At 70.0% G+C, this 89,269-nt stretch carries 84 protein-coding genes, 1 tRNA gene and 2 pseudogenes (1 of these 87 cut by a window edge); 37 read left to right on the top strand and 50 right to left on the bottom strand.

Annotation, left to right across the window (positions count from 1 at the left end):
* The first annotated feature begins 20 nt into the window (after positions 1 to 20).
* The 3 genes from BM066_RS05575 (at position 21) to BM066_RS05565 (ending at position 2,696) form a co-directional block, all read left to right on the top strand.
* Positions 21 to 95: transfer RNA gene (locus BM066_RS05575), tRNA-Gly, on the top strand.
* Between the two features lie 133 nt (positions 96 to 228).
* The gene (locus tag BM066_RS05570) at positions 229 to 843 is read left to right on the top strand and encodes a hypothetical protein (protein ID WP_049801038.1); all 615 of its coding nucleotides are present in this window, start codon (positions 229 to 231) and stop codon (positions 841 to 843) included.
* 89 nt (positions 844 to 932) lie between these two features.
* Entirely contained in the window at positions 933 to 2,696 is a 1,764-nt protein-coding gene (locus BM066_RS05565) for a DUF885 domain-containing protein (protein WP_018061258.1), read from the top strand.
* A 4-nt stretch (positions 2,697 to 2,700) separates the two neighbouring features.
* Here BM066_RS05565 and BM066_RS05560 read toward each other — a convergent pair whose 3' ends face one another.
* Positions 2,701 to 3,537, bottom strand: coding sequence for a LysR family transcriptional regulator (locus BM066_RS05560; protein ID WP_018061259.1), 837 nt, complete (start codon positions 3,535 to 3,537; stop codon positions 2,701 to 2,703).
* 97 nt (positions 3,538 to 3,634) lie between these two features.
* Between BM066_RS05560 and BM066_RS05555 the strand changes: the two genes are divergently transcribed.
* The 4 genes from BM066_RS05555 to BM066_RS05540 all read left to right on the top strand — a co-directional run bounded on the left by BM066_RS05555 (position 3,635) and on the right by BM066_RS05540 (position 6,310).
* Positions 3,635 to 4,054 carry a tautomerase family protein gene (locus BM066_RS05555; protein ID WP_089924984.1) on the top strand — a complete coding sequence of 140 codons (420 nt, stop codon included), beginning with the start codon at positions 3,635 to 3,637 and terminating at the stop codon, positions 4,052 to 4,054.
* Between the two features lie 104 nt (positions 4,055 to 4,158).
* Complete coding sequence (locus BM066_RS05550) at positions 4,159 to 5,076, top strand: sugar kinase (RefSeq protein WP_089924981.1); 918 nt, start codon at positions 4,159 to 4,161, stop codon at positions 5,074 to 5,076.
* Between the two features lie 140 nt (positions 5,077 to 5,216).
* Positions 5,217 to 5,603 carry a helix-turn-helix domain-containing protein gene (locus BM066_RS05545; RefSeq protein WP_018061191.1) on the top strand — a complete coding sequence of 129 codons (387 nt, stop codon included), beginning with the start codon at positions 5,217 to 5,219 and terminating at the stop codon, positions 5,601 to 5,603.
* A complete protein-coding gene (locus tag BM066_RS05540) occupies positions 5,600 to 6,310 on the top strand; it encodes a DUF6456 domain-containing protein (protein ID WP_018061190.1) in 711 nt (236 codons plus the stop codon). Before BM066_RS05545 ends, BM066_RS05540 begins: the two co-directional genes overlap by 4 nt.
* A gap of 55 nt (positions 6,311 to 6,365) precedes the next feature.
* Here the strand turns inward: BM066_RS05540 and BM066_RS05535 are convergent, their stop codons facing one another.
* The 5 genes from BM066_RS05535 to BM066_RS05515 all read right to left on the bottom strand — a co-directional run bounded on the left by BM066_RS05535 (position 6,366) and on the right by BM066_RS05515 (position 9,406).
* Positions 6,366 to 6,818: a PA2169 family four-helix-bundle protein gene (locus BM066_RS05535; protein WP_018061189.1), complete on the bottom strand. Its 453-nt coding sequence runs from the start codon at positions 6,816 to 6,818 to the stop codon at positions 6,366 to 6,368.
* A gap of 64 nt (positions 6,819 to 6,882) precedes the next feature.
* Positions 6,883 to 7,200 (bottom strand): hypothetical protein, encoded by a 318-nt coding sequence (locus BM066_RS05530; protein WP_089924979.1) that lies wholly within the window; start codon positions 7,198 to 7,200, stop codon positions 6,883 to 6,885.
* Between the two features lie 78 nt (positions 7,201 to 7,278).
* Positions 7,279 to 8,028 (bottom strand): glucose 1-dehydrogenase, encoded by a 750-nt coding sequence (locus tag BM066_RS05525; protein WP_018061530.1) that lies wholly within the window; start codon positions 8,026 to 8,028, stop codon positions 7,279 to 7,281.
* Between the two features lie 98 nt (positions 8,029 to 8,126).
* Entirely contained in the window at positions 8,127 to 8,417 is a 291-nt protein-coding gene (locus BM066_RS05520) for an ArsR/SmtB family transcription factor (protein ID WP_018061531.1), read from the bottom strand.
* Positions 8,418 to 8,467: 50 nt separating this feature from the next.
* A complete protein-coding gene (locus BM066_RS05515; protein WP_018061532.1) occupies positions 8,468 to 9,406 on the bottom strand; it encodes an oxygen-dependent tRNA uridine(34) hydroxylase TrhO in 939 nt (312 codons plus the stop codon).
* A 92-nt stretch (positions 9,407 to 9,498) separates the two neighbouring features.
* Between BM066_RS05515 and BM066_RS26370 the strand changes: the two genes are divergently transcribed.
* On the top strand, positions 9,499 to 9,660 hold the full coding sequence (locus BM066_RS26370) for a hypothetical protein (protein WP_018061533.1): 162 nt from the start codon (positions 9,499 to 9,501) through the stop codon (positions 9,658 to 9,660).
* 47 nt (positions 9,661 to 9,707) lie between these two features.
* Here BM066_RS26370 and BM066_RS05510 read toward each other — a convergent pair whose 3' ends face one another.
* From BM066_RS05510 to BM066_RS05500, 3 genes are all read right to left on the bottom strand, one after another.
* The gene (locus BM066_RS05510; RefSeq protein WP_018061534.1) at positions 9,708 to 10,124 is read right to left on the bottom strand and encodes a hypothetical protein; all 417 of its coding nucleotides are present in this window, start codon (positions 10,122 to 10,124) and stop codon (positions 9,708 to 9,710) included.
* 9 nt (positions 10,125 to 10,133) lie between these two features.
* Positions 10,134 to 10,559, bottom strand: coding sequence for a SufE family protein (locus BM066_RS05505; RefSeq protein WP_018061535.1), 426 nt, complete (start codon positions 10,557 to 10,559; stop codon positions 10,134 to 10,136).
* A 101-nt stretch (positions 10,560 to 10,660) separates the two neighbouring features.
* Positions 10,661 to 11,524 carry a sensor histidine kinase gene (locus BM066_RS05500; RefSeq protein WP_018061536.1) on the bottom strand — a complete coding sequence of 288 codons (864 nt, stop codon included), beginning with the start codon at positions 11,522 to 11,524 and terminating at the stop codon, positions 10,661 to 10,663.
* 188 nt (positions 11,525 to 11,712) lie between these two features.
* Here BM066_RS05500 and BM066_RS05495 point away from each other — a divergent pair, with 188 nt between their 5' ends.
* Positions 11,713 to 13,467: a cell cycle sensor histidine kinase DivJ gene (locus BM066_RS05495; RefSeq protein WP_018061537.1), complete on the top strand. Its 1,755-nt coding sequence runs from the start codon at positions 11,713 to 11,715 to the stop codon at positions 13,465 to 13,467.
* A gap of 132 nt (positions 13,468 to 13,599) precedes the next feature.
* On the opposite strand, the gene BM066_RS05490 is transcribed toward BM066_RS05495, so the two are convergent.
* Positions 13,600 to 14,361, bottom strand: a complete 762-nt coding sequence (locus tag BM066_RS05490; protein WP_018061538.1) for a hypothetical protein — start codon at positions 14,359 to 14,361, stop codon at positions 13,600 to 13,602.
* Between the two features lie 282 nt (positions 14,362 to 14,643).
* Here BM066_RS05490 and BM066_RS05485 point away from each other — a divergent pair, with 282 nt between their 5' ends.
* The gene (locus BM066_RS05485; RefSeq protein WP_018061539.1) at positions 14,644 to 14,982 is read left to right on the top strand and encodes a DUF1491 family protein; all 339 of its coding nucleotides are present in this window, start codon (positions 14,644 to 14,646) and stop codon (positions 14,980 to 14,982) included.
* A gap of 140 nt (positions 14,983 to 15,122) precedes the next feature.
* Here BM066_RS05485 and BM066_RS05480 read toward each other — a convergent pair whose 3' ends face one another.
* The gene (locus BM066_RS05480) at positions 15,123 to 15,863 is read right to left on the bottom strand and encodes a 2OG-Fe dioxygenase family protein (protein WP_369823227.1); all 741 of its coding nucleotides are present in this window, start codon (positions 15,861 to 15,863) and stop codon (positions 15,123 to 15,125) included.
* 317 nt (positions 15,864 to 16,180) lie between these two features.
* Between BM066_RS05480 and BM066_RS05475 the strand changes: the two genes are divergently transcribed.
* The gene (locus BM066_RS05475) at positions 16,181 to 16,561 is read left to right on the top strand and encodes a hypothetical protein (RefSeq protein ID WP_018061541.1); all 381 of its coding nucleotides are present in this window, start codon (positions 16,181 to 16,183) and stop codon (positions 16,559 to 16,561) included.
* A gap of 52 nt (positions 16,562 to 16,613) precedes the next feature.
* Here the strand turns inward: BM066_RS05475 and BM066_RS26365 are convergent, their stop codons facing one another.
* Positions 16,614 to 16,760, bottom strand: coding sequence for a hypothetical protein (locus BM066_RS26365; protein ID WP_018061542.1), 147 nt, complete (start codon positions 16,758 to 16,760; stop codon positions 16,614 to 16,616).
* A 269-nt stretch (positions 16,761 to 17,029) separates the two neighbouring features.
* Here BM066_RS26365 and BM066_RS05470 point away from each other — a divergent pair, with 269 nt between their 5' ends.
* Both BM066_RS05470 and BM066_RS05465 read left to right on the top strand, forming a co-directional pair.
* On the top strand, positions 17,030 to 19,444 hold the full coding sequence (locus tag BM066_RS05470; RefSeq protein WP_018061543.1) for a TonB-dependent receptor plug domain-containing protein: 2,415 nt from the start codon (positions 17,030 to 17,032) through the stop codon (positions 19,442 to 19,444).
* A 136-nt stretch (positions 19,445 to 19,580) separates the two neighbouring features.
* On the top strand, positions 19,581 to 21,182 hold the full coding sequence (locus BM066_RS05465) for a peptide chain release factor 3 (protein ID WP_089924976.1): 1,602 nt from the start codon (positions 19,581 to 19,583) through the stop codon (positions 21,180 to 21,182).
* 790 nt (positions 21,183 to 21,972) lie between these two features.
* Here the strand turns inward: BM066_RS05465 and BM066_RS25865 are convergent.
* Positions 21,973 to 22,590 (bottom strand): hypothetical protein, encoded by a 618-nt coding sequence (locus BM066_RS25865; protein WP_143093658.1) that lies wholly within the window; start codon positions 22,588 to 22,590, stop codon positions 21,973 to 21,975.
* Between the two features lie 744 nt (positions 22,591 to 23,334).
* Between BM066_RS25865 and BM066_RS27325 the strand changes: the two genes are divergently transcribed.
* Positions 23,335 to 24,030 (top strand): contact-dependent growth inhibition system immunity protein, encoded by a 696-nt coding sequence (locus BM066_RS27325; protein WP_369823226.1) that lies wholly within the window; start codon positions 23,335 to 23,337, stop codon positions 24,028 to 24,030.
* A gap of 59 nt (positions 24,031 to 24,089) precedes the next feature.
* On the opposite strand, the gene BM066_RS25860 is transcribed toward BM066_RS27325, so the two are convergent.
* A complete protein-coding gene (locus BM066_RS25860) occupies positions 24,090 to 24,362 on the bottom strand; it encodes a hypothetical protein (RefSeq protein ID WP_049801062.1) in 273 nt (90 codons plus the stop codon).
* Between the two features lie 615 nt (positions 24,363 to 24,977).
* Here BM066_RS25860 and BM066_RS25855 point away from each other — a divergent pair.
* The gene (locus tag BM066_RS25855) at positions 24,978 to 25,169 is read left to right on the top strand and encodes a hypothetical protein (RefSeq protein WP_143093657.1); all 192 of its coding nucleotides are present in this window, start codon (positions 24,978 to 24,980) and stop codon (positions 25,167 to 25,169) included.
* Between the two features lie 86 nt (positions 25,170 to 25,255).
* Here the strand turns inward: BM066_RS25855 and BM066_RS05450 are convergent, their stop codons facing one another.
* Positions 25,256 to 26,503, bottom strand: a complete 1,248-nt coding sequence (locus tag BM066_RS05450) for a pyridoxal phosphate-dependent aminotransferase (protein WP_089924970.1) — start codon at positions 26,501 to 26,503, stop codon at positions 25,256 to 25,258.
* 265 nt (positions 26,504 to 26,768) lie between these two features.
* Between BM066_RS05450 and BM066_RS05445 the strand changes: the two genes are divergently transcribed.
* From BM066_RS05445 to BM066_RS05430, 4 genes are all read left to right on the top strand, one after another.
* Positions 26,769 to 27,851, top strand: a complete 1,083-nt coding sequence (locus tag BM066_RS05445) for a hypothetical protein (protein WP_089924967.1) — start codon at positions 26,769 to 26,771, stop codon at positions 27,849 to 27,851.
* Positions 27,848 to 28,423 (top strand): hypothetical protein, encoded by a 576-nt coding sequence (locus BM066_RS05440; RefSeq protein ID WP_089924964.1) that lies wholly within the window; start codon positions 27,848 to 27,850, stop codon positions 28,421 to 28,423. Before BM066_RS05445 ends, BM066_RS05440 begins: the two co-directional genes overlap by 4 nt.
* Positions 28,424 to 28,500: 77 nt before the next feature.
* Positions 28,501 to 28,881 carry a methylglyoxal synthase gene (locus tag BM066_RS05435; protein ID WP_089924961.1) on the top strand — a complete coding sequence of 127 codons (381 nt, stop codon included), beginning with the start codon at positions 28,501 to 28,503 and terminating at the stop codon, positions 28,879 to 28,881.
* 94 nt (positions 28,882 to 28,975) lie between these two features.
* On the top strand, positions 28,976 to 29,206 hold the full coding sequence (locus BM066_RS05430) for a DUF6289 family protein (protein ID WP_089924958.1): 231 nt from the start codon (positions 28,976 to 28,978) through the stop codon (positions 29,204 to 29,206).
* A 2-nt stretch (positions 29,207 to 29,208) separates the two neighbouring features.
* On the opposite strand, the gene BM066_RS05425 is transcribed toward BM066_RS05430, so the two are convergent.
* Entirely contained in the window at positions 29,209 to 29,679 is a 471-nt protein-coding gene (locus BM066_RS05425; RefSeq protein WP_089924954.1) for a ribonuclease H family protein, read from the bottom strand.
* A gap of 107 nt (positions 29,680 to 29,786) precedes the next feature.
* Between BM066_RS05425 and BM066_RS05420 the strand changes: the two genes are divergently transcribed.
* The 4 genes from BM066_RS05420 to BM066_RS05405 all read left to right on the top strand — a co-directional run bounded on the left by BM066_RS05420 (position 29,787) and on the right by BM066_RS05405 (position 32,845).
* Positions 29,787 to 30,236 carry a DUF2214 family protein gene (locus tag BM066_RS05420; RefSeq protein WP_089924951.1) on the top strand — a complete coding sequence of 150 codons (450 nt, stop codon included), beginning with the start codon at positions 29,787 to 29,789 and terminating at the stop codon, positions 30,234 to 30,236.
* A gap of 363 nt (positions 30,237 to 30,599) precedes the next feature.
* The gene (locus BM066_RS05415; RefSeq protein WP_089924948.1) at positions 30,600 to 31,976 is read left to right on the top strand and encodes a hypothetical protein; all 1,377 of its coding nucleotides are present in this window, start codon (positions 30,600 to 30,602) and stop codon (positions 31,974 to 31,976) included.
* A gap of 60 nt (positions 31,977 to 32,036) precedes the next feature.
* A complete protein-coding gene (locus BM066_RS05410) occupies positions 32,037 to 32,339 on the top strand; it encodes a hypothetical protein (protein WP_018060939.1) in 303 nt (100 codons plus the stop codon).
* 35 nt (positions 32,340 to 32,374) lie between these two features.
* Entirely contained in the window at positions 32,375 to 32,845 is a 471-nt protein-coding gene (locus BM066_RS05405; protein ID WP_143093656.1) for a hypothetical protein, read from the top strand.
* A gap of 60 nt (positions 32,846 to 32,905) precedes the next feature.
* On the opposite strand, the gene BM066_RS05400 is transcribed toward BM066_RS05405, so the two are convergent.
* The 8 genes from BM066_RS05400 to BM066_RS05365 form a co-directional block, all read right to left on the bottom strand.
* Positions 32,906 to 33,475: a hypothetical protein gene (locus BM066_RS05400; protein ID WP_089924943.1), complete on the bottom strand. Its 570-nt coding sequence runs from the start codon at positions 33,473 to 33,475 to the stop codon at positions 32,906 to 32,908.
* Positions 33,476 to 33,552: 77 nt separating this feature from the next.
* Positions 33,553 to 34,644, bottom strand: a complete 1,092-nt coding sequence (locus BM066_RS05395) for a DUF2336 domain-containing protein (protein WP_089924940.1) — start codon at positions 34,642 to 34,644, stop codon at positions 33,553 to 33,555.
* A complete protein-coding gene (locus BM066_RS25850) occupies positions 34,641 to 35,402 on the bottom strand; it encodes a hypothetical protein (protein WP_143093655.1) in 762 nt (253 codons plus the stop codon). Before BM066_RS25850 ends, BM066_RS05395 begins: the two co-directional genes overlap by 4 nt.
* 129 nt (positions 35,403 to 35,531) lie before the next feature.
* On the bottom strand, positions 35,532 to 36,287 hold the full coding sequence (locus tag BM066_RS05385; protein WP_089924935.1) for an ABC transporter permease: 756 nt from the start codon (positions 36,285 to 36,287) through the stop codon (positions 35,532 to 35,534).
* A gap of 7 nt (positions 36,288 to 36,294) precedes the next feature.
* The gene (locus tag BM066_RS05380) at positions 36,295 to 37,032 is read right to left on the bottom strand and encodes an ABC transporter ATP-binding protein (protein WP_089924932.1); all 738 of its coding nucleotides are present in this window, start codon (positions 37,030 to 37,032) and stop codon (positions 36,295 to 36,297) included.
* 116 nt (positions 37,033 to 37,148) lie between these two features.
* A complete protein-coding gene (locus tag BM066_RS05375; RefSeq protein ID WP_089925036.1) occupies positions 37,149 to 38,108 on the bottom strand; it encodes an ABC transporter substrate-binding protein in 960 nt (319 codons plus the stop codon).
* 105 nt (positions 38,109 to 38,213) lie between these two features.
* Positions 38,214 to 40,277: a hybrid sensor histidine kinase/response regulator gene (locus BM066_RS05370; protein ID WP_089924929.1), complete on the bottom strand. Its 2,064-nt coding sequence runs from the start codon at positions 40,275 to 40,277 to the stop codon at positions 38,214 to 38,216.
* Positions 40,278 to 40,386: 109 nt separating this feature from the next.
* Positions 40,387 to 41,649, bottom strand: coding sequence for a cation:proton antiporter (locus BM066_RS05365; protein WP_089924925.1), 1,263 nt, complete (start codon positions 41,647 to 41,649; stop codon positions 40,387 to 40,389).
* Positions 41,650 to 41,757: 108 nt separating this feature from the next.
* Between BM066_RS05365 and BM066_RS05360 the strand changes: the two genes are divergently transcribed.
* A complete protein-coding gene (locus BM066_RS05360; RefSeq protein ID WP_089924922.1) occupies positions 41,758 to 42,246 on the top strand; it encodes a low affinity iron permease family protein in 489 nt (162 codons plus the stop codon).
* A 102-nt stretch (positions 42,247 to 42,348) separates the two neighbouring features.
* On the opposite strand, the gene BM066_RS05355 is transcribed toward BM066_RS05360, so the two are convergent.
* Positions 42,349 to 42,660, bottom strand: a complete 312-nt coding sequence (locus BM066_RS05355) for a polyhydroxyalkanoic acid system family protein (RefSeq protein ID WP_089924919.1) — start codon at positions 42,658 to 42,660, stop codon at positions 42,349 to 42,351.
* 127 nt (positions 42,661 to 42,787) lie between these two features.
* On the opposite strand from BM066_RS05355, the gene didA reads away from it, so the two are divergent.
* From didA to BM066_RS05335, 4 genes are all read left to right on the top strand, one after another.
* The gene (gene didA, locus BM066_RS05350) at positions 42,788 to 42,997 is read left to right on the top strand and encodes a DNA damage-induced SOS-independent cell division inhibitor A (protein ID WP_089924916.1); all 210 of its coding nucleotides are present in this window, start codon (positions 42,788 to 42,790) and stop codon (positions 42,995 to 42,997) included.
* A 32-nt stretch (positions 42,998 to 43,029) separates the two neighbouring features.
* Entirely contained in the window at positions 43,030 to 44,043 is a 1,014-nt protein-coding gene (gene dgcA, locus BM066_RS05345) for an N-acetyl-D-Glu racemase DgcA (RefSeq protein ID WP_089924913.1), read from the top strand.
* Between the two features lie 181 nt (positions 44,044 to 44,224).
* A complete protein-coding gene (locus tag BM066_RS05340; RefSeq protein ID WP_089924909.1) occupies positions 44,225 to 45,130 on the top strand; it encodes a hypothetical protein in 906 nt (301 codons plus the stop codon).
* Positions 45,131 to 45,534: 404 nt separating this feature from the next.
* Positions 45,535 to 47,547, top strand: a complete 2,013-nt coding sequence (locus tag BM066_RS05335) for a TonB-dependent receptor (protein ID WP_089924907.1) — start codon at positions 45,535 to 45,537, stop codon at positions 47,545 to 47,547.
* A 115-nt stretch (positions 47,548 to 47,662) separates the two neighbouring features.
* Here BM066_RS05335 and BM066_RS05330 read toward each other — a convergent pair whose 3' ends face one another.
* Entirely contained in the window at positions 47,663 to 48,754 is a 1,092-nt protein-coding gene (locus tag BM066_RS05330; protein WP_089924904.1) for a L,D-transpeptidase family protein, read from the bottom strand.
* Positions 48,755 to 48,836: 82 nt separating this feature from the next.
* On the opposite strand from BM066_RS05330, the gene BM066_RS05325 reads away from it, so the two are divergent.
* Positions 48,837 to 49,988 (top strand): M15 family metallopeptidase, encoded by a 1,152-nt coding sequence (locus BM066_RS05325; RefSeq protein WP_089924901.1) that lies wholly within the window; start codon positions 48,837 to 48,839, stop codon positions 49,986 to 49,988.
* Here BM066_RS05325 and BM066_RS05320 read toward each other — a convergent pair.
* Positions 49,882 to 52,395 (bottom strand): ABC transporter permease, encoded by a 2,514-nt coding sequence (locus tag BM066_RS05320; protein WP_089924899.1) that lies wholly within the window; start codon positions 52,393 to 52,395, stop codon positions 49,882 to 49,884. The genes BM066_RS05325 and BM066_RS05320 overlap by 107 nt on opposite strands.
* Complete coding sequence (locus BM066_RS05315; RefSeq protein WP_089924896.1) at positions 52,395 to 53,084, bottom strand: ABC transporter ATP-binding protein; 690 nt, start codon at positions 53,082 to 53,084, stop codon at positions 52,395 to 52,397. Before BM066_RS05315 ends, BM066_RS05320 begins: the two co-directional genes overlap by 1 nt.
* Before the next feature lie 57 nt (positions 53,085 to 53,141).
* Between BM066_RS05315 and BM066_RS05310 the strand changes: the two genes are divergently transcribed.
* The gene (locus tag BM066_RS05310) at positions 53,142 to 53,801 is read left to right on the top strand and encodes an arylesterase (RefSeq protein ID WP_089924893.1); all 660 of its coding nucleotides are present in this window, start codon (positions 53,142 to 53,144) and stop codon (positions 53,799 to 53,801) included.
* Here the strand turns inward: BM066_RS05310 and BM066_RS05305 are convergent.
* Complete coding sequence (locus BM066_RS05305; RefSeq protein ID WP_089924890.1) at positions 53,794 to 54,903, bottom strand: YeiH family protein; 1,110 nt, start codon at positions 54,901 to 54,903, stop codon at positions 53,794 to 53,796. The two genes, BM066_RS05310 and BM066_RS05305, sit on opposite strands and share 8 nt — an antisense overlap.
* A 229-nt stretch (positions 54,904 to 55,132) precedes the next feature.
* Here BM066_RS05305 and BM066_RS05300 point away from each other — a divergent pair, with 229 nt between their 5' ends.
* Positions 55,133 to 55,423 carry a hypothetical protein gene (locus BM066_RS05300; RefSeq protein WP_255367487.1) on the top strand — a complete coding sequence of 97 codons (291 nt, stop codon included), beginning with the start codon at positions 55,133 to 55,135 and terminating at the stop codon, positions 55,421 to 55,423.
* Between the two features lie 71 nt (positions 55,424 to 55,494).
* Here the strand turns inward: BM066_RS05300 and BM066_RS05295 are convergent, their stop codons facing one another.
* The 13 genes and pseudogenes from BM066_RS05295 to BM066_RS05240 form a co-directional block, all read right to left on the bottom strand.
* Positions 55,495 to 58,632 carry an efflux RND transporter permease subunit gene (locus BM066_RS05295; protein WP_089924884.1) on the bottom strand — a complete coding sequence of 1,046 codons (3,138 nt, stop codon included), beginning with the start codon at positions 58,630 to 58,632 and terminating at the stop codon, positions 55,495 to 55,497.
* 9 nt (positions 58,633 to 58,641) lie between these two features.
* Positions 58,642 to 59,712: an efflux RND transporter periplasmic adaptor subunit gene (locus tag BM066_RS05290; protein ID WP_255367486.1), complete on the bottom strand. Its 1,071-nt coding sequence runs from the start codon at positions 59,710 to 59,712 to the stop codon at positions 58,642 to 58,644.
* A gap of 143 nt (positions 59,713 to 59,855) precedes the next feature.
* Complete coding sequence (locus BM066_RS05285) at positions 59,856 to 60,293, bottom strand: hypothetical protein (RefSeq protein WP_089924881.1); 438 nt, start codon at positions 60,291 to 60,293, stop codon at positions 59,856 to 59,858.
* A 148-nt stretch (positions 60,294 to 60,441) separates the two neighbouring features.
* Positions 60,442 to 60,798: a hypothetical protein gene (locus BM066_RS05280; protein ID WP_089924878.1), complete on the bottom strand. Its 357-nt coding sequence runs from the start codon at positions 60,796 to 60,798 to the stop codon at positions 60,442 to 60,444.
* A 189-nt stretch (positions 60,799 to 60,987) separates the two neighbouring features.
* Positions 60,988 to 61,335, bottom strand: coding sequence for a hypothetical protein (locus tag BM066_RS26880; RefSeq protein WP_255367485.1), 348 nt, complete (start codon positions 61,333 to 61,335; stop codon positions 60,988 to 60,990).
* A gap of 226 nt (positions 61,336 to 61,561) precedes the next feature.
* A pseudogene (locus BM066_RS26875) lies at positions 61,562 to 61,720 on the bottom strand (helix-turn-helix transcriptional regulator); the annotation flags it as partial.
* 83 nt (positions 61,721 to 61,803) lie between these two features.
* Positions 61,804 to 62,862 carry an L-glyceraldehyde 3-phosphate reductase gene (gene mgrA, locus BM066_RS05270; RefSeq protein WP_089924871.1) on the bottom strand — a complete coding sequence of 353 codons (1,059 nt, stop codon included), beginning with the start codon at positions 62,860 to 62,862 and terminating at the stop codon, positions 61,804 to 61,806.
* 218 nt (positions 62,863 to 63,080) lie between these two features.
* Complete coding sequence (locus BM066_RS05265) at positions 63,081 to 64,094, bottom strand: glycoside hydrolase family 5 protein (protein WP_177218383.1); 1,014 nt, start codon at positions 64,092 to 64,094, stop codon at positions 63,081 to 63,083.
* Between the two features lie 95 nt (positions 64,095 to 64,189).
* On the bottom strand, positions 64,190 to 64,918 hold the full coding sequence (locus tag BM066_RS05260; RefSeq protein ID WP_089925026.1) for a FadR/GntR family transcriptional regulator: 729 nt from the start codon (positions 64,916 to 64,918) through the stop codon (positions 64,190 to 64,192).
* 187 nt (positions 64,919 to 65,105) lie between these two features.
* Entirely contained in the window at positions 65,106 to 66,671 is a 1,566-nt protein-coding gene (locus BM066_RS05255) for a sodium/sugar symporter (RefSeq protein WP_089924868.1), read from the bottom strand.
* A gap of 39 nt (positions 66,672 to 66,710) precedes the next feature.
* Positions 66,711 to 67,337 (bottom strand): 2-dehydro-3-deoxy-6-phosphogalactonate aldolase, encoded by a 627-nt coding sequence (locus BM066_RS05250; RefSeq protein WP_089924865.1) that lies wholly within the window; start codon positions 67,335 to 67,337, stop codon positions 66,711 to 66,713.
* Complete coding sequence (locus BM066_RS05245) at positions 67,330 to 68,265, bottom strand: 2-dehydro-3-deoxygalactonokinase (protein WP_089925023.1); 936 nt, start codon at positions 68,263 to 68,265, stop codon at positions 67,330 to 67,332. The genes BM066_RS05250 and BM066_RS05245 overlap by 8 nt, the downstream gene beginning before the upstream one ends.
* 9 nt (positions 68,266 to 68,274) lie before the next feature.
* A complete protein-coding gene (locus tag BM066_RS05240; RefSeq protein WP_089924862.1) occupies positions 68,275 to 70,011 on the bottom strand; it encodes an IlvD/Edd family dehydratase in 1,737 nt (578 codons plus the stop codon).
* A gap of 371 nt (positions 70,012 to 70,382) precedes the next feature.
* Between BM066_RS05240 and BM066_RS05235 the strand changes: the two genes are divergently transcribed.
* From BM066_RS05235 to BM066_RS05220, 4 genes and pseudogenes are all read left to right on the top strand, one after another.
* A complete protein-coding gene (locus BM066_RS05235; RefSeq protein ID WP_255367484.1) occupies positions 70,383 to 73,277 on the top strand; it encodes a TonB-dependent receptor in 2,895 nt (964 codons plus the stop codon).
* Positions 73,278 to 73,414: 137 nt separating this feature from the next.
* A complete protein-coding gene (locus tag BM066_RS05230; protein WP_089924856.1) occupies positions 73,415 to 74,929 on the top strand; it encodes a tryptophan halogenase family protein in 1,515 nt (504 codons plus the stop codon).
* Positions 74,930 to 75,292: 363 nt separating this feature from the next.
* Positions 75,293 to 75,553, top strand: a complete 261-nt coding sequence (locus BM066_RS05225; protein ID WP_255367483.1) for a DUF5597 domain-containing protein — start codon at positions 75,293 to 75,295, stop codon at positions 75,551 to 75,553.
* Between the two features lie 38 nt (positions 75,554 to 75,591).
* Positions 75,592 to 78,469 (top strand): annotated as a pseudogene (locus tag BM066_RS05220) (TIM-barrel domain-containing protein).
* Positions 78,470 to 78,574: 105 nt separating this feature from the next.
* Here the strand turns inward: BM066_RS05220 and BM066_RS05215 are convergent.
* From BM066_RS05215 to hutI, 6 genes are all read right to left on the bottom strand, one after another.
* Positions 78,575 to 79,255, bottom strand: a complete 681-nt coding sequence (locus tag BM066_RS05215; RefSeq protein WP_089924853.1) for a M23 family metallopeptidase — start codon at positions 79,253 to 79,255, stop codon at positions 78,575 to 78,577.
* 163 nt (positions 79,256 to 79,418) lie between these two features.
* Positions 79,419 to 79,952, bottom strand: a complete 534-nt coding sequence (locus tag BM066_RS05210) for a HutD/Ves family protein (RefSeq protein WP_089924849.1) — start codon at positions 79,950 to 79,952, stop codon at positions 79,419 to 79,421.
* On the bottom strand, positions 79,952 to 81,616 hold the full coding sequence (hutU, locus tag BM066_RS05205; protein WP_089924845.1) for a urocanate hydratase: 1,665 nt from the start codon (positions 81,614 to 81,616) through the stop codon (positions 79,952 to 79,954). Before hutU ends, BM066_RS05210 begins: the two co-directional genes overlap by 1 nt.
* 37 nt (positions 81,617 to 81,653) lie before the next feature.
* Entirely contained in the window at positions 81,654 to 82,484 is an 831-nt protein-coding gene (hutG, locus tag BM066_RS05200) for an N-formylglutamate deformylase (protein WP_089924844.1), read from the bottom strand.
* 145 nt (positions 82,485 to 82,629) lie between these two features.
* The gene (gene hutH / locus BM066_RS05195; protein ID WP_089924841.1) at positions 82,630 to 84,162 is read right to left on the bottom strand and encodes a histidine ammonia-lyase; all 1,533 of its coding nucleotides are present in this window, start codon (positions 84,160 to 84,162) and stop codon (positions 82,630 to 82,632) included.
* Entirely contained in the window at positions 84,159 to 85,370 is a 1,212-nt protein-coding gene (gene hutI, locus BM066_RS05190) for an imidazolonepropionase (protein WP_089924838.1), read from the bottom strand. Before hutI ends, hutH begins: the two co-directional genes overlap by 4 nt.
* Before the next feature lie 86 nt (positions 85,371 to 85,456).
* Here hutI and BM066_RS05185 point away from each other — a divergent pair, with 86 nt between their 5' ends.
* Together BM066_RS05185 and hutC are read left to right on the top strand one after the other, a co-directional pair.
* Positions 85,457 to 86,938 (top strand): formimidoylglutamate deiminase, encoded by a 1,482-nt coding sequence (locus BM066_RS05185; RefSeq protein ID WP_089924835.1) that lies wholly within the window; start codon positions 85,457 to 85,459, stop codon positions 86,936 to 86,938.
* Positions 86,935 to 87,666 (top strand): histidine utilization repressor, encoded by a 732-nt coding sequence (gene hutC, locus BM066_RS05180; RefSeq protein ID WP_255367481.1) that lies wholly within the window; start codon positions 86,935 to 86,937, stop codon positions 87,664 to 87,666. Before BM066_RS05185 ends, hutC begins: the two co-directional genes overlap by 4 nt.
* A gap of 51 nt (positions 87,667 to 87,717) precedes the next feature.
* Here hutC and BM066_RS05175 read toward each other — a convergent pair whose 3' ends face one another.
* On the bottom strand, positions 87,718 to 88,479 hold the full coding sequence (locus tag BM066_RS05175; protein WP_089924834.1) for an SDR family NAD(P)-dependent oxidoreductase: 762 nt from the start codon (positions 88,477 to 88,479) through the stop codon (positions 87,718 to 87,720).
* A 267-nt stretch (positions 88,480 to 88,746) separates the two neighbouring features.
* Positions 88,747 to 89,269: the 3' portion of an alpha-L-fucosidase gene (locus BM066_RS05170; protein WP_089924831.1), read on the bottom strand. The gene runs 1,103 nt beyond the window's last position; only the last 523 of its 1,626 coding nucleotides appear in the window; its start codon lies off the right edge, out of view; its stop codon occupies positions 88,747 to 88,749.

The raw sequence follows: 89,269 nt of genomic DNA, 5'->3' as shown, positions 1-89,269 counted from the left end.
AGACCCGAAATATCCCGGATGCGGGCGTAGCTCAGTGGTAGAGCACAACCTTGCCAAGGTTGGGGTCGAGAGTTCGAATCTCTTCGCCCGCTCCAATTTCCCTCCCAGAATTTGAAGCGTGACGCATCCGGTGGGCGCCTGATAGGCCTATGGAACCCGTTGCGCGGGCCGCCGTTGCTGAACCGGCGTCGCCTGCGTGGGGCGGACGATGCGAGGGGCTTGGCGGACATGGCGCGATGGGATCTTGGGCGGAGCCGCGCGGCGGGCGCGGCGATGATGGTCGCGGCCCTGGCCGTGGCGGGCGCGGCCCAGGCCCAGACCCGGCCAAAGCCCGAATATCCCACCCGGAAGCCCGCGGCCTCGGCCCCGGCGCCCGAGCCGCCGCCTGAACAGAAGGACGGCGACAAGCCCGAGGGCGAGGAGTCCGGCTGGGCCCAGGCCCGCAAGAAGTCGGTGGAGATCGGCACCCAGCCCGCCCGCGACGTCGGCGTCATGAAGCGGCAGATCCCGCCGATCCTGATCACGGCGCAGGAGGATCCCTACAGCCTCAAGGGCCTGAAGACCTGCAAGCAACTGGCCGCCGAGGTCGCCAGCCTCAACGAGGTGCTCGGCCCCGACTACGTGGTCGGCAACGAGGTCAAGGAGAACCGGGCCGGCAAGCTGGCCGAGGCCGGCGGCAAGACGGTGATCAACACCATCATCCCGTTTCGGGGCATCGTGCGCGAACTGACCGGCGCGGCGCCGGCCGACCGCCGCATGAACGCCGCGGTCGACGCCGGCCTGGCGCGGCGCGGCTTCCTGCGCGGGGTCCACGCCAAGCAGAAGTGCCGGACGACGTTCTAGCGGCGCCAGGACGGTCGCCGCCGCGCCGCGATTTGGGCCGCGCTCCGATTCCTGATCTAACCTTCGCGGTGAACCTGCGGAGTTTTTCGATGTCCAAGCGCGTCCTTCTGGGCCTCGCCGTCGCCCTGGCCCTGAACGGCGCCGCCGTCGCCGCGACGTCCAAGGCCGACGCTTCGGAGCGCCTGGCCCAGGCGGTCAAGGCCTACGAGGCGTCTGGGGCGGGCGAGGACGACGGCGAGGGCGGGGCGGACGAGGCCTCGCGCTTCAGGTTCCCGCCGGTCGGGCCCAAGGCCGACGCCGACCGCAAGGCCCTGTTGACCTCGGCCCGCAAGACCCTGGACGGCGTCGACCTGGCCGCGCTCAAGCCGGACCAGCGCCTGACCCACGCCATCCTGAAATGGAGCCTGGACGAGCGGCTGCAGGGCCTGTCGTTCGACGAGGCCCGCATGCCGTTCAGCACCGACGGCGGCTTCGACGTCATCCTGCTGTACCGCGCCAACGGCATGCGCCTGAGGTCCGAGGCCGAGGCCCGCCAGTGGATCGCCCTGCTGGCCCAGACGCCCGACTGGTACGCGGCCAATATCGCCAACGCCCGGCGCGGGGTGGCGACCGGCTTCGTCCAGGCCGTCCCGACCGCCCAGGCGGTGCTGGACCGCGCCCGCCGCACGGCCGCCACGCCCCTGGCCGACGAACCGCTGCTGGCCCCGCTGCGCAATCTGCCGGCCTCTGTCCCCGCCGACCGCAAGGCCGCCCTGCTGGCCGAGGGGACCCAGGTGGTCGTCGACAAGGTGGCCCCGGCCCGCGCCGGCTTCGTGACCTTCATGGAGACCGAGTACGTCCCGCACGCCGCCAAGAGCCTGGCGGTCTCCGACCTGCCCGACGGCCAGCGCTACTACGCCTTCCTGGTGCGCCGCCACACGACCACGACCCTGACCGCCGACCAGGTCCACGCCCTGGGCCTGTCGGAGGTGGCGCGCATCCGGGCGCGGATGGAGGTCGTGATGAAGCAGGCCGGCTTCCAGGGCGACCTGCCGGCCTTCATCGCCTATCTGCGCAAGGATCCGCGCTTCTACGCCACCAGCCGCCAGCAGCTGCTGGAGAAGGCCAGCGAGATCGCCAAGCGGGCCGACGACCAGCTGCCGGCCCATTTCGGGACCCTGCCGCGCCTGACCTACGGCGTGCGGCCGGTGCCGGCCAGCATCGAGCAGGGCTACACCACCGGCCGCTATTTCGGCGGCGATCCCAAGACCGGCCGGGCGGGCGGGCTGATGATCAACACCTCGGCCCTGGACCAGCGGCCGCTGTACGAACTGCCGGCCCTGGTGCTGCACGAGGGCGCGCCGGGCCATCACATCCAGACTTCGCTGGCCCAGGAGCAGACCGGGGTCCCGGACTTCCGCAAGACGATCTATTTCAACGCCTATGGCGAGGGCTGGGGCCTCTATTCCGAATGGCTGGGCGAGGAGATGGGGCTCTATCGCGACCCCTACGAGCTGTTCGGTCGGCTGTCCTACGAGATGTGGCGGGCCTGCCGGCTGGTGGCCGACACCGGCATCCACGCCAAGCACTGGACGCTGGACCAGGCCAAGGCCTGCTTCCTCGACAACACCGCCCTGTCGCCGACCAACATCGACGTCGAGGTGGCCCGCTACGTCTCCTGGCCCGGCCAGGCCCTGGCCTACAAGGTGGGCGAACTGAAGATCCTGGAGCTGCGCCATCGGGCCGAGGCGGCGCTGGGCGACCGGTTCGACGAGCGGGCCTTCCACGACACGGTGCTGCTGAACGGCTCGCTGCCGCTGGCGGTGCTGGAGGCGAAGGTGGATGCGTGGATCGCGGAGCGAAAGAAGGGGTAGCGGACTACAAGCCGGTCCTGAAGGCTCGGGCGATCAGGTCGCGCACCGGCGCGGGAGCCTGCGAGTACAACACGATGTTCCCTGCCGGCAGGGGAGGAAGTTCGCCTTGCGGCCTCTGAAGGTCCGGCGGGAGGGTTTCAGGGCCGAAGGCGCTGACGCCCAGGCCCTCGCGCACGGCGGCCTGCAAACTCAGCACCGAGCCGCCCTGAAAGCTGAAGCGCCAGGATATCCCAGCCTGGTCAAGCGCCTTGGTCATCGCCGCCTTGACCCCGCATGGGCCGCGCAGAGCCACGAGATCAACGCCGCCGGCGAGATGTGCGCCCGAGGTCGCGCCCGCCCAGACCAGCGGCTGACGAAGGAGCAGCGCGCCCTCGCGTCGATTGGCGTCTTGCCGGACGATCGCCGCGTCGGCGTCGCCGCCGTCGAACACCGCGCGCATCTCGGCCGACAATCCCGTGGTGACTTCGACCTCAAGGAGCCGGTCGTGGGCCTGCAGCGCCTTGATGATCTCGACCAGCCGCCCTCCGGCGGCGTGGTCGCTGACCGCCAGGCGCAGACGAGCCCTCGGCGTGGCAACCCCAGTGCTCATCTCATTCAGCGTCAGGTCGTTCAGACGGAGAATCTCGCGCGCGCGCTCGAGAAACGCCTGCCCCGCCGGGGTCAAGCCCAGGGTGCGCGGCGTTCGGGTCAGCAGCCGCGCTCCGAGCGCCCGCTCAAGCTTGTCGATGCGGACGCTGATCGCCGATTGGGTCGCGCCCAGCGCCTCTCCAGCGGCGGTGAAGCTCCTGAAGTCCACGGCGGCCACGAAGGCTCGAACCTGAGTCAGATCCAGGTCTCGCATATGCATTCCAATTCGTAATCATTGCGACAATATAAATGCCGTTGTGGAATGTAGCGCGGCCTCGCACATTCGGACATCGAAATGTCAGGAGGCTCGAATGCCCATCATCACCGTCCACATCGCCCCGACCCGCGACACGCCCGACCTGGAGCAGAAGGTGGCCCATCAGGTCGTTGACCTCGTCAGTCGCATCCTGCGCAAGCCCGCCGAGGTCACGGCGGTGATCGTCGAGCGGGTGAACCCCGCCATCTGGTTCGTGGCCGGCCGTTCGCTGCTGGACCAGGACAAGGCGAGCTACTGGCTCTCGGTGAAGGTCGTGGACGGCACGAACACGAAGGACGAGAAGGCGCAGTTCCTCTCCGCCCTGTTCCAGGCGATGGGCGAACTGTTGGGCGACCTGCATCCGGAGAGCTACGGCTATGTGGAAGAGGTCTTCGCCGACAGCTACGGCTTCGGCGGCGTGACGCAGGAGCGTCGCTATGTCGAAAGGATGCTGGCGGGCGCGGCGGGGCGATAGGCGTTCCGGGCTTCGGTCGGACGGCGAGCGCATTGCTCGCTCGTGGCGGGTGGCCCGAAGAACCGCGGGAGGCTATCACCGCCGCGAACGAGGGGACCCCACACATGGCGCGCATCACCGTCCTGGGCGAATGCATGGTCGAGCTGTCGCCGGAGGGCGAGGGGCTGCACCGTATGGGGTTCGCGGGCGACACCTTCAACACCGCCGTCTACCTGGCCCGGCTGGGCGACGCGGTGGCCTATTGCACGGCCCTGGGCAAGGGCGACCCGTTCAGCGACGGCGCCCTGGCGGCCATGCGCCGCGAGGGGTTGGACACCCGCCTGGTGCGCGAAGCCGAGAACCGCCTGCCGGGCCTCTACGCCATCGTGCTGGACGAGACCGGCGAGCGGAAGTTCCACTACTGGCGCGAGCGGGCCCCGATCCGCGACCTGTTCTCGCAGCACACCGCCGACCAGCTGATCGCCGCCGCCAAGGCCAGCGACCTGGTCTATCTGTCGGGCGTCACCCTGGCGGTGATCGGCGACATCGGGCGGGCGCGGCTGAAGGACATCCTGGCCTATGTCCACTCGCTGGGCGTGGCCGTGGCCCTGGACTTCAACTATCGCCCGGCCCTGTGGGCCAACCCCGAGGCGGCGCGCGAGGCGCTGGACGGCGTCACGCCCGCCTGCCGCTACATTTCCCTGAGCAGCGAGGACAGCCGGCCGCTGTACGGCCGCGAGGCCGAGGCCCTGGCCGCCGAATGGGCCGCCGCCGGGGCCGAGGTGGTGGCGCGCGACGAGAGCCACGCGGTCAATGTCCACGCCCCGGAAGGGCGCATCGCCACCCCAGCGCCGTCAAGGGTCAAGGCTTTGGACACCACCGGCGCGGGCGACAGCTTCAACGCCGCCTACCTGTCCTCGCGCCTGGCGGGCCTGCCGGTCGAGACCGCCGTCTCGCGCGGCCACGACCTGGCCGCGGCGGTGGTGACCTGCAAGGGCGCGATCATTCCGCAGGCCTCTATGCCCATTTGGTCGCGGGGATAGAGAGCGGTCGGGCTTAGCGCAATCAAAGGTTTATATTCCTACTGGACGCGCGTAATAGGAAAGTTATCCTCACCTCCGGAATATCGACCTAGACTCGAGGTCGAGGGCGTCACGGGGACGCCGTTCGCAGGGGGAAGCCGATGCTGGCTCAAGCTCTCGAGGATCTCTGGGCGATTTCGCCCGACCCGCGCCGCGACCGTCTGACGGCCGCGTTCATCACCCACGCGGTGGCCCTGGCCACCGGGGTGTCGCCCGCCGACATCGCCTCGACCAAGCGCGCCAGCAAGGCGGCGGCGCGGGCCCGGCAGATCGCCATCTACCTGGCGCACGTCAATTTCAACTGGCCGCTGATCCGGGTGGCCTTCGCGTTCAACCGCGACCGCAGCACCTGCGGCCATGCCTGCCAGCGTATCGAGGACATGCGCGAGAACGCCGACTTCGACGCCCGAATGAGCGTGCTGGAGGCCTGCGTGAAACAGGCCCCCGACGCCATCCCGGAGCTGACCCGGCTGGGGCCTGACCAATGAGCGGCGCGTTCGAGCGGGCGCTGGCCGCCGAGCACCTGGCCGCCCGCGCCGAGCGGCTGCTGCGGCGGCCCGGGGCGCTGATCGAGGTCAAGGGCCTGGGCTATGTGGTCCGGTTCGGGCCGCGGCGGCGGGCCATGCTGACCGTGGACGAGGCCGCCTTCCGGGTTTTGGCCCGCGACGGCGCCCTGGCCTCGCGCCGCGAGGGCGGCTGGCGGCTGGTCAAGCCGCTGGCCCCGCCGGCCCCGCCGCCGGGACGCCCGGGCGTGATCGAGGGCGAGCGGGTGGTGATCGAGGGCAGCAGCCAGCACGTGGTGCTCAAGGCCAATCTGGGCGAGTCGCCCCTGGCCTGGCTGGCCCGGCGCGGCGGCCTGGAGCCGGTGGAGATTTGCGCCGGCGAGCGGCTGCGCGAGGACTTCCAGAAGGCCGGCTCGATCGGCCGGCTGACCATGAACTGGGACGCCCAGCCGCGCGGAAGCGGTGGCGGCCAGGCCCTGGAGCCGGCGCTGCGGGCCAGGGCGGCCAAGGACCGGATCGCCGCGGCCTTGGCGGCGGTCGGTCCGGGCCTGCGGGAGATGCTCGAGCGAGTGTGCCTGGCCGAGACCGCCCTGCAGGTGGCCGAGCGCGAACTGGGCCTGCCCAGGCGGGCGGGCAAGACGGTGCTGAAACTGGCGCTGCAGCGGCTGGCGATGCACTACCGGATGGCGTGAAAGCGGGACGAGGCTGGGGGACACGCACAGGTGCGCGTCCCCGGCCCGCAGATCGCTAGTGCTTCAGCATGTGCTTGATGTCGCGCATCTGGTCGTGGCCGGACTTGACCGAGGTCCAGGCCTTTTCGATCGCGGCGCGGGTCTGGGCGTCGACGTCGGTGTCCTGCAGGGCCTTTTCGAACTTGGCCTTGATGTAGTCCTCGCCGGCCTCGACCTCGTTGACGACGGCGTCGTCGCCCTTGGTCAGGCTGTCCTTCAGATTGACGAAGGCGCGGTGGGCGGCGGCCAGGATGGTGCCGTCGTCTTTGGCCTCGCCGCCCAGGCGGCGGACCTCGTCCTGCAGCTCCGAAGCGACCGAGCGGCGCTCTTGGGCGCGTTGCTGGAACAGGGTCTTGAAGCGCGCGCCGTCGGCGTCCTTGGCGGCTTCGGCATAGCCGTCGGCGCTGTCGATGGTGGTCTCGACCAGGCTGTTGACGAGCTTGATATGGTCTTCGTTGGTGTGGGTCATGGGGGAGCTCCGTAGAGGGGACCGGCCAAACGCGGGCCGGCCGTGAAAGGTTCGAAGCGGCGCCTCAGCGCGCCAGTTTCGAGCCGAAGAAGCTCCAGGCGGTGGTGGCCGCCGCGATGGTCGGGGCGCGGGTGCGCCGGTTGATCAGCAAGGCGGCGACGACGCCGGCCCCGAGCACGGCGATGGCGACGGGCACCTTGTAGCCGGCCAGGGTGACCTTGCCCTGGGCGTCGGGCTTGAGGGCGTAGTCGGCCGGCGGGGTCGGGGCGTAGGGATCGGCGGGCGCCTTGTGGAAGAGGCCCGAGACCTTGTCGGAGAGTGAGGACAGCAGGCCCTGCCGCGCTTGGGCGGGCGTGCCGTAGGGGGCGTCGTAGGCGGCCATGGGAAAGGCTCCTTGGAATGTGGGAGCCTCGATAACGCGGGGCGGCGGGGGATGATCCCCCGTCGCCCCGCGCCGCGCCTAGCGCAAGCCGCCGGAGGCGACGATGGTCTCGCCCGTCACCCACCCGGCGTCGGCCGAGGCCAGGAACACGGCGACCGGCGTGATGTCGCCCGGTTGGCCAATGCGGCCCAGCGGGGTTTGCGACACCAGGGCGGCCTCGAAATCCGTGCCGAGGAAGCCCATGGTGTGCACGCCCTCGGTCTCGACGACGCCGGGATTGATGGCGTTGACGCGGATCTTGCGCGGCCCCAGCTCCTTGGCCAGCACCCGGGTGATCGAGTCCACCGACGCCTTGGTGGCGGTGTAGATCGACGTCTCCGGCAGGGTCATCGCGGTCACGGCCGAGCTGATGTTGATCACGCTGCCGCCGTCGGGGCCGAAGTGGCGGGCCGCCTCCTGGGTGGCCAGCAGCAGGCCCAGGACGTTGATGTTGAACTGGCGGTGGAACTCGTCGGCGGTCACCGCGTCGAGCGCGGCGAACTGATAGACGCCGGCGTTGTTGACCAGGATGTCGAGCGTCCCGAAGGCGGCCTTGGCCTCGGCGAACAGCCGCGTGATGTCGGCCGGCTGGGAGACGTCGGCCTGGACGGCGACCGCCTTGCCGCCGGCGGCGACGATCTCGGCCACGACCTTGTCGGCGCCTTCGCGGCTGGAGGCGTAGTTGACCACCACCGCCGCGCCTTCGGCGGCCAGGCCCCTGGCGATATCGGCGCCGATCCCCTTGGACGCGCCGGTCACCACGGCGGTCTTACCTGAAAGCTTGCTCATCGAATTCTCTCCATGTCGCCACGCGGCGACGTTTCGATAGTTAGATGATCATCGAAACGATTCAAGGCGCGGACCGCCGACGAAAAGTGCGGGCGGCCTCAGATTTCGGCGAGCTGGGCCAGATAGGCGTTCAGCACGTCGCGCTGCAGCACCAGGAAGGCGAACTTGCCCGTGCGGCAGATGCGCACCAGGCCCGAGGTCTCAAGCTCCTTGAGGTGGTGGGACAGGGTCGCGGCGCTGACCTGCTGGGCCTGGACCAGGCCGCCGCAGGGGGTGGGATCGTTGCTGGCGCCGATCTCCTTGAGGATCTGCAGGCGACGCGGCTCGGCCAGGGCCTTGGCGATCAGGGCGGTCTGCCGTTCGGACAGGGTGACGGCCGTTTCGGTCATGCTCGACATATGACGGCGGCGCGGGTTCGGCGCAACGTCGCGGCGTCGGCTTAAGGTTCGCGCGGCTCCATCACCGCCCCCACATGGGCGATGCCCAGTTCCTTGGCGCGCTTGGCCTGTCTGTGGCGCTCGGCGTAGCGGGCCTTGGCCTCGTCGTCGCGGGCGTCATGGCAGGCGGGGCAGGAGACGCCCTCGACATAGTGTTCCGAGGCGCGGTCTTCGGGGCTGACCGGCATGCGGCAGCCCCGGCACAGGGCGTGGGTTCCGGGCGCCAGGCCATGGCCGACCGCCACCCGCTCGTCGAACACGAAGCACTCGCCGCGCCAGAGGCTGGCCTCGGGGGGCGTGGTCTCCAGATAGTTCAGGATCCCGCCCTTCAGGTGGAAGACTTCCTCGACGCCTTCGCTCTTGAGGAACGCCGTCGACTTCTCGCAGCGGATGCCGCCGGTGCAGAACATCGCCACCTTGGGCGGCGGGGCGGCCGGGTCCCAGGTCTGGCGGAAGGCGCGGAACCAGGCCGGGAAGTCGCTGAAGCTGGCGGTCTTGGGGGCGATCGCCCCCTCGAACGTGCCGATCGCCGCCTCGTAGGCGTTTCGGGTGTCGATCACCACCACGTCGTCGCGAGCGATCAGGGCGTTCCAGTCGGCGGGCTCGACATAGGTCCCGGCGTTGTGGGCCGGATCCAGGTCGCCGGCCCCCAGGGTGACGATCTCGCGCTTGATCCGGACCTTCATGCGGTGGAACGGCATCGCCTCCGCCGTGGCGAACTTCAATTCCAGCGTGTCGCAGCCGGGCAGGGCGCGGATGTGGTCCAGCACCTGGTCGATGGCCTGCGGCGTCCCGGCGATGGTGCCGTTGATCCCCTCGCGGGCCAGCAGCAGCGTGCCCTTGACGCCCAGGCCGCAGCACAGCTTCGACAGCGGCCGCATGATCGTCAGCGGGTCGGCGAAGGTGGTGAAGCGATAGAGGGCGGCGACGCGGAAGGTCATGGCTGGGCTGATAGGCGCTGACGGCCAGGTTCTCAAGACGGGCTTCTCAAGCGGTGCTGGAACTATCGCCTAGGCAGGACGGTTACACCAGCATGAGCATCCTGATCGTCATCGTCGTCGCCCTCGTGCTGCTTGGACTGGCGCTCTACGCGGTTCAGCGCAGCCCCATTCCCTCGCCGGTCAACTGGCTGTTGCAACTGGTGCTGATCGTGATCGCGATCTGGTTCATCGGCACGCGGGCGGGGTTCTTCTGACCTGGGACCGAGGCGCATTGTCGTGCCGCCCTTGGGGCGTGGCCGCCCTAGCTGACCCTCAGCGTCAACGCGCCTAACAGGGCGCCTCGATCGACGGGCGCCACCAAGCGGCGCAGGCCGATTGGCAAGTCGGCAAGACTGAGGGTCACAGATGGAGATGCGACGAGCTCATAAGCGCCAATTTCGGCGGACCGGACCCTATGGACATCCGTCCAGTCGTAGACAAACAGGCCCCGCTCGCTCAGCGCTTTGAAGCTTTGAGGATTGGGAACCTGGGCATGAACCGATGCAGCGCCAATCGAAGGCAAGGCGAGAAGCGCACGCTCGATGCCGAGAACATCGTCGTCGTCGTTGATCAAAACCTGTTCCGGAATCGGGCCAGATCCGCCGGTGACGACCGCGGCCAGCCTGTCGGTTTCATCTACGGCGAGCCATACCAAGTCGACATCGTTCGGATATTCCATAGCGCCAAGCTAGCTCGCCAGCGCCCCGGCGTCCCGCTGGATCCGCGCCACCATGGCCTTCAGCCCGTTCGACCGCTGCGACGACAACGCCTCCGACAGGCCCAGCCGGGCCATGGCGGCGGCGGCGTCGAAATCGACGATGTCCCGCGCCGGCCGCCCCGAATAGAGCCGCATCAGGATGGCGATCAGGCCGCTGACGATGTGGGCGTCGCTGTCGCCCCGGAAGCGGATCGTGCCGTCGCCTTGCGGCTCGGTCACCAGCCACACCTGGCTGGCGCAGCCGCGCACCTTGTTGGCGTCGGAATGCTCGGCCTCGGTCAGCGGGGCCAACTCCTTGCCCAGCTCGATCACGTAGCGATAGCGCTCTTCCCAGTCGCCGAGCAATTCGAACTCGTCGGCCAGTTCGTCGAGGGCGGCGTCGATGGGGCGTTGCATGGCGCGGACTTAAAGCGCGACGGCCGAAAGTGGAAGCCGGTTTTGGCGCCCGTCGCGCACCAAGTACAGATGGTGCGGCGTCGCCGAGAGGGGAAGACCCCTTAAGGCCGCGCCCGCGCCATCGACGGGCGCGCGCCGGCTTCCGGCAGGGTGACGACGGCGGTGAAGCCGTGGCCCGGCGTGGATTTCAGCCGTAGGCTCCCGTCCATCGCCCGGGCCAGCAGGTCGACGATCGGCAGGCCCAGGCCCGCGCCCTCGGACGCCCGGGTCAGGGTGGCGCCGCCCTGCTCGAACGGGCGGATCAGCCGGGGCAGGTCGGCCGGGTCGGCGCCTTCGCCATGGTCGCGGATCTCGATCTCGACCTGGCCGCCGCCGACCTGCCTGGCCTCGATCACCACCAGCCCGCCCTGCGGCGAATGGGTGAGGGCGTTCTGCAGCAGGTTGGTCAGGATGGTGCGCAGGCCCCGGCCGTCGGCCCGCAGGCTGGGCAGGGTCCCGGCCTCGGGGACGACGATGCTGACCCCGCGCGCGGACGCCTCGGCGCGCAGCTGCAGGATCACGTCCTCGACCGCGTCGTCCAGGTTCTCCTCGCCCAGGTCCAGATCGGTGACATGGCCTTCCAGCCGGGCGATCTCGACGATCTGGTTGACCAGGCGCAGCAGCTTCAGGCCGCTCTCGTGCACCAGGGCGGCGTATTCCTTGTACTGCGGCGCGCCCAGAGGGCCGTACAGCTCGCAGGACAGGATCTCGGAAAAGCCGATCACCGCGTTCAGGGGGGTGCGCAGTTCGTGGCTGACCATGCGCAGGAACGAACGCTTCTGGTCGTCCAGCGCCTGCTTGCGGCGGGCGCGGGCCGCCGCCCGCCGGAAGGCGGTGGTCTGCGACATCAGGCCGGTCTCGGCGCCGACGCTTTCGCGCGGCGTCTCGACATGGTCCGACGCGTCGGTGATCGCCGGTGGCGACATCAGGGACTCCCGGACCTTCTGTCCGTAACTTCGATGGGCCAGGATGAACCAAGGCGCTTACGAATCCGTTTCCGTCCACAGGAAGCTCGGGCGTTAACGATCGCCCGCCGATTGTGCGGCCTTGGGAGAGAGGGCCGCCGGCGTTAAGCTTTGACGACGAAGACTCACCGGAAGGGATTCTCGCGGCCTTGGCCATTGACGGCGCCCCGTTCCAGACCGGCCCCAGGCCGGGTCAGGCCCCGCTCTCGGAGACCTCCACGGGGGCCTTCGGCGCGGCGCATCTGTGGCGGCTGGGCTGGCTGGCGACCGTGATCTTCGCGACCGGCGCGGCGGCCTTCACGCCCGGCGTGGTCGGCCTGCCCGTCTGGCTGGCCCTGGCCGCGGGCGCGCTTCCCGCCCTGGCCGCCCTGGCGGTGGGCGACCGGCGCGACGAGCGCCTGCAATCGCTGATCCTGGTGCTGTGGGCCACCTGCGGCGCCGGGGCGGCGGTGGTGACCGGCGGCGTCTCGGGCGCGATGAGCGCCTGGATCCTGGCCCCGGTGGCCGCGGCCTCGACCCTGTCCTCCCCGCGACGCCTGGCCGAGGGCGCCAGCCTGGCCCTGATCGGCGGCGCGGTGGCGGCCCTGACCCAGCTGTCGGGCCTGGCGCCGTCCGCGCCCACGGGACCGCTGGCCTTCATTCTGGGCTTCCTGTCGGTGGCGACCGTCGGGGTGGGCCTGGCCTCGGGCCTGATCCTCACCCACCGCCGGGCCGGCGAGCGCGACAGCCGCCATGTCGGCGAGCTGAACACCCTGCAGACCCTGGTCGACGGCGCGCCGCAGCTGCTGCTGGTGGTGGCCAGCAACGGCCGGATCAAGACCGTGCGCGGGGCCGCGCCGCGCGGCGTGGCGACCGCCAACCTGACGGGCGAGGGCCTGGCCTCGGCCGCCGTGGCCGGCGACCGCCAGCAGGTCAGCGCCGCCCTGGCCGCGGCCCTGGACGCCGGCGAGGCCAGCGTCGCCTTCGCCCCGCTGCTGGACCCGACCCGCACCGTCTGCCTGGACCTGCGCCAGGTCTCGCCCGACCTGCTGGTTGGGGTGATGCGCGACGCCACGCTCGACAAGGCCCGCGAGACCGCCCTGCGGCAGGCCCGGGCCGAGGCCGAGGGCCTGGCCGCCGGCCGCGCCCGCTTCCTGGCCAATATGAGCCACGAGCTGCGCACGCCGCTGAACGCCATCATGGGCTTCTCCGACATCATGCGCGCCCGGATGTTCGGCCCCCTGAGCGACCGCTACGGCGAATACGCCGAGCTGATCCACGAGTCGGGACGCCACCTGCTGGACCTGATCAACGACGTGCTGGACATGTCGAAGATCGAGGCCGAGCGCTTCGAGCTGCAGCGCGGCGAGTTCGACGCCCGCGAGGCGGTGACGGCGGCCATGCGGCTGCTGCGCGTCCAGGCCGACGCGGCCGGGGTGCAGCTGCGCGGCGTCCTGCCGCCGGGCGAGCTGGAGGTCGACGCCGACCGCCGGGCCCTCAAGCAGATCGTGCTGAACCTGGTGTCCAACGCCCTGAAGTTCACCCCGCGCGGCGGCCAGGTGACGGTGACGGCCGACGGCCACGACGGCGAGTTCGAGCTGGTGGTCGCCGACACCGGCGTCGGCATCAGCCCCGAGGACCTCGAGCGCCTGGGCCGTCCCTACGCCCAGGCCGGCGGTGTCGACCAGCGGGCCAAGGGCACGGGCCTGGGCCTGTCGCTGGTGCGGGCCTTCGCCAAGCTGCACGGCGGCGAGATGAACATCGAAAGCCGCCTGGGCGCGGGGACCAGCGTCTCGGTGCGCATGCCGGTGCTGCTGCGAGCCTCGCGCCCCGCGATGGAGGCGCCGCTGCTGGAGCCCACGCCCGAGCCGCCGGAGGAGCCGGAACTGGGCCCGAACGTGGTGAAGTTCGCGCCGCCGAGATAAGCGGCTTCCGCACTTGCCCCCTACGGATCGCTTCGCGATCGTCTTCCCCCAGAGGGGGAAGAGCGCTCCGCCCCCTCGCCGCGACAAACCGCGCAGCGGTCAGTTGGGGGCAAGTGTTCGCCGCCCGAGCCCCTACCGCAAGAAAGCTCGCCCCGCCGCGAAGTCCCCGACCTCCACATAGGCCCGGCGCACCACGTCCACGCCGTTGCGGCTGGTGAACACGAACTCGATGGTGGCGGCCTCGCGCGGGTCCAGGCGGCTCATGGCGTCGGCGGCCTCGCGGGGGAAGCGGAACGCCAGGCCGGTCTTGGCGCCGGTCGGCAGGAGGGCGACGGGCGCCATGTCGCGGGTCTCGGCCCCGAACACCCGGCTGGCGTTGCGCGGCGCGGCGTTGGCCGCCAGGCCCTTGGCGTTGCGGGCGTTCAGGTACGGACCTTGGGTGCGCAGGGTGTCGCGCAGGACCAGGCGCGCGGCGTAGGGCTGGGCCTCGTCGGCGAAGGTCGCCACGGCCAGCATGTCGTTGGCGCGGCCCGACAGGCCGAACACCAGGCGGTCGCGCCCGAAGCCGGCCGGCTGTGACAGCCGCCAGGTCGGGATGGTGGCCGAGATTGACCGGTCGGCCTGCCAGGCGGCGCGGTCGCCGGGATAGTTCATCCGCATCAGGGTCGAATAACCGTCGAACGCCTGGCGCACGCGGCTGGCGGCGGTCTGCAGGTCCCTGGAGCCGCACGCCGCGGCGCCGGCCTTGGCCCGGGCCCTCTGCTCCACCGCCTGGACCTGGACCTCGCTGGCGCCCGAGCGCAGGGCCGCGCCGCGCGCCTGGGCGCGGGCGGCGTCCAGGGCCGAGCCCACGGCGGGCTTGAACAGCCGGCAGCGCGCGTCGGCCGAGGTCATCAGCGTGCGTTCGTAGAGCTGGTCGGCGGCGGTGGCGGCATGGGATGCGGTCGACGCGCCGAACCCGGCGATCGCGACAAAAGCCCCTAGCCACCGCGCCGTCGAACCCCGCAGAGCCTTTCCCTTTCGAATGGAATTCGAAAGGGACGAAAAGGCTCTACAAGAGGGGGGCGGGCCCGCATAAGCGGGCTCGGCGGTCTTTCTTGACGTCATGATCTCGTATTCTGCGAGAGCGGTTTCAGCAGGCAGCCTTAGGGCGCCGAGGTTGCGGTTCAGTTAGCGATGCTTCTTTCGACGGATATCTGGGTCGGTGCGCTGATCCGCCGCGCCGAGCTGGGCGGGGCCTTCGCCACCGTGGCGCGCAAGGGCGACCCGCGCGCCGGGGCCGTGCTGGTCAAGGCCGTCGACCGCCGCGCCAACACCGCCAGGCTGTACGGCGAGGCCATGCGCGGCGACGGCGAGCGTTTCTGGATGCAGCCGGTACGGTCCGACTTCGAGCCCGACCTGGACGCCTATGTCGAACGCGCCGCGCGGATCGACCCGGACATCTGGGTGGTCGAGATCGAGGACCGCGAGGGCCGGCATTTCCTGACCGAGCCGGTGGAGGGGGAGGGGGGGTGACGCCCCCTCCGTCGGGCTTCGCCCGCCACCTCCCCCGTTGCACGGGGGAGGAGAAGATCAGCGCGACATCCTCCTCACCCGCATAGCGGGGGAGGTGGCGCGATGCGGATACGCATCGTGACGGAGGGGGCGTCCAACGCCTATTCCCGCCGGAACGTCGCCACCAGCACGTCCCGGGTGGCCGGCTGGCCCGGCTGCAGCGGATGGATCGCCGTCACGCCGTGCATCACGCGGTGGTCGTCGAGGAACACCGCGTCGCGCGGTTGCTCCAGGGTGAAGGCCCCCAGGCGGGCGCCGTCGTTGGCGAAGATGTCGGTGACCCCGCTGGCGACGTTGCGACGGTCGACCAGCATGACGATCACCCAGTCGACGCCGTCGCGATGCGCGCCCTCGGGCGTGGGCAGGCCCGCCTCGCCGTCGCCGGCCTCGATGCGGAACTGGTGCAGCTCCACGTGCCAGGCCCGGGGCGGATCGACGGTCAGCGGATGGAACAGCGCCAGGCCCGCGCGCAGCAGCGCCCGCGTCACCGGATGCTCGGCCACCGTGTCGAGCACGGGCTCGAACCAGCGCTGCACCCCGCCGTTCAGGCCGTTGTAGTCGCGGCTCTGATAGTGCGGCTGGTGCGGCTTGCGCACGACGCCGGCGGGCGAGGCCGAGAAGGCCGCGAACCGCCGCCGCCGATAGCGGCCGCCGTCGGCCATGAAGCGGTCCAGGCCCAGGTCGTTCCAGCTGTCGGCGAAGGCCTCCCAGCCGGCCACGGCGTCGGAGCCCAGCAGGGCGTCGGTCTCGGCGGGGGCGAGGCGGCGGAAGCCCGTGTCGCGCAGGGCCGCGGCGATGTCGCGCGCCTGGCTGTCGGACAGGGTCGTGTCGGGCGGAATCAAGCGCGGCCTCCGGCGGAACGAGGCCTCCACATGGGGCGCCGGAGCCGTCGCGCCAAGCTAGAGCAAGCCTTGCGATCTAGGAATCGCGAGCCCTGCTCTAGATTTTTGTTTTCGCATCGTTTTTGCGGAAAACCGGTGTCCACTTTTCCGCACGACGCTCTAGGATCGCGTCCCGGCGCTTGCCTGGAAATCTCATTTCCCGCCCCGTTAACCCTGCTCCTAAACCGGAGTGAAAGCTCGATGCGGCAGGCTGACGCACGTCTCCCGACCGCCTGATTCTTTCCCCGCAGCCGCCGCCCGGCCTCAGCAAGGTTCCGATGCTTTTCCTGCTCAACGACGTCGTTCTCAGCCTCGACGCGGCCGAACTGGCCCCGCCGCTCACCCGCGAGCGTTTCGCGAAGGTGTCGCTGAACTATGTCGGCAAGTTGGGCCAGGAGCTCTACGCCGCCGAGCCGTTGCTGCATCACAAGGATCCGGAGAAGGCCCAGCGCCTGGCCGCTCTGATCATCGCCAAGGCTCCGGACGTCAACGCGGCCCTGTTCATCGCGCCGTCGCGCGGCTGTCTGGTCGATCAGGTGCAGGTGCGCTACGCGCAGCTGGGCCTGGAGATCATGGGATCGCTGTTCGAGCGCCAGAAGGCCGGCGGGTTGAGCAATGTCGAAGCCGATCGCCAAGTCTGGCGGCGTCTGGCGGCCTGACCGCCACGCTCCAGGTCGAAGGGCCGCGTTCCGGCCAGAAGATCCCGGTCGCCTAAAAGAACAGGCTGACCAGGCCGAACAGCCAGCTCAGCATCATCGCCACGATCACCAAGCCGGCGAATGCGACGCCCAGACACAGGGCGTTGCCTTGGGGGGTGCAGGCTCCGCGCTTGTGGCGCGGCTCGTGGACCATAGCCATTTTCGTTTCCTCTTGCGCGGCCCTCCCTCTGACGGGGAATGGTCCGCTACCGAGGAAGCATGACTCCAAAACCCTAGCCTGACCAGGGTCATAACGTCGCGCGTTTCGACGTGTCGGTATGGTGGCGAGGCGCGGTTTTCCCCGCCCGTTGCCAGTCGGCTTGAAAGAACGGCGCCATCCGTAACTTCACGGAACCGACGCATCCCCGTCGTCCAAGCGCCACCGCATCAGCCTAACTGCCCGCGGACCGTGAACAGGGCAGACATGTGATGAAACCGATGAATTCCGTGGCCTGGGCGACCCTCGCCCTGGCCGTCGCCGCCCAGGCGAACCTGGCCCAGGCCCGCGAAGAGACCGCCCCGAGGTCGGCGGCGGACGCCGAGGCCAGCCAGATCGACACCCTGGTCGTCACCGGCACCCGCCGGGTCGACCGCACGGCCTTCGAATCCACGGCGCCCATCGACGTCGTCACCCAGGACGCCCTGAACAGCATCGTCTCCGACGAGATCATGGACAAGCTGGCGGCCACGACGCCGTCGTTCAACGTCCAGCGCCTGCCGGCCGCCGACGGCCAGGCCTTCGTGCGCCCCGCCACCCTGCGCGGCCTGTCGCCCGACCAGACCCTGGTGCTGGTCAACGGCAAGCGCCGCCACCGCTCGGCGGTGCTGGGCGGCCGGGGGCAGCAGGGCGTCGACCTGGCCAGCCTGGGAACCAGCGGCGTCAGCCGCATCGAGGTGCTGCGCGACGGCGCCTCGGCCCAGTACGGCTCGGACGCCATCGCCGGGGTGATCAACGTCATCCTGTCGACCAAGACCGGCTTCTCGGGCTACGCCCAGACCGGCCAGTACTATGAGGGCGACGGCCGCAAGACCGAGGTGGGCGCGCGCTACGGCCTGGACTTCGGCCACGGCGGCGTGATCGTCGGCAGTGTCGACTACGCCGACGCCGAGGCCACCTCGCGCACGCGCCAGCGTCCGGACGCCGTCGCCTTCCAGGCCGCCAACCCGACGATCGCCGTGCGCAACCCTGTGCAGCGCTGGGGTCAGCCGGATCGCATCGTCTGGCGCGGGACGCTGAACACCATCCTGCCGCTCACCGACACGGTCGAGGCCTACGCCTTCGCCACCTACAGCGACATGACCGGCCAGACCGACTTCAACTGGCGCAACCCGGCCACCGACACCTCGTACAGGACCAGCCCGGCGTTCCCCGGCTGGTCGCTGAACCAGCTCTACCCCGCCGGCTTCGCGCCGGTGTTCGGCCAGGACGAGACCAACGGCTCGCTCAACGCCGGCGTGAAGGGTCGAGCCCTGGGCTTTTCCTGGGACCTGTCGGCCGGCTACGGCCGCGACGACGTCGACTATGTCCTGAAGAACAGCATCAACGCCTCGTTCGGCCCGCAATCGCCGACCGCGTTCGACGACGGTTCATTGATCCAGGTGGAAAAGACCTTGAATCTCGACGCCTCGCGTCCGCTGGCCTGGTCGTTCCTGGCCCAGCCCGCCAACCTGGCCGTCGGCCTGGAAGCGCGCCAGGAGACCTACGAGATCAAGGCCGGCGACCGTTATTCGTGGGACGTCGGGCCGGGCGCGGCCGCCGGCCTGCCCAGCGGCTCCAACGGCTTTCCCGGCTACGCCCCCAGCCAGGCCGGGTCGTGGGACCAGACCAGCTACGCCGGCTATGTCGACCTGGACCTGCCGATCACCGACCGGTTCGACGCCGACATCGCCGTGCGCCACGAGGATTTCTCGGAGTTCGGCTCGACCACCGACGGCAAGATCGCCGTGCGCTACGAGGTCACACCGGACTTCGCCCTGCGCGGCGCGGTCTCGACCGGTTTTCGCGCCCCGACCCCGGGCCAGATCAACAACACCCGAACCTCGCAGGGCCTCAACACCACCACCCTGCTGCTGTTCACGTCGGGCCGCCTGTCGCCGGTCAACCCCATCGCCCGGGCGCTGGGCGGCAAGCCGCTGGAGCCCGAGGAGTCCAGGAACCTGTCGTTCGGCGCGGTCTACCGCCGGGGCGGCTTCACCGGTTCGGTCGACTACTACCGCATCGAGGTCGACACCCGCTTCGCCGTGTCGCCGAACTTCACGGTGACCCCGGCCCTGCGCGCCCAGTTGGTCGCCGCCGGCGTGCCGGGCGCCGACTCACTGACCACCGTGTCCTACTTCACCAACGCGTTCGACACCCGCACCCAGGGCGTCGACGTGGTCGGCTCGTGGAAGGGCGACCTCTGGGGCGGCCGGGCCGGCGTCACGGCGGCCTGGAACTGGAACGACAGCAAGGTCATCCGCTCCAAGCCGACCGAGGTCTCCAGGCTGGCCCGCATCAACATCGAGGACGGCCTGCCGGCGAACGCCGCCAACCTGACGCTCGACTACGGCCGCGGCCGCTACAGTGGCATGGTCCGGGCCCGCTATTCCGGCCGATGGACCGACGCCCAGGCCAACGGCGCGGCGGACCTGATCCAGACGTTCGGCGGCCGCACCCTGGTCGACCTGTCGCTCAGCGCCGAGCTGAACGACCGGTTCAAGCTGACGGTCGGGGCCGAGAACCTGTTCGACACCTATCCGGACGAAGCGACGTTCCAGGTCTCGCGCGGGCTGATCTATTCGCGCAACGCGCCCTACGACACCGACGGCGGGCTCTACTACGCCCGCCTCTCGGCGACGTTCTAGAGTCCCTTTCCAGCCTACCTCTCCCGGCCGGCGCGCTCGCGCCGGGAGAGGATTTTTCGCGACGCGCCGGCGCGCCGGCCGGCCTTCGAGGTCCACGGAAGGTGACAAGTTCGCCCTGGGACGCTAACCCCCGGGGATGAGCACCTCCCTCGCCCTCGAGGCCGCCCGTCGGCGCACCTTCGCGATCATCAGCCACCCCGACGCCGGCAAGACCACCCTGACCGAGAACCTGCTGCTGGCCGGCGGGGCGATCCGCGCCGCCGGCGCCGTGCGGGCCCGCGGCCAGGCCCGCCGCACCCAGTCCGACTGGATGAAGATCGAGCGCGAGCGCGGCATCTCGGTCAGCGCCAGCGTCATGACCTTCGATCACGACGGCCTGATGTTCAACCTGCTCGACACCCCGGGCCACGAGGACTTCTCGGAAGACACCTACCGCACCCTGACCGCCGCCGACGCGGCGATCATGGTGCTGGACGCCGCCAAGGGCATCGAGCCCCAGACCCTGAAGCTGTTCGAGGTGTGCCGCCTGCGCGACATCCCGATCATCACCTTCATCAACAAGATGGACCGCGAGGCCCAGGACCCGTTCGAGCTGCTGGACGAGGTGTCCTCGAAGCTGGCTCTCGACCCCGCGCCCCTCTACTGGCCGGCCGGCTCGGGCGGGCGGTTCAAGGGCATGCTGGACCTGCGCGGCCAGAAGTTCATTCCCTACGCCAAGAAGAGCTCGACCGACGAGGAGGGCCATCCCGACCCGGTGGCCCTGAAATCGAACGCGGTGGTGCAGTACCTCGATCCCGAGGAGCTGGCCGAGGTGGAGGAGGGCGCCATGCTGGTGTCCGAGGCCGCCAAGCCGTTCGACGTGCAGTCGTTCCTGGAAGGCCACATGACGCCGGTGTTCTTCGGCTCGGCCCTGCGCCATTTCGGCGTCAACGAGCTGCTGGCCGGCATCGGCAGCTACGCCCCCGCGCCGCATCCGGCCAAGGTCAGCAAGGCCGGCGTCGACACCCACGTGGCGCCCGGCGACGGCGAGGTCTCGGGCTTCGTGTTCAAGGTCCAAGCCAACATGGACCCCAACCACCGCGACCGGATCGCCTTCCTGCGCCTGACCAGCGGCCGCTTCACGCGCGGCATGAAGCTGAAGGCCCAGAACACCGGCAAGGCCATGAGCGTCAACGCGCCGATCATGTTCTTCGCCAGCGACCGCGAGCTGGCCGAGGACGCCTTCGCCGGCGACGTGATCGGCATCCCCAACCACGGCGTGCTGCGGGTGGGCGACAGCCTGTCCGAGACCGGGACCCTGCGCTTCGCCGGCCTGCCCAACTTCGCCCCGGAAATCCTGCGCCGCGTGCGGGTCAAGGATCCGTTGAAGGCCAAGCACCTGAAGAAGGCGCTGGAAGGCCTGGCCGAGGAGGGCGTGACCCAGCTGTTCCGCCCGATGATCGGCAGTTCAGACTTCATCGTCGGCGCCGTGGGCCAGCTGCAGTTCGAGGTCATGGCCGACCGCCTGGCCAACGAATACGCCCTGGAGTGCATCTTCGAGGCCGCTCCCTACGCCGAGGCCCGCTGGGTCAACGGCGAACGCGCCGACGTCGAGGACTTCACCAACAAGCACCGCTCGGCCATGGCCCACGACATCGACGAGCAGCCGGTGTTCCTGGGCAAGTCGAGCTGGGAGATCGGCTATGTGGCGGAGCGCTTCCCGAAGGTGCGGTTCGAGCGGACGAAGGAGCGGGGGTAGGGGAGAGCTTGCCGCAAGCGTGCGACGATCCCGACGATGGGCGAAGCGTTGGCGATGCTGAAAGCAGACTTGTCCAAGGTCAGCTAAGGGTGGGTTGAAGACATTGCCCTTAGGCGGAGGCCACGTCAGAAATGCCTCCACTCAAATCGAAAGCTATTCGTCGTGTTGCATACGGTACCGTCGCGCTACCTCGTCCAATCGCTGGTCGGTGGGCTGCTCCAGGGCGACGGTCTGTTCGGGGTGGAACATGGATGCTCAACGGCCATCCTGAGCACTAAGGTCGCTATGATCGCAACATCGGGCGAAACGGCGAATTGATTACAATGCCTTGCGCTGCAAAGACGACAAGGAAGAGACCGAATGAGACTATCGCAGTCAGCCGTAGGATCCTGATCAGGGGATTTGTGGATGGTGCAAGAAAAATGATGTGAAGGATCGCCAACGCGCGCCGGAAACGCTCATCCCGCGTTGGGAAGGTCCAGTGCCCGGTCTCTCTCGGTTTGAGATCTACCCGGAAATTCCATGCCAGCAGGCCGCAAGAGAAAATCCAATAGAGCGCAAGCCATCCACCGATACTTTCGAGCGGCCACCTAACTAGAAAGCCGGCCATACTTGCTACTCCGAATTGGGAAAGCGCAGCTTACCAGTCACCTTGCCCTGTGCAATGTCCGCTCAGGGTCGGGAGCCATCATTGGCATCGGCGCGAGAACCGCCCCGGCCGATGTCGGCATCCTGGCCAGGCGCCGGCGGCGGCCTTCGACCCAGTGCGGACGAAGCGCGGACTTCCGGGCTAACGATACTTGCCACCCAGCGAAACATGCGTCGCACACGTGCAATCGCCGACCTGTTCGACATCCCATCCCTTGACTTGGGAGGCGAGATCAAAGCCGTTTCCACGGCTATCCCTGTAATGGCCACTGCCATTAGCCAAATGGACCACGAAAGCATCAGCACCATAGAAGGGCTCGCCGTCTCCGACAGGACGAACAACGTAGCCCTCCAGAATAAATAGCGCCCAACCGTCTCCGAGATCGCGAACTTTCAAAGTGTTCTTACTGTGAGAGGAAATTTTGAGCTTATAGATCAATGCCCGTCTGACCGGAAATGGTGGGCGTGCGTTAGGCTCTACCAGCGCGGCTAGCCAATCTGCATATGATGCCCGGACACACTGCGCTTCGACACAAGTCCTAACTTTGCTGCGCCATTCATTTGCATCCACGCCATATGGACCAGGATGAGAAGCGTCCTGATCCGCCTGTAAACTGGTTGCGGCCTTTGCCCAGGCGAGCAACTCGGCGTCGTCGCAGAATCGGCGGTCTAGCTCCGACCCGGGCAAGCCGCAGCGTTCATCGGCGCTGACGGGCGACGAGATAGCTACCAAAGCGGCGGCAATCATCCCGAGGAGCATCTGGCGTAGTTTTTCCGCTTAGAATGTCTGGCTCGCACAACGCCATTCTAGCGGCTCAGATGCAAGCCGCATGCAACGCCCGCTAGCCACCCGTAGCTGACATGCGCTTCGGCTGCTTCACGGCGTTTCTTTTTTGTTGTCGCGGATAGTCGCCGACGGCGCCCAGATTGCGCTTGAGATCGCCAGCGGCCACTCATAGTTCTCCAGAGCATCCGTATCTGCGCACCTATGTCAGGAGTTTCCTGGAGCTTCCCAGAGGTGCCGATTGTTTCCCACAGGCGCCTGAATCCGGACCCTCGGAGAGTCTGAGAAGGGTGGTTGTCGGACATTTCGCAAAAGCTGGTGGCTCTGCGGCTATCTGCCCAACCAACAACTATATGCCGCCGAAGCCGACAGCCAACACGGCAATCGACACAATTGACAGCAGTAAGAATGCAGACCCAATGATCACCGGTAGCAGCCAGTTTCCGCGCGACCTAACCACATCTAAAGACGTAAATATAAGAATGACTGCTGGAGGCACAATCCACAGTCGGAGCATTTGCATATTACTCAGAAAGACGGCGGCAGCTGCAAGGACGTATATTGAAAGTAATAGCGCAGTTGGAATTGTGATCCTCGTGTGAAACCGTTCCATGTGCGCCTCGGGCTACGAGCGGCCAAGCTCATAAAGGTGATACTGACCTCAAGCCCCATGGTCCGCAACGGGTGGTGAGCGGACATCGGCGCGTATAGCGTCGCCAGATGGAAACGCCCGCGTGGACACCATCCGAATTGGATCCAGTCGTGATCCCCCAAGCCATCGCTGGCGCGCACCAGGTTGCCACTAGCGGGACTGTGGTATGGCACACGGCAGGCGCACCCTTCGCGACGATCGAGTGCACAAGGATCGGAGGCGAACCTGGGCTCGATACCGAACTCATAGACGTGGCCGTCAGCGACCAACTCTTCGACACCGATGCGGGGCCGGTTGGCGACAGAGTGCTTTCAAGCTTCCTGGCCGATCCAACCATCATGCCAGCGGTCAGTCTGGAGACGTTGAGTGGAGATCGGCGTCTAGCGAGGCCGGGCCCTTTTCCATCTGGCTTGATGAAGCGCGTCGCAAAGGCATGGACCACACCTCTTAGCCAATTGAGCTGCGCCCACGCTCGCGTCCTCGTTGGTCAGAAATTCGGGTTGCGCTGGCTGGCCTCGCCGGTGGCGGAGTTTCTCATCCAACACCCGCGCGCGGAGTGCGACCTCTATCCCGGTGATCTCATATGCGGTGCGCTACGGGCGCATAGGGAGTTCTTGGAATTCGCTCCTGACAATGCACGCGCGCTGTTCGCCGGTGATTTCGCTTGGATGGAAGCCACGTTCGCATTTGATCCGGATGGCCGGCTTTACCTGGAGGCGACAGAGGACCTAGCCAGCGCCCGGCGACTGCTAGGCTTGGTCTAGTCGCTCCGGCAAAGGAGACTTTCGGCAGATCCGACTAGGGTGGTTGTCGGCCCTTGCTGTCACAATCGGATTTTGGCGGCGAGCCAAACTACAGTCAGCCAAGCCAATGGCGCGCCTATCATGACAAATGGCTCCCCCCAGAATAGAGGGTGCTGATGCCATGCGACAGCAGTGAAAACGACAAACACTGCAGCCCAAAACGCCGATTTCAGCTTTGGGCGCGCAACCTTTTCTCTACTGAAGAGGGAGTGGGCGGTAAATGCGAAGAAGAAGAACACCCCCGCTAGCGTCGCCAATTTACCCCAGTCAACAGTGGGCGAATACATGCTCATCTGACGACTTTCCATCGCGCGGCGCGAGTCCGCAATGGGTCGGAAGCGGAAACCGGCGCAGCGCCAAAAAGCGGCCGCCAGCGAAGCGCAAAAAACTTATCCCCATCGCTCCCGGCGTGTTTCCCCAACGAATACAACGCCGAAATTCAACTTATCCTCCCCCTCTCACGCCGCGGCATAATCAGCTCACCACAAGGCGATGGGGAGGGCGCTAAGGCCTGCGACCTTCGCGGCCTTGCGGGGCGGTCGAGCGGGCGCGCTCGTCGGCGGCGGTTCCGAAAAGGGGCCGCGACCCTCGTCATCTGGTGCCGGCCGGGCACGGAACACGGATACGGCGTTGATGAAGGGGCCGGCGGCGCGACAGGCATGGGGCGACCCGTGCGTTCCGGGACCGGGCAACGCAAGCCCGGCCCGCCCGTCGGGGGCTTAGAGCCGGCGAGGTCCGAACAGGGCCGACCGCCGGACGCTCTCGGATAACGGCTGCGCGGAGCGTTGGTCCTGGTCGAAACGGTATTCTTCAAACAGCTTCCGGGCCTGGCCCGGCGCTCCGCAGCCCTCCCCGAACTTCAGCGGCTGTCCGCGTGAGGCGGTGAAGTCGTGTCTAGAGGAGACGCCATGCCCAGATCCAAGACCCGAGCCCGCGTCCGCGCCGCTCGACCGCCGGTCCGCGACAGCAAGGACCCGATGGACGACGACAGAGGACGCACCCCCGCGCGCATGAACCACCTGCTTCGCGATCTCCGTCGGCGACTGAGGCTGGCGGCGGCCAGCCGAGCGGCGGCCGAGGCGCGGGCGGATACGGAATGAGGGTCGCATCCGGGACATGCGCTTGTGCGTTTTCCCCACTTCGTCCCGTCCGCTTTGGGGACACGCCCAAGGGCATGTCCCCGTTCTCAGGCGGTCGCGTAATATCCAAGATCAGCCCGATGGCCGCCCGCGTCATGCGTCTCCACCGCCACCGCCTTGCTGTCCATCACCGCCTTGAACGCCGTCTTGAACGCGGCCATCTCGGCCGGCGTGCCCACCGACACCCGCACGGCGTTGGGCCAGATCGGCCAGGTGCGGCCGATGTAGACGTTCTGGGCCTTCATCGCCGCGATCACCGATTTGCCGTCGCGGCCGGTGTCGATCATGAAGCAGTTGGTCTCGGGCGCGCCGATCACCTTGTAATTGTTGGCCTTCAGCCAGGCGAGCGTGTCGCGGCGGGTGTCGCCGATGATCGCCTTGCGGGTCGCCACCAGGGTCGTGTCCTCCAGCGAAGCGCGGGCGGCGGCCGAGCCGGTGATCGGCATGGCGTTCTGGCCGAACGGCTTCAACTTGGCCAGCAGGTCGGGCCGCGCCACCGCGAAGCCGCAGCGGATGCCGGCCATGCCGTAGATCTTGGAGAAGGTCCGCAGCACGATCAGGTCCTTGCCGGCCGCCACCAGGTCCAGCGCGTCCTGGGCGTCGGACAGGTGGATATAGGCCTCGTCGACCAGCAGGATCGAGCCCTTGGGCTTGTTGTCCAGCGCCCAGACGATGTCCTGCTTGGTGGTGGTCGTGCCGGTGGGATTGTTGGGGTTGCAGATGTAGATGACGCCGGCGTTCGGGTCGGCGGCGACCATCGCCTTGACGTCGTGGCCGTAGTCGGCGGCCAGCGGAACCTTGACGATCCTGGCCTTGCTGGTCATGGCCGCGTACATGCCCGCCTCATAGGACGGGTCGGCGGTGACGAAGCTGCGGTCGGGCGAGGTGAAGGCCAGCACGCTGTAGTGCAGCGGTTCGGACGAACCGGCGTAGACCGCCACGTTCTCGACCTTCAGCCCGTTCTGGGCGGCGAAGGTCATGGCCAGCAGTTCGGTTTCGCCGTTGCGGTCGTAGCGTCCGCCCAGCGGGGCCATGCGGGCGATCGCGTCGCAGGCGGCCTTGGACGGGCCCAGCGGGTTTTCGTTGGCGTTGATCAGCACCGCGCCGGGCGGCGGAATGTTCGGACCCTGGCCGTGCAGGGCCATGCCGGAGGGCGGCGCGCCGGGCTTGGCCGGATCGGCGGCGGCGTGCGCCAGGGCGGCCTCGGTCAGGATCGGCGTCGCGGCCGCCAGGGCCGCGGCCCGCAGGAAGGATCGGCGCCCGATGGCCGATCGGCTCGACTGACGCGTGTCCATGGTCGTCTCCCTGATCTTGAGCCCGCCCGGCGCAGGCGGGCTCATCACGAGCCTTTGCGCTGTCGAGGGCAAGGGCCGGAACGAACGCCGGGTCCGACTGCCCGCCACTTGGGCAGAGATCGCCGCGCCGGGGACCGGCAGGTCGGCGTCTGCCCGTCGCGTTGGCGCGTGAGAGTTGCTGTGTGGTTGCGATTCTACTTGACCGCGCATTAGCGCGGGCGGACCCTGCCCCGGGAGCTTCCTCGCGATTGAAAGGTCGTCTGGAATGGCGCGGAATCCGGGCAGGGCTGGCGGCTTGGTCGCGGTGTTGGCGCTGTCGATCGCGACATCGGCCGCCGCGCTCCAGCAGCCCGCGCGACCGGTGACGACGACTGCGGTCCCGACCGCCACGCGCGCCGCCGCCCCGGCCGCCGCGCCCAGGACCTATGACGAATGCCTGCGATCCTACGCGGGGCGGACGGATCCGACGGCCTATTGCCGACGCCTGTTCCCCGACACGGCGCCGTCCACGACCGTCCCGGGCGCCGCGACGACGCCCGACGGCCCGGCGACCCAGCCGCCGACCCGCGAGCCGGTCGACATCACGCCTCAGCTGGACAAGCTGCTCGACGCCTGGCGCAACCGCCCCAGAACCCCGCCGGCCACGCCCGGCCCGCCGGCCGATCCGCTGGCGGTGATCCCCGAGATCCAGGCGGCCTGCGCGACCTATGCCGCCGCGCCCGAGCGCTGGCGGCGCTGCACGGCCGACGGCTGGCGCGACGCGGGACTGCGCGGGCGGCCGCCCCTGGCGCTGCAGACGCCGCCGGCCGTCGAGCCGCCGCGGGTGCAGCCGCCCGTGCAGCCGCCGCCCGTTCAGTCCAGGCCCGCGCCGTCGAGGCCGGTTCAGTCGAAGCCGCCGATCCAGACGCCGCCGGCCCTTGCGCCCAAACCCCTCCGAACCGAGCCCGTGCGGCCCGCGCCCGTCGCCGAGCCCCAGCCTCCGTCCGTCGCGGTCGTCGAGCCGCCGGCCGCGCCGAAGCCGCCTCCGACGGTCGCCCCGCCGGTGGTCCCGCCAACGCCGCCCCCGGCGTCCAAGGGGCCGGCGATCCCGCTCTGGCTGTGGCTGGTCGCCCTGGCCGCGGCCGCGGGCGGCGGGTTCGGCCTCGCCCGATGGCTGGGCCGCGCGAAGCCGGCGGCGTCGCCGCCGCCCTGCGCGCCGGAGATCGCCCTGGTCGCCGACCCTGGCGTCGTCGTCCTGACGCCGGACGGCTCGCCCCGGGCCGGCATGGCGGTCTCGCTGCGGTTCGAGCACGCCGCCGAGGCCGGTGAACTGAGGCTGGACTATCCCTTGCTGGAGACCGCGCCATGACCGAAGCGGCCCGCGACCCGTCCGCGCCCCGCGGCGGCATGACCTGGCGCGCCCTGTTCGCCGAGGACGGCGGCGATCCGCTGGAGGCCGTCAAGGACGCGCCGCCCCTGGCCCAGGCGATCTCCCAGGCCGCCCAGAAGTTCCCCAGCGCCTGCTGGGGCGACGTCGAGGACGGTTGCCGGGACGAGGTCGGCAAGCTGCTGGACCTGTCGGTCGAGCGGGTGCTGTTCGACGGTTGGATGAAGCTGGAGCGCTTCAAGAAATGCGTCGAGGAGTCCAAGGCCCATCCCGACGACGCCTTCTTCCAGGATCTGGACGACCACAAGATCGCCTCCACCCACAAGCCGCGCATCGAGCTGCGCTACGGCGCGGTCAAGGTGGCCGACCTGGACTTCGAGATCGAGCTGGCCCTGAAGGTCAAGGGCGTGCGGCTGGAGGTGCGCGGCGGCAAGGTGGTGTGCGCCACGGCCGGGGTGTTCGCGGCCAACGCCAAACTGTCGCTGCACGACGAGGTGCTGGTCGAGCGCGCCACGCCGGAGCTGTCGGCGCCCGCCAAGATCCGGTTCTCCTGACGACGGCGTTTCTTTCGGTCCGGCTTTTCCAAGTCCCCGGGAAGCGGCTAGGAGAGGCCGGACCCCGGAGACTCCCCATGCCCGCCAACGCCCCGCTCGCCATCGGCCTGGTCGCCCACGACGACAAGAAGGCGGCCCTGGTCGATTGGGCCGTGACGCACCAGGCGTTCCTGGCGCGGCACAGGCTCTACGCCACGGGGACCACGGGCGGGCGGATCCTGCAGGTCCTGCCGGACCTGGACCTGACCCGCCTGAAGAGCGGACCGCTGGGCGGCGACCAGCAGCTGGGGGCCCTGCTGGCTGAAGGGCGGCTGGACCTGCTGGTGTTCTTCGTCGACCCGCTGTCGCCCCAGCCGCACGACGTCGACGTCAAGGCGCTGATCCGCATGGCGACCCTGGCCGACATCCCGTTCGCCTGCAACCCGGCCACGGCCGACCTGATCGTGGCCGGGCGCTGAGCATCACGGCGATGTGAGTCGCGAGGCGAGGTCGCGAAGGTTGTGTGCAATCTTTAGGCGTGTAGCGTCAAAGGCGGTTTCGCGGAGGATCGCCATGAAGACCCTGATGACCAAGCTGGTCGCCGGCGCGCTGATGACCGCCTCGCTGTTCGCCTGGGCCGAGCCGGCTTCCGCGCGACGGCTGTACGCGGTCGCGGCGCAGTACTATTCGGGGGCGGACTACAACCAGCTGGTCGGCGAGGTCTACAGCAACTGTGACGGGACCGGATCGCAGTGGGGCGTGCGGACGCCCTACGTGGTCCGCGAGACCACGCTCTGCCCGTAGGCCTAGCCCGGGAACTTCAGCAGGTTCGGCCTGGGGATCGCGGCCTTGAACGTCCCTCGGGTCTTGGCGGTGTCGAGGCCGAAGTCGGCCCAGGCCTTCAGGAAGCCGGCGGCGGGCGCGGCGTCCGCCAGCGGCGACAGGGTCAATACGGGGCGGGCGGCCAGCAACGGGCGGGCGGCGGCCCAGGCTTCGGGCTCGGCGGTGGCCCAGGCGCCGTCGCCGGCGACCAGCTCGGCGGCCAGGGCCGGATCGGCGAAGTGCAGGGTCACCGCCGTGTCGACCGGCAGGTCGGCCAGGGCGCTCAGCGCCTCGATCACACCCGTCAGCGCCATCTTGGCGCCGCCGACCCGGCGCTCGCCGCCGGCCGCGCCGGCCAGGGTCCCGTCGGCGTTGCGGCGGACATGGGCCCAGCCGCCATAGCCGGGATCGGGTTTGCAGAGCGAGGCGGTCCAGAGGTCGACGGAAGCGGTCATGACTCCTGTCTAGCGGCCGTCGCGAGGGCTGGCCAGAGTCGGCGGGGCCGTGACGAATGGCGCTCTTCCAGTCATGCTCCCGGCAATCCACCGAGTCGGAGCTCGCCATGCTGGATCTCGTCCTGGCCATCCTGCACCACCTGCTGATCCTGTCGCTGGCTGGGCTGATGATGGCCGGGTTCGTGCTGGTCAGGCCGGGCGTGAGCGGGGCGGGGCTCAAGACCCTGGGCGGGATCGACGCCAGCTACGGCGGGACGGCGGTGCTGATCCTGGCGGTCGGCTTCGGCCGAGTCTTCCTGGGCGCCAAGGGGGCGGACTTCTACCTGCACAATCCGCTGTTCTGGGCCAAGATCGCCGCCTTCGCGGCGGTGGGGCTGCTGTCGATCGCCCCCACGATCGCCATCCTGAAATGGCGCAGGCAGGCCAAGACCGATCCCGCCTTCGTTCCACCCGCCGCCGAGGTGGCCAAGGTGCGCAAGGTGATGCTGGCCGAGCTGGCGGTCTTCGCCCTGATCCCGATCTTCGCCGCCGCCATGGCGCGCGGCTACGGCCTCTAGCGGCTCGCGAACCGAGGGCCGGGCAGGCCCTTGGCGGCTGCGCGGGAACATAAGGTAAACGCGATCTTAAAATCTATGGTTAACGTCATTTTTACTTCGGTGAACAATGTTCTAAGAGGCGCGTCCGTACGCGCTTTCCCGCCAGGATCCGTCAAGCAAGAAGTGTGCCAAATCGGCGCAGAAACAGGGGTTTGGGCGGCGTTCGGGAACGAAGTGTAAACGCGCCGAAAATATTTATGGTTAACGCAATCTTAGGCTTCGTTAACGACTTGTTAAACGCGTTGGCTCCGGCTTTGCTGTTCATGCGTTGAACCTTTGCCGGACGTCCCGGCGTGGGACGTTCCGTGTCCGGAGTACGCAGCGATGTTCGATTTCGGTCGTGACCTGAAGAGACTCTTCGGAGTCGACGCCGGGGCCCCCGCGCGGGCCGCGGCGCATCGCGACGGACTGACCGGCGGCGACACCTCGCTGCTGGAGCTGCTGGACCTGCGCCTGCTGGTCAACGAGGCCCGCTCGGCCGACGTCGCCGCCGGCCGGATCGGCGCCAAGGATCGCGGCCACCGCCTGCTGGAGGCCGCCGTCGTCTGGCGCGAGCTGGCCCGTCGCTCGGGCGACGCCGCCGCCCTGCGCAAGGGGGCGGCCCAGGCCGAGGCCGCCGCCAAGATCTTCGAAGCCGAGCACAAGCAGGAGAGCCTGGCCGCCGCCCGCTGCGAGCAGGCGACCCTGGCCGTGCTGGGCGCCGACCTGTTCGGCGACGAGGGCCTGCACGCCGCCGCCGGCGCCACCCTGACCTTGGCCAAGACCGCGCCGGGCCACCGCTGCGCCATGGTCGAGGCTCTGCTGGCCGGGCTGGAGGGCCGCGTCGCCCTGGGAGAGAACGACCTGGACCGTGCCCTGGCCGCCGCCGCGGCCTTCGAAGCGCCGCTGCGGGGCTTGGCGGCCGCGCGCCGCGTCAAGGGCGGGGCGTCGCGCCTGCTGCTGGCGGACCAGCGCGCCGCCCGCGTCGAGCTGCTCTTGGCCTGCGCGGCCCGCCTGAAGGACCGCGCTCTGACCCAGGCGGCCCTCAACGAGGCCAGGGAGGCCGAGGCCGGCCTGGATCCCGATTTCGAGCCCCTGGCCTGGTCGCGGCTGGAGTCGCTGCGCGGCGCGGCCCTGGTGCAGCTGGGCGAACTGGACGGCGAGCTCAATCACATCGCCGACGGCGTCGAGGCCCTGGTCAAGGCGCTGGAGCCGGTCACCGCCGACCATAGCCCGATGGACTGGGCGCGGGCCCAGGCCGCCCTGGGCGCTGGCCTGCAGGCCATGGGCGAGGCCACCACCTCCGAGCACTGCTTCGAACGGGCGGTCACCTGCTACGACCGCGCCTCGCACATCCTCAAGACCCAGCCGGCCCTGGCCCTGCGCGCCGTGGTCGCCAACAACCGCGCCCTCAGCCTGGCCCGTTGCGCCGAACTGACCGCCGACCTGGCCGTGCTGGACGCCGCCGAGATGGCCTTCAAGGCCGAGCTGACCGCGACCCCGGGCGGGCGCGATCCGGCCGCCTGGGCCGTGACCCAGATGAACCTGGCCCGACTCTACGAGGCCCGGGTCGAGATCACCGGCCGCGACGACGGCCGCCTGGACCGAGCCGCCATGGCCCTGGCCAGCGCCTTCGACATCTTCGCCGAGCTGGGCCTGCGGTCGCTGACCGACCTGGCGGCCCAGGGGTTGCAACGGGTCAAGCAGGCGCACGCCGCCTGACCCAGAATGAAACCGGACGGCCTCGAACGGGCCGGACCCAAGACCAGTAGGGAAGACCCAGTGATCGCTTCGTTGCTCGCCGCCGCCGCCGTCTCGATCGTTCCGACCCCGACCGCCCAGGCGACGGTCACCCAGGTCAAGGACGTCCAGCCCCAGATCGCCGAGGCGCTGCTCAGCTGCATGGTCAAGCGCGACGGCGGCCTGACCGCCTGCTCGGTGCAGAGCGAATTCCCGGCCGAGATGGGCGTCGGCAAGGCCGCCCTGACCATGGCCTCGCAGTTCCAGGTCGACCTGATGGGCCCCGACGGCAAGAGCCGCGCCGGCTCGTTCATCGACGTCCCGGTCCGCATCCGCATCCGCTGATCCAACGCTCGACCTGAAACGCGACGCGGCCTAGCTTGACGGCGGAGCGTTTCGGGGGCGGCATGGGCGAGGGTTTCAAGGACGTGGACGTCTCGCGGGTCGTCTATCTCCTCATCTATCTGTTCATCGTGATCATGGGGCTGCGGGGCATGCCGTCGGCGGTGCGCCGCCGCGCCGAGCCGCCGCGCTGCAAGGCCTGCGAAACGCCGGTCGAGACGGACGCCGCGCCTCTGGGGCCATGGGGCGGCTGGACCTGTGGCGCGTGCGGCGGTCCCGTCGAGCCGGCGCGCGAACCGGAGCCGAGACCAGGCCTGCGCGGCTGGATTGACCAGTATCCGTGGGCCGTGCATGGCGCGATCTGGGGGCTGCTCGTCTGGGGATTGCTGGCCGGCCGCGACCTTTGGCTGCGCGAGCCCACGCCCGATCTCCTGACCTTGCCCCTGACCGTCGCGGGCGGCCTCGGCGTCGGCTGGCTGCTGACCTTGATGCATCGGCGGCGCGGCTAGGGCGCGCTTCACCGTTCTGGCGTCATCGACTTTTTCAGTCCGCTCGTTCCGCCGCCGGCGTCAGGGTTCGGGCGGCGGTCGATCATCGTCCGGCGGGGGCGGGGGACCGTAGCGGTCGTCATAGCGCCGGTCGTCGGCGCGTTCCCGCTCGCGCTCTTCGTCCCAGCGGCGGTCGCGGTCGGCTTGTTCCTGGGCCTCGCGGCGATCCCGCTCGCGGCGGGCCGCCCGTTCCTCTTCCCGCATCTGCCGGGCCAGCTCGAAGCCGCTTCCGGCGCGTTCGCGCTCCCACCGGTCGTCGCTCGGCCCGAGGGGCGCGAGGCCGTCGTCTTCGTTCGTTCGCGGGCTCCGGACCGGCGCGGGAGCCGGCGTGGCGGCGAACAGCGCCGCGCGGCTTTTCGCCATGGCCTGGGCGGCCTCGGACAGGCCGACGTCCAGCGGACTGGCGCGGGGGACCGGCGCCTTGGGCGGCTCGACCACGCTGATGCGCAGGCCGTCGTCGCCGGCCGCCTCGGCCGGAGGGTCGGGTCGCGTCAGGGCGGGCCAGGCGGCCATGGCCAGGGCGACCGTCGTCACGACCGCCGCCGCGGCGACGCCGGCGATCAGGGTTGTCTTGTTCTGGGGCAGTTTCACTGGGGCGCTCCGGAGACGGAAGGCCTCTCGACTGAAGGGGAACGGCGTCGGGGGACGCCGGTTCCGTGCTTCGACACCTACGCCGCCGCGACGTCGCCCGTCGTGCGGCGCATGCGCCAGAAGCGGATGGTGCGCAGGGCCGCGTCGCGGGGCAGGGCGGCGTAGAGCTCGCCGTATTCCTTGGCCTTGCCCATGGCGTTGTCGTTGGGGTCCAGGATCAGCAGGGCGAAGGTCAGGAACAGGGCGCGATCGAAGTCCGCCGCCTTGCAGACCACCGCCAGGGCGTCCAGCTCGCGGCGTTCGATGATCTTGCGGGCGGTGTGGAAGTCGATGTCGGCCAGCTCGGCCAGGGCGACCAGGAAGATCGTGGTGCGGTTGGCGCGGAGCATGGCGACCAGGCCCAGGGGCGTGATGGCGCCCCGCGCCTTCAGGGCGACGATCTCCCTGACCGCGGCGTCGTAGTCAGGCGGCAGGGCGCCGTCGCTGGCCGCGACGCGGTTGCGGCCGGCCTTGAGGGCGGCGTCCAGGATGGCCGGATCGACATTGGCGTTGCGCTCCATGATCCGGTCGCGCAGGCGCGCCTCGGCCACGAAGTACATCTCGTTGAGCAGGTCCATCGGCAGGGCCTGGCGGTCGATCACCGCCTCGTGCAGTTCGGGATTGGCCGCCGCGCGGTCGACCGCCGCCTCGTGGGCCTGGCGCGACAGCACCGCGCCCTCGTTGCGCAGCAGCACGCCCAGGGTGGTGTCGTCGCCGCGCTGGACGATGGCGTCGGACACCAGGCTGGGCACGACGGAGCGCCGCGAGATGGCCCGCAGGTGGTCCTGGCCCTGGGTGCGGGCCACGTGCAGCAGGTCGGCCTCGCTGAGCTGGGGCGCGCCCTGCAGGATCGGGCGGGCGACGGCGATGCTGTCGCTGGCCAGGGCGCGGGTCAGGGACGGCGGCGGCGTGGCGCTGGTTCCCAGGCGCTCGGCCAGCTCGATCCGTACGGCCTCTTCCATCTCGCCGGCCAGCTGGCCCATCACGTCGTCGAACAGGCCCATCTCGACGTCGCCATGGCCTTCGGCGGTGAAGAACAGGTCGGTGACGCCGCGCAGCAGTTCGCGACGGCGCGAGCTGGAGGGCTCATCGGCCAGGGCGATGAGGTCGTGGAGGCGCGACTGGATCAAAGGCCTTCGTTCCGGGTCTTGGCGCGTCGGGTCGCGCTGTCGTCGTCATCGTCGCCGCCGCGCGCCCCGGCCGCCAGCCAGTCGGCCGAGCCGTGCATCGGCGTGGCGTCCTGGGCCTGCGGCGGCGGCGCGTCGGTGGTGATCAGCACCTGGTGGTCGGGGCCGGCGGGCGGGATCGGGTCGGGCGTCAGGCCGGACTCGCGGGCCACCGAATAGAAGCGGGCGCCGGCCACGCCGGTGTTGGCGGCGGCGACCTGGCGAGGCGGCGGCGGGGCCGGCGCCGCTGGGGGCGGAGCGGGGGCGGGCGCCGGGGCGGCGGTCGCCATGCGAGGGCTGCGATAGCCGGACCAGTCCTTGGCCGGACCCGGCGTTGCGGCCGCGACCGGCGCCGGGCGCGGCGCGGCGTAGAGGCTGGTCGGCAGCGCCGCGGCGGTCCGGCGGGGCGGCGCGGCAGGCGGCGCGGCGGCGACGGGCGCGGGAGCCTGAGTGTAAGCGACAGGTGGCGGAGGCGTGCTGTAGCCGGCCCAGGCGGCGAGCGGGGCGGGTTGGGCTGGCGCCGCGGACGTCGCGGGCGCGGCCGCCTCGGTCGAAGGCTGGCGCTTGTTGGCCCAGCTCAGCATCGGGCCGTCGTAGCGCGCGGCGGCGGCGACCGGGGCCTGGCGCGGCGTGCTCGGGCCGTAGCGGCTCTCGCGCGCGCCCTCGGCGTACGCCGGGGCGGCGACGCTGAACAGCACGGGCAGGAGCAGGACAAGACGCATGAACCGGTCCGACAGAGCGCGGGATCGGTCCGATTGATAGGCGTGGGGACTTAATCTTGGCCTAACGGGGCATGGTTTCGCGGAAAGATTGTGGTCCTATGTCGCATTTTCGACTCTCGGCCGCGCGGGTCAGCGGCCGCGCCACCAGGCCAGCACGCGGCGCTCGGTCAGGCTCAGCAGGCCGTGCAGCGCCACGCCCAGCACGGCCAGCACCGCCAGGGCGGCGAACACCCGGGCGGTCTGCAGGCGGTTCGAGGCCTCCAGGATCCGCCAGGCCAGGCCCTGGTTCCCGCCCGATCCGGCCACGAACTCGGCGACCACGGCCCCGACCACGGCCAGGCCGGCGGCCACCTTGCAGCCCTCAAGCAAGGCGGGCACGGCCGACGGCAGGCGCAGCCGCCACAGCCGCTGGGCGCGGCGCGCGCCATAGAGGTCGAACAGCCGCGCCAGGTCCGGGTCGACCGCCTTGAGGCCGGTCAGGGCGCCCGAGAAGATCGGGAAAAAGGCGGCCACCGCGGCCAGGGCGACCACGGCGCGCTGCGGATGCTCGATCCCCGCCCAGATGGTCATCAGCGGCCCGATGGCCACCAGCGGCGTGACCTGCAGGGTGACCGCGACCGGGCGCACGGCGTCCTCGACCGTGGGGTTGAGGCTGACCAGCAGGGCCAGGCCGCAGGCCAGCACGCTGGCCAAGGCCAGGCCGACCAGGGCGGTGGACAGGGTGTTCCAGGCGCTGGCCAGCAGCAGCGGCCAGCCCTCGGCCAGGGCCGCGCCGATCGCCGAGGGGGCGGGCAGCAGGTAGACCGGCATGGCCAGGAGCCGGCAGGCGGCTTCCCAGGCGGCCAGCAGCAGAGCGATCAGCAGAAAGGGGGCGAGGAGCTTCATGCGGCGCTCATGCCGTGACCTTCCCGGCCAGCAGCCGCGACACCCGCTCCGCCGTCTCGCGGAACGCCGCCGACGCGCGGAAGCCGGGCGGGCGGACCACCGGACCCTCGACCGCCGCCTCGCCGGCGATGCGACCGGGGCCGGCGCTCAACACCACCACCCGGCGGGCCATGTAGACGGCCTCCTCGACATTGTGGGTGACGAAGACCACGGCCGGCGCCAGTTCGGCCGCCAGGGTCAGGACGTCGTCGGCTAAGGCGCGTCGGGTGATCTCGTCCAGGGCCGCGAACGGCTCGTCCAGCAGCAGCAGGCGCGGGCGGGTGACCAAGGCGCGGGCCAGGGCGGCGCGCATCGCCATGCCGCCCGACAGCTGGGCGGGACGGGCGGTCTCGGCGCCCTTCAGCCCCACCTTGGCCAGGGCGTCGATCGCCTGGGCGCGAGCCTGGGCCTTGGGCGTTCCGGCCAGCTCCAGCGGCAGGGCGACATTGGCCGCCGCGCTCAGCCAGGGGGCCAGAGTGGGGGCCTGGAAGACCACCGAGGTCTCGCCGCGTCCGGCGGCGCGAGTCACGGTCCCGCGCGTCGGCGGCTCCAGGCCCGCCAGCAGCCGCAGGGCCGTGGACTTGCCGCAGCCCGACGGCCCGACCAGGGCGACGATCTCGCCCGGCGCAAGGGCGAGGTCGACGGGGCCGAGGGCGCGGCCGCGGCCGGGGTAGTCGACCTCGACCTTGTTCAGAGACGCGATCAAAGGACCCCCTCAGTCGCTTCGCGACAGCTCCCCCAGAGGGGGAGCATCTTGGTGGCGTGAATCCTCCCCCCTTTGGGGGAGGTGGCCCGAAGGGCCGGAGGGGGTCTTCGCGCTTGTCACTTCGGCAGGAAGTCCAGCGTGTAGGCGCTCTTGTAGTCCATGTCCTTCGGATACACCCCCTGCTCGGAGGCCACCTTGAAGAACTCGGCCCAGCGAGCGTCATCCATCTTGCCCACGCCCTGGCGCGGCACGATGCCGTACGAGCGCATCTTCTCGCGGGCCTGGTCCAGGACGTCCTGGGTCATTTCCGGATTGTCCTTGAGGATCAGGGCGTCGCCCGGCTTGGGGTCGCCGTAGAGGTAGCTGGTCCAGCCCGCCGCCGTGGCCTCGACGAAGGCCTTCACCGCCGCCGGGTTTCTGGCGATCAGGGCGTCGGGGACCAGGGCGAACGAGGCGTAGGCGGGATAGCCGTCGTCGGCCAGCAGGAAGACCTTCGGGGCGATCTTGCCCTCCTTCTGGATCAGGTAGGGCTCGGAGGTGGCGTAGCCCTGCTGGACCACCGATTTGTCGGCCAGGAACGGCGCGGCCGAGTAGTTGTACTTGCGCACCTGGTCGTCGGTGAAGCCGTGCTTGGCCTTCAGCCAGACCCAGAAGGCGGTGATCGAGGCGTCCGACAGCAGGATCGGGTGGCCCTTCATGTCGGCGATGGAATTTATCCCCTGGCCCTCGTGGGCGATCAGCACCTGCGGGTCCTTGTCCATGAAGGCGGCGACGGCTTTGACCGGGACCTTTTCCTTGGCCAGGTTCAGGACGATGAAGCTGTTGGAGCCGACGCCGACATCGACCGCGCCGGTGGCCAGCAGCTGGGGCACGTTCACGCCCGGGCCGCCCTGGATCAGGGTCACGTCCAGGCCGCGCCTGCTGTATTCGCCCGTCGCCAGCGCCTGGTAGTAGCCGCCCAGCTCGGCCTCGCCCTTCCAGTCGGTGGCCAGCTTCAGCGCCGTGCGGCCGGCGGGTTCGGCGACTTCCTTCTTGGCCGGCGAACAGGCGGCCAGGACGGCGCAGAGGGCGAGCATGGGGGCGAGAGCGGCCAGGCGCAGGATCTTCATCGTCGTCTCCCCGAAGTGCGGGGTGAAGGTAGTGGCCGGTCGCGGTCGAGGAAAGGGGTTTGGCGTCCGGCCCTACCGCCGCGCCAGCCAGCGATTGACCTTGGCGTACAGCACCTCGCGCTGCACCGGCTTGGCCACGTGGTCGACCATGCCGGCGGCGTAGCAGCGCTCGACCTGCTGGGGCAGGGCGTCGGCGCTCATGGCGATGATCGGGACCTCGCCGGCCCCGCCGTCCAGGGCGCGGATGGCCCGGGTGGCGGCCAGGCCGTCCATCTGCGGCATGTGGATGTCCATCAGGATGATGTCGAACCCGCCGCGCGCCGCCTTGGCCACGGCCTGCTCGCCGTTGTCGGCGGTCTCGACCTGGCAGCCGACCAGGCTCAGCAGGGCCGCGCCGACCTCGCGGTTCATCGGATGGTCGTCGACCAGCAGGATGCGCGCCGCGCCGGGGGCGGCGGTCGGCCGGGGCTCGCCGGCGTCGTAGGCCTCGACCTGGGGCGCCTGCAGCTCCAGCCAGAAGGCCGAGCCGTGGCCCAGGGCGCTGTCGACGCCGATCCGGCCGCCCATCAGCTCGACCAGCGCCCGGCTGATCGCCAGGCCCAGGCCCGCGCCGCCATGGGGCCGGCTGGCCGAGCCGTCGACCTGGCTGAAACGCTGGAACAGCCGGCCCTGGCGCTCGACGGCGATGCCGACGCCGGTGTCGACGATCTCGAACCTCAGCCGGTCCTCGATCTCGCCGGGCTCGATGGTCAGGCAGGCGCGAATCCTGCCCGCCTCGGTGAACTTCACCGCGTTGTTCAGCAGGTTCAACAGCACCTGGCGCAGGCGCAGGCCGTCCAGGTCGTGCAGCCCGCCGACGGGATCGGCGATGTCGACCTCGAGGCGCAGCCCCTTGTTCTCGGCCTCGGACCGGATGATGCCGACCGCGTCGTGCAGCACCGCCGCCGCCGAGGTCGGCTGGAACAGCAGCTCCACCTGGCCCGCCTCGACCCGCGAGAAGTCGAGGATGTCGTTGACGACGGTCAGCAGAGCCGTGCCGGCGCTGTCGATCAGGGCCAGCTGGCGGCGGGCGTCGGACGGCAGGTCCTGGCGTTCGACCAGCAATTGCGAGAAGCCCAGCATGCTGTTCAGCGGCGTGCGGATCTCGTGGCTCATGGTGGCCAGGAACTCGGTCTTGGCCTCGTTGGCGGCCAGGGCCCGGGCCCGGGCGGCGCGGGTCAGCTGCTCGCGGCGCACCAGCAGGCGGCGCAGGCGCTCCTGCTGGGCCAGGGCCAGGCCGGTGGCCAGGCTGGTGACGAACAGCACGCCGACGAACACCTGGACCAGCCGGTTCTGGTGGGCCTGGGACCAGTCGGTCTGGATCTGGGTGTTCCACAGCCCGCGGACGGTCAGCGGGATGGCCACGCAGGCGACGATCAGCGAGGCCTGGGCCGCGCCGCGCGGGCCCAGCCGGAAGGCGGCCAGCAGGGCGACGGGGAACAGGATGAACGGCGCGGGCAGACCCTTGGCGTGGAACACCAGCGCCGACAGGGCGGCGATCAGCAGGGCCAGGCCCAGCTGTTCCGGCATCGGGCGCTGGAAGGCGCGGCGATGCTCGCCGTCCAGCAGCACCAGGACCGCGGGCAGCACGATCGCCATGCCCAGCACCCCGCGCAGGAACCAGTCGGCCAGCACCGCCACGAACGGCAGGCCATAGGCCAGGGCCAGCGTGGTCGCGGCGACGACCGCCATGGCCAGGGTGACCGGGGCGGTCAGGGTGGTCAGCAGGGCCAGCTGCCGCATGGTTCGCACGCGCGGCGGCCCGCCGAAGAAGCGCCGGGTCACCCACCAGACCAGCAGGGCCTCGCCGACGTCGACCAGGGTGAAGAGGATCGCGCGGCCCGGGCCGTCGTCGACCATCAGGTCGATGGCCAGGTGGCTGATCACGGCGACGACCGTCAGAATCACGCGGCGGCGGAGATCCAGCACCAGCAGGCCGCCAGCCAGCAGGGCGTTGGTCGGCCATAGGGTCGCTACGCCGAGCGCGTTGCGGGTCAGGAAGTCGCTGAACGCCTGGCTGGCCAGCAACGTCATGGCCAGGACGAACAGGATCCGATCCTGCCGCCTCTGTTCCTGATGGGCGACGTTAGCCTGCATGGGAGTTCCCGTTCCCCGGACGGGAGAAATACGCGAACAGGGCCTCTAGGGTTCTTCGATACGCGACGCTGTGACGCTTTGCCGCATCCTGAGGTGCAGAGCAATCACGTCACGGTTGCGATTGGTGCTTGCGCAGCACCTCGCGCCGCCGCCAGGCGTCGATCCGCGCCATCAGCGGGGTGGCGGTGACGCCGTGGACCAGGATCGAGCAGAGGACCACGAAGCCGACGATCGCCCACAGCCGGTCCCAGCGATGGAAGTCCCCGTGGTTGAGGCCATAGGCCAGGTAGTAGAACGATCCGATCCCGCGAATGCCGAAGAAGGCCACCACCGCGCGCTCACGCCAGGAGTGCGGGGCGCCGATCAGTCCGATCCAGCCGGCCAGCGGGCGAACCACGAAGACCAGCGCCAGGCCGAACGCGATCTCCTTCCAGGTCAGGGAGCCCAGCAGCCCGCCCGCCACCGCGCCGCCCAGCAGCACCAGGACCAGCATCATCAGCAGCCGCTCCACCTGCTCGGCGAAGTCGTGCATGGCCTCGTGGAATTGATGGTCGCGCTCGGTTTCCCGCAGGGCCAGGGCGGCGACGAACACGGCCAGGAAGCCGTAGCCGTGGGCGGCCTCGGCGACGCCGTAGGCCACCAGGGTCGCGCCCAGGGCCACCAGGCCGTCGCCGGTGCCCGAGATCCGGGCGTGCGGGGCCTTGAACGTGGCCCAGCCCAGCGCCTTGCCGACCGCCCAGCCGACCCCGGCCCCCGCCGCCACGCGCCACAGCACGTCGATCGCCAGCCAGTGGGTCAGCAGCGGCGCGCCGACCACGCCGCCGGCCAGGGCGACGGCCACGGCCAGGTGCACGAACGGAAAGGCGAAGCCGTCGTTGAGGCCGGCCTCGGAGGTCAGGGCGAACCGCGCCTCGCCGTCCTCGCCCGAGCGCGGCGGGCCGACCTGGACGTCGGAGGCCAGCACCGGATCGGTGGGCGCCAGCGCGCCGCCCAGCAGCAGGGCCGAGGCCAGGGAAAGCCCCAGGCCGTGCACGCCCATCAGCGTCACCGCCAGGATGCTGAGCGGCATGGTGACGGCGATCAGCCGCCAGGACGAGTTCCAGCGCCGCCAGCCGATCCGCCGGTCGATCTTCAGGCCCGCGCCCATCAGCGAGACGATCACCACGATCTCGGTCAGCCGCTCGGTCAGGGTCGAGAATCTTAGAGGATCGGAGCGGAAGGGCAGGGCGCCGCCGTGGAACACCGCCACCCCGATCAGCACGCAGAGGATGGCCAGGGAGAGCGGCAGGCGGCTGAGCGCCATCGGCAGCCAGGCGACCAGCAGCACGACGACGCCCAGGCCCAGCAAGAACAGCAGATACGGATCGAACATCCGTTTCTAACGCGTGGGCCGCCGGACCGGAGCCATGCGCCGACCGAACCGGGTAGCGCCGGCGGGCGTTATGCCCCCGGGTCGCCAGGTCCAGGAGCTGGGAACGTCATGGACAAGCTGTTCGCCAAATTCGCCAACGCCACGGCCCGGATCACCGGCAGCCCGCCGGCCTTCCTGGTCTGCGTGCTGGTGGTCCTGGCCTGGGCCGCCAGCGGGCCGATCTTCAAGTTCTCCGAAACCTGGCAGCTGGTGATCAACACCGGCACCACGATCATCACCTTCCTGATGGTGTTCCTGATCCAGAACACCCAGAACCGCGACGGCGCGGCGCTGCAGACCAAGCTCGACGAGCTGATCCTGACCTCCGCGGCCGAAAACGACTTCATGGGCATCGAGAAACTGACCGAGAAGGAGCTGGCGGCGATGCACGCCCGCTGCACCGAGCACGCCAGGATCGCCCAGTCGCGGCTCGACAAGGTCGCCGCCGAGCGCGAGTCCCGCAAGGGCGCGAAGGCCGCGCCCAAGGCCAGGCGCGCCCCGCCCAAGCGACCGCCCGCCAAGAACGCGCCGGCGCGGCGGGTGAGGACGAGTTCGTAGGGTTTCAGATCCGGCGGAAATTCCTTCAAACCGGTGTCATCCCGGACGAGCGCCGCGCACTCTTCGGGATGACAACACTTGAGGCTTGGAGAGGAAGACTCCCTACTTCTTCTCCAGCAGCAACTGACCCTGCTTCTTCACCTGGCCGGTGATCTTGCCGGCGATCACGCCCAGCAGGCCGGGCAGGACGATCTCCATCCGCACCGACTGGTCGAACACCGTCAGCACGCCGGAGATCGGCTGGCCCATGGCCTGGGCCGAGAAGGTCAGGGCGTCGCCGGCCCAGGCTTTCTGGACATCCTTCACCATGCCGCCCGTTTGGCTGAGAAGTTGGCCGAACCCTTCCTCGATGCGGCGACGCGCCTCGGCCGCGCCTAGCTGGTGGGGAATGGTGATGGTGACCGGCTGGCTCATGCGCGTGGCGCTCCTTCTCTGATGGGTCTAACGCCCGTCAGCTCCATATGGGGGCGAACGGCCGCGGCCGATACGTCCGAACCTGACGTATCAGGGGGTGAAGGTCCGGTCATTCCCGGAGGACGCCATGACCGACATCGCCATGCCCAGCCTGTTCCAGCCCCAGCCCCGCTCGGTCCGCTTCACGCGTCCCGGCCGCCCCGGCGGCGTGCTCGGCGCGCTGAACTACGCCGGCGTGCTGCTGGTCTGGGGCGCGCTGTTCCTGGTGCGGCCGGCGCTGGCGATGCAGGTGTTCCGCGAGCGCCGCGCCGACTCGCCGATCCGCCGTCGCCACTAGCCAAACCCGGCGGACGGTGGGATTTCAGGCGGATGCAGCGCACCGTCTCGATCGCCCCCGTCAGCCACCGCCTGAAGGCCCCGTTCCGCATCTCGCGCGGGGTCAAGACCGCCGCCGAGGTGGTGGTGGTCGAGGTCGTCGAGGGCGAACTGGTCGGGCGCGGCGAGAGCGTGCCCTATGCCCGTTACGGCGAGACGGTCGACGGGGTGGTCGCCCAGCTAGGGCCCGCCGCCCAGGCCCTGCGCGACGGCGCGCGGCCGCATGACGCCCTGGCCCTGCTGGCGCCCGGCGCGGCCCGCAACGCCCTGGACTGCGCCCTCTGGGACCTGCGGGCCAAGCGCGAGGGTCTCGGCGTCGAGGCCCTGACCGCCCTGCCGGTTCCCGATCGCCTGGTCACCGCCGTCACTGTCAGCCTGGACAGTCCCGAGGCCATGGGCGCGGCCGCCCGGGCCGTGGCCTCCGCGCCGCTGATCAAGGTCAAGCTGTCGGCCGAGGATCCCGCCGCCCGCCTGCTGGCCGTGGCCAAGGCCGCGCCGGACGCCCGGCTGATCGTCGACCCCAACGAGGGCTGGGATTTCGCCCTGCTGGACGACCTCAAGCCGGTGCTGTCGGACCTCAACATCGCCTTGGTCGAACAGCCCCTGCCGGCCGGTCAGGACCAGGCGCTGGAGGGCTACGACCCGCCGTACCCGATCTGCGCCGACGAGTCGGTGCATACGGCCGAAGACCTCGCGGGGCTTAAAGGCCGCTACCGCGCGGTGAATCTCAAACTCGACAAGGCCGGCGGCCTGTCCGAGGCCCTGCTGATGCTGGAAGAGGCCCGCAACCACGGCTTCGTCCTGATGGTCGGCTGCATGGTCGCCTCGTCCCTGGCCATCGCCCCGGCCCTGCACCTGGCGGGCGCTTGCGCCTTCGCCGACCTCGACGGGCCGTGGTGGCTGGCCCAGGACCACCCCGGCGGCTGCCGGGTTGCGGACGGGCGGCTGACGCGGCCGGTCGAAGGGTTCTGGGGCGACGGCGTGACGGCGACGGGGCTGTGGCTCTAGGGCGGACCGACGTTCAGCCTTGGGGGCGAAAACCTCGTCCTTGATGTTGGTCCACCCCAGCGTGGCGTCGCGTTCGAGCCGACAGCGGTGCGGCTTGGCCCGTAGCCTCGGGGTTGAATCCAGGCTGTACTTTCGCGCGCGCCGATGTAACCTTTGATTGTATAACAATGGAGGTCGCGTCATGCGCAAGCGTTCAGTGGCTTTGGCGGCCGTCGCCACCTGCATCCTGCTCACGCCCCCGGCTCTCACGCCAAAAGCCCAGGCGTTCGGCACCATCCGCAGCCTGGGCCAGAACGCCGAGCACGAGCGCATCACGCGCAGCGGCCTGGCCTCGTTCGGCTTCGGGGCGAGCTCTCTGGACCAACTGGCCGGCAAGAACGGCGCCTGGGGCGCGGTGGGCGCGCCCGACAATCCGGCGCGGGGTCTTATGAGCAGCAAGGCCGCCCATTGCGACGGCGGCGACTTCTTCGCGCCCGGCGCCTATCCGCAGAGCGCCGCCACCGCCCAGAGCATCCTGACCTCGTGCCGCACCTACATCTACAACAACATCAACGCCGCGGTGACCGACGCCGCGGGCCTGGTGAAGCCGAACCTGCAGCTGGACAGCACCAGCATCTTCGGCGGATGCACGTTCAACGGCGTCAAGGGCCGGGCCAAGTGCAACGTGTTCGAGGACATGGGCATGGCCTTCCACGCCGCCCAGGACTTCTACTCGCACAGCAACTGGATCGACACGCCGCGCGCCACGCCGTCGATCGCCAATCCCCAGGGCCTGAACAACACCGCGCCCGCGCCGTGGCTGTCGCCGGCCGGCGGCGCATTTCCAGCGGGCCTGATCAGCGGCTGCTACGACGGCTTTCCGGAGTCGCTGTACTGCGGCGGGCGGATCAAGCACGCGGTGCTCAACAAGGACACCACCGGCACGGAACGCGGCCTGCCGGCCTATAACCGCGCCATGGACGTCGCCGCCCAGGACACCCGGGCCAAGTGGGCCTATCTGGAGAGCCGCCTGGTCGCCGTCTACGGCGCGCCGCGCGGCGCCAAGATGATCTGCGTGCTGAAGCGGGACAATCCGGGGAGCTGCTGATCATCGCGGTCCTTCTCCACCTGGCGGGGAAGACGATCGCATGCACCGAAAAACGGGTGTCATCCCGGCCTCGGGGTGCGCAAGCGGCCCGCCTAGCGGCGGGTAGCGCGAAGATCCGGGACCGGGGCCTGAGCGCATGCGCTTCCCGTGGTCCCGGATCTGCGCGTGGCTTTCGCTGGGCTTGTCCGGGATGACAGTCGTTATGGATTATATCCGATCGTCCCCCTTGCGGGCGCGGGAGCGGATGAGAGGGCTCGCGGGTCTCTCCCGCGCCCGTCGAAACGACGCTGAGACCGTAGATCTCCCTGTCCAGGCGGCGGAAAATGCAACCGCCGCGACCTGCGCCGTTCTTCCGCCGCGCGAAGCGGGCTAGGTCGTTGACCACGCCCCTCGCGAGGATTTCCATGCCCGTCGACACGCCGCCCGCCGCTGAAGCGTCCTATGTCGAGCAGGTGATCGTCACCGCCGCCCGCCTGCCGCCGGCCGCCGCCGAGGCGGCCTTCTCGGTCGTCCACCTGGGGGAGGGCGACCTGGCCAAGTCCCAGCGGGTCGACGAGGCGGTGGGCCAGACGCCGGGCGTCTCGCTGTTTCGCCGCACCTCCAGCCTGTCGGCCAATCCGACCACCCAGGGGATCAGCCTGCGGGCCATCGCCCCGTCGGGCGCGGGTCGAACCCTGGTCACCCTGGACGGCGTGCCGCTGAACGACCCGTTCGGCGGCTGGGTGATCTGGTCGCAGTTGGCCCCGGACTCCCTAGCCGGGATCGACATCGTGCGCGGCGCGGGGGCGGGACCCTACGGGGCCGGCGCCCTGACCGGCGTCATCGGGCTGAAGGAACGCGACGCCGGCATCGCCGCCGACGTCTCGCTCGGCGAGCTGGGCAGCCAACGCGCTTCGGCCGCGGCGGTCTCGACCCTGGGCCGGTTCGAATTCTTCGGCGCGGCGTCCTACGACAGGTCCGACGGCTACGTGCCGGTGCGCGGCGACGCCCGGGGCGCGGCCGACACCCGGACCGACCTGGAGGCCAAGAGCATTTCCGGCCGCGTCGACATGGCCACGCGCCTGGGCCTGCTGTCGCTGCGCGGCGGCTTCTTCGAGGAGGATCGCCGGGCGGGGCTGGCCGGGGCGGGGGCCAACGCCTCGGGCAACGTGTTCAGCGCCACCCTGGTCAAGGCCCCGCGCGGCGCGGCCCTGGGCTGGAAGCTGCAGGCCTGGCGGCGGACCAGCGACCTGTTCAACAGCTCCGTCGCCGTGGCGGCCGACCGCTCGGCCACCACCCCGGCCAACAGCCAGGACAAGACCCCGGCCACCGGCTGGGGCCTGAACGGGGCCCTGCGCCGCAAGGTCGGCGGGCTGGAATGGGAGCTGGGCGCCGACGCCCGCCTGAGCGACGGCGAGGAACGCGAGCGCTACGCCTATTCGGGCGGGACCTATGCCCGGGGCCGCGTGGCCGGCGGCAAGACCTCGGTGGTCGGGGCCTATGCCGACGGCTCGTGGAGGACCGGTCCGTGGCTGGTGGCCGGCGGCCTGCGGCTGGACCACTGGGAGACCACCGACGGCTTCCGGGTCGAGCGCAACGCCCTGACCGGGGCCGTGCTGCTGGACCAGCGTCCGGCCGACCGCGACGGCGAGGTGGTCAGCGGCCGTTTGGGCGTGACCCGCGACCTGGGCGGTGGGACGACGGCGCGCCTGGCCGGCTACACCGGCTTCCGGCCCGCCAGTCTCAACGAGCTCTACCGCCCGTTCCGGGTGGGCAACGACGTCACCGAGGCCAATGCCGGATTGAAGCCCGAGCGCCTGCAGGGGCTGGAGGCCGGCGTCTCGCACAAGGGCGACAACGGATTGATCGAGGCCACGGCGTTCTGGAACCGGATCGAGGACCCGATCGTCAACGTCACCCTGGGCGCTGGTCCGGGAACCTTCCCGATCGGCGGCTTCATCCCGGCCGGCGGCGTGCTGCGCCAGCGCCAGAACGCCGGGACCATCGACGCCGTCGGCCTGGAAGGAAGGGCCGAGCGCAAGGTCGGCGCCGTGACCCTGAGCTCGGCCTTGTCGGTCACCGACGCCCGCATCGACGGCGGTTCGACCGCCCCGCAGCTGACCGGCAAGCGCCCGGCCCAGGCCCCGGTGTGGAGCGCCACGACGGGCTTGTCGGCCGAGCTGACCGAGAAGCTGACCCTGGCCACCGACCTGACCTGGGAGGGCAAGCGGTTTGACGACGACCTCAACAGCCGCGTGCTGGATCCGGCCTGGCGCCTGGACGCCCGCCTGGATTGGCGGGTGCGGCCGCTGGTGACGGCCTATGTGGCGGGCGACAACCTGCTGGACGCCGACATCCAGACCTCGCGCACGGCCGACGGCGTGGCGGGCTATACGGCGCCGCGGATTATCCGTGTCGGACTGCGCTTGGCGATCTGACTTGCCCCCAACCTGACGGCTTCGCCGTCTGTCCGCCCCCCATAAGGGGCGGGGCCTAGAGCGCTCTTCCCTCTGGGGGAAGACGACCGCGAAGCGGTCCGAAGGGGGCAAGCGGTCACCGCACCGGCTTGCCCTCGAACACCACCTTGGCGCCCTTCTGCACCGCCGCCCCCAGCTCGGCCGCGTCCCAGTTGGTCAACCGCACGCAGCCGTGCGAGGCCCGCTTGTTGACCAGCTTGGGGTCGGGCGTGCCGTGGATGCCGTAGGTGTCCTTGGTCAGGTCGATCCAGGTCGAGCCCACCGGATTGTTCGGCCCGGGCTTGAGGGTCAGCTTGGCCTTGGGCTTGCCGAAGGTCAGGCGCGCGGGATCGAAGGTGTAGGTCGGGCGTGGGGCCACGGTGTTGACCGCCCATTCGCCGACCGGGGCGGGGCGCTCGGTGCTGCCGACCGTGGCCGGATAGACCGCCAGCAGCCTGCCGTCGTCGGCATAGGCCTTGAGCACGCCCCTGGCGTTGTCGATCTCGATGCGGGCGACCTTGCCGTCCAGGCCGTCGGGACCCAGGGCGGCGACGACGATGGTGGTTCCGGCCCTGGAGAAGTCGACACCGGGATTGAGGGCCTGCAGCAGCGGCTCGTCCATGTGGAACTTCTCGGCCAGGGCCTCCAGCGGCGAGGCGTAGCCGAGGGCCGGCAAACTGGCCATCGCCTCGTAGTCGTCCTTGGGGATGTTCGGCGTGAACGGCCCGGCCACGTCCTGCGGCGTGATCACGTAGTCGGTCAGGACCGGAGCGGCGTCGGCGACCAGGGCGTCCCAGGTCGCGGGGTTCAGCTGGCCGTCGACGGTCAGGCGGCGGGCCGCCTGGAAGGCGCCGATCGCCAGGGTCAGGTTCGAACCCTCCCGGCCGTCGATCACACCCGGCGAGATGTGGGCGCGGTCCAGCAGCACCTGGGCGCGGACCAGATAGGCCTGCTTGGCCTGCGGCGTTGTGGCGGCCGGATCGAAGGCGGCGGCGTTCACGGCCTGGGCCAGGGGCGAGGGCGCGGCCGGGGCGGGCGGGGGGGCGGCCACGGGCGGCCGCGGCGGGACCGGCGGCGCGGCGGGCTTCGCCGCCGCCGGCTTCTCCTGCCGCGGGGCGGGGTCGGAGCAGGCCGCCATGACCGCCAGGCAGCCGAGCAACAGGACGACAGGACGCAGGGGCGGGGACATGCCAAGACTCCGAGGCGGGAACGCCTTGCCCCTCTCAAGCCTTGAGGCATGGCGAAGTTCCCTTCCCGCCGAGGAGCCCCGGTTGAAGATCTTGCGTCGGCTGATCTGGGCTCTGGGCGGACTGGCGGTGCTGGTCGCCGCCTTCGTCGCGTGGGTGCTGTGGCCCGGCGCCCGGCCCGCGCCGGCCTCGCCGCCGCCCTCGGCCTCGGCGCCGCGAGAGCCGCAGGCCTATGAGCCGCCGACCTACCTGCCGTCCAACGACCCGCCGGCCGCCCCGGGCCTAGCCCGGGCCGCCGACGGGACGCCCGAGGACTGCCAGGCCGGCGGCGCCTCGGCCAGCGCCGCCCCGGTCAACGCCGCCTCTCTGGCCACCATGGCCTGGGCGCCGTTCGGCCGCGCCGAGACCGGCTGGGAGATCTACGCGCCCCGCGTCGCCCACGAGATCCAGACGGCCTGCGGCCCGGGCACGCCCCGCTTCGCCGCCGCCCTGGCCCGCTGGCAGGGCGGTCACGGCTTGAAGTCGAGCGGGACCTTCGATCCGGAGACCTTCAACGTCATGCTGACGCGCTGGCACCGGGCGCGGCCGTTCGTGATGATCAACGGCCAGGGGATCTGCCCCGGCGCGCCGCCGGTCGCCCTGCTGTCCACCGCCAGGCCCGAGGAAAGCTACGGCGGCAAGACCATCCAGCTGCGGCCGGGCGCCCTGGAGGCCTATCGCCGGATGGTCGCCGAGGCCAAGGCGGCCGGCGTGGTGCACGATCCGCGCGCCCTGACCCTGTTCTCCGGCTTCCGCGACCCCGCCGCCGACGCCGCCCGCTGCGCCCAGGACAACAATTGCCAGGGCGTGTCGCGCACCATCTGCTCGGCCCACCGCACCGGCCTGGCCATGGACCTGTTCATCGCCGCCGCGCCGGGGTTCGGCCCCGACTCCAGCTCCGACCCCAACCGGCTGGCGATGGCCAGGTCGGACGTCTATCGCTGGCTGGTCGCCAACGCCGGGCGGTTCGGCTTCGTCAACTACGGGTTCGAGCCCTGGCATTGGGAGTGGACGGGCGAGCCGATGCTGCCGGGCGTGCCGATCGCCAGCCTGCCGCTGGCCGGCTCGGGCCGGCCCGGCGACCCGCTGCTCATTCCGCCCGCAGCACCGGCGCCGGCCGTTGGGACAAGGCCAGGGCCGCCGCCAAGAGGCCCCCCGCCATCGAAAGCCCCGCCGCGCCGGCCAGCAGGATCATGACCCCGCCCCAGTCGACGCTCCAGCGGGCCTCGAACACCTTGACCACCACCGGCCAGGCGGCGGCGAAGCCCAGGGCCACGCCCGCGGCGCCGGCGATCAGCCCGACCGCGCCGTACTCGATGGCGTAGGCGGCCAGGATCTGGCCGCGCGTGGCGCCCAGCACCTTCAGGGTCGCGGCCTCGCGCGCCCGGGCCCGCGCTCCAGCGGCGATGGCCCCGGCCAGGACGAGCAGGCCCGCCAGACCCGCCACCGCCGCCGCGCCGCGCACGGCCAGGGCCAGGCGGTCGAACAGGGCGGCGGCGGCGTCCAACTGCTCGCGGACGCTGATCACGTTGACCGACGGAAAGCTGTCGCCCAGCCGGCGGGTCAGGGCGGCCTCCTGGGCCTGGCCCAGCCGGGCGATGGCGACGTTGCGCAGGTCCGCGCCCTCCAGGGCCCGGGCGTTCAGCACGACGTTGAAGTTGGGGCCGAAGCCGCCGAACTCGATCTTGCGCAGCACCGCGATTCGGGCCTCGAGGTCGCGGCCCAGGAGGGTCAGGGTGACGGTGTCGCCGACCTTCAGCCCCGCGCCCTCGGCCAGCTCGGCGTTCAGGGCCAGCAGCGGCGGGCCGGCGTAGTCGGGCGTCCACCACCGGCCGGCGACGGTCTCGCCATCTTTTGGAGCGCCGGGCAGCAGGGTCATGCCGATGTCGTTGTCGAAGGCCCAGCGCTGGCCGGGCTTGATCCTGTCCTTGTCGACCGGTTCGCCCTTCAGGCCGCTGATCCGGCCGGTGGCGAAGGGCAGGCGCAGATAGGTATCGGGCGTCAGCGGCATGACCCTGGCGACCTCGGCGTCGAAGGCGGCGGCCTGGTCGCCGGGGATCTCGGTGAACACCATGGCCGGGGCCGTGCGCGGGGCGGTGGTGGTGATCTGAGCCAGCAGGGCCGACTGGATCAGCACGACGCAGGCCAGCAAGGCCACGCCCAGGCCGATGGCCGGGCTGGCGGTGCGGGCGGCCGAGCGCGGTCCGGCCAGGTTGGCCAGGCCCAGCTTGGCGGGGCCGGCCGCCAGGCGTCGAACCTTGCCCGCGCCCCAGGCGGCCGCGCGGCCCAGGGCCCAGAGGACCGCGAACGCGACGGCCACCCCGACGATCATGATCGCGGCGGCGATCGGCGTGGGGGCGGTGGCCACGGCCAGGGCGGCCAGGCCCGCGCCGGCCAGCACCGCCCCGAGGGTCTCCAAGCCCAGCGGAACGCCGCCGCCTAAGGTCCGCCGGAACAGGGCCGAGGGCGGCGTGCGCCGCGCCCGGGCCAAGGGGACCAGCGAGAAGGCCGCCGCCGCCAGCAGGCCGAACAGTCCGGCCTTGGCCAGGGGCCAGGGATAGACCGCGAACAGGGCGGGGATCGGCAGGGACGAACCGGCGACCTGGCCCAGGATCAGCGGCGCGACCGCCCCGACCGCCAGGCCGATGGCCACGCCCAGGGCGGCCAGCAGGCTGATCTGGATCAGGTAGAGGTTGCGGATCAGCGCCCCGTCGGCGCCCAGGGCCTTGAGCACGGCGATGGAGGGCTCTCGCGTCGCGAGGTAGGCGCCGACCGCGCCCGCCACGCCCAGGCCGCCGGCCACCAGCGAGGCCAGGCCGATGAAGCCCAGGAAATATTCCAGCTGGTCGATCAGGCGGCGCGCGCCGGGGGCGGCGTCGAGGCGGTCGCGGGCCTCCAGGCCGGCCTGGGGGAACCGGGCCTGCACGGCCTTGCCGACCGCGCGCGGGTCCTGGCCGGCGGGCAGGGCGATGCGGACGGCGCGGCCGGAGAGGCCGCCAGGGGCCAGCAGGCCCGAGCGCTCCAGCACCTCGCGGCGCACCAGCACGCGCGGCCCCAGGGCGAAGCCTCGCGACAGGCCGTCCGGCTCGCTGACCAGCACGGCGGCGGCTCTCAGGGTCGCCGGCCCGGCCGTGAAGCGGTCGCCCAGCTTCAGGCGCAGGCGGTCCAGCAGGGCCGGCTCGACCGCCGCGCCGGGCACGCCGTCGCGATCGGCCAGGGCGGTCTTCAGGTCGGGCGCGCCGTCGACCTTGACGGTCCCGGCCAGAGGGAAGCGGCCGTCGACGCCGCGCAGGCTGACCAACCGCCGGTCGCCGGTCGGCGCCTCGGCCATGGCCCGCGCGGCGGCGGTGTAGGTGGTGGTTCCCAGCCGGTCGAACGCCGCGCGTTCGGCGGGCGTGAAGTCGCGGTTCTCGACCGAGAAATAGAGGTCGCCGCCCAGGATCTCGCGGGCCTGGCTGGACAGGCCGTGACGGAAGGCCTCGGCCGTCGAGCCGGCGGCGGCGATGGCGGCCACGCCCAGGGCCAGGCAGGCCAGGAAGATCCGAAAGCCCCGAACGCCCGAGCGCAGCTCGCGGGCGGCGAGGCGGAAGGAGAGCGCCGGCATCAGGCTTCGATCTTTCCGTCGCCCATCCGCGCGATGCGGTCGGCGCGCTCGGCCAGGACGGGGTCGTGGGTGACCATGACCAGGGCCGCGCCCGCCTCGGCGACGAGGTCGAACATCAGGTCGGCGACGATGGCGGCGGTCTTGGAATCCAGGTTGCCGGTCGGCTCGTCGGCGAACAGCAGGGCCGGACGGGCGGCCAGGGCGCGGGCCAGGGCCACGCGCTGCTGTTCGCCGCCCGACAGCTGGTGCGGATAGTGGGTCAGGCGGGCCGACAGCCCCACGCGGCCCAGCCACTGGCGGGCGGTGGTCAGCGCCTCCCTGGCGCCGGCGATCTCCAGCGGGGTGGCGACGTTCTCCTCGGCCGTCATGTTGGGCAGCAGGTGGAAGGCCTGGAAGACCAGGGCCGCACGGCCCCGGCGCAGGCGGGCCCGGCCGTCCTCGTCGAGCCGGGCCAGATCCTGGCCGAACAGGCGCACCGCGCCCGCGGTCGGCTGTTCCAGCCCGGCCCCGACCGCGATCAGCGACGACTTGCCCGAGCCCGACGGGCCGATCACCGCCAGCCGTTCGCCGGGCGACACGGCCAGGTCCACGCCGCGCAGGATGTTCACCGGCCCCGCCGCCGAGGGCAGGGTCAAGGTCACTTTTTCGAGAGATAGGACAGGAAGATGGGGCGCGGTGGCGGTGGTCATGAAACTTCCTGAATCCTCGCCCATTGTCCGGGCGAACGCAGAACTACATAGGAAGAGATGAGCGTCACCGCACCGCGTTTTCTCAACCGCCGGCAGACCCTGATCGGCCTGGCCGCCGCGTCGCAGATCGCCGCGACGCCGCAGGACCGGGTGGTCACGGTGCTGGGCGACTCGATCACCGCCGGCCTGGGTCTGCCGGCCAGGGACGCCATGCCCGCCCAACTGCAGGCGGCGTTGACCCGCATGAACGTCTTCGCCAGGGTGCGGGCCGCCGGCGTGTCGGGCGACACCAGCGGCGGCGGCCTGGCGCGGGTCAATTTCAGCGTCCCGCCGGACACCGCCCTGTGCGTCGTGGCCCTGGGCGGCAACGACCTGCTGCAGGGGATCGAGCCCCGCGTGACCAAGGCCAATCTACGGGCCATCCTGCTGAGGCTGCGCAGCCGCCGGATCGGCGTCGTCCTGGTCGGGGTCGGCGCGCCGCCGCTGATCGGCGCGGCCTACGCCCGGGAGTTCAACGCCGTCTATCCGGCTCTGGCTCGCGAGTTCTCGATCCCGCTCTATCCCAACATCCTGGCGGGCGTCGGCGGCTCGCGGCAGCTGATGCAGGGCGACGGCATCCATCCCAACGCGGCGGGCGCGCGGATCATCGGCGATCGCCTGGCCCCGCTGGTGGCCCAGGCGCTGAAGGCGAGGCCGCTCCGGACCGCGGCTAGGTGAAGAACGTCACCGCCACCAGCACCACGCCGGCGATCCACACCGTCTCGAACACCATCAGCGCCACGGGCCGCCAGCCGGCGGTCATCAGGTCCTTGAACGAGGTCTTCATGCCCAGGCCGGCGATGGCCGTGACCAGGCACCAGCGCGAGATCTCATTGGCGGCGTCGGTGACCGGCTTGGCCAGCCAGCCCAGGCTGTTGACGATGACCAGCGCCGCGAAGCCGACCAGGAACAGCGGCACGGTCGGCCTGGCGCCGCCGGCCGCGCCGGGACCCATGCGCGCGACCACGAAGGCGATGGTGAACACCACCGGCAGCAGCATGGTCACCCGCAGCAGCTTCACATAGGTGGCCACGTCGCCGGTGTGAGGCGAGATCATGTAGCCGGCCCCGACCACCTGGGCGACGTCGTGGATGGTGCCGCCCAGGAAGATCCCCGCCCGGGTGTGGTCCAGGTGCAGGGCCGCGGTCAGCAGCGGATAGGTGATCATGGCGATGGTCGACAGGGCGGTGACCGTGACGACCGCCAGGATGGTGTCGCGCTCGGCGTCCTTGCCGCGCGGCAGGACCGAGGCGATGGCCAGGGCCGCCGAGGCGCCGCAGATGCCGACCGCCCCGCCCGACAGCACGCCGAAGCTGGACCTCAGGCCCATCCGCCGGGCCAGGACCGCGCCCAGGGCGATGGTGGAACCGATGCCGACGATCACCGTGACGATCGGCGTCAGGCCCAGGCCGAGGATCTGGCTGGCGGTGATCCGCGCGCCCAGCAGGGCGACGCCGAACCGCAGGACGGCCTTGGACGAGAACTCGATGCCCGGGATGCAGCGGCCTTCCTGGTGCAGGAAATGGAAGGTCATGCCGAACAGCAGGGCGAACAGCATGACCGGCGCGCCGTAGTGCTGGGCCAGCCACTGCGAGGCCAGGGCGATGGTCACCGCCACCAGCACGCCGGGATAGAGCTTGATCAGGGCCGACTGGCCGGGGAAGCGGGCCCCGGCCTTGGCCGGGACGGCCGGCTCCGGCCGCGACAGCCCTTCCATGCCCTCCAGGGATTGGAACAGCGCCCGCGCGGCGGCGGTGTCGGTGTCGAGATCGGAATTCATGATCGGGCCCTGGGCCGGCGAGTCGCGCCGGTCACCCCGGATCGAGACCCGATGCGCGGGGAAGGGACAAGGGGAAATCGGCGCGGGAGGCTTGCGGCCTTCCGGCGGGCCGGAGCTTTGGCGCGTTTCTGAACGACGCCTAACAGGCCCCTCACGACGCGTTCAGCCGCCGCCCGGCACCTAGAGGACCTTGGCCGTGAGATCCACGGCGTGAAACGGAATGATTGTTATGTCGGCATCTCTTCGCGTGGTTACGGCCAATCAACGGGCGAAGGTGGCGGTGGAGACGACCGCCAGCCTGAGCGAGCGGGTCCAGGACCTCCAGGCCGAGGCGCGGCGCCTGGCCCGCGCCCATATCGACGCCTTGCGGGCCAGCCTGCTCCAGACCCAGCGGATCGCCGAGGAGATCGCCGGCGGCGGCGAGGCCTATCCCCCGGGCGTCCGCGACATCGCCCGCCGCCTGGGAGAGGACAGCGCCGCCCGGGCGATGACCATCGACGGCATCGTCTCGCGGCGCTGAGGCCATGGCCGTCTTCCCGCCGTCATCCCGGGCCCGCGGACCCGGGATGACGGTTTCGGGGAAGAGCGGCGTCAGAGCTCCCGGCCGCCGCCGCTGACGACCGGCTCGGGCTGTTGTCCGTGACCTTGGGCGTGGCCGTGCGCCGTATGCTGGTGCCTGAACATCCGGTCGACGATCTGGCCCGACCAGTTCTTGAGTTTGTCCATGAACACGAACACCACCGGGATGTAGAGCAGCGACAGGAAGGTCGAGGTGATCAGCCCGCCGATGACCGCGATGGCCATCGGGGCGCGGAACTCGACGTCGGCGCCGAACCCGACCGCGACCGGGAACATGCCCGCGGCCATGGCGACCGTGGTCATGATGATCGGCCGGGCCCGCTTGTGCGCGGCGTCCAGCAGGGCCTCCCGACGGGTCATGCCGCCCTTCATGGCCATGATCGCGTACTCGACCAGCAGGATCGAGTTCTTGGCCGCGATGCCCAGCAGCATCAGGATGCCGATCAGGGTCGACATCGAGAAGCTGCTCTTGACGAGCACCAGCAGGCCGAACGCGCCGCCGATCGCCAGGGGCAGGGCGGCCATGATGGTCACCGGGTGGGCGAAGCTGCGGAACAGCAGCACCAGCACGACGTACATCAACAGGATGCCGGTCACGAGGGCGGCGGCGAAGCCGGTGACCATCTCCTGGATGAACTCGGCGTCGCCGGCCGCCACTTCCTTGACGCCGGCCGGCAGGTTCTTGACCGAGACCAGGTCGTGAACGCGCTTGCTGGCTTCGCCGACGACGATGCCGTCGAGCTCGGCGGTGATCTCGGCCACCCGAGCCCGGTCCTGGCGCGAGATCTGCGACGGGCCCGCGCCGTAGCGCACGTCCGCCACCGCGTTCAGCGGCACCGAACCGCCGTGGCTGGTCGGGACCTTGAGGGTCTCCAGCACCGACATGTTCTCGCGCGCGTCGTCGGTCAGGCGCAGGCGGATCGGCACCTGGCGGTCGCCCAGATTGTACTTGGGCAGGGACTGGTCGATGTCGCCGATCGTGGCCACCCGCACGGCCTGGGAGATCGCGCCGGCCGAGACCCCGGCCCTGGCGGCCTGGTCGGGCTTGGGCGAGACGATGATCTCGGGCCGGGCGATGGCCGCGGTGTTGACCACGTTGGCCAGGCCCGGGACGGTGCGCATCTGGGACTCGACCGCGCGGGCGGCGGCCTCCAGCTGCGGGCCGTTGTCGCCGACCAGGCGCAGGGTGTAGCTGGAGCCGTCGCTGGGCCCGCCGCCGTTGTTGCTGCCGGCCCCGATCCGCGCGCCGGGGATCGCCTTGAACTGGTCGACCATCAGGCGGCTGAAGTCGCGCTGGCTCATCCGTTCGCCCTTGGGCGTCAGGTCGGCGGTCAGCTCGGCCTTGTTGACGCCGTCGCTGCCGACCGAGGCGTAGACCCCGGTCACCTCGGGACGGGCCAGCAGCTCGCGGGTCATGCGCTGGGCGATGGCGTCGGTCTCGTTGAGCGTCGCGCCGGGCGGCAGGGCGACGCTGAACGGCGCGCGGCCGCGGTCGGCCGCCGGCTGGAACTCGAACGGCAGGCGGGTGGCCAGGACGCCGGTGCCGATCAGCATCGGAATGGCCAGCAAGGCCACGACGATCTTGTGCGACAGCGCCCAGTTCAGGCTCTTCAGATAGGGACCCATCCACGGCGGGTCCTTGTCCGGCTTGTGGTGGGCCTTGAGCATGTAGGCGCCCATCAGCGGCGTCAGCATGCGGGCGACCACCAGCGAGAACAGAACCGAGACGCAGGCGGCCAGGGCGAAGGCCTTGAAGAACTGACCGATGATCCCGGGCATGAAGCCGACGGGCGCGAACACCGCCACGATGGTGAAGGTGGTGGCCACGACCGCTAGGCCGATCTCGTCGGCCGCCTCCATGGCCGCGTGATAGGGCGACTTGCCCCCGCGCATGTGGCGGACGATGTTCTCGATCTCGACGATGGCGTCGTCGACCAGGATGCCGACGGTCAGCGACAGGGCCAGCAGGGTGACGCCGTTCAGCGACTGGCCCAGCGGCGCCATGACCGCGAAGGTCGGGAACAGCGACAGCGGAATGGCCACGGCCGCCAGGAAGGTGGCGCGCCAGTCGCGCAGGAACAGCAGCACCACCAGCACCGCCAGCAGGGCGCCCAGGCCCAGGGCTTCCAGCGAGGCGTAGTAGCTCTGCTCGATATATTTCACGTTCGAGGTCAGCTCGATGATCTTCAGCTCGGGGTGGGCCTTGTCGAGCTTCTCAACCTCCTTGCGGACCTTCTCGGCGACCTTGACCTCGGAGGCGCCGCGCGAACGGACCATGTTGAAGGTGACGACTTCCTGGTTGTTGAAGCGCGCCTGGGTGCGCGGCTCGGCCCAGTGGTCGGTGACCTCGCCCAGGTCGCCCAGGCGCACGGTCTCGCCATTGTTCAACTGGACGCGGGTTTCGCGCAGCTGCTCGACGGTGTTGGCCGCGCCCAGGGTGCGGATGGCCCGTTCGGAGCCGGAGACCGTCACGCGGCCGCCGGGCAGGTCGGCGTTGGCCGATTGCAGGGCCTGGCTGACCTCGGCCGCCGTCACCCCGCGCGCCGCCAGGCGGTCGGGATCCAGCGCCACCTGGATCTCGCGGCTGACGCCGCCCTGGCGGTTGACCTCGCCGATGCCCTTGATGGCCAGCAGGGCGCGGCTGACGTCGTGGTCGACGAACCAACTGCGTTGCTCCGGCGTCAGGGTCGGGGCCTGGACCACGTAGGTGATCAGCGGATTGCCCGAGATGTCGATGCGCGTGACGTTGGGGAGCTGCATGTCCTGCGGCAGCGAGCTCTGCAGGTTGGACATGGCGTTGCGGACGTCGTTGGTGACCCGCTCGTGGTCGACGCCCAGCTCGAATTCGATGACGGTCGACGAAAAGCCGTCGCCGACGGTGGAGTTGATATGGCGCACCTGGCCCAGGCCCGCGATCGAGTCTTCGATCAGGCGGGTGACCTGGGTTTCCAGCTCGGTCGGCGCCGCGCCGGGACGCGCGGCGGAGACCACCACCAGCGGCAGGTCGACGTCGGGGTTGTCGTTGATCCGCATGCTGCTGAAGCCGGAGATCCCGGCGATGGTCAGCAGCACGAACAACAGCAGGACGGGGATCGGGTTCTTGATCGCCCACCGCGAGATGTTGTTGGGGTTGGGGCTGGGATTGTCCATCGCGGTCCCCTAGCGCTTGGCGACGGCGGCGATGCGCACCGCGTCGTTGTCGCCCAGGAAGCCCGCGCCCTCGACCACCACGCGCTCGCCGGCGTTCAGGCCTTCGGCCGAGGTCTGGTCGGCGTTGCGCGCCAGGATGTCGATGCGCCGGAAGCGGGCGTGGTTGTTGGCCTCGACCACGAACACGCCGGCCTGGTTCTGGCGATAGAGGATGGCGGCGGTCGGGATGGTCGGGGCCGGGCGGTTGCCGGCCGCGATCTGGGCGCGGGCGAACATGCCCGAGCGGAAGCCGCTGCCGGGCGCCAGGCTGATCCGGGCCAGGCCGACCCGGGTCTGGGTGTTGACCTCGGAGGTGACGATGCGGACCGTGCCCGTGGTCTGGCCGACCTGGTCGGAGGTGACGGTGGCCGGCATGCCGGCCTTGACGGCCAGCAGGTCGGCCTCCGGGATCTCGGCGTCCAGTTCCAGCCGGCCGTCGCGCACGATGCGGAACAGCTCGGTCCCGGCCGAGACGATCTGGCCCTTGGTGACGCTGCGGCGGCTGATCAGGCCCGAGACCGGGGCGCGGACGACGGCCTGGCCCAGGCGGGCGAGGGTTTCGTTGCGCGCGGCGTCGGCGGCGGCCAGCTGGGCGGCGGCGGTCTGCTGGCGGGCGGTGGCGGTGTCGAGCGAGGCCTGGGACAGATAGCCCTTGGCCTGCAGCTCGCGCGAGCGGCCCAGCGCGGCCTGGGCCTCGGCCAGGGTGGCCTTGGCGCTGGCCACGGCCGCTTCCTGCTGGTGCAGCTGGGCGCGCAGCATGGTGTCGTTCAGGGCGACCAGGATCTGGCCCTGGCGCACGACCTGGCCTTCCTCGGCGTTGACCGACACCGCGGTCAGGCCGCCGGTCTCGGCGCCGACGGGCACCTCTTCCCAGGGCGTGACGGTGCCCGAGGCGTTGATGATCCGCGGCAGCGACTGGATGGTCACCGCGGCCACGCTGACGGTCTGGCTGGCGGTCAGGGAGGGCTTGGGCGTCTTGGCCTTGGCCTTGTCGCCATGGTCGCACGCGGACAGCCCCAGGGCGCCGATGCAGAGCACCACGGGTAACGCAGTCGAACCCAGGCCGCGTTTTTTGATCCGTTGATGCACGACCACCTCAGCTCCGATAATTTTGAACAGCCCACGCCTTCTAACCGAGAAACGCTGTTCACCGGATTAAATGATCGTAAGGAGGCCAAACGGCGTCAGGCGAACTCGCCCGGAGGTGGTTTCGAGCGCCGGCCCGCGTTCCAGGCGCCCACCAGCAGGGCGCCCATCACCAAGTCGCTGATCAGGCTGCCGGCTACGTAGTAGGCGCGGGGGAAGATCTGGCGGTCGATCGCGGCGGCCAGGTGGATCAGGGCGGTGACGCCCTGGAACGCCGTCGCCGTCATGGTCCACCAGCGGTCCGTCGTCAGGGCCAGGTGCAGCAGGACCAGCAGCAGCAGGAGGTCGACGATCAGCACGCCGCTCTGGGCGCCGAGGGTCTGGTGGTCGTCCTGGACCAGGGGGCTGACGAACCAGGCCACGGCCATCGCCGCCGCGGCGACCCGCTCGACCCAGCGCCCGCGCCAGACGGCGAGGCCGCAGCAGGCCAGCAGCAAGGCGAGGCTGAACAGCTGGTCGGGAGTCTGGACGTACATCGGCAGGGTTCCGAGGCGGGATCCGGCGGCGAGTCGAGGCCGCAGGATAACCCGTTCCGTGGCCCGAACCGATCCCTGAAGTCACGGGCCCGATCATATGTGGGGGTGCATGATCGGGCCCGCGGCGCGAGACCTGAGCGGGGAGGGGTCAGGCGACGTCGCGCGTGGTCGGCACCGCCCGCAGGCCGCCGATCAGGAAGGCGGGGGGCTTCTTGCCGCCGCCGCCGAACGAGACGGCCGAGAGGCCGATGTCGTGCTGGGCCTTGCTGAGGCCCTGGTGGGTTTCGAGAATGTTCTGCCGGGCCACGCCCAGGGCGCGCATCGTCTCGATCGCACTGATCAGGGCGTCCTGGCCGACCATCACCGAGAGGTTGGCGGCTTCCCGCGAGGCCGGCATCAGGGTGGTCAGGGCGGCGGTGCTGGCGATGGCCGCGTCGATGGCCTTCTCGGCGGCGAACAGGGCCTCGGCGACGGCCTCGGCGGCGTTGCGGCGTTCCTTGAGCATGGCGGTTCTCCTCGCGCCGCGTGGGCCTGGGGCGGACGGCGCGTCATCGGGGTGAGGCTTGGGAGCGCGATCGGGACGCGGCGGTCTAGAACAGGCCCTGAAGGGCGTGCAGGCCGGCGAGCAAGGAGCCGAACGCGAAGGTGGTCGCGAGCATCACGGCGGCGATGAAGGCCAGCCGTTGGCCGAGCGTCAGGTCATTGGGGCCTCCCCAATTTCCGAACGGCCCTGGCCGGGCGGCAGGAAGCTCTCGTCCATCAAGGCGCCCGCCACGCAGAGGATCTCGCGCAGCACCATTTCCGGCGGCTTGAAACTGGCCTGCTTGCGGGTCGCGCTGACCAGGTCCGGCGCCATCAGGGCGCTCTGGGTGGTCGCCGCCAGGCTGGCGAGCTGTCGTTCCAGTTCCGTCCAGGTGAAGGCCGGCGCCAGGTCGTCCTGCGAATTGAGGGTCGGCCAGGTCTCGTGAAAGTTCAGGGCGTCGCGGCGCAGGCTGATGGCCTGGTCGATCGCGTCCTTCTGGGAGTCCGTGAGTGGCGGCACGTGCTGTTCCTTCCTCGATGTCGCGGCCTTCGGCCTGTGGGCCGGGGGATCGCGAAACCTCGACGGGGTCAAGAGACCCGGAGGAAGGCGTGGGGGCTAGCCCCGTCGCGTCGGACCCCGACGCGATCGGAGGGGGGGAGGGGGAGGAAGAGGGGGGAGAACAAGAAGAGGGGGGAGAACAAGAAGAAGGGGAGGCCTGACCGCGCGGCGAGACCAGGCGCGCCGCCTCGTAGCGGTCGGCGGCCCCGAGCCGTCGCCGCGCCTTGTCCAGATGCCAGTCGACGGTGTGCTTGGACAGGCCCAGGCGGCGCGCGATCTCCTTGGAGCTGAGATGCTCGTCCACCAGGCGCAGGCAGTCGCGCTCACGCGCGGTCAGCCGGTCCATGCCCCTTACTGTCTGGTCCAAGCCTTCGGCCCCCACGGTCATGGGGTGATTGTATTCCGAAGGCGTTCCACCGCAAGATGCAGTCAGCCCTTGGGCAGGTCCGAGGCGGCCAGGGTCGACGAAACCTTCCACAGGTCGATCGCGCCCTCGGTCGCGTGGCGGTCGATCTCGCCCAGCTCCTGCGCCGTGAAGTCCAGGGTGTTCAGCGCCGCCAGGGAGTCCTCCAGCTGGGCCACGGTGCGCGCGCCGATCAGGGCCGAGGTGACGCGCGGGTCGCGCAGCACCCAGGCCAGGGCCATCTGGGCGAGGGTCTGGCCGCGGGCCTTGGCGATCTCGTTCAGCGCCTGGATGCGGGCCAGGTTGTCGGCGCTGAGCAGGTGGCCGCCCAGCGAGCCTTCGCGGGCCGCGCGGGAGTCCTGGGGCACGCCGCCGAGGTACTTGCTGGTCAGCATGCCCTGGGCCAGGGGCGAGAAGGCGATGCAGCCGACGCCCAGGTCCTCCAGCGTGTCGAGCAGCTCGTCCTCGATCCAGCGGTTCAGCATCGAATAGGACGGCTGGTGGATCAGCAGCGGCACGCCTTCCGACTTCAGGATGGCGGCGGCCTGGCGGGTCAGCTCCGGCGAATAGGACGAGATCCCCACGTACAGCGCCTTGCCCTGCCGGTGCAGGTGGGCCAGGGCGCCCATGGTCTCCTCCAGCGGCGTCTTGGGGTCCACGCGGTGCGAGTAGAAGATGTCGACATAGTCCAGCCCCATGCGCTTGAGGCTCTGGTCGCAGCTGGCGATCAGGTACTTGCGCGAGCCGCCGACGCCGCCGTAGGGCCCCGGCCACATGTCCCAGCCGGCCTTGGTGGAGATCACCAGCTCGTCGCGGTGGGCGGCGAAGTCGCTGGCCATGACCTTGCCGAAGTTCTCCTCGGCCGAGCCGTAGGGCGGGCCGTAGTTGTTGGCCAGGTCGAAATGGGTGACGCCCAGGTCGAAGGCGCGACGCAGGATGGCGCGGCCGGTCTCGAACACGTCCGCGCCTCCGAAGTTCTGCCACAGGCCCAGCGAGATCGCTGGCAGGTCCAGCCCGCTGCGGCCGGTGCGGCGGTAGGGCATGGCGTCATAGCGGTTCGGGGCGGCGACATAGGGCTTCTGCACGGGGGAGTTCCTGTGTGGGGAGGTCACGGCGCCGGATGGAATGGCGCGAAACGCCTTCCCTGTCACCAGCGGTCTGGTTCCTTTTCGGCCCGCCGCATTGTCATCCCGGACAAGGCCCGAAAGGCCGCCGATCCGGGATCGCCGGAAACGCATGCGTTCACGCGTCGGTCCCGGATCTTCGCGCTGCGCGCTCGTCCGGGATGACAGCCGTTTTCGGTCTATCGCGGAACCAGCGCCCCGTGGATCGGCGCCACCCAGGCGTCCTTGCCGATGTCGTAGGCGATGAAGTCGCTGTCGAACTGCCAATAGGCCCAGGCCCAGCCGCGGGCCTCCGCCTCGCGGGCGGCGGCGGCGGTGTAGGCGACACGCGAGGCCATGTCGCCCTTGTCGTAGGCGCCGAACTCGCCCAGCAGCATGGGCCGGCCGTGGGCCTTGGCCCAGGCCTGGACGCCGTCGAAGTCGGTCTTCATCCGCTGGCGCTCGGCGTCCGTACCCCAGGTCACGCCGGTCTTGGGCGTGGCGGGGTTCCACGACGCGCCCTGGTGGGTGAACTCCATGGGCAGGTAGTAGTGGACGGTGGCGATCAGGTGGCGGTCGCCCTCCGGCAGCTTCAGCTGGTCCAGATGGCCGATATTGTTCCAGAAGGCCGGGCCGACGACGACGTTGCGGGTGGGATTGGTCGCCCTTACGACGGGCAGAAGTTCGGCGATCCAGGCGTTCCACACCTCGTCGGTGAGGCCCTTGCAGGGCTCGTTCAGCAGTTCGAACACCACCCGGTCCGGCGCGTCCCTGTAGTGTTCGCCGATCTGCTTCCAGAAGGCGATCAGCCTGGGCTGGCAGGTCGCGGGATCCTCGCCGCAGGCGTCGAAGTCGTGCTCGTCGAGGATGACGGTCAGCTTCTGGGCCAGGGCAGCGTCGACCACCTGATCCAGGGTCTTCAACCAGGCGGGGTCCAGCCGGTTGTCGGCGTCCATGTGCGCGAAGGCGTGCAGGTTCAGCCGCACGGTATTGAAGCCGCCATCCTTGATCGTCTTGAAGTGCCGCATCTGGAAGCGGCCCTTGGCCGGGTCCTTCCACAGCGGGTCGTAGCCCAGGACGTTGATCCCCCGGGTCATGGCCTTGACCTGATCCTGGGGCGAGATCTCGCGCGCGGCGGCCGGCGGGGCGGCCAGGGCCGACATCAGGGCGCAGGCGGCCAGGACGCCTGGAAGGGCCTGGAAGGCTTTGAGCATGGCGTTTCCTCGATCAGCCTCTGCGGACTTTGTGTGACAACGTTGTCAATCTTAGCCGGGAGCCGGCCGCGCGCAAGGTCGATCGCGCAGGCCGCTCAGGCGTCGCGACGGGCCGCTTCGGACTCGGTCTCGGGCGAGGCGGCGCGGATCAGATCCAGCACGTCGACCAGGATCACCTGCATGGCCTTCTGGGCCGCCTCGGCGTCGCGGGCGAAGATGGCTTTGGCCACGTCCTCGTGCGAGGGGATCGAGGCGGTGCGGCCCTTGATGCGGTTGGTGAAGCGGATCGAGATCCGCAGGGCGGTGTTCACCAGCTCGTGCAGGTCGCGATAGAACGGGTTCTTGGTGGCGTTGAGGATCGCCACGTGGAAGGCGATGTCGGCCGTCAGCGGATCGTCCTCGCCCTCGGCGGCGACCTTCATGCGGTTCAGCGCCTTGCGGATGCCGTCCAGGCCCGTCTCGTCGGCGTTGCGGGCGGCCAGGGCGGCGGCGGCGGGCTCGATGCCCAGCCGCATCTCGGTGAACTCGGCCAGCAGGCGCAGCGAGAACTTGCGCTCCAGCATCCAGCGCAGGACGTCAGGGTCCAGCAGGTTCCACTCGGTCTCGGGCTCGACCACCGTGCCGTGGCGCGGGCGGGCGCTGAGCAGGCCCTTGGCGGTCAGCATCTTGACCGCCTCGCGCGTCACCGTGCGGCTGGCGCCGAACTTCTTGGACAGCTCGCCCTCGGTGGGAAAGCCGACCTGGGCGTATTCGCCCGTGACGATGGCCTGTCCCAGGGACTCGACCAGTCCATAGGTCAGACTGAGGCCTGGCTGTGTACGGATCACCAAGTTGTCGCCCCTAAAACGCTTCTTGAAACGGTCGTCGTCAGAATAGGTCAGACCTTGTGTAGCCTGCTTCGTCCACGCTCGGAACAATCATGTCAAAGATGAAAGTCCCGCCACGGCAACCGTGACGGGGCCTTCGGGGTCAGGTTCGGGCGGTTTTCGACCCGAACCGCCGCCCCAAGCCTCACCACCAGGTCGCGTAGAGGGCGACCAGGATCACGATCACGCCCAGGCCGGCGATGTTGAAGCCGGTGGTGGTCTTGTAGCTGACCCCCTCCAGCGACACGACGTTGACCTCTTTCTTCTGGGGCGCGACCAGCGAGACCAGGATCGCGGCGGCCAGGGTCAGCAGGAACACCAAGCCCACGCGGTTCATGAACGGGATCACGAACACGCCCATCTTGTCGGCCACGAAGAAGGCGCCCGACAGGGCCGCGCCGCCGATCGCGGCCACCAGGGCCGAGGCGGTGGTGGCGCGCTTCCAGAACAGGCCCAGCATGAAGATCACCACGATGCCCGGGGTGAAGAAGCCGGTGAAGTCCTGGATGAACTGGAAGGCCTGCTCGGCCTTGCCCAGCAGCGGCTTGGCCATGGCGATGCCGACGATCACCGCGGCGATGGCGGTGACGCGGCCCACGGCGACCAGATGGCGCTCGCTCGAGCCGGTCCTGATCTTGGCGTAGACGTCCAGGGTGAAGATGGTGGCGATCGAATTGATCTTGGCGGCCAGCGACGCGACGATCGCGGCCACCAGGGCGGCGAACACCAGGCCCAGGACGCCGGGCGGCAACAGCTTCATCATCTCCGGATAGGCCTGGTCGGGCTTGGCCAGGCCGGGGACCAGCACCAGGGCGGCGATGCCCGGCAGCACCACGATCACCGGCATCAGCAGTTTCAGATAGGCGGCCAGGGCGATGCCCTTCTGGGCCTCGGCGATGTCCTTGGCGCCGAGGGCGCGCTGGATGATGTACTGGTTGAAGCCCCAGTAGCTGACGTTCATCACCCACAGGCCGCCGAACAGGACGCTGAGGCCCGGCAGGTCCTTGTAGTGCGGGTTGTCCTTGCTGAGGATCATGTCGAACTTCTCGGGGAACTGGACGGTCAGCTGGTGGAAGCCGGCCAGCACGTCGCCGTGCCCGATCTTGTTCAGCGACAGGAACACGATGATCAGGCCGCCGGTGATCAGCAGGGCCACCTGGACGATGTCGGTCAGGGCCACGGCCTTCAGTCCGCCCCACAGCTGATAGGCCAGGGCGAACACGCCGATGATCACCAGGGCGGTCATCTGGTCGACGCCGGTCACCGTGTGGATGGCGATCGAGCCCAGCCACAGGATCGAGGTCAGGTTCACGAAGACGTAGAGCACCAGCCAGAACACCGCCATCACGTTGCGCACGCTGGGCCCGTACCGCTGCTCCAGGAACTGCGGCATGGTCGAGATGTTGTTCTTCAGGAAGATCGGCAGGAAGAACTTGCCGACGATCAGCAGGGTCAGGGCCGCCATCCACTCGTAGGAGGCGATGGCCAGGCCCAGGGCGTAGCCCGAGCCGCTCATGCCGATGATCTGCTCGGCCGAGATGTTGGCGGCGATCAACGAGGCGCCGATCGCCCACCAGGGCAGGGCCCGGCCAGCCAGGAAGTAGTCGGTGGAGTCCTTCCGATGGCCGCCCTTGTCGCGGCTGACCCACTGGGCCAGGGCGAAGATGGCGACGGCGTAGATCGCCAGGATGACGAAATCGATGGTTCTCATTGGAGTCCCCCCTTTGGGCCCGGTTTCTCTTTATCGTTGCTATGCGGTCTGTTCGGCCCAGGCGGCGACCAGGGCCTTGGCTCGCTGGCCGACCTCCTGCGCGGTGTAGCCCGGGCGGTAGAGTTCGCCGCCGACCCCGATGCCGGCGACGCCGGCCTCGATCCACGGCTTCAGATTGGCCGCGCCCACCCCGCCGACGGCGTAGACCGCGATGTCCTTGGGCAGCACGTCGCGCACCGCCTTGATGTGGCCGGGGCCGTAGGTGCCGGCCGGATAGAGCTTCAGCGCCCTGGCCCCGGCCTTGACGGCGACGAAGGCCTCGCTGGGCGTGGCGAAGCCCGGCATGACGGTCAGGCCCAGGGCCACCGCGTGCGAGATCACCGAGGCGTCGGTGTTGGGGGTGACGATCAGCTTGCCGCCGGCGCCGGCCACCTGGTCGACGGCTTCCGGCGACAGCACCGTGCCCGCGCCGCAGAGGACCTGGTCGCCGAACGCGGCGCACAGCTTGCCGATGGTCACCAGCGGGTCGGGCGAGTTCAGCGGCACTTCGATGGCCTCGATCCCGGCGTCGACCAGGGCGGCGGCGATGTCGACGATCTCGTCGGACTTCACGCCGCGCAGGATGGCGACGATGGGCGGAGTCTTCGCGGCGGTCGGGTTAGGCAAGGACGTGGACTCCACTGTTCTGATCTGACGACAAGGCTGTTAGTCCGGCCAGGACGGCCGCGTCGCCGTCGACGGCGGCGCTGGAACCGCCGCAGGCGGCGATGGCCTGGGCGTAGAGGGCGCTCAGGGCGGGTGCGCCGATCAGCGACACCTGGCCCAGGTCCCCGAACCAGCTCGAGGTGGCCGCGACGTCGCCGCCGATCAGCAGGCCCGACAGGAAGCCCATGGCCTCGTCCTTGGGCAGGCCGTCCAGCAGCTGCCGGCTGCGGGTCTCGAAGATCAGGTGCGGCAGGCGCGCGGGACCCTGCTCGACGACCCGGGCGACGCCGCGGGCGAAGCCCTCGGGCGATTCAGGGCCGTCGCCGGGCGCGGCCTTGGCCAGGATCGAGTGTTCGCGCAGCAGGGCGTAGAGTTCACCGACCGGCGCGGTCAGGAAGCTGGTGATCGTCCCGTCCTCGACCACCACCCATTTGGTGTGGGTGCCGGGCAAGGCCAGCAGGCGCCGGCCCTGCTTGAGGGCGGGATCCAGTTCGAGCGCGCCCAGGATCTGGGTTTCCTCGCCGCGCATCACGTCCGGTCCGCCCAGGGCGTTGCGGCACGACAGGCCCGGGACGATGGCGACCGGCAGGCCGTCGGCGTCGAGATGCAGCAGTCGCGCGCGGATGTCGGCGGCGCCGGCCGGGCAGGGGGCGTAGGCCGCCTCGGCCCAGCCGTTGCGCGATCCGACCATGCCGCACAGCAGGGCCAGCGAGGGCCTTGCCTCGCGCCAGTCGCCGACCAGGTCCAGGAAGGTCTCGCGCGGCGAGGCCCCGCCCAGCGAGCCGACGCCCGGCCCGTCGCGGCGGTCCAGCACGCTCTTGCCCTGGCGCAAATAGAGCCGCAGGCGCGAGGTGCCCCAGTCGCCGAAGATCGTGACGGAGTTGTCCATGGGATTCATCTAGTGCGACTCGCGGGTGACGACCGAGCCGCTGGCGCCGACCAGGAAGTCCAGATCCGCGCCCTTGTCGGCGCCCAGCACGTGGTCGATGTAGAGCTTGGCGTAGCCGCGGATCGCCTTGGGCGCCGGCGGATCGGCGCGCCAGGCGGCCAGGCGGCTGGCCAGCTCCTCGTCGGAGATCAGCAGGTTCAGCGACCGGCTCGGACCGTCCAGCGCGATCTCGTCGCCGTCGCGCACGACGGCCAGCGGGCCGCCGGCGTCGGACTCCGGCGCGACGTGCAGGATCACCGTGCCGAAGGCCGTGCCGCTCATCCGGGCGTCGCTGATGCGGACCATGTCCTTGACGCCCTTTTCGAGAAGCTTGCGCGGCAGGGGCATGTTGCCGACTTCCGGCATTCCCGGATAGCCCTTGGGGCCGCAGCCCTTGAGCACCAGGATCGAGCCCGCATCGACGTCCAGGGCCGGGTCGTCGATGCGGGCCTTGAAGTCCTCGATGGTCTCGAACACCACGGCCTTGCCCCTATGGCTCAGCAGTTCGGGACTGGCGGCGCTGGGCTTGATCACCGCCCCGCCGGGGGCCAGGTTGCCACGCAGCACCCAGATGCCGCTGTCGGGCTTCACCGGAGCCTCGACGCTGCGGATGACCTCGGGGTTGAACACCTCGGCCGTCTCGTACTGCTGGCCGATCCGCTGGCCCGAGACGGTCTGGGCCTCGGGGTTCAGGAAAGGGGCCATCTGCTTCATCACCGCTGGCAGGCCGCCGGCGTAGTGCAGGTCCTCCATCAGGAAACGGCCGGAGGGCTGCAGGTCGACCAGCAGCGGCACGTCGCGCGACAGGGTGTCGAAGTCCTCGAGGCTCAGCTCGACGCCCAGTCGGCCGGCCAGGGCCAGCAGGTGGACCACGGCGTTGGTCGAGCCGCCGATCGCGGCGTGGACGCGCAGGGCGTTCTCGAAGGCGGCGCGGGTGGCGACCTGCGACATGGTCAGGCCATCGTGCACCATGCGCACGATGGTGCGGCCGGTGTGGTGGGCCATGGCGGCGCGGCGGGCGTCCACGGCCGGGATCGAGGCGTTGTAGGGCAGGCTCATGCCCATCGCCTCGACGATCGCGGCCATGGTCGAGGCGGTGCCCATGGTCATGCAGGTGCCGGGCGAGCGGCTCATGCCGCTCTCGGCCGACATGAATTCCGGCAGGGTCATCTCGCCGGCCCGCACGGCCTCGGAGAACTTCCACACGTCGGTGCCCGAACCGATGTCCTTGCCGCGGAACTTGCCGTTCAGCATCGGGCCGGAGGAGACGACGATGGTCGGCAGGTCGACGCTGGCCGCGCCCATCATCTGGCCCGGCGTGGTCTTGTCGCAGCCGCCCAGCAGCACGACGCCGTCGATCGGGTTGCCGCGGATCGATTCCTCGACGTCCATGGCCAGCAGGTTGCGGAACAGCATGGCCGTCGGTCGCATCTGGGTCTCGCCCAGCGAGATGGCCGGGAACTCCAGCGGCAGGCCGCCGGCTTCCCACACGCCGCGCTTCACGTGCTCGGCGATGTCGCGCAGGCCCGCGTTACAGGGGGTGATTTCCGACCAGGTGTTGCAGATGCCGATCACCGGCCGGCCGTCGAACACGTCGTCCGGCAGGCCCTGGCTCTTCATCCAGCTGCGATGGATGAACCCGTCGCGATCCAGCTTTCCGTAGCTGTGACCGCTGCGGAACCTGCCGCCCCCGTTTCCCTGACTCATAACCAGCCCTAACGTCGCGGCCAAGCCGCCTCATAATCTGCCTCCGGCATTTATAGTATTATAATGATAGTCGCAAACGCCTGAGGCGCTGTGACGCATTGTGCGAAGCGACTTGAGGCTGTGATTCTCCTGACGTTACGCGGGTTTACTGCAAAGCTTGTGGCCAAAAAGTCGCCTCCGCCGACCGAAATGATAGCGCTATCAATTTCGGCTTGAATGTCGGAATTATATGATTGATGGTCTGCAGCAGATCGTGTGATCGCCACGTGCGGCGCACGTCACCGACGCCCCTGAAGAGTGTCGGGACGGATCTCAATCTTGGGGAAGGAAACCGAATGTTGCCTCGTAATTCTCGTCGCGGCGCCATGCTCATGAGCGCGTCGGCGCTCGTCATTTGCGGCGCGCTGCCCGCCGTCGCCGCCGCGCAGACGGCGCCGGCGCAGTCCGTGGACACGGTCGAAGAAATCGTCGTCACCGGCCAGCGGGCCGCCATCCAGTCGGCGCAGAAGCTGAAGCAGAACGCCGAGCAGATGGTCGATTCGATCACCTCGACCGACATCGGCGCCTTGCCGGACCGCAGCGTCACCGAGGCCCTACAGCGCGTCTCGGGCGTCACCATCGGCCGTACCGCGGATCCCCGCGACGCCGACCGCATCTCGGTCGAAGGCAGCGGCGTGCAGGTTCGCGGCCTCAGCTGGGTGCGCGGCGAACTGAACGGCCGCGACAGCTTCTCGGCCAAGGCCGGCCGCACCCTGAGCTTCGAAGACGTGCCGCCCGAGCTGATGGCCGGCGTCGACGTCTACAAGAACCCGGCGGCCGACATCATCGAAGGCGGCGTGGGCGGCACCGTCAACCTGCGCACCCGCATGCCGTTCGATTCCAAGAAGCGTATCCTCGCCTATTCGCTAGACTCCAGCTGGGGCGACCTGTCCCGGAAATGGGAGCCCAGCGGCTCGGTCCTCTACAGCAACCGCTGGGACACCAATATCGGCGAGGTGGGCTTCCTGGTCGACCTGTCCGACTCCAAGCTCTCCAGCCGCACCGACACCATGTCGGTCGACCCGTACAACGTCCGCACCGACCTGGTTCCCGGCAAGACGGTGTACGTCCCCGGCGGCTACGGCTACCGCAGCCTGGAGTTCGAGCGCGAGCGCAAGGGCATCGACGCCGTCCTGCAATGGCGCCCGAACGAGCAGTGGGAAGGCACCTTGCACTTCCTGCGCTCGTCGGCGTCGCAGGCCTCGACTGAACGCGCCAACGGCTTCAACCCCGGATCGGGCAACGGCCCGGCGGCCGGGAGCAGCTTCACGTATAGCGATACCGGCCACTTCATCAAAGGCACGATGGCCAACGCGCCCAACGGCACGGAACTCGGCTCGTCGCTGATCGACACCCGCTTCGCCAACCGCAGCTCGGTGACCTCGGACTACTCGCTGAACCTGAAGTACAACCCCAACGACAAGTGGGCGTTCAGCGCCGACATCCAGTACATCTACGCCAAGACCAAGGTGGTCGATAACACCGCGTTCAACTCGCTGAACGGCGCGACCCTGCCCGCTACCCTGGACCTGACCGGGGACCTGCCCCAGATCACGGTCAACAACGACGCGGCCTTCCTGGCCAATCCGGCCAACTACTATCTGCTGGCGGCGATGGACCACCACGACCGCAACGACGCGGCCGAGTGGGCCGAGCGGTTCGACGGCGACTACAGCTTCGACGAAGGCAGCTGGCTGAAGTCGTTCCGCTTCGGCGTCCGCCACACCTTCCGCCAGGCGACCACCCGCGAAACCAGCTATCGATGGGACACGGTGGCGCCGAGTTGGTCGGCGAGCGGCCCGATCACCACGCTGGACGCCTACCAGGGCTATTACGGGGTCTTCGCCTTCGACAACTACTTCCGCGGCAAGGCCAAGCTCCCCGCGGCGTTCGTGATGCCGACTGCGGCCTTCGTGAACAACTACGGCGACACCTCGCAGGTGATCGACCGAATCGCGCGGGCGAACGGTGGCGGCTGGCGCGCGTTCAACGGCGTCTTCGACGAGCAGACCCAGTTCGGCGGCAAGGGCAGCATCAATCACCAGAAGGAAGAGACCCTGGCGGCCTACGGCCTGCTGCGGTTCGGCCACGACGTTTCGCTGTGGGGCGACCAGCGCGAGATCGACGGCAACATCGGCCTGCGCGTCGTCAAGACCGAGACCCAGGCCCAGGGCACCCAGACCTTCCCGGTCAACAACGGCAGCACCAGCTCCGATATCCCCGCCGCCGACCAGGCGTTCGGGAACGGGGCCTCCAGCCCCAACAAGGGCGGCCGCGACTATGTGAGCCTCCTGCCCAGCCTGAACGTGCGCCTGAAGCTCAGCCCGGAGATGTTCATCCGTTTCGCGACGGCCAAATCCATCGTCCGTCCGGACTTCCAGCAGTTGGCGCCGAACTACTCGATCGGCGCCTCCAATGGCTTCATCGTCGGCGGCGTCTGCACGAACAGCATCCCTGGCGGTTCCCAGGCCAACTGCGTCTATCGATATACGGCCAACGCCGGCAATCCGGAGCTGAAGCCGATCCGCTCGACCCAGTACGACCTGTCGTATGAGTGGTATTTCAACGCGACCGGCAGCGTGACGGCGACGGCGTTCTACAAGGATGTCTACAACTTCATCGACAACGTCGCGACCAACATCGACTTCACCAACAACGGCGTGACCCGCACCGTCCTGGTGACCCAGCCGTACAACGCCGGTCACGGGAAGGTTAAGGGCTTCGAAGTCGCCTATCAGCAGTATTACGACTTCCTGCCCGGCGCGCTGCGTGGTTTCGGCGTGCAGGCCAACTTCACCTATATCGACAGCAAGGGCACCCGCAACGCTTCGGCCAACCCCTACGACAACACTCAGATCACCAACGCGCAGGTCAAGGACCTGCCGCTCGAGGGCATGTCGAGGACCAGCTACAACGTCGCGGCGCTCTACGACCTGGGCAAGGTCTCGGCGCGCCTGGCCTATAACTGGCGCGAGCGCTACCTGCTGACCACCACGGCCGCGAACATCAACATCCCGGCCTGGTACGACGACTACGGCCAGCTGGACGGCTCGGTGTTCTATACCGTCAACGACGCGCTGAAGATCGGCTTCCAGGCGGCCAACCTGTCAAACGCCAAGACCAGGATTCTGGTCACCTATCCCGGCAGGCCCGAAGAGGGCTTTACCAAGCACAACTGGGTCACGGCCGACCGCCGCTACTCGATCGTGCTCCGCGGCACGTTCTAGGGCCGTTTCGGCGACCCTCTGAACCGGTCCCCGTTCCGTCCCGGCCCAGCCGGGACGGGGCGGGGGCTTTTTTTGTTCCGCGCGCCGGGCGAAGGCGTTTAGCCTGCCCGCGCGATGCATGACGGGTAATCCGCGACATGACCGATAAAGCGCCTTCCAAGTTCGTCGTCGTCGGCGGTGGAACCGCCGGCTGGATCGCGGCCGCGACGCTGGCCCACGCCATGAAGGGCCGGGTCGGCGAGATCTGCGTGATCGAGTCCGACGAGATCGGCACGGTCGGGGTGGGCGAGGCCACCATTCCGCCGATGCAGTTCCTCAACAGCATGCTGGGCATCGACGAGATCGACTTCGTCAAGAAGACCCAGGCCACCTTCAAGCTGGGCATCGAGTTCCGCGACTGGACGCGGCTGGGCCATAGCTATTTTCACCCGTTCGGCCTCCACGGCATGCCCATCGAGGCGGTGTCGTTCCATCACTATTGGATGCGGCTTCGCCAGCACGGCGACACCAGCGCGATCGGCGACTATTCGCTGGCGACCGTGGCGGCGCGGGAGGGCAAGTTCGTCATCCCGCCTCGCGACCTGCCGCCCGAACTGCCCCAGCTGGGCTACGCCTACCATTTCGACGCCGGCCTCTACGCCCGCTATCTGCGCGACTACGCCGAGAAGCGCGGGGTCAAGCGCATCGAGGGCAAGATTGTCGAGGTCAAGCAGCGCGCGGCCGACGGCTTCATCGAGGCCCTGGAGCTGGAGGGCGGCAAGCGGATCGAGGGCGACTTCTTCGTCGACTGCTCGGGGTTCCGCGGCCTGTTGATCGAGCAGACCCTGAAGACCGGCTACGAGGACTGGACGCACTGGCTGCCGTGCGACCGGGCCCTGGCCCTGCCCTGCGACAGCGTCTCGCCTCGGACGCCCTACACCCGCTCGACCGCGCGCAAGGCCGGCTGGCAGTGGCGCATCCCCTTGCAGCACCGGATCGGCAACGGCTACGTCTATTCCAGCCCATTCATCAGCGACGACGAGGCCGCCGCCACCCTGCTGGCCAATCTGGACGGCGCGCCGCGCGCCGACCCGCGGCCGCTGCGCTTCACCGCCGGCCGCCGCAAGAAGGCCTGGAACAAGAACGTCGTGGCCCTGGGCCTGGCCAGCGGCTTCATGGAGCCGCTGGAATCGACCAGCATCCACATGATCCAGACCGGGATCTTCCGGTTGCTGTCCCTGCTGCCGGTGGGTGTCCGGGACGAGGCCACGGTCGAGGAATACAACCGCCTGTCGAAGATCGAGTACGAGCAGATCCGCGACTTCATCGTCCTGCACTACAAGGCCACCGAGCGGGACGATTCCGAACTGTGGCGCTACTGCAAGGACATGGCGATCCCCGACAGCCTGGCGCACAAGATCGAGTTGTTCCGGGCTCGCGGCCGGATCGCGCGGTTCGACGACCAGCTGTTCGCCGAGCCCAGCTGGCTGGCGGTGTTCCTGGGGCAGGGCGTCGAGCCCAACCACTATGACCGGCTGGCCGACGTGGCGCCCCTGGCCGACATCGAGCGCCGCCTGGCCGGCGTTCGCCAGACCATCGCCCAGATCGTCCAGGGCCTGCCGACCCATGACGAGTTCATCGCGCGCCACTGCCGCGCCGAACCTCTGGGCTGATGATAGCGCTATCAAATCGCTTGCCAGGGTGATTTGTATGATTATAACTATTTGTGTGAAGCAGGCGTCGCGCGGCGATTTCCGGCTTCACACGCGCCAACGGCGCGGGATTCGTCTCCCTGAACCCGCGCGGCTTCTTCGCCGCGCATCGTTCCCCCTGCGGACGATGCGCGGATTTTTTTTGCCCGGATCGATCGGCCTTCGCCTATCCTCGATAGGACGCCCGAGCGGCCTGAGCGGGCCTGACCTAAATCGCCTTGCAAAGCCGATCGGCTCGGCTATTTGTCGTACTTATATGGTAGCGGTAACGAGGCTGTCGCGGCGAGGCTTCGCAAGACAGACGGCCAACAGGGGAGGGGGCATTTGCGTTTCCACAAGATGGTGGCCGGCGACGGCTCGAAGACCCCGATCGGCGGCGCGGCGGGCGCCCTGATCGGCCGGCTGTCGCCCAACGCGTTCCTGGTCACCGGCTATCGGGCCCGCGTCGGTTTCGACTCGGCCAAGGCCGAGCGGTTCATGTTGGCCGGGATCGAGGACCGCCTGTGGAACGGCGACCAGGTCGATCACGGCTTGAACCTGACCACCCTGCCGCAGGCGCCGAAGGTCAAGCTGGCCACCTACTAGCGTCCGCCATTCAACCGCTCGTCCTGGCGTTCGCCGGGATGGGCGGCGACACAATCAAGATCATAGGGAAGAACGATGCGCATGCTGCCCAAGGCCCTGTTCGCCGGCCTCACGCTGACCCTCCTGGCCTCGACCAGCGCCCTGGCGCTGGACGGCGCCTTCGAGAAGACCGCCGACGGGGTGGTCGTCACCCCCGCCTCGGGACCGGCCAAGAAGGTGCGGCTGCAGGTGATGGGCGAGCGCATCATCCACGTCACGGCCACCCCGACCGACAGCCTGGATACGCCGCCGAGCCTGATGGTGACGGCCAAGCCAGGCGGCGCGTTCACGGTCGCGGAAGCCGCCGGCAAGGTGGTGGTCAAGGCGGGCAAGGCCTCGGCCGAGGTCTCACTGGCCAACGGCCAGGTCAGCTTCCGCGACGCGGCCGGCAAGCTGGTCCTGGCCGAGAACGGCCGGCGTCCGTTCAAGGCCGAGACCATTGACGGCAAGACCTTCTACAGCGTCAGCCAGCAGTTCAATCCGGGCACGGACGAAGCCTTCTACGGCCTGGGCCAGCACCAGAACGGCCAGATGAACTACAATGGCCAGGACGTCGAACTGGCGCAGTACAACCGCGACATCGCCGTGCCGTTCGTGCTGTCCACCCGCAACTACGGCCTGCTGTGGGAAAACAACGGCATCACCCGGTTCGGCGACCCGACGCCCTATGACGTGGCCTCGCGCGACCTGAAGATCTTCGACGCGGCCGGCAAGGCCGGCGGCTTCACGGCCAAGTACTACGTCAAGGGCGAGCTGAAGCTGACCCGGACCGAGAAGGACATCGACTACCGCTTCCTGAAGGACCTGCCCAACTGGCCGGCCGAGCTGACCGGTCCCGACAAGAAGCCGGTCAAGGGCGCCACCGTGGTCTGGGAAGGCTCGGTCGAGCCCTCGGTCAGCGGCGTCCAGAAGTTCAAGCTCTACTCGTCCAGCTACGCCAAGGTCTATGTCGACGGCAAGCTGGCGATCGACCGCTGGCGGCAGAACTGGAACCCCTGGTTCCACAACTTCAACGCCCCGATGCAGGCCGGGACCCGCCACAAGATCCGCGTCGAGTGGGATCCCAACGAGGGCTATATCGGCCTGCTGCACAACAACCCGATCCCGGCGGCCGACCAGAAGTCGCTGACCATGACCTCGGACGTCGCCCATGCGGTCGACTACTACTTCGTGGCCGGCGGCGACCTGGACCAGGTGGTCGGCGGCTATCGCGAGCTGACCGGCAAGGCCGTGGCCCTGCCGCGCTGGGCCTACGGCTTCTGGCAGAGCCGCCAGCGCTACGAGACCCAGGACCAGATCGTCGGGGTGCTCAAGGAGTACCGCGACCGCAAGCTGCCGATCGACAACGTGGTCATGGACTGGCGCTACTGGAAGGACGACGCCTGGGGCAGCCACAAGTTCGACGAGACCCGCTTCGCCGACCCCAAGAAGATGGTCGACGACATCCACGCGATGAACGGCCACTTCATGATCTCGATCTGGCCGAAGTTCTATCCGACAACGGAACACTTCAAGGAGCTCGACGCCAAGGGCTTCATGTACAAGCGCAACATTGAGCAGGGCGCGCTGGACTGGGTCGGCCCGGGCTATCTGAACTCGTTCTATGACCCCTATTCCAAGGAGGCGCGCGACATCTACTGGCGCCAGGTCAAGGACAGCCTGAAGGGCTTCGGCGTCGACGCCTGGTGGATGGACAGCGACGAGCCGGACATGCACTCCAACCTCGACATCCCCGAGCGCACCCTGCGCATGGGGCCGACGGCGATCGGCCCGGGGGCGGAGTTCTACAATTCCTATCCGCTGATCCACACCCAGGGCGTGTTCGAGGGCGAGCGCGCGCTGAACCCCGACAAGCGCAGCTTCATCCTGTCGCGCTCGGGCTTCGGCGGCATCCAGCGCAACGGCGTGGCTCTGTGGAGCGGCGACGTGGTCGCGCGCTGGGATGACCTGAAGGACCAGATCTCGGCCGGCGTGAACCTGTCGATGTCGGGCGTGCCCAACTGGACCACCGACATCGGCGGCTTCTCGGTCGAGGATCGCTACACCAACAAGGACCCCGCCCATTGGGCCGAGTGGCAGGAGCTGAACCTGCGCTGGTTCCAGTTCGGCGCCTTCAGCCCGCTGTTCCGCAGCCACGGCGAGTTCCCGTTCCGCGAGATCTACAACCTCGCCGACGAGGGGACCGAAGTCTACAAGAGCCTGGCCTGGTATGACGAGCTCCGCTACCGGCTGATGCCCTACACCTACACCCTGGCGGCCGACACCTATCAGCGCGACGGGATCATGATGCGCGGCCTGGTGATGGATTTCCCGGCCGACAAGACCGCGCGCGAGGTCAATGACGAGTACCTGTTCGGCAAGGCGTTCCTGGTGGCGCCGGTCACCCAGTTCAAGGCTCGCTCGCGGCAGGTCTATCTGCCGGCGGGGGCCAGCTGGTACGACTTCGAGAGCGGCAAGGCGTTCAAGGGCGGCCAGACCGTCAAGGCCGACGCGCCGCTGTCGCGCATGCCGCTGTTCGTCAAGGCCGGCTCGATCGTGCCGACCACGGTGGTCCAGCAATATGTCGGCGAGCAGCCCGACGCGCCCCTGACCGTGGTGGTCTACACGGGGGCCGATGGCCGGTTCGAGCTCTACGAGGACGACGGCCTCAGCAACGGCTACGCCCGCGGCGCCTGGAGCCGCATCCCGATGAGCTTCGACAACGCGACGGGCCGCCTGACGATCGGCGCTCGGTCGGGCAGCTTCAAGGGCATGGTCGAGAACCGGACGATCAAGGTCCGCTTCATCGGCGGCGGCGCCAAGCCGGTCGACTTCGACGCGGTCGACGAGACCGTGGCGTACAATGGCCATCCGGTGGTGGTGACGCGGAAGAAATAGGGGATTCGCGACTTTCCCCCGCCAGACCGCGCTTTAGGCCCTTCCCCCTATGGGGGAGGAGGGCCGAAGGCCCGGAGGGGGCAAGTGCGTGAGTTGCGGGAGCCCCTAAGCCTGCGCCACCAGTTTGCGGGTGATCAGCTCGGCCGCGTTCACGCGTTCGCCGCCGGGCTGCATCACCTCCAGGTGGACGTGGTCGGTGATGCCGGGATAGTGGGCCTGCAGGCTCTGGTCGGTCCCGATGGTCTCGCCCAGGCGCACCGCCTGGCCGACCTCGACGCCGGGCTTCACGTAGAAGGCGCGGGCGACGTAGCCTAGGGCCGGGTTGCTGATCTCGACGAACTTCAGGTCGCTGGAGCCGGCGTAGGCGTAGCCGATCTTGGTCACGTAGCCGGAGATCGGGGCCTGGACGTCCTGGCCGGCCGTGGCCACGTAGTCGACGCCTTCGTGGCTGCGCGAGCCGCCGTCGCGGCGGGCGCCGAACTGGCCGTCGCCGAACTCGTCGTGGCCTCGCGGGGCGCCGCCGGTAGGGTTGGCGAAGTCTGGGGCGCCGTCGCCGTCTATGTCCGATCCGCTCCAGACCAGTTCCTTGCGGACCGGCGTCTGCGGCTTGGCGGCCATCTCGGCCAGCAGGCGCTGGACGACCGGCGAGGGGCCCTTGGGCGCCCTGTGCGGATTCTCCATCGCCGCCACCACCATCGGAGCGAAGACCAGGGCCAGGCCCAGCGCGCCGCGCGTCCAAGGGGCGAGCTTGCGCGGGGCGAGCGTCTTCGCAGCCGATGCTTGCATCAAATCGTCCTGAAGTTGTCGATGGATCGTTTCGGAAGGTTTGGCGTTTGGGGTGGTTAATCGCCAGATAAGGCGAAGACGTGGCAAGCCAAGTGCGGCCAGCGGTCGCGCGCGTCCATGGCTGTGCTTGAAGCTTTACTGAACGTGGTTAGCCGATAGTCGGCTAGTCCGTGCGCAAGGCGATGGTCAATGCTCTGGTTTCCGGCGGAAGATCAAGCGTCACAGCCTCGCCCGCGTCGAAAAGAACCACGTCCAGCGCCGCGAGATTCCGCGCGTCCTCCAGCAGTACGACGAGCGTGAGCCCATCCGGGGCCGCGACGGCATCGCCGCGCCAGGGCTCGACCCGCGCCGTCCAGGCGCCGCGCCGGACCATGACGTTGAGGTCGCGGATCGGGCCGGCGGTCAGGCGCGCCGTGACGTGAGCCTCGCCCGCAAAGGCGAAGGGCGCGCCGGGCGCCAGGCGCACGACCTGGCCCTCGATTTCCAGCACCAGGCCGTCGCCCGCGATCACCGTCAGCACCCGGCCGACGCCGGGGAAGACCGAGAACGGCCCGTCGGCGGCGACGTCGGCCAGGCTGACCCGCCAATCGAAGCCGTCCAGCCCCGCGCCGGGCGGCCAGGCGGCGACCTCCCGCGTGACGCCGCCGCCGTTCTTCCACGGCGCGGCGACCCGGTCGGCGGCGCGGAGGATGCGCACTAGAGGATGCCCGGCAGGTCCAGCCCGTGCTCGCGGGCGCAGTCCCGGGCGATGTCGTAGCCGGCGTCGGCGTGGCGCATGACGCCGCTGGCCGGGTCGTTCCACAGCACCCGCTCGATCCGCCTGGCGGCGGCCTCGGTGCCGTCGCAGACGATGACCATCCCCGCGTGCTGCGAGAAGCCCATGCCCACCCCGCCGCCGTGGTGCAGCGACACCCAGGTGGCGCCCGAGGCGGTGTTGAGCAGGGCGTTCAGCAACGGCCAGTCCGACACCGCGTCCGAGCCGTCGATCATGCCCTCGGTCTCGCGGTTGGGCGAGGCGACCGAGCCGCTGTCGAGGTGGTCGCGGCCGATCACCACCGGGGCCTTCAGCTCGCCCGAGGCGACCATGGCGTTGAAGGCCAGGCCCAGCCGGTGGCGGTCGCCCAGCCCGACCCAGCAGATCCGGGCGGGCAGGCCCTGGAACTTGATCTTCTCGGCGGCCATGTCCAGCCAGTGGTGCAGGTGGGGATTGTCGGGGATCAGCTCCTTGACCTTGGCGTCGGTCTTCCTGATGTCCTCCGGATCGCCCGACAGCGCCGCCCAGCGGAACGGCCCGATCCCCCGGCAGAACAGCGGCCGGATATAGGCCGGAACAAAGCCGGGGAAGTCGAAGGCGTTGGTCACGCCTTCCTCCAGGGCCATCTGGCGGATGTTGTTGCCGTAGTCGACGGTGGGCACGCCGGCGGCCTGGAAGTCGAGCATGGCCCGCACATGCACCGCCATCGAGCCGCGGGCGGCCTTGTTCACGCTCTGCGGGTCGCGCTCCCTGGCCGCCGCCCACTGCTCCAGGGTCCAGCCGGCCGGCAGGTAGCCGTTGATCGGGTCGTGGGCGCTGGTCTGGTCGGTCAACAGATCGGGGCGAACGCCCGCCGCGAACATCGCCGGCAGCAGCTCGGCGGCGTTGCCCAGCAGGCCGACCGAGATCGGGGTCTTGGAGGCGTTGGCCTGCTCGATCCAGGCCAGCGCCTCGTCCAGGCTCTCGGTGGCCTTGTCGAGATAGCCGGTGCGCAGGCGCATCTCGATCCGCGACGGCTGGCACTCGATGGCCAGGCACGAGGCCCCGGCCATCACCGCCGCCAGCGGCTGGGCCCCGCCCATGCCGCCCAGGCCCGCCGTCAGCAGCCACTTGCCCGAAAGGTCGCCGCCATGATGCTGGCGGCCCATCTCGACGAAGGTCTCGTAGGTGCCCTGCACGATGCCCTGGGCGCCGATATAGATCCACGAGCCGGCGGTCATCTGGCCGTACATGGCCAGGCCCTTGCGATCCAGCTCGTTGAAGTGCTCCCAGGTCGCCCAGCGCGGCACCAGGTTGGAGTTGGCGATCAGCACCCGCGGCGCGTCGGCGTGGGTGCGGAACACGCCCACCGGCTTGCCCGACTGCACCAGCAGCGTCTGGTCGTCATCCAGCCGGCGCAGGGTCTCGACGATCTTGTCGTAGCTCTCCCAGTCGCGGGCCGCGCGGCCGATGCCGCCATAGACCACCAGCTCCTCGGGCCGCTCGGCGACGTCGGGGTGCAAATTGTTCATCAGCATCCGCAGCGGAGCCTCGGTCAGCCAGGACTTGGCGGTGAGTTCGGTTCCGGTGGCGGGGCGGATGACGCGGGTGTTGTCGAGGCGGGTCATGATGAAGTCTCGAGCGTTGAGAGGGCTGTTTTCCTCCTCACCCGCGCAGCGGGGGAGGAGAGGCTGAGGCGAAGGCGAGGCACGCCTTCAGTATGTCGGTGAGGGCGGCCTGCAGCGGCGCGGCGCGGGCCGGAGCGTAGGGCGTGGGCCAATTGTCCGGCGTCAGGACCGCCGGCTCGTCGATGTAGCCGCGACAGGCCAGCTCCATCTGGACGGCGTGGACGGCGGTTTCGGGCCGGCCGTAGCGGCGGGTGATCCAGCCGCCCTTGAAGCGGCCATCGGTGACGCGCGGCAGGCCCGTGGCGTCGCAGGCGGCCTCGACGGCGCGGGTCAGGCCCGGATCGCAGGCCGCGCCGCTGTTCGTGCCGATGTTGAACTGCGGCAGCTGGCCGTCGAACAGCCGGGGCGCGCGCGAGCGGATCGAGTGGGCGTCGTACAGCACCACCTTGCCATGGCGCGCGACCAGCCGGTCGAGCTCGGCCTGCAGGGCGGCGTGGTAGGGATCGAAGAAGGTCGCGCGACGCTCGGCGATCTCGGCGGCGTCGGGTTCCTGGCCGGGTCGGTACAGCGGCTCGCCGTCGAAGGTGTCGACCGGGCACAGGCCGGTGGTGGCCTGGCCGGGATACAGCGACGCGCCCGACGGGTCGCGGTTGACGTCGATCACCGTGCGCGAGACGCCGGTGCGGACCACCGTGGCGTCCAGGCCGCCGGCAAAGGCGTAGAGCTGCTCGAGCCACCAGTCGGCGTCCTTGCGCGCCAGCCACGGCGAGACCAGCCGCGCCTCGACCTCGGACGGGATGATCGTCCCGGCGTGCGGGATGCTGACGACCAGCGGGGCCTCGCCGCGGGTGATGTGAAGCCAGTCCATGCCGCTCATCCTGCCATCCCGGACAAGCCCGGCGGCGCCGGGCGCAGATCCGGGACCGCCGGAAGCGCGGCGCTCAGGCGTCGGTCCCAGATCTGCGCGCTTCGCGCTTGTCCGGGATGACAAGGTTGAGGGTCGAGGCGGGGACTCATGCTTCCACCCCCGGCAACGCCACGCCCGCCGCCGCCACGACCGCCCCCGACCGCACCAGGGCGTTGGCGGCCTCCATGTCCGGGTGGAAGTGGCGGTCGTCGCTCAGGTGCGGAACCCGCGCCCGCAGCACGCCGCGCACGGCTTCCAGGGCCGGGCTCGAGGCCAGCGGCGCGTGGAAGTCGCAACCCTGCGCCGCCGCCAGCAGCTCGATGCCGATCACCGCCTCGGCCGCCTCGACCATGGCCAGCAGGCGCCGGGCGCCGTGGGCGGCCATTGAGACGTGGTCTTCCTGGTTGGCCGAGGTCGGGATCGAGTCGACGCTGGCCGGATAGGCCTTCTGCTTGTTCTCCGAGACCAGGGCGGCGGCCGTGACCTGCGGGATCATGAAGCCGGAGTTCAGGCCGGGCTTGGGGGTCAGGAAGGCCGGCAGGCCCGAGCAGGTCGGATCGACCAGCATGGCGATGCGGCGCTCGGCGATCGAGCCGATCTCGCAGACGGCCAGGGCGATCATGTCGGCCGCGAAGGCCACCGGCTCGGCGTGGAAATTGCCCCCCGACAGGGCCTCGTCGGTGTCGGGGAAGATCAGCGGGTTGTCCGAGACGCCGTTGGCCTCGGTGGCCAAGGTGACGGCGGCCTGGCGCAGCACGTCCAGCGCCGCGCCCATCACCTGGGGCTGGCAGCGCAGGCAATAGGGATCCTGCACCCGCGTGTCGCCCTCGCGGTGGGAGTCGCGGATCGCCGAGCCGGCCATCAGGCCGCGCAGGGCGGCGGCGGTTTCGATCTGGCCGGGCTGGCGGCGCAGCGTGTGGATGCGCGGATCGAACGGCGTGTCCGACCCCTTGGCCGCCTCTGTAGCCAGGGCGCCGGTGACCAGGGCCGACTGGAACAGGCGCTCGGCGTCGAACAGGGCGGCCAGGGCGTTGGCGGTCGAGAACTGGGTCCCGTTCAGCAGGGCCAGGCCTTCCTTGGGGCCCAGGGCCAGGGGGCGAAGGCCGGCCTGGGCCAGGGCCTCGACCGCCGGCAGGCGCCGGTCGCCGACGAAGATTTCACCGACCCCAATCATGGTTGCGGCCATGTGGGCCAGCGGCGCCAGGTCGCCCGAGGCACCGACCGAGCCCTGGCACGGCACCACCGGCGTCAGGCCCTTGACGAGCATGGCTTCCAGCAGGTCGGTGGTGGCTGGCCGCACGCCGGAGGCGCCCTGCGCCAGGCTGGCCAGCTTCAGGGCCATCATCAGCCGGATCACTGGGACCGGCGAGGGCGCGCCCGTGCCGGCGGCGTGCGACAGCACGATGTTGCGCTGCAGGGTCTCCAGGTCGGCGTCGCCGATGCGGACGCTGGCCAGCTTCCCGAAGCCGGTGTTGATCCCGTACACCGGCGCGCCCTTGGCCAGGATGCGTTCGACGGCGGCGGCGCTCTCGGCGATCACCGGCGCGGCGCTTTCAGGCAAGCGCGCGGGCGCGCCGCGATAGACGGCCTTCCAGTCGGCCAGACTCACCTCGCCGGGATTGAGAACGACTTCGGTCACGCGATTTCACCCTTCCAGACGCGCGCATGCAGCGGGTTGAAGCCCATGCGATAGACAAGTTCGGCGGGACGCTCGATGTCCCAGACGGCCAGGTCGCAGGCCTTGCCGGCCTCCAGCGTGCCGATGCTGTCGAGGCGGCCCAGCGCCCGCGCGGCCTCGCGCGTCACGCCGGCCAGGCATTCGTCGACGGTCATCCGGAAAAGGGTGGCGGCCATGTTCATGGTCAGCAGCAGGCTGGTCAGGGGCGAGGTGCCGGGGTTGCAATCTGTTGCGAGGGCCATGGGCGCGCCGGCGGCGCGCAGGGTCTCGATGGGCGGCGGCTTGGTCTCCCGCACGAAGTAGAACGCCCCCGGCAGCAGCACGGCCGTCGTGCCGGCCCGGGCCATGGCGGCGATCCCGGCGGCGTCCAGATGCTCCAGGTGGTCGGCCGACAGCGCCCCGAACTCGGCCGCCAGGGCCGCGCCGTTCTGGTTCGACAGCTGCTCGGCGTGCAACTTGACCGGCAGACCGTGTTCGCGGGCGGCCTGAAACACCCGGCGGGTCTGGGCGGGGGTGAAGCCGATGCCTTCGCAGAAGGCGTCCACCGCGTCGGCCAGGCCCTCGGCGGCGACGGCGGGGATCATCTGGTAGCAGACGTGGTCGATATAGTCGTCGGGCGCGCCGGCATATTCCGGCGGCAGGGCGTGGGCGCCGAGGAAGGTCGTGGTCACCGACACGCGGCGGGCGTCGGCCAGGGCGCGGGCGGCGCGCAGGCTCTTCAGCTCGTCGTCCAGCGACAGGCCGTAGCCGGACTTGATCTCGATCGTGGTCAGGCCCTCGGCGATCAGGGCGTCCAGGCGGGGCAGGGCGGCGGCGACCAGTTCGCCTTCCGTGGCGGCGCGGGTGGCCTTCATGGTCGAGACGATGCCGCCGCCGGCCCGGGCGATCTCTTCGTAGGAAGCGCCGGCCAGCCGCAGCTCGAACTCGTGGGCGCGGTCGCCGCCGAACACCAGGTGGGTGTGGGGATCGATCAGGCCGGGCGTGATCCAGCGGCCTTCACAGTCGATCGTCTCGCGGGCCTCGAAGGCGGGGGCGTCGGCGGCGGGGCCGGCATAGGCGATGCGGCCGCCGGCCGTCGCCACCACGCCGTCCTCGACCACGCCCAGGCCGGGCCTGTCGACGGCGAAAGTGGCCAGGCGGGCCTTGCTCCACACCCGATCGCAGCGCATGGCCTGGGATCTCCCGACGCCGCTCCGGTCTCTTGCCGACGGCTTCAATATGTATAGACATATTCGTGCGACCCGAGGATTGTCCAGTGACCGACGACGAGTTTCCGTCAGAACCCGAGGCCGAGGCGCCGATCTACACCCCGCCGCCCAAGGCCGAGGAGGCGGTCGAGGCCGCGCCCGCGCGTGAGCCGGAGCGCCCCGCGCCGGCCGGTCCCCAGACCCTGTGGTTCGAGCAGGCCCTGCTGGCCGACGGCTGGGCCCGGGACGTGCGGTTCACGCTCAGCGAGGGGATGATCGCGCGCGTCGACACCGACGTCCCCTGCCAGCCCGGCGAGACGGCGCACGGCCCGTGCCTGCCCGGCCTGCCCAACCTGCACAGCCACGCCTTCCAGCGCGCCATGGCGGGGCTGACGGAGACGCGGGGGCCTGGCGGCGACAGCTTCTGGACCTGGCGCGAGCTGATGTACCGCTTCGTCGACCGGCTGGGTCCCGACGAGGTCCAGGCCGTCGCCGCCCTGGCCTATATGGAAATGCTGGAGACCGGCTCGACCCGGGTCGGCGAGTTCCACTACCTGCACCACGACAAGGACGGCTCGCCCTACGCCGACCCGGCCGAGATGGCCGCGCGGATCGCGGCGGCGGCCGGCGAGACGGGGATCGGCCTGACCCTGCTGCCGGTGTTCTACGCTCATGCCGGCTTCGGCGGGGTCGCGCCGGGCGCGGGCCAGCGGCGGTTCGTCCACGACGTCGACGGCTACGGCCGGCTGGTCGAGGCCAGCCGCGCGGCGACGGCCGGCCTGCTCGACGCGGTGGTCGGGATCGCGCCGCACAGCTTGCGGGCGGTGACCGGCGAGGAGCTGACCGCGATCCTGCCGCTGGCGGGCGGAGGCCCCGTCCACATCCACATCGCCGAGCAGACCCAGGAGGTCGACGACTGCCTGGCCGCCACCGGCGCGCGGCCGGTGCGCTGGCTGATGAACAACGCGCCTGTCGACAAGCGCTGGTGCCTGGTCCACGCCACCCACCTGAACGCCATGGAGACCGAGCGCCTGGCCAAGAGCGGCGCGGTGGCCGGCCTGTGCCCGATCACCGAGGCCAACCTCGGCGACGGCGTCTTCCCGGCCCCCGACTACCTGGCGGCGGGCGGGGCGTTCGGGGTCGGCTCGGACAGCAACGTGCTGATCGACGCGGCCGAGGAACTGCGGACCCTGGAATACGCCCAGCGCCTGACCCGGCGAGCCCGCAACGTGCTGGCCAGGGCGCCGGGAAGTTCGACCGGCGGCGAGCTGTTCCGGGCGGCGGTCAACGGCGGGGCCCAGGCCCTGGGCGTGGCCGGCGGCCTGCGGCGCGGGCGTCCGGCCGACTTCGTGACCCTGGACCGGACCCATCCGGCGATGATCGGCCGCGACGGCGACGCCCTGCTGGACAGCTGGGTGTTCGCCGGGCGGCACGGGGCGATCGACGGCGTCTGGCGCGGCGGTCGGCAGGTGGTCAGCGGCGGCCGCCACCATGCGCGCGAGGCGATCCTGGCGCGCTACCGGACGGCCCTGGGGAGCGTGCTGGCTTGAGCGCGCCGAGCCTGACCGGGAAAGACGGGACGCTGTCCCAGCGCATCCGCGGCGAGATCGAGGACCTGATCCGCTCAGGCGCCTGGGCCCCGGGCCGCAAGGTCCCGTCCGAGGCAGAATTGATGAGCCAGTTCGGTTGCTCGCGGATGACGGTCAACAAGGCGATGTCGGCCCTGGCGGACGAGGGGCTGATCGTCCGCCGCCGTCGCGCCGGCTCGTTCGTGGCCCGGCCGCGCGTGCATTCCACCGTGCTCGACATCCCCGATATCCAGGCGCAGATCCTGGCGCGGGGCGAGCCCTACCGCTTCGACCTGCTGGACCGGCGGCGGCGCAAGGCCAGGGCGGGCGACCCTGAGGAGATGGCCCTGGCGGCGGGCAGCGAGCTGCTGGCGCTGCGCGGCCTGCACGTGGCCGGCGACCGGCCGTTCGCCCTGGAGGACCGCCTGGTCAGCCTGGCCGCCGTGCCCGAGGCGGCCGAGCTGGACTTCGCCGAGGAGTCGCCGGGCGCCTGGCTGCTGCACCACGTGCCGTGGACCGAGGCCGAGAACCGGATCAGCGCCGTCGGGGCCGAGGCGGCCGTCGCCGAGCTGCTGGCGCTGGACGCCGGCGCGGCCCTGCTGGCGGTCGAGCGGCGCACCTGGCGCGCGGGCGAGCCGGTGACCTGGGTGCGGCAGCTGTTTCCGGGCGAAGCCTATGACTTGGTGGCGCGGTTCGGGCCGGCGCGGTGACCGTGCGTGGCGAGGCTGGGGACAGGCGCATGCGCCTGTCCCCATCATCATCTACAGCGACTGCCCGTCATCCACGGTGAACACCGAGCCCGTCACCGCCCGCGCCGCATCGCTGGTCAGGTACAGCGCCAGGGCCTCCAGGTCGCTCGTCTCCATCAGCCGCTGGCGCGGGAAGGTCGCCATCAGTTTGCGGCCGCCTTCGCTGTCGAACCAGTCGTCGTTCAGCTCGGTCCGGATGTAGCCGGGGCACAGGACGTTGACGTTGATCCCCTTGCGGGCCCATTCGCGCGCCAGGCTCTTGCCCATGTGGGCGGCGGCGGCCTTGGAGGCGACATAGGCGGTCAGGCCGGGCAACACCTTGTGCGCGCCGATCGAGGCGACCAGCAGGATGCGGCCGCGCCGGCTGTCGGGGCTTCCGGCCCGGATCATTCGCCGCGCGCCCTCGCGGGCGGTCAGGAAGACGCCGCGCGTATTGACCGCCAGGACCTTGTCGAAATCCTCGATCGCCAGGTCCAGCGCCGAGCCTTCGATGTTGATCCCGGCGTTGGCGATCACCGAGCCCGGCGCGCCGAACGCGGCCTCGACGGCGTCGTAGGCGGCGATCACCGAGGCCTCGTCCTCGACGTCCATGGCGAAGGCCCGGGCGGTTCCGCCGGCGGCGGCGATCTCGGCGACCAGGGCGTCCAGCTTGTCGGCGCGGCGGGCGGCGGCGGCGACCTTGGCTCCGGCTTTCGCGGCGGCGCGGGCCAGGGCGGCGCCGATGCCGGAGGAGGCGCCGGTGATCAAGACGGTGCGGCCGGTGAGGGTGGTCATGGCGTCTCCTTTTTCGGCAGTCTGGGAGGCCGGACGGGGAAGCGTCAATGTCGCCGGTGACGGATCCTCCCCCTGTGGGGAGGGCTATCGCATATGACTCAAAACGGCTGTCATCCCGGACGAAGCGCGCAGCGCGAAGATCCGGGACCGAGGCCTGAACTCAGCGTTTCCGGCGGTCCCGGATCTGCGCTTCGCTTGTCCGGGATGACAACTCTTTTCTCAGAAAATCCATATGCGATCGCTCTGCCCTCAGGGGGAGGGGCCTTGTTACACCAGCCCCGGCCCCGAAATCTTCACCACCGGCGTGAAGGCCGGCCGGGCGTCGGGCAGGGTCACGCGCAGGCCCTTGCCGTCGCGTCTGAACGCCAGCTCGCCGCCGCCCAGCAGCTCGACGCGCCGCACCTCGCCGGCGCTGGTCGGGCCCGACGCGGCCAGGCTCTCGATGACCAGTTCGCCAGCCGGCCAGGCCATCGGCAGGGCGTAGAGGTCGCCGCCCTTGGTGACGAAGCGGATGTCGGCGGCCTCGAACGGTTTGGCGTCGCCCTCGTTCTGCATGCCCTCGACCAGCTTGGTCGGGCCCTCGCCGAAGATCCGCCAGGGCCGCGAGGCGTAGATCGCCGGGCCGTTGACGGCGATCCAGCCGGCCATGCCCTCCAGCACCTTTTCCTCCTTGTCGTCGATCGAGCCGTCGCCGCGCTGGGGGATGGAGACCATCAGGCAGCCGTTCTTCGACACCACGTCGATCAGTCGCTGGATCACGTCCTTGGCGCTCTTGTAGCCGTCGCGGTCG

It is taken from the genome of Caulobacter sp. UNC279MFTsu5.1 (assembly GCF_900114015.1).
Classification (GTDB): domain Bacteria; phylum Pseudomonadota; class Alphaproteobacteria; order Caulobacterales; family Caulobacteraceae; genus Caulobacter.
This window is presented reverse-complemented; position numbering and strand designations above follow the sequence as displayed.

Excerpts from the sequence above, each read along its gene's own strand:
- BM066_RS05570 (WP_049801038.1), top strand. The coding sequence starts at position 229 with ATGGCGCGATGGGATCTTGGGCGGAGCCGCGCGGCGGGCGCGGCGATG.
- BM066_RS05565 (WP_018061258.1), top strand. The coding sequence starts at position 933 with ATGTCCAAGCGCGTCCTTCTGGGCCTCGCCGTCGCCCTGGCCCTGAAC.
- BM066_RS05560 (WP_018061259.1), bottom strand. The coding sequence starts at position 3,537 with ATGCGAGACCTGGATCTGACTCAGGTTCGAGCCTTCGTGGCCGCCGTG.
- BM066_RS05555 (WP_089924984.1), top strand. The coding sequence starts at position 3,635 with ATGCCCATCATCACCGTCCACATCGCCCCGACCCGCGACACGCCCGAC.
- BM066_RS05550 (WP_089924981.1), top strand. The coding sequence starts at position 4,159 with ATGGCGCGCATCACCGTCCTGGGCGAATGCATGGTCGAGCTGTCGCCG.
- BM066_RS05545 (WP_018061191.1), top strand. The coding sequence starts at position 5,217 with ATGCTGGCTCAAGCTCTCGAGGATCTCTGGGCGATTTCGCCCGACCCG.
- BM066_RS05540 (WP_018061190.1), top strand. The coding sequence starts at position 5,600 with ATGAGCGGCGCGTTCGAGCGGGCGCTGGCCGCCGAGCACCTGGCCGCC.
- BM066_RS05535 (WP_018061189.1), bottom strand. The coding sequence starts at position 6,818 with ATGACCCACACCAACGAAGACCATATCAAGCTCGTCAACAGCCTGGTC.
- BM066_RS05530 (WP_089924979.1), bottom strand. The coding sequence starts at position 7,200 with ATGGCCGCCTACGACGCCCCCTACGGCACGCCCGCCCAAGCGCGGCAG.
- BM066_RS05525 (WP_018061530.1), bottom strand. The coding sequence starts at position 8,028 with ATGAGCAAGCTTTCAGGTAAGACCGCCGTGGTGACCGGCGCGTCCAAG.
- BM066_RS05520 (WP_018061531.1), bottom strand. The coding sequence starts at position 8,417 with ATGACCGAAACGGCCGTCACCCTGTCCGAACGGCAGACCGCCCTGATC.
- BM066_RS05515 (WP_018061532.1), bottom strand. The coding sequence starts at position 9,406 with ATGACCTTCCGCGTCGCCGCCCTCTATCGCTTCACCACCTTCGCCGAC.
- BM066_RS26370 (WP_018061533.1), top strand. The coding sequence starts at position 9,499 with ATGAGCATCCTGATCGTCATCGTCGTCGCCCTCGTGCTGCTTGGACTG.
- BM066_RS05510 (WP_018061534.1), bottom strand. The coding sequence starts at position 10,124 with ATGGAATATCCGAACGATGTCGACTTGGTATGGCTCGCCGTAGATGAA.
- BM066_RS05505 (WP_018061535.1), bottom strand. The coding sequence starts at position 10,559 with ATGCAACGCCCCATCGACGCCGCCCTCGACGAACTGGCCGACGAGTTC.
- BM066_RS05500 (WP_018061536.1), bottom strand. The coding sequence starts at position 11,524 with ATGTCGCCACCGGCGATCACCGACGCGTCGGACCATGTCGAGACGCCG.
- BM066_RS05490 (WP_018061538.1), bottom strand. The coding sequence starts at position 14,361 with ATGACCTCGGCCGACGCGCGCTGCCGGCTGTTCAAGCCCGCCGTGGGC.
- BM066_RS05485 (WP_018061539.1), top strand. The coding sequence starts at position 14,644 with ATGCTTCTTTCGACGGATATCTGGGTCGGTGCGCTGATCCGCCGCGCC.
- BM066_RS05475 (WP_018061541.1), top strand. The coding sequence starts at position 16,181 with ATGCTTTTCCTGCTCAACGACGTCGTTCTCAGCCTCGACGCGGCCGAA.
- BM066_RS26365 (WP_018061542.1), bottom strand. The coding sequence starts at position 16,760 with ATGGCTATGGTCCACGAGCCGCGCCACAAGCGCGGAGCCTGCACCCCC.
- BM066_RS05470 (WP_018061543.1), top strand. The coding sequence starts at position 17,030 with ATGAAACCGATGAATTCCGTGGCCTGGGCGACCCTCGCCCTGGCCGTC.
- BM066_RS05465 (WP_089924976.1), top strand. The coding sequence starts at position 19,581 with ATGAGCACCTCCCTCGCCCTCGAGGCCGCCCGTCGGCGCACCTTCGCG.
- BM066_RS25865 (WP_143093658.1), bottom strand. The coding sequence starts at position 22,590 with ATGCTCCTCGGGATGATTGCCGCCGCTTTGGTAGCTATCTCGTCGCCC.
- BM066_RS27325 (WP_369823226.1), top strand. The coding sequence starts at position 23,335 with ATGGAAACGCCCGCGTGGACACCATCCGAATTGGATCCAGTCGTGATC.
- BM066_RS25860 (WP_049801062.1), bottom strand. The coding sequence starts at position 24,362 with ATGAGCATGTATTCGCCCACTGTTGACTGGGGTAAATTGGCGACGCTA.
- BM066_RS25855 (WP_143093657.1), top strand. The coding sequence starts at position 24,978 with ATGCCCAGATCCAAGACCCGAGCCCGCGTCCGCGCCGCTCGACCGCCG.
- BM066_RS05450 (WP_089924970.1), bottom strand. The coding sequence starts at position 26,503 with ATGGACACGCGTCAGTCGAGCCGATCGGCCATCGGGCGCCGATCCTTC.
- BM066_RS05445 (WP_089924967.1), top strand. The coding sequence starts at position 26,769 with ATGGCGCGGAATCCGGGCAGGGCTGGCGGCTTGGTCGCGGTGTTGGCG.
- BM066_RS05440 (WP_089924964.1), top strand. The coding sequence starts at position 27,848 with ATGACCGAAGCGGCCCGCGACCCGTCCGCGCCCCGCGGCGGCATGACC.
- BM066_RS05435 (WP_089924961.1), top strand. The coding sequence starts at position 28,501 with ATGCCCGCCAACGCCCCGCTCGCCATCGGCCTGGTCGCCCACGACGAC.
- BM066_RS05430 (WP_089924958.1), top strand. The coding sequence starts at position 28,976 with ATGAAGACCCTGATGACCAAGCTGGTCGCCGGCGCGCTGATGACCGCC.
- BM066_RS05425 (WP_089924954.1), bottom strand. The coding sequence starts at position 29,679 with ATGACCGCTTCCGTCGACCTCTGGACCGCCTCGCTCTGCAAACCCGAT.
- BM066_RS05420 (WP_089924951.1), top strand. The coding sequence starts at position 29,787 with ATGCTGGATCTCGTCCTGGCCATCCTGCACCACCTGCTGATCCTGTCG.
- BM066_RS05415 (WP_089924948.1), top strand. The coding sequence starts at position 30,600 with ATGTTCGATTTCGGTCGTGACCTGAAGAGACTCTTCGGAGTCGACGCC.
- BM066_RS25850 (WP_143093655.1), bottom strand. The coding sequence starts at position 35,402 with ATGCGTCTTGTCCTGCTCCTGCCCGTGCTGTTCAGCGTCGCCGCCCCG.
- BM066_RS05385 (WP_089924935.1), bottom strand. The coding sequence starts at position 36,287 with ATGAAGCTCCTCGCCCCCTTTCTGCTGATCGCTCTGCTGCTGGCCGCC.
- BM066_RS05375 (WP_089925036.1), bottom strand. The coding sequence starts at position 38,108 with ATGCTCGCCCTCTGCGCCGTCCTGGCCGCCTGTTCGCCGGCCAAGAAG.
- BM066_RS05370 (WP_089924929.1), bottom strand. The coding sequence starts at position 40,277 with ATGCAGGCTAACGTCGCCCATCAGGAACAGAGGCGGCAGGATCGGATC.
- BM066_RS05365 (WP_089924925.1), bottom strand. The coding sequence starts at position 41,649 with ATGTTCGATCCGTATCTGCTGTTCTTGCTGGGCCTGGGCGTCGTCGTG.
- BM066_RS05360 (WP_089924922.1), top strand. The coding sequence starts at position 41,758 with ATGGACAAGCTGTTCGCCAAATTCGCCAACGCCACGGCCCGGATCACC.
- BM066_RS05355 (WP_089924919.1), bottom strand. The coding sequence starts at position 42,660 with ATGAGCCAGCCGGTCACCATCACCATTCCCCACCAGCTAGGCGCGGCC.
- didA (WP_089924916.1), top strand. The coding sequence starts at position 42,788 with ATGACCGACATCGCCATGCCCAGCCTGTTCCAGCCCCAGCCCCGCTCG.
- dgcA (WP_089924913.1), top strand. The coding sequence starts at position 43,030 with ATGCAGCGCACCGTCTCGATCGCCCCCGTCAGCCACCGCCTGAAGGCC.
- BM066_RS05340 (WP_089924909.1), top strand. The coding sequence starts at position 44,225 with ATGCGCAAGCGTTCAGTGGCTTTGGCGGCCGTCGCCACCTGCATCCTG.
- BM066_RS05335 (WP_089924907.1), top strand. The coding sequence starts at position 45,535 with ATGCCCGTCGACACGCCGCCCGCCGCTGAAGCGTCCTATGTCGAGCAG.
- BM066_RS05330 (WP_089924904.1), bottom strand. The coding sequence starts at position 48,754 with ATGTCCCCGCCCCTGCGTCCTGTCGTCCTGTTGCTCGGCTGCCTGGCG.
- BM066_RS05320 (WP_089924899.1), bottom strand. The coding sequence starts at position 52,395 with ATGCCGGCGCTCTCCTTCCGCCTCGCCGCCCGCGAGCTGCGCTCGGGC.
- BM066_RS05315 (WP_089924896.1), bottom strand. The coding sequence starts at position 53,084 with ATGACCACCGCCACCGCGCCCCATCTTCCTGTCCTATCTCTCGAAAAA.
- BM066_RS05310 (WP_089924893.1), top strand. The coding sequence starts at position 53,142 with ATGAGCGTCACCGCACCGCGTTTTCTCAACCGCCGGCAGACCCTGATC.
- BM066_RS05305 (WP_089924890.1), bottom strand. The coding sequence starts at position 54,903 with ATGAATTCCGATCTCGACACCGACACCGCCGCCGCGCGGGCGCTGTTC.
- BM066_RS05300 (WP_255367487.1), top strand. The coding sequence starts at position 55,133 with ATGTCGGCATCTCTTCGCGTGGTTACGGCCAATCAACGGGCGAAGGTG.
- BM066_RS05295 (WP_089924884.1), bottom strand. The coding sequence starts at position 58,632 with ATGGACAATCCCAGCCCCAACCCCAACAACATCTCGCGGTGGGCGATC.
- BM066_RS05285 (WP_089924881.1), bottom strand. The coding sequence starts at position 60,293 with ATGTACGTCCAGACTCCCGACCAGCTGTTCAGCCTCGCCTTGCTGCTG.
- BM066_RS05280 (WP_089924878.1), bottom strand. The coding sequence starts at position 60,798 with ATGCTCAAGGAACGCCGCAACGCCGCCGAGGCCGTCGCCGAGGCCCTG.
- BM066_RS05265 (WP_177218383.1), bottom strand. The coding sequence starts at position 64,094 with ATGCTCAAAGCCTTCCAGGCCCTTCCAGGCGTCCTGGCCGCCTGCGCC.
- BM066_RS05255 (WP_089924868.1), bottom strand. The coding sequence starts at position 66,671 with ATGAGAACCATCGATTTCGTCATCCTGGCGATCTACGCCGTCGCCATC.
- BM066_RS05245 (WP_089925023.1), bottom strand. The coding sequence starts at position 68,265 with ATGGACAACTCCGTCACGATCTTCGGCGACTGGGGCACCTCGCGCCTG.
- BM066_RS05240 (WP_089924862.1), bottom strand. The coding sequence starts at position 70,011 with ATGAGTCAGGGAAACGGGGGCGGCAGGTTCCGCAGCGGTCACAGCTAC.
- BM066_RS05235 (WP_255367484.1), top strand. The coding sequence starts at position 70,383 with ATGAGCGCGTCGGCGCTCGTCATTTGCGGCGCGCTGCCCGCCGTCGCC.
- BM066_RS05230 (WP_089924856.1), top strand. The coding sequence starts at position 73,415 with ATGACCGATAAAGCGCCTTCCAAGTTCGTCGTCGTCGGCGGTGGAACC.
- BM066_RS05215 (WP_089924853.1), bottom strand. The coding sequence starts at position 79,255 with ATGCAAGCATCGGCTGCGAAGACGCTCGCCCCGCGCAAGCTCGCCCCT.
- hutU (WP_089924845.1), bottom strand. The coding sequence starts at position 81,616 with ATGACCCGCCTCGACAACACCCGCGTCATCCGCCCCGCCACCGGAACC.
- hutG (WP_089924844.1), bottom strand. The coding sequence starts at position 82,484 with ATGGACTGGCTTCACATCACCCGCGGCGAGGCCCCGCTGGTCGTCAGC.
- hutI (WP_089924838.1), bottom strand. The coding sequence starts at position 85,370 with ATGCGCTGCGATCGGGTGTGGAGCAAGGCCCGCCTGGCCACTTTCGCC.
- BM066_RS05175 (WP_089924834.1), bottom strand. The coding sequence starts at position 88,479 with ATGACCACCCTCACCGGCCGCACCGTCTTGATCACCGGCGCCTCCTCC.